The following is a 115,343-nucleotide window of genomic DNA, read 5'->3' on the forward strand; positions in this document are numbered from 1 at the left end:
TAATGTTGTACTAAAATTTATTTGCTAGCGAATTGACTTCGCAAATGTTTTGCTCTTGATTCAAAATCAAGAGACCCTACACATTTGATTCGTCGAAACTTTGTTCAGTTTTCAAAGATCTAATTCCATGTGTTAATCGCTTAACACAACTTAATCATCATAACATCTTAATCAATATCTTGTCAACAACTTTTTTAAGAAGTAACTTGATTAATTTGTCGTGGTTGCCGTTGCGACAACAGAAACTATCTTACCAATTACTGAAGAAGTTGTCAACAACTAATTTCAATAATTATTTGGTGGTGAGATGCATCTGCCGTAGCAGCAACGTTTACTAATATACCAGCCAGTTATGAAACTGTCAACAATTAATCCAATGTTTTTTCACTTTTATGAAAAGAACGGCACAAAACTGTCGTCAATTACACAATTACTACATTATATGTCATCGATTAACATCATTGTGAGATGGCACTATGTTTTCCAATTAAGGATTCCCTTTAGACAGCAAAAAAGCGCCCGTAAAAGCACGACGAACGCTTATCTTAAGCCAGCACATCTAATTTTAAAAATTCAAATGACGTTTAACGATTGGTCGAATTCCCGCAACAATTGGGAATGCCAAGATACCACCAACCACAGCTTGAACTAAATTAGTCGGTACACCAACCAATCCAGTTGCCATCGTATACAACAGCGAATCTGACAAAAAGTATCCGACCACCATCACCACTACCGCAGTAATTATCGCTGCAATCTGTCGACCATGTGATTTGCTAGCACCAAGATATCCTGCTATTCCGCCCTCTAAACCATGAACGAGTAGTGAGAAAAACATATACTGTGGATACCCTAGCAATAAATCTAGTAATAGTCCGCTAGCACCGCCAACAATGACCCCACCACGCCAGCCAAAAATCAGTGCTGCAATAAATATTCCCGCATCACATAAGTTAATATAACCGTGTGTCATCGGGATTGGGATATGGAAAAAGATAGAAATAACAACATTAAGTGCGATCAACATCCCCAGGATTGCAATCGTCCGTGTATTAAATTTAACCCCCACCAAAACTTTCATCTCCTCAATTGATTTTCATCTGGCAATGATCACGCATTATTAATGTGACCTAAGTAAATTTTACACCAGTTCTTACTTGTAATAATAATAAAAAGACTGGGCCACAACGGGTCCAGTCCACCTGCTAAATTAACTTACTTAACATGTGCCAAGAAGTAACGTTTCTTACCACGACGTACAATGACAAATTTACCATTAAAGGCTGCGGACGGATCAATCTCGGCCTCGACATCCGTCACCTTTTCACCATTGATTCGAATCGCACCGTTTTTAATATCTTCACGTGCTTGACGCCGAGAAGGTTCGAATTTCGTAGCATCAACCAGCCACAAGACAATGTTTTGCTTTTCAGCTGAGACGTCTGCTGATGGCACACCCTTGAAACCTTGTTCAATTTCGTCCGCCGTTAAACTTTGAACATCACCAGTAAACAACGCCTTAGTAATATTTTCAGCTTCAACTACCGCCTGCTTGCCATGAACAAATTCCGTGACTTCTTCAGCTAAGCGCCGTTGTGCTTCCCGTTTTTCAGGTGCAGTCTTCACCGTTTCGGCCAATCGATCGATTTCTTCATGACTTAAGAACGTGAAGTACTTGAGGTATTTGACGACGTCTCGATCATCCTGGTTGATCCAGAATTGATAGAATTCATACGGTGATGTCCGTTCAGGGTTTAACCATACGGCCCCACCAGCAGTCTTACCAAACTTAGTCCCATCCGCCTTCAACAATAATGGAATTGTTAATCCGTAAGCCTTAGCGTCATTGCCTTCTAAGCGGTGGATCAAATCGGTCCCCGCGGTGATATTGCCCCACTGATCAGCCCCACCAATCTGGAGTTGCACGTGTTCAGCACGGTACAAGTGTAAGAAGTCAACTGATTGTAAGATTTGGTATGTGAATTCAGTGTATGAAATGCCCACTTCCAACCGGCTTGCAACAACTTCCTTGTTCAGCATCGTGTTCACACTGAACAACTTACCATAATCGCGTAAGAAATCTAGTAATGAAATTTTTGATAACCAATCGTAGTTATTCACAATCGAAAAGTTTTCGTCATGACCAAACAACTTGTACATCTGAGCACTTAAGCCATCCTGATTATGCTTCACTTGATCCATGGTCTGTAACTTACGTTCTGAGTTCTTACCAGATGGATCACCGATAGCACCCGTCCCACCACCAACTACAACGTAGGGATGATGACCAGCCAATTGGAATCGTTTGAGAATCATGAAAGGAATCAAATGCCCAATATGCATACTATCCCCGGTTGGATCAATCCCACAGTATAGTGAGACTGATTGGTTTTCGGTAAGTTCCTTTAACCCGGCCTCATCCGTTTGTTGGTTAATGGCACCACGCCATTTTAAATCATCGATAATGTTCATGTTAGTCCTCCTCGTTATTGTCGCTGGACAAAAAAACTCGCCCCTGTCATCAAAACAGGGACGAGTTTTCCGCGTTACCACCCAAGTTATCACCAAATGTGATCGCTCATTGATTAGTAACGGATATCATCCGGCCAATGGCAGTTCACGTTATGTAATTCATCTTTGACCACAGCTCGGTTCGCACCACCCACCGAGTCGCTAGACTGTTGGGTCAACGACTACTAATTAACGATCACTACTTTTTAATTATTACCTAACATCATAAGCACTCCACTGCCAAAAGTCAATCCTATTTTCGGTCAAAACATCGCATTAAACCCACTAATCTAACCATAGTGTCTGGCTTGTGAATGCGGTTGACGTCGACACAGTGATATAACCAGACTACTGGCACTCATTTATTGAGCTCCCAGGTAAAAACTTAATCTTTAGCATCCGCCGCAATTTTGATAACGGTATTGGCTTGCTGGCCTTGAACCTTAGCAACCTGTTTGCCATTTTGCCATTGAACTGAGTTTGCCTGTCCGTTTTGTGGGGTATCGTACACGGTAACGGCACCACTCGTGACATTTTTACTCGTCAAATCTTGCTTTTGAATCTGATTATTGACCTGATTAGCAAACTTGGTTGGATTACCAGCAACGTCCTGTGTATTGGCAATCGTTGTCACTGACCAACTACCCGTGTTCCAATGAACATACACTTTGCCCATCGTCCCTTGAACCGTTGCCGCTGTACCTGAATTAAGTGTCGTACGCTGACCCTGCGTATTCGCTAAGTAATCGACTTGGCTGCTGGCATCACTTTTCGTATTGTAGTTCGTCTGTTGATACGTCGCAGTCGTCGAACTAGTCCCAGCTTTGGCGTACTTCACCCGGTAGTTTCCCTTGGTCCCACTTGCACTGATGGCCTTGACTGTTTGATTGGTTGCCTTGACGGTCGTAGGCGCTGCCGTCTGACTAACCAAACTAACACTGTCTGAAGCCGCGTGTAATACATTCGTTACTGAAGGTACGGCAACAATTCCGACCACCAACATCCCAGTTGCAGTGGCGATTCCTAATTGAATTTTGCGCTTAAAGTTCATGAAAAATATCCTCCTAATTTCTACAACAAATGACCGATTTTACTTAACCATAATTACCTTTTCTACCATGATAATGAGAACTGAGCGACAGCCATGCAATCAGCTAAGTCCTCGCTTGTCCCGAGAAGTGTTATGTACGGGACGTATTTGTGTTCGTTGCCGACGTGGTGCACGACGAATCGTCGACCCTCGCCGCTGCACCGTTACTCGTAGTGTGTGGCGTCGGGATTGCCTGTTTCTCGTTACTCGCTGCCTCAGTGACGGTTGACGTCGCGTAAGTCGCTGCCGCGTTCGCCCTTTTGAACGAGCCACTGGTTTTGTTCGAATACTCTTACCGGGCCGCCGAAGTTTAGTTGCTTTGGACGTATTCAGTTTAAACTGTGTTCCTGTACGTCGCGTCGCTTTAAGTTTTATCACTTTGGGCTGAGTCGCTCGGCGTCGAATGACGCGATGCTGAGTTATTTTGCCATGATGGCTGTTAACACTGATCGTTTGCAATGACCGCCGTTTGACGCGCACCACGGTCTGCGAACGCGACTTATTGCTTACCGCTTTCTGCTGCACCGGCCGAGTCTTCACAGCTGGCTGAACTGCTGGCCTCTTAATGGCGACAACTGCTTGGCCCGCCCGTCCATGCTGTTGATTGTGGGCCGGCATAGTCAAATGGCGATCGTGCATAACTTTCAGTCTTGGTTGAGCTTTAATCACAACACTGGGTGCGCCATGGGCCGTCCCCAACCACCACGAAACGGGATGAACACTAGTAATGACCCGACTATTATCAACCGGTGCCGCTAGCCCAGCTAAATGATAGCGATTGGTATACTGCCATAACGCCGCCGAAATGATTGGTGGGTTGGGCGTTAGCGCACCAATCCACTGGGCATCAAACCGTTGCCGCGCTTGGTTGGCATACGTCAGTGCGAACGAAGCATACGAATAGAAGATCAGTTTTTTGTTAGTCAATGCGCGCATTTCACGATACCAAGCCGCAACTGCCGCATTAGTTGATCCTGAACGTACCGTATTAACTTCAAAATCCAAAGCATAAAAACGCGCAGCTTTATTGGAGCGCGCATAAAACGCTTGGGCTTCACGGCGCGCGCTAGCGGCATCCGTAAATTGCGAAAAATCATACTCACCAAATGGAATCCCATAACGAACATATAATGCCGTATTATTCGCTGCGTCCCGGTCAACATAATTTAAACCATACTGACGATGATTGATCACAAATAGCACTTGCGACTTCATCGCCTGCACCTGACTTGGGCTGAGCTGTCCTTGCCACTCGGAAATATCGACCACCGCGTGTCCCTGTGCTTGAACCGTAATTTGCATGCCAAGTGTGGCGACCACCGCCATTCCAACTAACCAACTGAGCCTTTTAATCCCCATCATGCGGTCCCTCTCCCCATACTGTGCTCCGCAATTAAAAAAATTATCATCATAAGTTGTTGGTGATTCCCACAATCATCAACAACTAAACTATCAAGGACAGTTTATGACATACCCATAACTTTAACATTCTTATACTACCAATAATAGGCCATTTTTAATGGGCTGGGGCGTCAATTCGATTTCAATTCAGTTACAGCTTGTTAACAAAGCGCCGCCCCTTTATGGTTAATATTATGAACAACTCTGGAAAGGCTGATATTTGAATTACAGTTTGGTTACAATCATGATATTGTTAGCAGTTTCTCACCCGCTTTCCGGTGCCCGAACTACCCATACCACGGGATATTACAACCGTTTCATTCGAAAATACCGCCACAAAAAAAACAACTAACCCTCATCAAGATTTTGGCTCATCTTGACCAAGATTAGTTGCTTAAACTAATTGGTTCACAATAGCATGTTGTTAACTAACTAATGTGGTAACGTCAGAACAATGGCTTGCTTGCCCATCTGATTATAAGCAGCCTCAAAATTCTTCCAGCTGACTGCCTGCTGTTTTTCTCCGTACGGATTGTTAATATAAATCAACTTTTTAGTCCGGTTAAAACCAACAATGACCACGCTGTGCATATCATAAGTCACTTTAACGGATCCCTGTGGTGTCTGCCAAGTCTGCATCGTGCTGACTGGTGCAAACGAAGCCGTCGTAATCGTCCAAACGGGCCGTCCTTGTTCTAACTGTTCAATCACAGTATCAAAGTTTGCCCCCGTTAAGTCCTTCACCTGACTAGTCTCAGTTTTCGCCAATTTATAGATTGGCTTATGATAGGCACCTAACCCAGGATCGTTACCAGTAATATCCCCAACAAACCCATACTCTGGATTTCCGTGTTCGCCGTCACTATAAGTGAGTGGCACACTCGTAATCTTTGCCGCTAATTCATTTTTAGTGACATTGATATGCGCATAATTCATCAACATCGTCAACGATGTGACTTCACAACCATTGTATAAACGTGGTGTTGTCATTTGATTCACTAGCGGGACGTCCAACTTGACCTGATTGACCGATTTGGGCTTCGTTTGGGAACTAGACTTAGCTGCATCCGTTTGTTTAGTTGTAAACGATGCATCAATCCAGTCAGAAACTTGTGTGCTTGTAAATCCAATGACCCCCAAAAGCACCATGGCAATTATGATCAGCGTCCAGGACCGGCGCCGTTTCCGTAAATGTCTTGGCATTTGTTACCATCCGTTTCTCTTTTAATTTGATTGACTACTTTACTAACATACTATGTAGTATCATACCATGGACGAATCAATAATACACCTTTACAATCTTAAAAAAAAGGCTTGTATAATCAGCCGTAAGTCAATGCTGACAAGGATTAAGGTTAGCCTGGTTAATCATTAAGCAACACACTGCTTTAATCAGTTTATTGATATATTAGTAACCTTATTATCAATTTGTTGAATTAGCCCTGACCGTTACTTAGATTATAATTGAGATTATCTGGCCGAGGCTGGCTTTTCCCAAAATGGCCTTGAATATTCGTTATTTGCCGATGAAGTCAACTTTCCTAATTCTGGGCACCTTCGTTATTTTATGAAGTACCAAGTCCTTGTTTTCAAAACTGTATTAAATTGGCCCCGGCAAATCCGTTGCGTCCTTAGATTATCTGTCATCCGTTTCAAGCCTAGTGGCATCCAAAGATTTGGCTTCTAATCAGCTTTAGAAAATTTTATGTTGATTAAAGCGCTTTCTTTATTACAATAGTAGTAAAAGCAGTTAAATCTTATGGTTAATTGTGAAAGGACCTGACCGGCATGGCTAATTCTGAAGACCAAATGGATAAACACTTACAATCCGCAATATTCGGGGCCCCCGTACTACATCCGGATGAACAACACCGTAACCTTGGCACGTTTCACGAACGAATCGATGTGGGCATTACTTTCACCCAAGCACTCATGCGTGACTACTCAACCGAACTAAAAAGTGAAATGGCGGCCCATCCTGATTACCAGTTACTCTTACATGGCTTACTAGATGAAGACATCCTGAATCGCTACGTTAAACTAGCCAACCAGCAGCACATCAGGTTTGCGATTCGAAATGACCTCATGTACCAGCACACACCTACGAGCCTCGCCATCGCCCTAGTCGCCAACTGTGCCATCACGCCACCGACAATCGATATCGATGAACGTTTTCCCGTTCCGCCACTTAACACAACTACCGATTGGTCGCACGACGTCCTCATCGATCACATTCACCGTCATCTGGAACGCAATCGTCAACTCTTCAGCATCAAACACCACTTAATCTAACCGGTGTCTTACTTTGACATCTATTGTGCGTGTTGCGTGAATTATGGTTAAAACGGACTGTTTTTTAAATCAAAAGTAACCAGCTTAGGCCCGCTGAAAAAAAGTCGAGTAAGCGTAAAATTGCTTAGTTGGCGCGTCCTAGACCGGCTTCCAGGCATTTCTGCCAATTGCTGGAACGCGGTGGACACAGATTTAAGCCGCAAACCACGTCTTAAATACTGGTCTTCCACTAACCAAGCAAAGGACGCTTGCTAAGTGGAATTTCACCGCTGAGCATTGGCCGAAATGCCTTCCAGTCGGGATAGTGTTCGAATGGCGGACATGTGCGGACCCAACTTTTGGTGAATTCGTCATTGTTTTTCATAAACAATAACTTTGTCAATCAACTGTCAGACTGAAAGTGATATTGAGATAGCTCACTAATCCTGAATTGGTATAGTAAGATGTAATCTCTCGACAAAGTGCTAATGCACCTAACATTTTGTTTGAAGTTCCAGTATCAAAATAGCCAACGATAGATTGTGCTAAGTTCGGTGGTCGTTCATCAGCCATTCGAGCGGCTTCCCGGCTGGAGGGGCTGGGGGACAATGCTCAGTAGCCAAATTATTCTTAGTCGGAAGTGATTTCCTTCCGGCTTAGAATAAGACTCGTATTTGAGATGACGCGGGTTGGGCGTTAGCTCAAATCGACGTCGGCTGCGTTCCAGCAATTGGCACCCAGCCCCGGAGGTCGGCATAGGACGCGCACCGGCTGACGGAAAACAATCCAGTTAAACAGTCCGTTTTAACCATATTTAATGCCAATCTCTCAAATCGATGCATTATACACAAAGCCACCAACTTAAAATGATCAGCTTTCACTGATTGTCCTAAGTTGGTGGCTTTTACTTTATCAATCAAAAGACTTAATTGACTTCACCATTGGCCCACTAGTTAAAATAATTGCATCACGCTAATTACGATTGGTGGCACTAGCAAGGCTGGTAATAGGTTCAACGTACTGAATTGCTTGATTTTCAACATGCCTAAGCCGGATGCTAGAATCAAGATACCACCAACAATGGTAATTTCATTCAGTAACGCTGCACTCAATGCACCTTTCAAAATTAATGCTAAAACATACAGGCTCCCCTGCCAACAAAACAAGACGCCCGCCGCAATCGCGATGCCAAATCCGAAAGTGGATGCTAATACGATCGACGTGATGCCATCTAACATGCCATTCGTAAACAAAAAGGTGTAATCATGCTTTAAGGCTGCCTCAATCGGCCCCAAAATCGATAACGATCCAATACAGTACAGTAACACCGCAGTCGCTAGGCCTTCCGCTAAGTTGCCACCCGCCAAACGGCCCACCCAGCGGTCAAAATGCCCTTGAATATCCAAAGCTTGACCAATTAATCCACCAATCGCCAAGCTCACAATAAAAAGCACCGGGTACTTACTCTGCGGCATCCGTTGCACGACCGCATTAATGCCGATGACACAAGCCGCTAGCCCTAGTGCTTGTAATAATATCGCATGGTAAGCTGGCTTGATTCCTTTTTTAAAGATACTGCCGACCAAGCAACCAGCTAAAATCATGCTCGTATTAAAAATCGTCCCAATCATATCGCCACTCCTAATCAATAGCTTAATCTCTAGCGCTTATTTCAATTTAAAATAATTAATTATCATTTAGTATAAAGTCTAAAGTTACTTGAGGGTCAAGTCTTGATTGGTAATTGTATCTGCGTCACCGACTGTGCAACCTGATCTGTAATCCCATAATCAATCAGTGCTGTCTCAATAGCTGTTCCCGCCACGTGCCAGCCGCGAGCACGACAATCCGCTAACAATTGTCGATACTGCATCGGGGCATCCAAATGAGTGCCGTGAAAAATCCGCTGCGCATAGCTACCAGCTGCCAAGTGTTCTTGATGGGGTGGCACCGTATCACCCGGTTCAAATAATAAACAAATTCCCGCATAGCGGTCAAAATGTCCGGCTTGGATGGCTTGCTGGTCGAGCATCAGCGCAACCTTGCCGAGAAAGATTTCGTTCGTCGCGCCGGTCTGTGCGCGTAGCTTAGCAATAACAAGTTCAATATCATCTTGAGGGCGATAAGGCTGACGTAAAGCCACCATCGCTCTTTCAGGTAACGTCACGCATTCAGTCACATCAAAATTGGCACTTTGGGCCGTTTTAATCTGGGCCAAGCGTGTATTGATCCGTTGTTGTACCGCCGTTAATAATCGCAATTGCGCCTCAACCTGCTGCTGTTGGGTCGTTAACATACTCGTCAGCTTGGACAGTTCACGGGCCGCAAAAAAATCGGCAATCGTAGCCAATGGTAAGCCGAGTGCTCGCAAATATTTAATGGTACTCAACCGTTCGAACTGAGGCGTCCCATAATATCGGTAGTGACTATGCGGATTGACTCGTGCCGGCGTCAATAACCCAATCTCGTCATAATAGCGTAAAGTCGCCACTGGGATATCAAATAACTGTGCGAGTTGCCCAATCGAAAAATCAGTTGTCATCCGATCGCCATCCTCCCCTATAGGTCTTATCATAACTTAATCGCTGAAGTAATTGCTGTAACCAGAATAAGATATCATAAAAAAAGTTGCATTTCAGAAATTAATTTCTGAAATACAACTTTTGGGCCTATCAATCATCAGTGATCATCGCCATCGCATTATTAATGCAGAACTAACTGACAGAGCTGTTAGCAATTATTTCGTAATTGCGCGCGCATGCCCCGCCCGAATCTCAGCTAAATACTGATCACTTTTGGCCGTATCAAATTCATGTTCTGACTTACCGATAATTACCGCAGCTAATGAATTGCCGACCACGTTAACCACGGTTCGTCCCATGTCAACTAGCCGGTCGATTCCCGCAATAAAAGCGAGTCCTTGTACTGGCACGCCAATCGTTGAAATCGTCGCCAATAAGACAACAAACGAAGCCCCCGGCACACCAGCAATCCCCTTTGACGTAATCATAAGTACAATCAATAAAGTGATCTGCTGGCTGAGTGACAGGTGAATCCCATAAGCCTGAGCTAAGAAAAGCGCCGCTAACGATTGATAAATTGCGGAGCCATCCAAGTTAAACGTATACCCAGTTGGGATCACAAATGAGACAATTCCTTCACTAACACCGTATTTCCCCATCTTATCGATAATGCGGGGCAGGGCCGCTTCAGAACTCGCCGTTGAAAAGCCAAGCACCATTTCATCACGAATGACCCGTAGTAGGTGCCAAATATTTAAACCGAATAACTTACCAACAATGCCCATCACAACCACAATAAAGATTGCCATGGTAATATAAGCAAGAATAATGAAATAGCCTAACGGGGCCAGCGCCTTCAAGCCCATTTCAGCGACCGTGACCCCAATTAAGGCACAGACGCCAATCGGAGCCGTGTGCATGACCCAGTTCGTCACTTTGAACATAGCTTCGGCGACAGCGTTCATAAAGTCCAGAATGATTTTGCCTTGTTCGCCAATAGCCGCCGTCCCTAAACCAAAGAAAACGGCAAAAAAGATGACTGGAATCATGTCACCAGCTGACAATGATTTAAAGACGTTAGTCGGGATAATGCCCATGACCGTCGACCAAATACCATTGTGTGAGACCGTCTTAGCGGTTTGCACATACTGACTAATATTCGACGCATGTAGTTGATGAATATCGATATAGTCACCAGGATGAAAAATGTTACCCATTAACAACCCTAAGGCGATCGCAATCGTCGTCATGATTTCGAAATAGATAATGGTTTTACCACCAATCCGACCTAACTTTTTGAGGTCGCCCATATTAGCAATCCCGGTAATCAGACATGCCACCACGATTGGTAAAACGATCATTTGAATCAGACTGATGAACATCGTCCCGATGTTTTGCATCGCAGTAATTGCCGTTTTATTGCCATAAAAGACGACCCCTAATACAATTCCAAGCACTAGCCCAATTAAGATCTGCCAGCCCAAGCTCAATCGGAACTGGCGATACCGCTTCATCTTTCCCTGCTTTTCCAAGCTACTTCCGCCCCATTCTCATTTATGGATGTTTTTATGAAATATTGCACACAATATTAATATTTTAGCACATTTTCAGTCAATATGAGAATTAAATTAAAAAATCAATCATTAAAATCAAATGGTCCCATTGTAATAGACGTTAATCTCAGTTGCTTTCCTCATAATCACGTGATTGTCGCGGTGAATCACTATTTCCGTTACCATCAGAATCCGAACATTAACCAAAATAGCGACAATTAAAACTAGCTTGGTTAGCAGTTGTAATCATTCCTAACCAAGCTAGTTTTTTAAGCAAAAACTTTATTCAACGGTTGCGATTACGACACTTCATCATGTCGTCACTCACTAACCGATTTAAACCGCTATTTGGAACGGGTCATCCGGTCATAGACAGCGGCACTAACCCAATCAGCGGTCCACATCCATAAAACATGCCCAATGGCTTCTGACACGTGTTCGGTCATTGGTTGATCCTTCGCAGCGGGAACGGTTCCCAGTGCTGGCAAGATACCATGGTGAAAGGCTGTCCAGATACCTAACCCATACAACGCGCTGCTGCCACCTTTTGCCCGGGGGTGCTTGCGAGCCCATAAACTATAGGCCACAGCAAAGGTCGTTGAGAATCCGAAATGCATGACATAGCTGACACCTGGTAAATCATGACCAGAATATGAATACGTTGCATGCGTAACGCTGGCGGGAATCCCAATTTGTTGCAATAATTGTTGTGGGGGATTCGTTTGATCCCGCTGTGGCGTTCGTGGCGGTAGGATATTCTCCCACCCTAACTTAACTAAACCAGAAATCACACCACCAGTCACACCAGCAATAACTGCGGCCCGATGATTGAACTGCTTGTTCACCATTAATAATTACCTGCCTCTCTATTCAATAAATTAATCATACCAGCCTTGGTACCCATTTCGAAATAATTTAGCCTGGTAATTAAATAAAAAATTTGATTTACAAAAATGAACGTGATACGATTACCACATTGATTTATCACTTGATAAATGAAATTAAAAGGGAGGAATTGACATGTATTTAGGCTTAAAAGAAATGGCCCACGAAAAACTCAGATATGGGCTACTTAGCGGGGTTTTGCTACTAATTGCCCTCGTCGTCTTTATGTTAGCGGGCCTTGCTAACGGGTTATCCAATGGTAATCGTCAGGCTGTTGACCAGTGGCATGCTCAAACAGTTTATTTGAACGAAGATGCGAATCAGACACTGTCAGCATCCCAATTAAAACTAGCAGACCAAGATCGAATCAAAGGTCAGGACGTCGCACCCTTAGCTAGTCTGTCCGGTACTTTACGAACTGCCAGTAATGGTCAAAAGACTAACGCTAGCGCTTTTGGGACCACTCGCGATAGTTTTCTGATGCCAAAAGTCATCTCAGGACACCGAATCAACGGCAAGAATCAATTATTGATTTCCGCGGGATTAAAAGACAAAGGCTATCGGATTGGTCAGAAAGTTCGCATTGGGACCACTGATCAAAAGGTAACGATCGTCGGTACTTTCAAAGCTAGTACCTATAGTATTGCGCCAACGGTCTACACGGACGTTGCCACGCTCAATCGTCTCAAAGGTAATCCCATCACCAGTGGCGATCAACAACCGGTCAACGCCTTTGTGACTAAAAAGAGTCATTTCAAGACTCAACATCATGGCAACATGCAACGTTTATCAATTGCCACGTTTATTGAAAAATTACCAGGATACAGCGCTGAGCAGTTGACACTCAACACGATGATTTACTTCTTGTTCGCAATTGCCCTAGCCGTGATTGGAATTTTCATGTTCGTTCTGACCCTTCAAAAACAAGCCTTGTTCGGGGTCTTAAAAGTACAAGGTATTGGTACCAAACACATCTTGGCTGCCCTACTCACCCAAAGTGTCGTCATGGCAATCATTGGTATCGGCATCGGCCTTCTAATTACGTTAGGCCTCGCGCAAATCATGCCCGCCGGATTACCATTCGCCATTGACTGCCCACAATTTGGTATTTATAGTGTGGCTCTCTTGTTAGCTGCAGTCGTCGGTGCCTTACTCTCATGGCGGACTGTCGCCAAGATTGACCCCGTCGTTGCCATTGGATAAGGAGGATGATATCAATGAGTCAACCAGTTTTAGCCTTACAAAATATTAATAAACAATTTGGTCACGGTCATACCGCTGTTAACGCTTTGACTGATGCCAATTTCGAAGTCAGTGCTGGCCAATTCGTCGCGATTATCGGCCCCTCTGGCTCGGGTAAATCCACCTTTTTGACGATTGCTGCCGGTTTACAAACGCCAACAAGTGGTCAAGTTATTCTGAACGGACAACCACTATCGAATCAAACGGAAAAACAGCGCTTAGCCTACCGTTTCAATGAAATTGGCTTTATCTTGCAGAGTTCCAATCTGATTCCATTCCTGACGGTTCGTGAACAGTTCAAGCTCGTCGATAAAATGGCCCGGCGCAAATTTGATCAAGCAGGCACCGATGAATTACTAGCAGAGTTAGCCCTTACTGAAGTTCGGGATGCCTACCCAAGTGACCTCTCCGGTGGTGAACGCCAACGTGTTGCCATCGCCCGTGCTCTTTACAATGATCCAAGCGTCATTCTCGCAGATGAACCGACCGCCAGCCTGGACACGCCCCGCTCCATCGACGTCGTCAAGCGCCTCGCCAACGAAGCTCATCAGCACCAAAAGGCCATCGTAATGGTGACCCATGACCAACGGCTGATTGATGACTGTGACGTGGTCTATCAAATTGAAGATGGTAAGATGAGTCGCCGCGACTCGTAGTGCCACTGACCACTGCACTTTAACCTCATAACAGTAAAAATGACCTCGCCAGGAATGTTCCTGTGAGGTCATTTTTACTGTTCATATTCACACGACTCATCAGATACTACGAATCGAAAACTAGAATTTGCCAAGCTCAAAAACAGCCAGCTTCGGCCCGCTGGAAAAAGTGCGGTTAGCGTAAACATGCTTAGATTTGGTCATCCGACATCAAGTCATCCGTTCAACTAATTAGCTTGCGGTAATTTATATCGCAATGCACGGTAAACAAGTGCGACCACGTACACCGTGATAAACCGATCTAAATAATCCGTTCCCACTTGTATCAAGAAGACAGCCATCGTTTTGCCCATACCGGTACCTAATAATAATTGGACTAGCATGCTCGAACCAGACGACGTGATGCCATGAAATAAGATGACCGTAATCGCCGTGGATAAAAGTGTTCCGGGAAGTGAAATAACACCAGCTAACCACCAATTTGACCGCCACGTGCCCGGCTTGATTCGCCGATATAGCAGACCAGCAACTAACCCAGTCAGCAGTTGAACGGGCATAAAGAACAGCGAGTACAGGTCTGTCGTCACACCCACGATAACTCCGGTGGCACCCCCGGCCAACATCCCACCCAGTGGTCCAAACACAGCAGCAGCCAAAACGGTACCAATTGAATCTAAATAAATCGGTAATTTTAACATCAAGGCAATGTTACTGCCAACAATATTCAGGGCAATGCAGAGCGCCAATAACGTAATTGCCCGCGTCTTTATTCTCTTCATGCACTCACCAATTGGTGCAAGACTTGCGTTAAATCAGGATCAGCCGCACCGACCACAGTCGTTAAGAACAACCGCCAAAAAGCTACGACGTCAACCTTCGTCATGATTTGACTATTGGGTGTGTTGTGCCAGAAATCATGATCATCCACGATTGACTGCCCACGCGCGACACCATCCGTCACAACCGTCGTGTAGCTTTCAAAGCCACTCAGAATCGTTGGGTCAAGCATTCCGGCCACGGCCAACGGATCATTGATCACACAACCAATAACCCGTTCATATTCCCAATGAAAGTCAAAATAAAAGGTTGTAATTTTCTCAACAAAAGCCCCCATTGCTGGATTGACGTCTTTAATATACGTTAATAAACTGGGTGTCAACACGATGTTACGCGTGACGTCTAAACCAACCATCTGAATGGGAACAGGCATCAAGTCAAAGACGACCTTGGCCGCATCCGGGTCACACCAGAAGTTGTATTCAGCCACTGGCGAACAATTACCGTGACTCCGATAACTTCCACCCATCAGTGTAAATTGATCGACTTGTTCAAATAAGCGTGGATCACGTTGCAGTACCGTTGCAATGTTCGTCAACGGTCCCAACGCTAAAATCGAAGTATCAGGTGCTTCAATCAGCGTCTCTTCAATAAAACCAGCGGCATCTTGAATCGGTCGTACCGCCGTTACCGCTGGAATCTGACTATTCCCTAAGCCATCATCGCCGTGGGTGTCTTGCGCACTCGTGTAGGCGACTTCCAATGGGCGATTAGCGCCCAAATAGACTGGAATATCCAATCGGTCAGCCAAATCTAAAATTTTCAGTGCATTTTCCGCACCGATATGGGTTGGCACGTTCCCACAAACAATTGTAATCCCAATCACATTAAGTGCCGGTGATTTAAGCGCCAATAATAGTGCTAAACTATCATCGATCCCGGGATCACAGTCAATAATAACGTTACGCGTCGCATTCATTCTCTTACCTCCGATAACTGAAGTTCTTGGTTTTTTATCCTGGGAAGTTTACGAACCAGGCCAGCTCGCCTAATTAGGTCAAACTGTATGTGATGAAATGCTAATCCAATTATAGCGGACGGTGGGGCCCTTGAAAACCACCAATCGTTACTTCGACTCACATCTTGATGGCCGATGCTACCTCTCTGACAATAATCACCACGACCTGCTTAACCCACTGTGCATACTCATCCCCATTAGCCCCACAACATCATTATTTGCAGTATTCATACGCTCCCAGCGACACCTTAAGTAGTTCCCCACCTCCCATTTCGAACCAATTATTTAATTATGTTACTGAACTTTTACCAGAGTTCATCAAGTGAATGACCGGAAAACATGGTACAATATGACTACTAAAGATAAAGTAGGTGTCGAATCATGCGTAAAGTTCAGTTTTATGGGGCCGTTTCAATTGACGGTTGTTTAGCCACCAAGGATAATCGGCTGGACTGGCTGTTCAAAACAGCTGGTGCCAACGATGCCCCCACCGAAGCATTTATGCAGCAAGTTGATACCGCCATCATGGGCCGCCATACTTACGAATACACGATGGAACAAACCACTGATCAACTCATTAATCCATATAATCCGGCGACCCACAATATTGTCATGACTTCCCACCCCCACACCGGCGATGAACGCACCCAGTTCACCAATACCCCCGTCACGAAGATCGTCGAAGACTTGCGCCGTACCGCTGGCAAAAATATTTGGATTGTTGGCGGTGCTGGCGTCTTAATGCCGCTGTTAGCTGCGGATTTAGTTGATGAGCTCTACATCCAGATTGCACCAGTCATTTTGGGTGATGGTATTCCCTTATTTAAAGCAATTGACCAGCAACAGCGCTTTGAATTAGTTGACACCAATCGATATGGTCAGCTCGCCGAAGTCCACTATCAACGTTTAACAACTGAATAATGTCGTGATTAAAAAATCCCAGCCCGTTTGCAACACGCAAACAAGTTGGGATTTTCAATTGCTTTAAGCTTCACGTTGGCGTTTAACCGCCTGACGAAGTAATAGTGGTGCAATCAGCGTCGTTAAAATGATTGCCGTGATGACTGCCGAATAACGATCAGCTGATAGTAATTTGCCTTGATAACCAATCTGTGCAATGATCAGGGCCATCTCCCCACGTGACACCATGCCGGCGCCAATCTCATAGCCGCTTAACCAATTAAAACCCGCCAACCGTGCGCCGACCCCGGCACCAATGATCTTAGTGGCAATTGCCGCAACGGTAATCACAGCGATGAACCAAAAATCGTTCAGGAAACCATTGAATGACATATTCAGCCCAATACTAACGAAAAAGACTGGGATAAATACAGCATTACCAATGGGTTGAATATGCTCATCGATAACTTCATGATAGTCCGTCTGACCAACGGCGATACCGGCAAAGAACGCGCCAATCACAGCACTTAAACCGATTGCGTCCGCTAAGTATGAGAGTCCAAAACAAATCACTAGTGACATCAGCGTGATGGAGGTTGGAACCAGTAGGGCATTCCCCACGGCCATTAAATGTGGCACCACCCACTTGACCACAAAGTACAGCGCCACAAAGAACGCCAACTGAATCGCCAGCGAGAGTCCCAAGTTGGTTGAGGCATGACTACCGCCACCACTGACTTCACTGCCAAATAAGCTGATCATCAAACTCAGAATCAAAACAGCCAGGACGTCATCAACGACCGCTGCACCTAAAATCGTCGTCCCTTCTTTACCATCGAGGGCGCCTAACTCTTTGAGAACCGCGACTGAAATCGAAACCGATGTGGCCGCGAAGGTTACGCCCAAGAACAAACTTTCAGTGGCGTTAAGGTGAAATAGTTGGCTACACCAGTCAATCACCGCAACGGGTAGAATGACCCCCAGGACCGCAACTAACAAACTAGGACGCCAATACTTCTTCAGCAATTTTAAATCGCTCTCTAAGCCGGCCATGAACATTAAAATAATCACGCCAAGCTCCGCGAAGTCTTTGATAAAACTTGTTGCTGAGACCCAACCTAATACGGCTGGACCAAGTATAATTCCACTTAACAATTGGCCAATCACCGCGGGTAGGCCCATTCGGACACTCAGGTGACCCGCAACCGCCGTAACAATTAAAATCAACGCTAAACTACCAACGTAATCCATTAAAAACCTCCTAAAAAAGGGCACTGCAAGCTCTGACTACCCAACCCAAAAGTAGTCCGAATTCTTGAAGTGTCCTTCAACCGTAAAATCTATTGTGCAATTAGTATAGCATATTTTTATGAGTCTAGCCGTGACATCTACTTATGAAAGCGGTTATAATAACTCATATACTGTTAACTGAAAGGTCGCTTAGTCGTGTTGAACATTCCTGATTTTCGTCAACGTTTTGGTTTTTTAGTCTTTTCCATTATTCTGAATTCTGCTGCCAACGCGCTCACCATCGCCACCAGCCTAGGTAGCGCCGTCTGGACTGGCTCCAGCGTTAATCTAGCTGACTGGACCCATATTTCATTAGGAACCACCTTATTACTGTACGGTGTGGTTGTCACGATTCTCAACCAACTTCTGTTAGGTCACTTTGATCGGCGGCGGTTTATCTCCAACTTGCTCTATATCGTGCCCTTTAGTTACCTGGTCCAATTTATCGGCTACTTTTGGGATTGGCTACAGATTCCCGCCCTGCCCCTGTTACCACGCTTGATTCTAAACGTGCTGGGGCTATTAGGCGTTGCGGCCGCCGTCTCGATTTACCAGCGTTGTAATTTAATTCAGCATCCGAACGATGATTTATCGTATATCTTACGCTTTCGGTTTTTACATGGTTCCGCTATCATTGCCCAGTGGACCAGTTATTTGCCACCTCTGACGATTATCATCGTTTCATTCTTCGCCACAGGTCATTTGCGTGCCATTGGCTTCGGGACGGCCTTTGCCTTAATTGCTCAAGGTGCCATCATGGGGTGGTCTGATCATCATGTTTTTCCCCATCTCAAACATCACGTGGATATTGTCCAGGCGCATCATCCGGCCTAAATGAATCTTGACAAAGTTCAGGCCAAACCTCAATAATGAGAGTATTCTAATTTATTGGACTGAAGTAAATGAATTTAACGCAACTAACTAGTCAAATCATTTTGATGTTCATTCTCATGCTCGTCGGCCTGCTCGTTAACAAGCTCAGCTTCATGCATGCCCAGACTTCAACTGATTTAACCAACATCCTGTTATACATTGTGTCACCTTGCTTGATTATTCAAGCCTTTGAAAAGACATTTTCAGCCGACCGCTTACAAATGTTAGCCCGGGTCATTGCTGGAATTGTGATCATTTATGTGCTCATGATCATTGTGACGCAATTACTATTCAAACGTGTCTCTGACCAGAATTTGCGTCGCATTATGCGTTACGGTGCCGTATATTCTAATGCCGGTTTTATGGGGATTCCATTAACCAGCTCCCTATTCGGTGCAACTGGCGTATTCTATGCTGTTGCCTCGTTAGCGGCCTTCAATATTTTTAGCTGGACTCACGGTATCACCCTCTTCACCGGACAACAGGGCAATCGGCGGGATAATCTTAAACAGATCGTCTTTAATCCGAATATCATCGCCATTGTTGTTGGGCTACTGATTTTCGTAACCTCGCTGCAACTGCCAACGATTGCCAATAGCGCTATTAAATATGTCAGTTCGGTCAACACACCCCTGTCCATGATCGTTATTGGGAATAGTTTGGCAGACGTTAAACTTAACCGTGCGACACTCGATAAACGTCTTTGGTTAGTCATCTTATTGCGCAATTTATTGTTTCCATACTTGGCGATTGTTGTCCTCCAGCTAATGGGTATCACTGGCATCCCATTATTCACCACAGTGTTAATGGCTGCTTGCCCAGTCGCCGGAATCGTCGTCTTGTTCTCGCTCAAAGTCCACGGTGATCCCGGGCCAGCCGTTGCTCTAATGAGCATCTCAACGATTCTAAGTGTCGTTACCATTCCAATCGTCTTTGCTTTGGTCAACTTACACTAATGTGCCTCGCTGCTTTTAGTTAAGACTAAGTAAACGGCAACTAAAAATGAGCCATCAGAATTTTTCATTCTGGTGACTCATTTTTAATGACTAGCATTTGAGATACGGCTTAAACTTGGATCCACTGCGTTTTAGCAATTGGCAGAAAGCGCGCTAACTTTGGGTTGTGCTAAGTCGTGCGACGTCCATTGGCTCTAAACTGGCTGGTGTCAACCTTCAGCACTAGCCTATCTCAGCCATAAATTGCACTGCAAAACAGTGGCTACTTTGCAACCGCTCGTAGTTGTTCAATAACCTCTGGGCGTGGCTGAGTTAGTCCGGCCGGTGAAAACAGCTGCTCGACCAAATCATCGCTAAGCAAGCGACGTCGATGTAATAATTCAGGAATTGCTTGGTTAGTGGTGAGCGCTTCTTTAATCAGCGCGGTAGTCGTCTCGTAACCAAGGTATGGCGCCAAAACAGTTGCCGTAATGGCCGAATGTGCCACTTGATCTGCACAGCGTTGGCGATTGACCGTCAATTGCCGCACACAGTGATCGACTAATGTAGTCAAGGCCTGCTGTAAATGCTGCTCACTGGCTAGCAATGCCCGTAACATAATTGGCTCAAAAGCGTTTAATTCCAATTGGCCCGCTTCCGCTGCCATTGTTACCGTCGTGTCGTGACCAATCACTTCAAACGCAACTTGGTTAACAACCTCCGGAATAACCGGATTGATTTTACCTGGCATAATAGAAGAGCCTGCTTGCTGCGCGGGCAAATTCAATTCACCAAAGCCAGCTTGTGGGCCGCTCGCCAGTAATCTTAAGTCATTGCTAAACTTGGAAAGGTCAACGGCTAACGTCTTCATGGCCGCAGAGAATTCCACGAACAAATCGCAGTTTTGCGTTGCATCGATCAAGTCTGGTGCGGCTACTAAATCTAAATCAGTATTTTGATTTAATTTCACTAAAATCTGCTGTTGATACGTGTGAGTCGCGTTGATGCCGGTACCGATTGCAGTCCCACCCAAATTTACGATTCGGAGATGTTCGCCCGCCTGCCGTACACGGGTCAAATCACGCTTGAATAATTGGTAATAAGCATGAAAGGTCCGCCCGTACGTCGTCGGTACCGCATCTTCAAGCTGAGTTCGGCCAACTTTGATGGCATCTTGATAACGCTGCGATTTAACCAGTAACGTTTGTACCAACCGGCTGAGTGCCGTTAATAGTCCTGGGAGTTGCATGCAAAGCGCCATTTTACCGGCCGTTGGAAAAGTATCATTGGTTGATTGTGATTGATTAACATCATCATTGGGATGAACGGCAACTGCCGGCATCAACCGGTGAGCCAAATTAGCCACCACTTCATTGACGTTCATGTTAGCCGAGGTCCCAGCACCCCCCTGAATCGCTGGCACAATGAAGTTATCCGCGTAACGCCCCAGTAGTAACTGATTACATGCCGCAATAATGGCGTGTGCCTTATCATTAGACAAAGTTCCGGCAGCCGCATTCACACTGGCCGCCGCTTTCTTGATTTGAACGAGACTTTGCATGATCAGTGGATGCATCAATTCCGTCGTAATCGGAAAATTATGAACGGCACGTAACGTATGAATTCCATACAAAGCATCATCCGGAACAGCTAACTTACCAATACAATCAGCTTCAATTCGCATAGCAAAACCCTCTTATTTAGATTTCATGTTACATCTTCTAACATGAATAATTAGAGTTTAGACCATTTTCTCTGAAATACAATCCTTTTAATTGATTTACGACTAATATTAAGTTCAACGCCAATTATGGTTAATATTCATTAAGCTCATCATCAGCATACTTCATATTAATTAACTGTCCCCTACTGCCAGCGCCTATACCAATCATTAAGTTATTACACAAACATCAACAGCCTACTTAACAACAGGTATCGTGCTAGTCATTTTAGGATTAATCATGATTAAAACGTGTCGTTTTTTAAGTTCAAAAACGGCCAGCTAAAAACCGCTGGAAATAGGTGCGAGTGGGCGTAAACATGCTTTTCAAGTTCGTCCTACGCCGACTTCCAGGCATTTCTGCCAATTGCTGGAACGCGGTGGACACAGATTTAAGCCGAAGCCCACGTCTTAAATACTGGTCTTCCACTAACCAAGCCAAGGACGCTTGCTAAGTGGAATTTCACCGCTGAGCATTGGCCGAAACGCCTTCCAGTCGGGACAGTGTTCGAATGGCGGACATGTGCGTACCCAACTTTTGGTAAATTCGTCATTGTTTTTCATAAACAATAATTTTATCAATCAACTGTCAGGGTGAAAATGATATTAGGATGTCTCACTATTCCTCAATCAACATCGTAATAATTGGCCGTCTCGACAAAGTGGTTAATACAACCCTAACGTTTCGTTTAAAGTTCCCGTATCAAATAGCCAACAACAGATTGTGCTAAGTTAAGTGGCCGTTCATTAGCCATTCGAGCGGGTTCCCGACTGTAGGGGCTGGGTGACAATGCTCAGTAGCCAAATTATTCTTAGTCGGAAGTGATTTTCTTCCGGCTTAGAATAAGACTCGTATTTGAGATGACGCAGGTTATGCGTTAGCTCAAATCGACGTCGGCTGCGTTCCAGCAATTGTCACCCAGCCCCAGAGGTCGGAATAGGACGCACACCGGCTGACGAACAACAATCTAAACTTGACACGTTTTAATCATGATTCATGACCGATTAACTAATACACTGCTAATATTGCGCTTGTCGTGTCACCACCCGTGGATAATGAACAAAGTGGGCATAAAAGCCAATCATTAACACGACGACCGCTAACCCGCAGACGCCGTTCCAACCAGCTAAATCCCATAAGACGTTGCCACAAAATGAACCTAGGGCGCCACCCATGAAGTAGCCAAACATGAATACCGAATTGAAACGGCTACTGGCATGGACATCGATGCTTTGAATCCGTGTCTGATTCGCGACCTGCCCGAATTGAGTACCTAAATCAAGAATGACAATACCAATAATTAACCCCACCAAATGCGTACCACTCAGCCAAAACACTACGTAGGCTAATGTTGATAACACTAGACCCAAGCCGATAATCGTTCGGGGCCGAAAACGATCAGCTAGACGGCCAATTAAAGGGGCTGCTAACACACCGGTAACACCTAGCAACGCAAGCAGACCAGCTTCACGACTTCCCCACCCGTATTGATGTTGCAAGTAAAAGACGAGTGTTGCCCAGAAAATATTAGAAACACCAAACAAGACAAATCCGTTAACAGCCGACGCTCGCAAAACCGGATAGCGTTTTACTAACTGAGGTACTGTCTGAATCATGGCTTTATAATTCGTGGTATGTGTCGTCACGGGATCATGCGGTAATTTTCGCCACAAGACGAGCCACAATCCTGCAATCAAGATAGCGGCAATCAGATAGACCATCTGCCAAGGCAAATAGCTCGCAAGTACCCCACTGACAGTTCGTGACAAGAGAACCCCCACGAGCAAGCCACTCAGGACGTTGCCCAAGACTTGACCACGCTGATTACGAGGTGCGAGAAAGCCGGCGTACGGAATAATAACTTGTGGTGCCACCGAGGTTATCCCAATCAGTAAGCTTGCCAAGGCGTACACCCAAATATTGGGAGCCACGAAGGCTAGTAACGCTGAAATGATTGCGAGTACCAGTAAGCGCATAATCAACATTCGGCGATTCATGATATCACCCATGGGTACAATTAAGAGCAACCCGAAGGCATAGCCTAACTGCGTCAGCATTGCCACCGCGCCAATAACGGCGTTTGGGAGATTAAACTGTTGCGCAATGTCCGCCTCAATCGGTTGAATATAATTAATATTAGCCACTACAATGGCCGCGGAGATCGCCATTAATAGGACCGTACTTTTATTTAAAGATTTTGAATTCACGTTAATTTCCTTTCCAATTTTGAGATTTAACAGCTTAGTCAAAATTAGAAAGCTTGTTCAACCCTGATGATCAACCAGTGTTTTAACTGTTGATCAACGGGGACACTACCGCGCACGCCTAGTTAACCCACTGCTTAGCAGCGGCCAAATCAGTAACCATATGGGTCGGCCGTTCAGAACTAGTCGGTTGTCGCTGATCACGATTAATCCAAATCATCGGCCACTGCATAGCACTGGCTGGAACAACATCGGATTCATAGCCACGTGCAATATGCCAATGATTATCTGCTGTTAACTTAAAACGCTCTTGAACCGTTTCAAAGAAAGCTAACGCTGGTTTGTAAGCTTGAACGTCTTCAGCCGTAACAACCGCTGTGAACGGCACCTTTAAAGCAGCAATGTTGGCCGGCATAATATCCCAGGAAGAATTCGACATAATAATCAATTGATAGCCCAATTGCTGCCACGCTGTTAAGGTCGGTATAACATCGGCGTATGGTAATAAGTGTCGTTGCACTTCCAAGCATTCAACGTAATGACTTTCAAAGAAGTGTCTCTGTTCAAACAATCGATCTAAATGCTTAAGATCAGCCCGGACTAATGTTGAATAATCTAGATAAGGATTGACACTGGCAGGATCGTCCTCATAAGTCGCGTAGGCTTTGCGAACCGTTAGTGGGTCTAAACCAACCGCCAATCCTAAATTAGCCACCCATTGATACAGCGGCTCAGTATTAATTAACGTCCCGTAACAATCAAATGTTAAATATTTTTTGGTCATATTTTTTAGCTTCCTTACTGAATGTCGATGAATTGTGCTGACTATTATTAGCACGACTCACCACAAATTAACTAATATTATCTATTTTATTTTACCACGACACCGAACACTCAGCAGACCGCCCCGGTACCAATTAATAGGACTAGGACTTGCATCGTGATATACTTATTGATTGTGCATTATTACAGAATTTATAAAAGAAAGGACGGTATTATGCCAACTCAAAATTCAACGTTGCCGCTTGATGCCAACGGCCAGCCCTATCACCGGACTTGGCTTGTATTGACTTTACTTGTCGGGACGTTCACCACCTTCATTACCCAAACACTATTAACGACAGCTTTTCCAACGTTAATGGCCGATTTTCATATTTCAGCAACCGCCGTTCAGTGGTTGACCACTGGTTTCATGTTAATCATGGGAATTATGATTCCCGTCAGTGCCTGGTTGCTGACCCGAATCAATTCCAAGTATTTGTACTTAACAGCCATGCTTATTTTTGGTCTGGGAACTACGCTGGCGTACTTTGCCGTCAACTTTCAGATGTTGCTGATTGCCCGAATGATTCAAGCAATGGGCGTCGGAATTTCCGCCCCAGTGTTTCAAACAATCATGTCTTCAGTTTATCCACCCGAAAAACGGGGTTCCGCAATGGGGACAGCCGGAATTGTTATTGGCTTAGCACCCGCCATCGGACCGACACTCTCTGGCTGGATTATTGATAACTATTCCTGGCGGGCACTCTTCTTATTCATCCTGCCAATCAATATCCTAGTCATCATCGTTTCATTCTTCACTTTGCGGAAAGTCTTACCAACTTCCAAACAACCAATTGATTGGTGGTCAGTCTTGATCTCAACAATTGGTTTTGGCAGTATGTTATACGGTTTTTCATCCGTTGGTAATGCTGGTTGGGGCGACCCAGTCGTTCTCACAACTTTAGTCATTGGTCTGATTTTCATTGGTCTATTCGTCTGGCGGCAACTTCACATGGATCAGCCATTATTGGAATTACGTGTCTTTAAGATTCCGGCTTTCACCCTATCCGCAATCCTGACCGCCCTCGCTTACATGGCTATGATGGGCGTCGAAATGATTTTGCCAATGTATATTCAAACGGTCCTCGGTCGTTCAGCAATGGACTCTGGATTGATTTTATTACCTGGCGCAATCATGATGGGGATTATGAGCCCCATTACTGGTCGCATCTTTGACCATATCGGTGCCCGCAGACTAGCAATGACGGGGATGTTACTCCTAACGCTAGGAACTGCTTTCTTCCTATCAATTAGTGCCACGACCCCAATCTTATGGATCATCGTTGTTTACGCCATTCGGATGTTTGGCCTGACCATGGTTACCATGCCCGTCACAACGACCGGGATCAATGCGTTACCTTTCCGGCTGATTTCCCATGGGACCGCCGCCAACAACACCCTACGTCAAGTCGCAGCTTCAATGGGGACGGCCGTTTTAATCAGTGTCTACTCCAGCGTCGCTAAGTGGCAAATGCCGGGACATCAATTACTGACACAGGCACCTTTGAAATACCGTCAGGACGGAATCACCGCAACCTTAACTGGTTATCACATGGCGTTCGTTGTCTCACTCATTTTTTGTGCGATTGGCTTTGGGATTACCTTCTTCTTAAAAGCCAATCATTCAAAAACCATTAGTCAGGAGGATGATGCCGCATGATCATTGTCTTACTAATTCTGGCAACCTTTGTCTTTGCTGGCACGATGATTTTTTCACCGGCAGGCCGTAACCGTCTCATTGCCATTATCATTAGTGGCCTCATTATTGCCACTAGCCTCATCGCCCTCGTCCTAAACGACAATTACCATTGGGGCATGCACGAGGTCACCCGCACGCAGATTCAAGACTTAGCCCCGCTAAAATCCAAACAAGTAGCGTTGCGGGTCCAGCAACTCGGAACAGGGTCTGAACGCGTCATCAGTTACCGGGTTGCAGCCGCCACTAAAGTCAGTCACACGGTGACCGCAACCACCACAACAACTAAACTGACTAGCGGTTCACCCGCGCAGGTTCAACTAAAGACCACGACTTGGCAGTTCAAAAATCACCTGACACACGTGTTATTCAGCCTAGGAAATACCAAGACAAAAATTGTTCAACGCCAATATTTGTTTACAATTCCTAAGACGTGGCAAGTGGTGACAGTTAAAAATTAGATGTTAATAAAACTGACTAACCATCTTGGCTAGTCAGTTTTATTTTGTTTAATCGTCATCACTTGTGGCGCTTCGCCAGCCAATCAACCGCTGAAACCTGATACACATTCTCATCATGATCGCCATCCAATAAGTGCTGACCACCTGGATGCTGAATCAAAAAGTCAAAGCCCGTCCGTTGCGCCACCGCATTGCTTGCCTGATTGTCCACCGCCGCACGAATCCGCAAACATTGCCGATGATACTGATTAAAACCCAAGTCACAAACGCCACGGACGGCTGCCGTCATGACGCCGCGTCCCTGAAATGGTCGTCCCAACCAATAGCCGATGTTGGCACTGTGGTCGTTATCATCGAAGTGGTCACAGCTAACCATTCCCGCAACCCGTTGTTCAACGACAATGACTAGGTTGAGCGCTTGCGCTTGTTGTAACTGAGCTTGTGCAAAAGTTAAAAAGCGTTGTTCATCCGCCACCGTTTGAATTTTAGCCACCCATGGCAAATAATACTGATACTGCGCACGATTAGCGGTTAATAATGCTAGTAATGCCGGCGCATCGCTTTGGGGTAGCGGTTCTCGCAATTCAATCGCTGGTGTGACTCGATAAGTTAGCATGAACATTCCTACTCTCTTAGATGAAAAATCGCAATCATGATTAATTGAATGATTAACCATGATTGCGATTTAAGTGTCTCAAAACCCAATTAATGTTGCAGTAATAACGTAATTAAAATCAAGGCGCTGACGACCTGAATCGTCCCCACGCCTAAACCATACAGTGCTAAGCGCTTGCCAGCTTTCATAAAGTTAACAAGATTCAAACGTAACCCGATAGCTGCTAACGCAATGATTTCAAACCAACTACTGATTGTATGAGCCGTTGCGCCAATAATTGCTGGTAACGAAATCAAGCTATTCAATGCACATAAGATTAAGAACCCGGCCACGTACCATGGTAACCAATGACCGTTCCCATTACCACTGACGACAGCATCCTCAGCCAATTCATTTTCAATCGTGCGTTGGTGTAACCGGCCAAAAATCAAAACAACGACGACTAGCATCATAATCCGCATAATTTTGAAAATCGTTGCAAATTGAACCGTTGTTTGATTAACCATACTAGCTGCGGCCACCACCTGCCCAACTGATTGTAAAGTTCCCCCAATCAACGCCCCTTTAAGAATGACACTGCCACCAAACACGGCCATTCCTAAGACCGGTAACGTTAACATCAGCACTGTCCCCATCAAGTTAACTAAGGTAATGACAGTCCCCTTATCATCTTCATCCGCGTCAATAACGGGTGCGATTGATGCAATCGCCGACGACCCACACACGGCGTTACCGCCGGCCATCAGCATACGTACCGACTGGCTGAAACCCAGCTTACGCCCTAACCACAAAGCCCCAACGATCGTAATCGTCATTTGGCAAAGAATAAAGAGCACGCCGAACCCACCAATTTTGCCAATTGTCTGTACCGTCATCGTCGCACCGAGCAACATCACGGAATATTCCAACAGCTTACTTTCTGCGAACTTAGTCCCCCGACCAAGTTGCGGTTGTTTCAGAAACGTATTGCCACCAATGATTCCTAATAGAATCGCGATAGTAGCCGCACCTAACGCTGGCACAAATTGCGCCAATCCTTGACTAATAATTGCAATGACCAGACTGGTCACTAACCCCGGTAAAATCCCTTTGACCTTCATTCGCTTTCTCCCATCTCTATCTCGATGCTTTTAAGTATACGAAAGTTATTTACATTTGAGAAATAAATTATTATGATAGTTACTATTAATAAACATAATAGTTAGGGGTGAACACAATGTTTAAACAATTGGAAACGTTCTGTGCGGTATACGAAACTCGCAACTTCTCCCATGCCGCCGAGCAACTTTTTATTTCCCAGCCGACCGTCTCAACACAAATCAAACAACTTGAAGCCGATTTACAAACCACGCTCTTAACACGTAACGGGCGCCAAGAAATCGTTCCTACTGCCAGTGGTCAGCTCCTCTATCAACAGGCTCAAAAGCTGTTAACAACTTGGGCCGCTACCAAAACAGCGGTGCAATCACCACGCCACTTAGTGAAAGTTCCTTGCCGGATTGGTGCCTCACACACAACCGGGCGTCTGATTCTACCCACCTTATTAGCCAATTTGAGTGCCGTCAGTGATCGCTTTGACTTTCAAGTGACGCTTGCCAATTCGGCCGAAATTTTGACCGCTATGTCCCAACACAAACTGGACTTTGGTTTAGTTGAAAAGCCACTCGTTACTGACCAGCTCAATCGCTTGCCATTTGGTCACGATGAGCTCGTCCATGCGGGCGACTTTGCCAGTCCCCTCTGGCTGCTACGTGAACCTAATTCCGGTGTGCGTCATTATACCAACGCCTTTTTAAAAGCCCGCAACATTCAGCCAGCACAAGTCATGGTCATCCACAGTAACCAAATCATCGCGGACCTCCTCGCTCATGGTATCGGCCAAACAATTATTTCACGTCACGTTTTAAGCAACGAGATTCCCATCGAACAGCTAAGTGCTCATTACCAACGCCAATTCTTTTTACTGACTAACACGCAACCGGCAGCGGCACTGCGCCCCGTACAGACTGCAATTACCCAGTACCTAACAACGTGGTCAGATTAGCGATCCCCGCCGTTGTTATTAGGTCTTTTTGACATTAGCGTTTAAAAAATGGTCTGACCACTAAAGTCAGACCATTTTTGATATTCACTGAACAACCGGCTGCCACTGTTGCCAAACTTGTTCATCACTATATTGTTCACTACTCCGATAGGCACCCTTGCTAAGTCGTTGCTGACGTTGCGGACTTTCAAGTGTTCGGGTCAGCGCTCTGACTAGTTGGTTGACGGCACCATCCGTGACCAGATAACCATTCTTGCCATCCTTCAAAACATCCTTAGGACCATAGTTAATATCATAAGCAATTGCTGGCACACCATGACTAAGGGCTTCAATTAACGATAATGGCTGCGCATCACTTTCACCAGTATAAACGTAAGCACCGGCTTGATCATAAGCCATTGTTAAGTTCGGTTGATACCCAGCAAAAGTCACGGCGGTCTCTAGGTGCAACTGGGACACTTGCTGTTTTAGACGGTCAAGTTCACCACCATACCCGTAAATCACTAAGGTCGCATCCGTAATCTTATGGTGCACTTGGTCAAAAGCTGTCACCAGCTGATCGACGCGCCGTTCCGCATCCAAACGGCCGGTATAAATAATTTCATGCGCATGACGTTCACTGATCGAAATTGGTGCGTGTTGAGCTTGCTGTTTGGAAACAACGGCCGCTGAAATCGTCAGGATTGGGACACTCGGTTGACCACCGAGCCACTGCGTCAAATCTTGCTTCTGTTGTTCGGTACTCGTAATCACACCGTCCCAAGCACTCAGAAACTCGTGCAGGCCATAAACATACGCGTTATTCAAATTAGAATAGACTTGATCACGCGGATCGACTGCATGTGGCGTGGGTAACCACAAATATTTTTTAGCCGCCGTCTGCATGTTCACCACCGGCCACTGAGCAGCTAACGGCCGATCCGCAATAAAGACGTTGTTTTCATCATATTGCTTGTTCAGTTCATCTAAGAAGAACCGGTACCATTCTTGTTCACCATTAAAGTAGTAGTCACGGCCATGATAATTGATAAGATGGCACAACGAAACATAATTAGTCCCATTATTATCATGCGCATAATACTGTTCGGCCATCCGACTACCATCTGGTCGATAGAAAATATCCGTGATTGGTTCCCCGGCTGACGAGAAGAATTCATCACGGGCCTTAAAGCCCCGTTCATCATAATCAGTACGCTGAACAAGATTATTGAAGTGATCAAAAATTTCAATGAAGTACACGTGCCCCACCGTGCTGGGAACAAAGTGGACCTTAGCAACCAGCCGATCACCAGCTCGTACCTCACTGACATTGGGGTCCGGCTTAATGTCATAGGCAGTTGGCCAGTTCAAATCAGCCATCTTGATGACCCGACTGGAAAAGCTGGTCGTTTCACGAAAAAAGTCAAACAAGTTGGCCATCTGATCATCGGCAATATTGAAGCGCCGCATATTCTGATGTAACAAACCATCGAATTGACGCGTTACTAGTTTAGCCGGTGCCTGATGATCTTTAAACAACTGGAGCCGTTTAAATTCGGCATGTTCCACACCAGAATTTAACGCCATTAAATATTGGTTCACAAAAAAATTCATCGCTGTGTTGCCCCCTCAACTTGATAAAAATCGGCTGCGGCTTTCATGAGTGGTTGCCACTGTTGCCAAACAGCCGTTGTGCTAAAGCGTTGGGCATCTTGATAAGCCTGTTGACTATACATGGCTAACTTTTTCGGCTGCGTTAACAAGTCGATCATCGCCGTAGCCAACGCATTTTCATCATTGACCGGCACCAATTGACCATCGTGACCGTCCCGAATAATATCACGTGGCCCATATTTGACATCATAGGCAATCTGGGGCACCCCGTGGGCCTGACCTTCAAGCAAGGCAAGTGCAAAACCTTCTGCCCGCGACGTTAACATCGCCAACTGCGCATCATTATAGACAGCTGTTAAATCGGTCGTATAATCATTAAACGTAACTGCCGCTTTCAGTCCCAGCTGTTCCACAAGTTGATGCAGTTGTTTGCCGGTATCTCCATTTGCATAGCCCCAGAAATCAAGGGTCGCATTCGGCACTTGGGCCAATACCTTTTTGAATGCCCGGATCACCTGATCTTGTTGCTTTTCTTCGGCTAAACGCGCCACAAAAATAATCTTGCCTGCGGTGCGCTGATCAAAAGATGGCTTAGGCGCATTCAAAGTCGCGTCATCGACAATCCCAACTGGAATCGTATAAACGGCGGGTTGATTGCCAAAGCGGGCTTGAAAGTCAGCAGTTTGTTGCTTAGTCGACGCAATAACGCCATTCCATTGGTCTAGGTTATTGAGCGCGTAAGCATAATTAAAGTTGAGACTAGCCGTCTTCGGATGTGCTGGATCATTAACGTGATTACTGTGTAAGTGCATGACTTTAAACGCTTTAGTTCGCATGTGAAGTGCGGCGTAAGCCAACTCATACGTCCGATCAATGACAAAGACCGCATGCGGCGTCCTCCGATTAAGTTCATCGAGGAAAAAGGTTGTCATTGCCGTTTCACCAGCAAATGACCAGTCTTGCCCCTCATAATTAATGAATCGATAAAGTGAATTTTGGACCTGATTTTGTCGATCTGCCATATGAAATGTCTGATAGACGACCTCCCCGTCCGGATTAAAGACTTGTTCACTTGCTACTTGTCCATCAGCGGCATAGAACTGTTCAAGCCCTTTAAATCCCCGGGTATCGTACCAATCGGTCTTCACTAACTTACCATTTTGATCATAATATTGGACATTGTTCAGTTGTTTTTGAGTGTTCAGAAATGTATTGACCTTCATTAATAATTGGTCATTTTGATAAACTTCATAATGACGCCCAACGGGTTGCACACGCAAGTCCGGTGCTAGATGCAGATCTTCAATCGTCATCTTAGTCGTTGGCCGTTCACTGGAATGCTGAATGAAATCAAACAGATTAATTTGATTTTCAGCCGCAATCCCCGCTGCTGTCAGTGTCTGGTGTAACGATAATGAAAAAAATCGCGTGACCATCTTAGCAGGAACGTGATGCTGGTTAAAAAGTGCCAGCCGTTTCATCTCAGCATGTTCAATTCCCGATTTTTTCGGGTTAATGCTGGTATTCACAAAATAATACATTATTACTCGCTCCCTTACACGACGTTCTGCTTAACGGTCTCGATTATAACAAATTTTACTGAATTAATAAGAATATCGCTCACAGCTTTAAGCCATTTTTTAAGTTACCTTCTGAATTTTACCGCGAGTGTGATGATAATGTGGCGAAAACATGATGAAAGTGTTAACTTGTTACACCATGTTACTTTATTACAAAATTGGCTCAAACCGTAATCTGTTATTTATTGCTTTGCAATCTGCGGTCGGTATACTAATCACCATTCAATCGAAATAACAACACAACTTTTATAGGAGTGACTGATTAACTTATGAAAATTAAAAATGCCCTATTAACTTCATTGGCAGCTACCGGTCTGTTAGCTTTAGGTACTACCGTTGCTAATGCCGATACCGTTGTCGTTAAAGCTGGCGATACTGTCAGTGAAATTGCTTTAACGCATAAGACGACCATCAAAGCGATTCAAAAAGCCAACCATTTAAAGAACGTTAACTTGATCTATATCGGTGACAAACTGGAAGTCAACGGCAAACACCACGCAACCACGGTTACTACCCAAGTACCAACTAGTGCTGCTTCAAGTACGGCTAGTTCGACCAGTACTGCCAGTTCAACGGCCAACAGTACTAGCACCCAAAGTGCCAGCAGCGCATCCGTTAGCAGCAGTACAAGTACGTCAGCAGCTAGCACGGCTACCAGTTCGTCAACGACAAGTGTCGCCTCAAGTAGTGCTGCCAGCTCATCAAGCACAAGTGCTGCTTCAAGTAGCGTGACCAGCACGTCAACCGCCAGCGCGGCCTCAAGTAGTGCCGCCAGTTCGTCAACTAGCAGTGCCACTTCAAGCTCTGCAACGAGCCAAGCTAGCACGGCGTCAAGTTCAACCGCCACTTCCGCATCTATGACGAAGTTGAGCAACACCACTGCTTCCAGTGCCGCCAGCACAAGTACGGCAGCCAGCAGTAGTGCTACCACTTCAAGCAGCACCACAACGAGTACTAGCAGCAGTTCATCAACAACTAGCACATCAAGTAGTGCTGAAGCTGCCGCAAAAGCCTGGATTGCCAACAAGGAATCCGGTGGCTCCTATACCGCATCTAACGGGAACTATTATGGTAAGTATCAACTCAGCAAGTCACTTCTAAACGGTGACTACTCAGCTTCTAATCAGGAAACCGTCGCTGACGAATACGTGGCTTCACGCTACGGTTCATGGGTAGCGGCCAAGGCCTTCTGGGAAGCCAACGGTTATTACTAAACACATTCATGCACAACTGAACATACAATCAGCGCGGTCCTATATGGGGGCCGCGTTTTTCTGTTGCCATATAGGTGCATCGGACTTGCCTGACTGCAAACTGGCAATCCCCCCATGATCGGCCCTTATTGCAGTCCTTCATCAACCACTATGCAAATGGTCTGCTGGTAAAGTCGAACACGTGCAAGCCGCAGTCAATTTGGGAGGGCTTTTCAAAAGTCCAATTCTACCATGCCCCCCACCGTCAACGTAATCACGTTACGCAGGTCACTACATTGACACACTCGTCACTAAGATTGCATTGCAAATTAGCGGTAATGTAAGCGTTAATCTGTTACACTATGTCTTAATCGGGCATGTTTTATTTTCTAAAAAGTCCGTCAGTAAGCAAATTGCGCTTAACGAACCGCTTACATGATGGTAAACTTTAAGGGAAGTCTAATCTAGTTTGGGAGTGAATCAATTATATGAAAATTAAACACCTATTATTATCCTCATTAGCAACAACTGGTGCCATTGCCCTTGGTGCAACTGCTGCTAAGGCCGATACGGTGACGGTCAAGGCTGGTGACACTGTCAGTGAAATCGCAGACACTCACAAAACAACCGTTGCCGCCGTTCAAAAGTTGAACCATTTGAAGAACGTCAACTTAATCTACGTCGGGGACAAACTACAAGTTAACAAACACCAGACAGTTAAAATGACACGGGCCACCACCTCAGTAGCCACGCCAAGCACGACGACTACAATAACTAGTGCCGCCGTTCAAAATCCTACTAGCACCGTTACCGCCACGTCAACGGTTAGTCAAAGCACAGCGAGTCAAGCCAGTGCCAGCTCAGTTACCAGTGCAGCCAGTCAAAGCAGCACATCAGCCGTTAGCCAGAGCAGCACGAGTCAAAACAGCGCCAGCTCAGTTACCAGTGCAACGAGCCAAAGCGCGACGTCGGCCGTTAGCCAAAGCAGTACTAGTCAAGCTAGTGCTAGTTCAGTCACTAGTACGACGAGCCAGAGTGCAACGTCGGCCACTAGCCAAAGTAGTACTAGTCAAGCCAGTGCTAGTTCAGTCACTAGCACGACGAGCCAGAGTGCAACGTCGGCCGCTAGCCAAAGCAGTACTAGTCAAGCCAGTGCTAGTTCAGTAAAAAGTGCGGCTAGTCAAAGTACAACGGTAACCAGTCAAAGCACGACGACCACCGCTAGTTCAGCCGCAACTAGTAGTGCAAGTACTAGCAGCACAACTGCCAGTCAAGCTAGCTCAAGCACGGCCAGTTCAACAACAAGCACGACAACCAGCTCGACTAGTACATCTGAGGCTGCTGCCAAGGCCTGGATTGCTGCTCGCGAATCTGGTGGCTCCTACACCGTAACCAACGGTATTTACTATGGTAAATATCAACTTGGTCAATCCCTCTTAAATGGCGATTATTCTGCCGCCAACCAAGAAGCGACTGCCGACGCATACGTCGCTGGCCGTTACGGCTCATGGACTGCTGCTAAAGCGTTCTGGCAAGCAAACGGCTGGTACTAATCAGCATCTGCAATTATCAAATTCAAGCTTTATCATTGACATCAAAGCCAGCGCGGACGACTCATCGTTCGCACTGGCTTTTTTCATTAAGATATAGCAGTGATGTTCTGATTTAATCAGGTCGTCACACCACCAATTCTGTTATACTAACGCTATCCTAATTGAGACGGAGGGCTCACACATGCACTTAACATTGACCCAAACAACCATTAACCAGCAAACTTACTGGCTGGGCACAACGCCCACCGGCTTAGCCTTTGTCGGCCGTGCCAACGGTCCACGCGACGAATGGCAAGCCTTCTTCAAATCCGCTAATATTCATTATGATCAACAAGCTAATCAACAGGCCTGTCAAGAATTACATGATTACCTAACTGGTCAACGCCAGCATTTTGACATACCCCTCGACCAAACGACGGGCACCCCTTTACAACACCAAGTTTGGCAAGCTTTAACCCGTATTCCATACGGTCAAACTGCAACTTATTCACAACTCGCCACAATGATCAATCACCCTACCGCAGTCCGAGCTGTCGCCAGCGCCGTTGGTCAAAATCCACTCCTTATTGTGATCCCCTGCCATCGTATCCGCCGCAAAGACGGTCAACTTGGCGGCTATCGTGGTGGTTTGCCAATGAAACGCGCCCTATTAGCTCTTGAAAACGCCCGCTTGCCCAAATAAGCTTCACTTAGAACCAAGCGCACGCCCTTGTCACACCGAATCAACTATGTCATCATAAAATCAAACAATGATTGCTAATTGTGCCAATAGTTATTAGGCCTAATTAGGATTAAAACGTGCCAAGTTGTGTAAGTTCAAAAGCAGCCAGCTTAGGCCCGCTGGAAAAAGTTCGAGTTAGCGTAAAATTACTTAGTTGGCGCGTCCTATGCCGACTTCCAGGCATTTCGGCCAATTGCTGGAACGCGGTGGACACAGATTTAAGCCGAAGCCCACGTCTTAAATACTGGTCTTCCACTAACCAAGCCAAAGACGCTTGCTAAGTGGAATTTCACCGCTGAGCATTGGCCGAAACGCCTTCCAGTCGGGACAGTGTTCGAATGGCGGACATGTGCGGACCCAACTTTTGGTGAATTCGTCATTGTTTTTCATAAATAGTAATTTCTCTCAGCAACTATCAGACTGAAAATGATATTGGAATAGCTCAACATCTTAAGCCGCTGTAGTCAAAATTGAATGTTGCGACAAAGTAGGTTATGCACCCTGATGTTTTATTTAAAGTTCCCGTATCAAAATAGCCAACGACAAATTTCACCAAGTTAAGTAGCCGTTCATCAGCCATTCGAGCGGGTTCCCGACTGGAGGGGCTGGGTGACAATGCTCAGTAGCCAAATTATTCTTAGCTGGAAGTGGGTTGCTTCCGGCTTAGAATAAGACTCGTATTTGAGATGACGCGGGTTGGGCGTTAGCTCAAATCGACGTCGGCTACGTTCCAGCAACTGTCACCCAGCCCCGGAGGTCGGCATAGAACGCACACCGGCTGACGAATAACAATCTAAACTTGGCACGTTTTGATCCTATTTCATGACTAATTAGCTCGCACAACACGTAATGACTTTATTTCAAGAATTTGGGGGACAAACTAATGCTATCCATCGCACATATTCAGAAGCGTTTCGGGACTGTTCAAGCATTAAATGACGTATCATTTGATGTCCATGACGGAGAAATCATGGGATTGATTGGTCAAAATGGCGCGGGGAAATCAACCACGTTTCACAGCATCTTAAATTTTCTATCATTCGACGGTCAAATTACTTGGAATGGGCAACCGTTGACCGCTGATGACTACGATCAAATCGGCTATTTACCCGAAGAACGTAGCCTAATGTCCAAATTAACCATCACACAACAAATCGTGTACTTGGCCCGTTTGAAAAATCAGCCGGCACGGGTGACCAAGGGCAAAATTGCCGCATGGATGAAGCGCTTTGCGGTCAAGGGGCAGCCGACCGATAAGATTGATAAGTTATCTAAAGGGAACCAACAAAAGGTCCAGCTGATTTGTACTTTAATTCATGATCCCAAACTGATTATCTTAGACGAACCGTTCAGTGGTTTGGACCCGGTCAACGCCGACCTGCTCAAGCAAGCTATTTTAGATGCTAAGCAACGGGGCGCCGCGATTATTTTTTCCAGTCATGATATGAGTAATGTCGAAGCGATCTGTGACTCACTCGTTATGCTACGTAATGGTGAAGCAGTCCTTAAGGGTACCGTTGAAGATGTTCGCGCCCAGTTTGGCCGGACCCGTCTCTTCTTGACGACTGACTGGTCACAAGCGCAACTGGCCGATCTACCAGGAGTCACCACCGTTACTCAACAAGGTGCCCGTCGATTCCGACTCGAACTTGCAGATGCTTCAGTTGGCCCAGCGATTTTTGATCAAGTCACTGCTGGTCATTACATTGAAGAGTTCAGTCAGCAGCCACCAACGCTGGATGAGATTTTCCGAACTGAAGCGGGAGGTGTTAACCATGAATAAGACTTGGATTGTCACTTTTGAAACCTACTTGCGGCAGATCAAGTCCTGGAGCTTTTTGTCACTCGTCTTTATGCCCTTCTTGTTCTTCGGGTTCGTGGCCGCCTTTTCTTATTTTGCTGCACCCAGCGCTAGTAAGAATGACATCGCGGTCGTTAGCACTAGCCCACAATTACGCACAAGTTTCATTAAGCAGAGTCATGTGGCTACCGCTAATAAATACCAAACACTCGCCAGCGCTAAGGCGGCGACGAAGCGCAATGACATCGCCGGCTACCTCGTTTTAACAACCAAGAATCAACAGTTGCAAGCGCAGTTCACTGGTCCTAATGCTGTCAGCAGCGGTGACAAGGCTAAGATTCAGCAGTTCTTAGCCACTGCCCAAAGCCAACGTAACGTACAGCGCGCACAACTAAGTGCCAAGCAGACCCAGGCGTTGACTGTACAGCCAAAATTTACTGAACAATTACAGAAACACGCTGCTTCAGATAAAACGGCTAAAACGGTCTCCTTCTATATTGTCGTCTTCTTTGTCTACTTGATTTTGACCACTTATTCAGCAATCACAGCCCAAGAAATTGCCGCAGACAAAGGCACCAAGATTATGGAAGTCATCTTCTCGAGTACGACACCGCGGAAATACTTCAATGGTAAAATTTACGGTGTCTTACTAGTCATTGTGACTCAGCTGCTCGTCTACTTAGTGGGTGGCTTTGCCGTCATGCAATTCGTTAAACGTAGCTCACTCACAATTGATTTTTGGCAACAGAATACCGATCTGATCAATCAAGTAATTCACAACTTGGTCTCAATCAACTTGTTGTTTGCATTACTGGCCGTACTACTCTACACCGTAGCGTCGGCCTTCTGTGGTGCTTTGGTGACCCGGGTCGCGGATGCTAGCAAGGCAGCACAACCGGTCATCTATCTGAGTATGCTAGCGTTTTTCATGGCCCTAGCCTTTCAGAACACACCCACCAATCTCTTCGTTAAGATTTTCTCATATATTCCGTTCTTCTCATCATACTTCATGCCATTACGCCTCATTAACGGCATGGCAACGATGCCCGCTGCAATCGTGTCACTCCTGATTCTCATTGCAACAATCATTGGAAGTATGATCTACATCGGCCGAATCTATGGTGGGCTAATGTTACAAACGGATGAACTCGGTTTCTGGGGCAACTTAAAGCGTGGCTTACGGTTGAAGTAGGCCCACTAATTGAATATTATTAATACAATATAACAACAGCAAGCACCCGGTCTAGCAACGCCATTATGCGCTAGACCGGGTGCTTGTATTTTTTGAATTCACATTTTCGACTTATCGGCAACTAGCTCAAACAACCGTTAACAACAGCTAAATCAAGTTAAGCCTGCTTCGTCGGATAAATCGTAAATTCATTAACGTTAACATCTTCTGGTTGGTCAATGGCAAAGTTAACCACGTTCGCAACAGCTGCTGGACTGATTCCCACTTGTTGATAAAAATCAGTCATATTCTGTTTGGCCGTCTTATCCGTAATCGTGTGCAGTAATTCCGTATTGATGGCCGCTGGATATAAGCTGACCGTTCGAATATTGGTACCTTCTTGGGCACTTTCCATCCGAATGACTTCCATCAAATTACGAACCGCAAACTTCGTAGCACCGTACACGCCGGAGCCAGCAAAGGACTTAATCCCAGCCACTGAAGATGTCGTAATAATCTGACCAGATTTTTGAGCGGTAAAGATTGGCATAACCGCTGCCACCCCGTTCAAGACGCCTTTGATGTTAATATCAACCATCTGGTCCCATTCATCCGTGTGCAAGGCACTGATTGGCGATGTCGGCATAATCCCAGCATTATTGAAAATCACGTCAAGCCCACCGAATTGCGTTTGCGCTAGCTTAACCAGTGCTTGTACATCGGCCGACTTCGTTACATCCGTCACCTGATAGGCCGCTTGTCCACCAGCTGCCTTGATTTCATCAACTAAAGCAGCCAGGCGTTCTTCACGCCGTGCGCCCAATACGACTTTAGCACCATTACTGGCTAATTGCTTAGCGGTCGTCGCCCCAATTCCGGACGAGGCCCCCGTAATCACAACGACTTTGTTTTTAACTGTCATCTAACTGTTCCTCCTACTCACCGTAAACTTCTTTGATCAGTGCCATTGCTGACCACGCCTTAGGCCATCCCGCATAGAAAGCCAAGTGGGTAACAATTTCAACGGCTTCATCCTTTGAGATACCATGATCTTTGCCCATCTTAAAATGCGCCTTTAATTGTGGAAAATCACCACTGGTCATTAAGCACGCAATGGTAATCATGCTCCGATCATGTAAACTTAGTGTGCTTTCGCGTGCCCAGACTTCACCAAATAACACATCATCATTTAATGCGGCAAACTGTGGTGCTAATTTGCCTAAGTTGTCGCGTCCTGCGGTTTGTTTAACTGTCATATTAGTTTCCTCCTTCGATAACTACTTTAACTTTTATAATTTTGCGTAGGCTTCATCATCAACTGGTTCGAGCCATTCGCTAGTTCCCTTAGTAATCGCGATGTGGGCAAACCAACTATCCTTTGTTGCACCATGCCAATGCTTCACACCAGGATGAATTGTGACCACGTCGCCGGGATGCAATAACTGGGCTGGTTTACCAGCCTCTTGATACCAACCTTCACCACTCGTTACCAATAAGATTTGGTATCCGTTATGATGGATATGCCAATTATTCCGACAGCCAGGTTCAAACGTCACGTTGGAAACATTCACGTCGACCTGCTCATCACCGGCTAAGGCATTCAGGTAACTTTGACCGATAAAGTATTGTTGGTAGGCCTCATTCTTTACACCTAATCCAAATAGGCCGCTATTATTAGTTGTTGTCATATTAAAAACACTCCTTAATTATTTGATTGCTAACTGATTGATGAATACAGCTTACAACTTAAAGTGCACTTTAAGTCAACAATAAAGTTTGAACTTGCTAAAATAGGATTTCGTGGTATTGTTATTGCTAAAGTTACTTCAAATAAAAGTTAGAATAAGGAGAATTTTAAAATTGGTAAGGACTACTACAGAACGTTATTCAATCGGTGACTTCGCTAAAGCCGTTGGTCTCAGCGCCCCCACACTACGCTACTACGAAAAAGCGGGCTTGATTGAACCACATCGCTTAGACAATGGCCGGCGCTATTATGAGACTGCCGATATTAACTGGGTCAAATTCTTATTGCATCTTAAAGGAACGGGTATGAGTATTAGCGAATTGCAACAATACGTTACCTGGCGCGCAGCCGGCGACGACACGATTCCCCAGCGATTAGCACTACTCAAACACGTTAAAGAAGACTTTCTCGTCCAGTTCAACGAAGTTCAGCATCATCTACAGATTCTCAACGACAAAATTAATTGGTATGAAGAAAAGGAAGCTGGTATTACCCAGGATCACGAAGATTTTTCGAGTTACTTGCAACGGTTTGGGCATCACGAATAACTGAATAACGCACAACCGTCACCACAATCATTATTAAGTTAGATACACCGAGATTCAGTCGCCTTGCTCAAAAAAAGTAATAGTCATTTCAAGAATCAATTCTTGAAACGACTATTACTTTTTTTGAAACCTTTTCCGGCACAATTAAATTCACACTTATTGACGTTTCCGTTAAGCCAGCAATTCCGTAATCATTTTTTGATAAATCTCGATGAAGCGCCCATACATATCCAAATCAACATATTCATTAACTTGGTGCGCTGTAATATTGCCGGGTCCGAAGACAATCACTTGCATATCAGGACTCTTTACAATATAAGACGATGCGTCCGTCCCACCAGGAGCACCAAAGTACGGGAGCCGTTGCTGTAAAACTTGTTCCCCAACCTTCTTCGCCAACTGGACCAACTGGCTATCTTCCGGCGTATGCACTGGGTAGAACGAACTTGCGATGTCCATCGTTAGATTGGCACCATCTGCATTGCATTCAGCAATGATGGCTTCCAAATCCTTAATCAAGCGGTCATTCCGTAATTCTGGAATCGTCCGAATTTTTACTGACATTTCGGCACTGGCTGGGACGGTGTTGACCTGTTCGCCACCACTAATTAACGTCACGACAGGCACGGTTGGGCCCAATACGGGATTAACAATAGTCTTGAAACTGTCAAAATAGGCAGTTTGTTTCTGATAGTAAGTCATCAACATATCGATGGCGTTTTGACCAATCGCTGGCATCGAACTGTGGGCCGCCACCCCTTGCGCTTTAATCGTATAAGTCAGTGAACCCTTATGCGCTAATTCGATGAAGTGTTGTTCGGTCGTCGGATTCGCATCCGCCATCCGTTGCGCCGTATCGCCGTCAACACCTAACATGGCTTGAATCGACTTGGTCAGTAAAAGTTGTTTGTCCGCACCGCTTGGTTCCGCACAGATCAACGTTTGAATATCATCGGCGTAACCGAGTTCCGTCAATTGTTCAGCGCCTAAATGGTCGACTTCTTCTCCCACAGTTGCGAGTAACCTCACCGTGCCATGGAGTGGGGCGTCCTGATCGTGCAATGCAATCATCGCGAAGACTTCAGCCATTAGTCCAGCCTTCATGTCCGTCACACCGCGACCATACAACCGATTATCTTTGATAGTTGCTGCCAACGGGTCCGTGTGCCATTTATCTGCATCACCCAACGCCACCGTATCTTCATGACCATCCAACGCGACGACTGGGCCGTGACCATCACCAATTTCGGCCACCAAGTTCACCCGCCCGGGAGCGTACTCGATTGATTGTGCTTCAATACCATGTTGCTTTAAAAGTGTGACCAAATAATCCGCCACCAATTGCTCATGGTTATTTACCGTATTCATTTTTACAATATCGCTTAATGCCTGTACAGCAGCTTCTAACTGTGCCGTTTCTGCCATGCCATTCATCCCCTAGTCATCCTTAATTAAACTGTTCCAATCAATTTAATTATACCACTTCGGCTACCGTTGGCCGTTGTCAGACACGTTTAATCGACAGATTTCAGTGCATCCAGCATATTGACTCGCTTTAACTTACGATGCATCATTCCCATGACTAATAAACTAAAGGCCAGGGTCAATAATGCCGCGTAAACGTAACTCAACGGATGAATCGTTGGTGAAAACATTAACGCGTTCGTTTCAGCCGTTTGCAAGATATATGCGTGCAACCAGTTGCCCAAGAAACAACCGGCAATAATGCCTAAAACCGTCAATATCAGATTTTCACGGAAAATATACATCGTCACTTCACCATCGTAAAAGCCCAACACTTTGATTGTCGACAATTCCCGGATCCGTTCAGAAACATTAATATTCGTTAAGTTATAGAGCACTACTAGCGCTAGTGCCCCCGCCGAGATGACAAAGATCAATACGACTAAGTTCATGCTATCTAGCATTTTAAAATTAGTGGCTTTCTCTGTACTCATCAGTGTCACGTTCTGAACCCCCGCCTGTTTCAATAGCCGGTCCGCATAAGCATTTTCTTGCTTTTTCGTTGCCTGCTTAAACCGGACATAGTTCGTGTTATATACTGGTGCCTGCTTGAAGACACGTCGATAATAAGTCGGACTCATATAGATAAAGTGATTGACGTAATTTTCAGCCACCGCACTGATGTGAATCCGCTTGGTGGTTTGCCCGGCCAACTTGATCGTTAAATCATCGCCCGCCTGAACGCCATATAACTTAGCTAATTTTTCATCGATGACCGCACCGCGATCACCAATATGAATGGCCTGATGACTTTGTCGGTGCCGTAATACCACGAACTTGCTTAGCGATTGGTGGGGTGCCGGTATACCGAGCGTAGCCGTCTGTTCTGCTACCCCGGACTGTTTGACCGTCACCTGCTTGGCCTGTAATTTCAAACTAGCCTGGTAAAGTTGACCACGACTGAGTGCTTGCCGTTGTTGGTCCGTTTCGTTCCCACTACGCGTCACCACAGCATCGTAGTGCCACAATTCGTTAAATTGCTTGACGCTAATATCACCAATGGAATCCTTTAAGCCAAACCCCGTAATCATCATTGCCATGCAGCCCGCAATACCGAGCACGGTCATCAGCAACCGTTGCTTATACCGAAATAGATTACGAAGTGTGATTTTATGATTAAAACTCAGCCGATGCCATAGCCATTGCCAGCGTTCTAATAGCAAAGTCTTACCGGCCTTAGGTGATCGTGGCTGTAAGAGTTGCGCGGGTAAACTGTTTAAATCCACGCGGAGCACGACCAGTGCCGTCCCCAACGTGCACAACAACGCAATGGCTAAGGCGATACCAATGTCCATCCAAATGTATTGAACGTTGATTGCGGGCAAATTATACATACTACCATAGGCCTGCGCGATAAACCGCGGGAAAAAATTGACGCCGAACAGGACACCTAGCGCGGTCCCAATCAGCGCGGCTAAACCACCATAAATCATAAACTCGCTACCGACCGCGGTATTCGTATACCCGAGGGCCTTTAACGTCCCCATCTGTAGCCGCAATTCTTCAACCATCCGCGTCATCGTCGTTAGACAAATTAACGCGGCAATCGCAATAAAGAACAGCGGAAAGACAGTCGACAGTGCCACGACTCGTTGCGTATTTTCGTGATATTCTGTGTAACCCGGATTATCCGTACGGTCAGTGTACAAATAAGTCGGCATTGTGATGGCCGCGACCTGGGCCTGCGCGCGTTTTAATTGGCTTTGTAACTTGACTAGTTGTGCCGTTCCCGCTGGTACTTGACTAGCAAGTTGCTGGGTCGCCTGTTGCAATGGTTTCAGCTTAGCCTGGGCCTGGGCTTGTAATGCCTGCTGCCGCTTACGCGCTTGTGGTTTTAACCAGCGTTTGAGTTGCGCGGTGTTCTCGCGATTCAAGCGCCGATACTTCGCCGTGTAGGGGGTGACGCCCCGCAAATTTTTGAATTGCACGTCAATGCGCGTTATCACACTGGACTTAATCACCTGCGGACGGACATAGACCAAGTAGTCCAAAGTCCCTTTACCAACGTTGGTGACGCCACGATTCGTATTTTCAACATACGTTGGTGAATTGACAAACCCCACGACCTTGAATGTTCGCCGCGTGAACTGTGCATTGCGCTTAGCCGTACTGCTAATTCGATACGTTGAACCGACTTTTAGCTTCGGCTGCAATCGCTGTGCTTGCGCGTCTAACACGATCTCATTGGCATGCCGCGGTAACCGTCCCTTAACGATCCGTAACCGATTCAGTCGTTGGGTTGTCGGTAACGCCATCACCCGCACGACTTGACTATTGTTCAACTGATTAACATCAGCATAGCGTGTCGCTTGGTAAGTGAGCTGTGAGCGGTGTTGATTCAGTACTCGTGTATCGGCCTTAGTCAGCCCCATTGTCGACTGGACACTATTGGTCGCCAGCTTTTGCTTCGCATAATAATCATTAGCTGCCTGTGACATATCCGGACCAGTCGCCCGAATTCCCGTATAAAAAGCAACCCCTAAGAAAATGATCAGTAATATTGAAGCAAAACGGGCTTTCGACGACCAAATCTCACGCATAATTGTTTTAAAATAAGCTGCTGTCATCGCTGCACCTACCATTCAATCTCAGCCAAAGGCGTTGGATGAGCATTATGCTCAACCGACTGCACTTGAGCATCATTGATACGAATGACTTGGTCACCCAGCTGCGCAATCGCACTATTATGCGTCACAATGATGACCGTTGTCTGCGTCTGCTTAGCTGCATCTTGAATCACCTGTAAGACTTGCTTCCCCGTCTGATAGTCGAGCGCGCCAGTGGGTTCATCACAGAGTAATAATTTGGGATTCTTCGCAACTGCCCGCGCAATTGCGACCCGCTGTTGTTCACCACCGGACAACTGGGCTGGAAAGTTATCTGACCGGTGCGTCAGTCCTACCAAGGTCAACGTCTCATCAACGTCACGTGCGTCCTTGGTAATTTGCGACGCCAACTCGACGTTTTCACGCGCCGTCAAGTTCGGAACCAGGTTGTAGAATTGAAAAACGAACCCGACCGCTTGCCGGCGATAGGTTGTTAATTGCCGTGAGTTGAATTGCGCAATGTCCACACCATCCACCAGTACACGGCCGCTCGTAGGACTGTCCATGCCACCTAAAATATTGAGTAACGTGGACTTTCCCGCACCACTCGGGCCTAAAATCACAACGACCGCACCCTGGTCAACTTCAAATGAAATATCACGATTAGCAACGGTGACCTGCTCACCATTTTTAAACTGGCGCGTTGCCTGCTGCACTTCGATGTATGCCATAATTTAGCCTCCTATATGTAATCGGTTACTATTATCATACCGTATTTTCAAGATTCACGGTTAGCATTTAACCCACCGCTTGCATTTTGCCTCGCATTGCCCGTACAATGACAACAGTCACTGACACTGATAATTCCAGTGTTATCACCCGTTATCCGAGGAGGTCCAACTATGATTGCCCAAGCCATTGCGACTGTTTTAATGCTAATTGTTTTTATGTTCGGTTTTACTTACTTTCTGAATAGCCTATTTTTCAGACGCATCGAAAAACACGACCGTGAACAAACTAAAAAACGCGAACATCAAGACCACCACTCGTCTTAATGCTCACGTCAGTACGTATTATGTTAAAAATAGGACTGCCAGTTAAGATCAAGGGCAGCCAACTTCGGCCTGTCGGAAAAGAGGTTGTTTAGCGTAACCTGGCTTTGATTACACGTCTAGCAAGACTTACAGGCAGTTCTACCAATGGCTAAAATATGCTCGCTGTCGCCCCACACTACTAGATCAACGCTTCATTTTCCTCATTCAACTTGTCACAGTCAATGATCAATTGACAAACTTCTTTGTCTGGCGTCAACTTCATCGAATACTTCCGCCCATATTCAATCATCGTGTGATGGGCTTGATGTAATTCTGCCGGTGCCAACACACTCACGATTTTTTGTTCAACTTGTAACGGCGTCGCGGTCTGAGCGACAAAGTGCAAGCGTTTCGAGATTGCCGAGACGTGTGTATCGACAGCAAACGTCGGTTGTTCAAAAACGTCACTCAATACCACGTTGGCAGTTTTGCGGCCCGCACCTGGTAACGCCATGATGCCTTTACGATCGGTAGGCACGACATCGGCTAATTCTTCATGGACAATGCGCGCCGTTTTAATGATGTTGCGGGCCTTATTATGAAATAATCCGACGCTCTTGATAATTGCTTCCACATCCGCAACATCGGCAGCCATCAAGTCCTTTGGTTCTGGATACTTCTCAAACAGCACCGGCGTCACCTTGTTAACCGAGACGTCGGTCGCCTGAGCGCTCAGAATTACTGAAATCAAATACTGAAACGGCGTCCGCGAGTCCAGGGAAGGCCCCACTGGTCCGATGTCTGCTTCCATTTGGTGAATTGCCCACACGATCTGATCATCTTTTAGCATTGCGCTTACCGCCTCTTTCTTATCCTGTTTCTAAGTTAATTTTAAGGCTGAGGGGGTGTAATGTCTATTATTAAAAATATCGCGGCCTTATTTCTAATCCAAACTCTAATGACATGAACACAGTACCATTAATTTCTATCAATCATCATCACGATCAGCAAAATAGGCGGCCCGTTGCCGAGCCCAATATTCATGGTCGGCGGTGGTGATTTCTCGTAAGACATGGCAAGGATTGCCGACCGCAACCACGTTATCCGGGATATCATGAGTAACCACGGAACCAGACCCAATCACGACGTTACTCCCAATCGTGACACCCGGATTAACGACCACGTTGCCCCCAAACCAAACATCGTGTCCAATCGTAATTGGCCAACCATATTCGAGTTGTTCAGCACGAATGGCGGCGTCAATGGGGTGACCCGCCGTATATAAGCCGACCCGCGGCCCCATAAAGACGTTGTCCCCAATCGTAATCCGACCCACATCAATAAAAATCGCATCGTAATTGGCGTAAAAGTGCTTGCCAATTGTCGTGTTACTTCCATAGTCGGTATGAAATGGCGGTTCGATATAGCCCCCGTCACCAATTTTGTTGAACATTGCCGTTAACAATCGTTGCCGTTCTTCTGGTTGGGCTTCGGTTGTTTGATTAAATTCCCGTACTAACCGTTTGGCACGATGATTTTCACGTCCTAATTCTGGATCATCAGCAACGTACAACTCACCCGCCAGCATTCGTTCTTTCTGTGTTTTCATACTCCCAGTTCCTCCCATCAATCGCATTTCACTTTCACCAGCATAGCACGCAATTATCACCATGAACACGCATTCTCGAAAGCAACCGCCCCCATTTTGAGTATCGTTGAACTTTTAAGCTTTTTTATACTGCGAAAAAATCATTATCGTTTATAATGAGAGGTATACACACAATTAAGGGAGTTTTAACCATTGAAAACATTTAAAAGCATTATGAGCTGGGTGGTTCCGATTGCGATTGGCTTGATCATCGCCCTACTGATTCGTCAGTTCTGGTTTACTATGGTCAAAGTCGATGGGACTTCGATGCAACCGAATTTACAAAATAACGAACGCGTCGTAGCTTTTAAGACTAGCAAAATCAAAGCAGGTTCCGTCGTCGTCTTCAACGCCTACGGACTCGATCCGAACCAGACCGACAAAAACGCCGTTTATGTTAAGCGGGTCATTGGGATGCCTGGGGATACGGTCCGCTACACAAGTTCCGGTAAACTTTACGTGAACAACAAATTAGTCAAGCAAACCTACCTCAAAAATAAGTATCAACAAACGACTGGGTCCTTCATGGCTAATAGTCACAGTAAGTTCACTGGTTGGACACTCAATAGTTTGAGCCATGATCAAGGCTGGGCCAAGTCCGTGACCAACAATACGGTGCCGAAGGGTTACTACTTTGTCCTTGGTGATCACCGGAGCGTCTCTAACGATGGCCGTTACTGGGGGCTCGTTCCTAAGAGCAAGATGATTGGGGTCGTCAAAGCATGGCCATGGCAGAACCGCAAACAATATATTAATAACTACCAACCTTAAGATTTGAACACCTTATCAGCAAGTCGTTAACTGCGACTTGCTTTTTTGTTATACAGATGACTCGTCTGTATTTGCATTGTCCTCATTTATGGCCGATACAAAGTCATTGGCGTCATTAGACAGAACCGGCAACAATACATCAATCATTTTCAAAACTAACAAATAAACGAATCAACAAAGTTATGAACAACTTGTTGATTCGTTTATTTGTTAACCAGACTTTTATCCACAGTTAATAACTTAATGCCGTTATCCACAGTATCTGCATAAGTCTTCAATTGATTTGATCAGTTTTCTGAACAGATTATCAGCTCCGACTATTTTTGGCGCTGACGCCAATCCTGGACCCCAAAATACCCACAAATAATTGGGCTTAAAGGAACCAAAATCACTGCCATCAAAATATTCTTAAAGAAGTTGATAAAGCCATCCATGAAGTCACTCTTAGCCTCGACTTGCGGCGTTAATGCGGTTGGAACAGGTTTGGGCTTTGTCCGCTTGGCTGCTACTGACCATGGTCGGCCAGAGTCCTGAATGATTTGCTCATCGTCTGGTCGCGTTGACAGTGTTTCCTTGGGTTGTTTACGCCAGACTTGAAACACCCGCGGCCAACGATACTTCACAATCGGAAACAGCACGAGCGCACAAATAATACTGTAAATGACGAACGGATTAAATTCTAACACGATCCGATTGACTTCCTGACGGGCCGTAAAAAACATGATAATGAAGACGGCGATTGCACCGTAAAACCAACTAATTATTAAATGACTCGTTTTCCACACGTTGTGCCACCTCCCCGGTTGTTGACATACTCAATCGCACCATACTTTTACACTGCAAGCCAGCTTCATAGATCGGGTCTGGATAGTTATCCACAAAAAAGTTGACCCACACTTCAATCATCTCAAAACCAGCGTGTTGATAAATCGCTAGTTGCCGCAACGATGAATTACCAGTGCCAATTTGCAGTTCATCACAGGTTGGCGCTGCTTGGCAGACTGCAATTGCCGTTGCTAGTAAGGCCTTAGCAATGCCGCGATGTTGATAGGCGGGCGCCACCGCAATATTTTTAACTTCCCACACCCCTGTTTTGAACGTTGTCAACACGACAACACCCACCACTTGTCCATCTTGTTGATAACCATAACATTGGCCTGTCGATAAGTACGCTGTGACCTGTGCCCAAGATGGATCAGCTAATAACAGTAAATCCCGTGGAATTTGAGCTGCCGCTATCGGTTGGATTTTCATGACTGTCGCCTCTGATGCCGTTGATAGCCGTTACCCCAACAAACATAAGGAATGATGACCGCAATAATTGCTAAAGCATACTCGCGCACCGTTAAGTTCATGGCATTGACCACGACAAGGTACGCCAAAAAAGCCGTCCATAAAACCGGAACGATACCGCCGACCCAAAAGTAGCGACTGGCCGTAAACAGGTACTCTTCTAAGATAAAGATAACAATTGCAATAACACCTAAAATTAGTAATTGCATAATGCCACTTCCTAACTTGTGATTAACGCAGTGCCTACTGCTTGTTTAACTGTTGTAGCATATCCACAAAACGTCCGATTGTTAAGTTAGCCACATCTTCATCAGAATAGAAGATGATCATTTGGGACCGTTGTTCTGGGGATAAGTTCGCTTGGGAGCCAAAATAAACTAGGTAAACGTCCGCGCTGTGGTCCGTCAAACTCTGACCATAATCTGTATCTAACGTGAAGTTGAAATCTGCACCCAATTGTTTTTCCATGGCGGCCATGAAAGCTTGCACATCCGCAGTTGCGACCGTCTCTTGGCCGGCCACCGTACTCGTAATAACATTAACTTGCATTTTAAAAGCTCCTCGTTAAAATTTTTAAACTCAATTTTCACAGTAGCGCACTTTTGTATAAACCGCAAGCCACTAGTTGTCCACAGTGGATAACTTATTCCGTGACCGGTACAGTCAACTTATCCCCAGTGTAAACCATCGTTGTCACCACACTTGGTGCCAATTCTTGTCTCGTTGCCGCACGACCAGTTGCGACGTAATGCATCATTCGCAACGTTGCGCCGTCCACAATCAACAAGACCTGACCATGATCAGGCGTTGCCGCCATAACCTGTTGTAACCCCTTTTGATAGCGATCCCAGAACTCCTGCCCACTTTCCGCCAATCCATCCGCATCGTGATCGTGCAACAATGTCTGTAGCTCACTGGGGGTCTGATCTGCGGCAAAAGCGGCCACACTCTGATAACCTAGCTTAGTCGCAAATCCTGACCAAACCGCCGCGCGTTCAGTGCCTTCAAAGCCGCCATAGAATGGCGCACGTAACGCGACTACCGTTCGCAACTTAACGGGTTGTGCTCGTGAGTCTAAGATAATGCGCGCAGTCTGAATCGCCCGACTCGTATCACTAGCGAAGGCGGTATCAAACGTTGTCGACGCCAACTGCTGCGCAACCTTGGCCGTCGCCTGTTCGCCAGTCGCCGTCAACGGCGTGCCGCTCCAACCCTGGAACCGGTCAAGTTGATTAAAGTACGTTGCTCCAGCAACGACTAAGTGTAAGGTGATTGATTTCATGGTTAATTCTCCGTTAGTTTTTTTAGATTATTCAACTATTTTAGCATAAAAACTTGGCCGGACAAACGGACTCTAGGACTTGTTTAATATGAATTTGAGTAGAATTGTCATCAAGCATGAAACAACTCTCATTTTAAAACATACAGCTGGCAAACAAAAAATCAGGATAAGAATCAGATGTGCATCCTTATCCTGACTTTAATTATTGTGCGGCAACAGCTCGTTCATTTTGGCTAACCGAGAATTAGCGAAAAATCGCCATGCCAAATACTCATCAAGTCACGACACGTCTTTTGATGGTAAGCTTAACACCATCATTGTGTATTTCTCTTCATTAGTAGCATTAAATGTATAATATCGAACATTGTTATATGCCACAGTCATCAGAAATTAAAGGTATTATAGTTCGCTTAATATATTCTATTCAGAAATTGTCACAAAGCACGGGCGTGTTGCCTTTAGTTGACAGTCTAGCCAAGCCAACAAATACTATTTTCCTAATGCGACCGTTTTACTGACCACTAATCACTAGTCGCTTTAGTAGGTACTGGCTTTCTGCGCACTAATGACCCAATCACCATTCTTCTTCTCATAAAACATCTGCATCTGCAACCGCCAAGTATGCGTACCACCACCCCAAATTCTTGCTTGAACTTGGTTCTGACCAATTAAGCTTGCCCGGTTACCTTCAATCTGAATAGCTTTGATGGTATCTTCTTTTGAAGCAAAATATTGCATTTCTTCATTTTGAATTTGGTCAATCCACTCCAATTTAGACTGCACATACCCCGTCATGTGGGTTAACTTCATAGTTGGTGCCAAAATTTCATTTAACCGACTGAGGTTTTTCTGAACCATAGCAATATTTTCATCACGATACAATTTAATAATCATTTCTTTATCCGTCATTCTTACCACGCTTTCTTTACTTACATCAAGCATGATACCAACTTTTCTATGCCAAAACCATTCAGAAATCAAGGGTCATTCATAAGTAAAAATTATGCAAAGGTTTGTTTCAATAATTCAGCAAAAGTTTCGATATAATAACCTGAATTATTAGCTTGCCAATAAGCGTAATAGTTCTGAACCAATTTTCGGTTTCCTTTAACCAAGGAAATCATTTTAACAATATCTTTATCTAATTGTGTTCTCATCCGCTGATTGATGATCAAATACCCCTGATTAGACGCGATCAACATTTGTGCCTCGTCATAGCTTTTAGCAATCACAAACTCACTTTTGACACCTAAAACATTGCGATAATACTCCTCTTCTGAGACTTGCTGATTGCCATCAATAATCAAAATACAAGGAATATCCACTAAGTCGGCAACATCGATTTTTTGTGTCTCAACTGGCAACGAATTGTTAACGGCAACCATAAACTCACTAGCAGTCAAAAATTCATTTTGATATTCATTGGATAAGGCCCGCCGTTGATCAGAAAAATTCAAATCAATTTTTCCTGTCTGTAATAATTCATAGAGTTCTTCGTGCGTGCCACTACTAATTTTGATTTTCACTTTAGGAAACTCCTGAGTAAACTTCGAAACAGTTTGTAAAAACTCAGCAGTCCCAAAACTTCTTAAATAGCCAACCCGCAACTCGACCTCATCATTCTTTTCAATTTTGATGGTTTTCTTTATAAGTTGGTCCACATCCGCCAAAATATCCTGACTATGAATATAAAAGTACTGACCCGCTTCAGTAACTTCAAAGCTGCGTCCTTTCCGATTCAATAACTTCACACCAAGTTGACTTTCCAACTCCTTCATTTGCTGAGAAATCGCTGACTGCGAAATGTGGCAGTCCACGGCCGCTTGAGTAAAACTATGATTATTAACGATTGCGATAAAATACTGCATCTGTTGAAACATTACCGGCACCTCAACCTTTACAAAATTATCTTTGAATGTTCAAATTTGTCATATTATTTTAATTAGTATAACCTTAATCAACAATTTGAGAAATGTTTTGCAGCAGAACCTGAACCGATTCCCTGCCATGCTTATAAACGAAAAAAGTCACTAGCTATCTAGCTAATGACCTTTTGAATATTATTTTGCATTTAGTCCAACACTATCATGTGCATAATAATCATTATCGACAATCGCATTCTTGACAAAATCCGCAATTGAATTGATTGAGACATCATGCCCACCAAATGGTTCGCCTTTTTTCGTGATTTCATAATCAACAGGACCACCAGTAAACCAGCCCGGACGAATCAGGGTGTAGTTCAAATCAGAAGCTTCAACAACATCGGCGGCTTCCCGATAAGTGCGTAGCACTGGATTACTACTTAAATTTCCACTAGCACCAACCGAAGCGGGAATTTCATCATAAATACCCATTGAAGTAATAAACAGCAATCGTGAAACCTTATTCCGGTCCATTGCCGCAACAATTTTTTGGGCAAAGCGACCTAAAGAACCACTCAAGGCAACAAAAACAACGTCTTGTCCTGCAATCGCCTTGTCTAAGTCACTATCTTTAGTAACATCGCCAGCGATAACACTTTCACGCTCACTAGTCTTTAATCGATTGGCACTTCTAGCAAACAACGTTAACTGATTATCGGTTTCATTCAAAAGCGTTTGTCGAACTGCACTGCCAATAGTCCCCGTTGCACCAACAATTAAAACTTTCTTCATGTTTCCCTCCTATTTATCACTGACAATGACCAATGACTTAATCGCATTCCGTTGGTCCATTGCTTCGTACGCAGCTTGAATATCATCTAACATAAACCGTTTCGTAAAGACTTGGCCGGGCTGAATTTTCCCCGTCAAAACAGCATCTAACAAAACTTGCTTGTCATCCGTCGTTACAGCAGCAATCCCACCACGTAAGCCAATGTTCTTCCAAAAAAGATTATTAGTATTCATTTCAGCCTTTTGTGGGACCCCAACGCGACCAACAACCGCACCAGGACGGCCGACTTTAACTGCTGTGTCAACGGATTGTTCAGTACCTACACATTCAAGTACCGCGTCAGCCCCAGTTTCGGTCAAAGCCATCACTTTGGCAACTGCTTCATCACCACGTTCAGCGATAATGTCCGTGGCGCCAAATGCTTTTGCTAACTTTTGCCGATCTTCATGGCGACTCATTGCGATGATCCGCTTAGCGCCAAGCAATTTTGCGGAAAGCACCCCGCTCAAACCAACGGCACCATCACCCATCACAACAACGGTATCATCTTTTTTGACTTCTGCGCTAGTTGCGGCGTGGAAACCCGTTGCCATCACGTCAGCTAAGGCTAAAAAGTTGTTCAGCATGTCGTCAGAATAATCTTCGGGTTGTCCAGGAATCTTAACTAACGCCCAGTTTGCATTGGTAAAGCGTAAGTATTCACCTTGATAGCCACCGTTACCGCCGGCTTCTTGGTTTAAGCAATCCCCATCAAAACCGGCTAAACAAGCGGCACAGTGCCCACAACCATGGGTGAACGGTGCAATCACGAAATCGCCTGCTTGTACATCTTTAACGGCTGAACCAACAGATTCAACAATTCCAATTGCTTCATGACCAACGGTTGAACCTGCTTGGCGTTGTGAAATCCCGCGGAACCACCACAAATCCGACCCACATACACAGGCCCGGAGCACCCGAATAATTGCATCGGTTGGCTTTTGAATAGTTGGTTTGTCGTATTCTTTAACTTCGACTTTTCCTGGTTCAATAAAAGTTGCTGCTTTCATAATAAACTCTCCTTAAAATTCTATTTCTGGACGCCATTGTTACGAACTTCTGAAACATTACCATACCAATATTGTGCGGTAATTCCGCCATCAACCAAGAAATCACTCCCTGTGATAAAGGCACCACGGCGATCCATTAAGAGTTCCGCCAAATTGGCAATTTCATCGGGTGTTCCTGGACGCTTCGTAACCATTGACTCGAACATCTTTTTGTAACCCGCACCACGCGGCCCGTTCAATTCGTCAACGGCTAATGGTGTCATGATAATACCGGGGCTGATCGTGTTGATCCGTGCACTGCGAGCTTGCCACTTAACTGATTCGGCAGCGACCCGTAAAACATTGGTTCGTTTCGCATATTGATAAGCCGCCAATGAATCCTTGATCACGTCCGGTTGTAAAATTGGTAAATCCAATAATTCTTCAGTCGGTGTCATGGCCAAGGCTTGATTATCTGCTTGTGATAAGGCGGGTAATCGGTGTCCTGATTGCGACGAAATGACGATTCCCGCACTACCGGGAGCCATGACTTGACCAAATTCTTCTAACAAAACGGCAGTCCCGTAAAGGTCCACTTTGAGCACTTGCTCTGGGCTCGCTTGGGATGGTGAAACACCAGCCGCGTTGACCAATCCCATAATCTTACCAAGCGATTGTGCCTTAGCAACCACTGTCTTAATAGATTCCCGTGATGAAAGATCCGCTTGGATGGTCTTAACGTTAAATCCAGCTTCCGTCAAGTGTTGTTTCATTTCAACTAATTTTGCTTCATTATAGTCTGCCAACAATAAATTTCTACCGGCAGCAACACGTCGAACAATTGCTTCACCAATTGAGCCGGCACCGAAAAGCACAATTACTTCGTTATTCATATTCATTGACCTCTTTACTTGTTTTGATTCACCTTAACTTACAAGTCATATCTTACAAGCAAACGTCTTTTAGACCAATTTCAAATTCAGCTCACATTGATAAGTTTTACTTATCAATGAAAACACCCGTCACTCAAAAACAAGGGACGGGTGTTTTGGTTTAATGTTTTCTAAACTGCAGTCAATTATCGGTCAATGTATTAATCATTACACTTCCAAACGGCGACCTGCCATCCACTTGATCATTTTAGGATCAGCATGTGAGAAGAACTGGCTTTCGCCATCATTAAGAGTCGCAATTTGTGCTTTGTCGTCATCGGTTAATTCAAAATCAAAGACGTCCAAATTTTGACGCATCCGTTCTGGTTTAACCGACTTAGCTAAGACAACAATATCTTGTTCAATCAGCCAGCGTAGAATAACTTGTGCAACGGATTTGCTATATTTATCCCCAATCTTAGTTAATACTGGATTTTTGAAAATATCATTCTTACCTTCTGCGAATGGGGCCCAAGCTTCCAAGGAAATGCCTTCATCACGTAAAGCTTGAATATTATTCGTTTGTTGCTGGAACGGATTGATTTCGATTTGATTAATTTGTGGTGTAACGTCATTAAATTCAGCGAGGTTCACCGCCTGTTCAACACTAAAGTTAGAAATACCGATTGCACGAACTTTACCCTGTTTTTGTAATTCTTCCAATGCACGCCAAGCCCCAAAAGTATCGTTGTATGGTTGATGCAACAGTAATAAATCCACGTACTCTAAGCCTAACCGATCGAGTGAACGTTGAAACGAGCTCATGACACCTTTATAACTAGTATTTTCAACCCAAATCTTAGTCGTCACAAACAATTCTTTGCGATTAACACCCGAAGATGCAATACCACGACCCACGGCCCCTTCATTTTCATAACTTTGTGCCGTATCAATATGCCGATAACCGGCTTGAATCGCATCACGCACCGCATCTTCAGCTTCTTCAGGATCAGTAATTTGGAATGTCCCAAACCCTAATACCGGCACTTCAACACCATTGTTTAACTTAATTGTTTTCATTAATAGCGTCCCCTTAGTTTAATTTAACTTGACGATTAGTCGTCATGCTAATGCTCAGCACCAAACCCGCAATAAAAATGGAATAGATCATCGCTTGTGGATAAATAGTGATTGCTAAAATTAGCCCAATCAATTTAATTCCTAGATCGAGCAATACGACCCACGTTGGCGTCTTATACAACAACCCAAATTTGGCGCGTGGATTGAGCCGGCCTAGATTCAGCGATAGAGCAACGTTCAATAACGAAATCGCAATAATAATAATCCCATAAAGCGCTTGGGCAGTCGCATTATCAAAACTGTCCGCAACCAGGCTCGTTGTGTATGGAAATAACGATGCGAAAAACAGCAACACTAGTGTTAAGAGCACGGTTGTCATATTAATTGCCCGAACTGCTTGCCAACTATTATGATGTGACATCCACATTAATCCAATCCAGAAAAACGACAGCGCATAGGCGAAGAAGCTCGCATGTAGCGCCCATAATCCAGCCCAACTAACGGGATTTGGTTTACTCAAGTCAAGAACCAAAATTGTCATAATAATAGCTAGAATCGCATCTTCAAATGCGGTCAGTCGTTCATTATTCATTAAAAGATCCTCCAATTTATTAATTAACTTAATTATAATTCAGCATTACATTAAGCTAACTAAAAGTGACTTACCAAGTCACGCCAATGACTGTCAGTCACGTTGCGTAACACGGTGTATCCATTGATTGATCTGTTTAACTTCACGATCAACTTTATTACCGTCAATGACTAGAGCAGTCTCATATTGGTTAGTACTCGAACCGTCGACTTTTAACATGCCTTTGAGCCGTTCCACGCTATCGCCCTGACCATAACCACCCTCTGTCATAAACGGTGCAATCCGCTTATACTGAAGTAGACTACCATACTGGATTAAAAAAGCAGTCATCGGATGCGATAAAGTCATCGCCCATATAGGATAACCCAAATAAATAGTTTGATACTGGCTCAAATCAGGAACCTGCATATTCAATTCCGGATAATTAGCAGTTTCGCGCTCCGAATTAGCACGCGCTAACGTTTGTTGATAATTACGGCTATAAGGTGATTTAACCACAATCTCCAAAATATCGGCCTGAGTCTCTTTAGCAATTTGGCTAGCAAGCAATTCAGTGCTTCCGGACCGTGAAAAATAAATAATGATGCTTCGAGCCTGCTTTGTTAATCGTCTAGTAGGCTGATTGCTAGCATTCGTATCCATTCCATCAGATTTAGTTCCCGCACCATGTCGCCAGATACTAGCCGTTTTCCCCAACTGATAAGCCACTACTGGCTGATCACTGATTTGATTGTCCATTACTGCTGATGCTGACTTAACATCCATACGTTTTTTAAGCACCATTAACTGCTTACCTCCAATTAAATCAAAGCACTGCCGATGTAACGTCACCATTACTACTTATACACTAATGATGCTTACCCTTGACCATCCTTAAATGCAGGATAAAGTGTCATACCACCATCAATAAATAAGGTAATTCCCGTGACATAACTTGATTCGCTGGAAGCCAGCCAAGCAGCTCCGGCTGCAACCTCTTCTGGCGTCCCGATTCGGTTCATTGGCACCATGTTAACGGTCTGGTCATACTGCTGTTGATCGGCAAACTTTTCAGCATTAATTGGTGTGTTGATTGCACCAGGGCCGATTGCATTCACACGAATATTGTCCTGCGCATATTCCATAGCAATCGTCTGAGTAAAGAGTTTGACACTCCCCTTAGCAGCTGCATAGCTCGCAAAAGTTGGCCAAGGAATCCGTTCGTGTACGGATGACATGTTGATAATATTGCCCGGCTTTTGATGCGCTTTAAAGTACGCAAGGGCTGTCCGTGAACCAAGGAACACACCGGTCTGATCAATAGCCGTCACCTTATTCCAATCATCCAATGAGACTTCATGAGTTGGTGACTTAATTTCCATACCAGCATTGTTAACCCAAACATCTAGGTCACCGAAATGGTCAACGGCCGCGGCTAATAATGCATCCACACCAGCTTCGCTCGCAATATTAGCTTGGACAATAACAGCGTCACCACCAGCTGCTTTTACGGTATCAGCTGCTTTTTGCGCACCGGCGGGATCACTATTATAGTTAATGACCACTTTCATTTTTTCTTCACCAAATCTTTTGGCGATTGCCGAACCAATTCCTTTAGAGCCACCTGTAATGACTGCTACCTTACCATTTAAATCTTCATACATTTTTACTTCACTCCTTAACAATAACTATTTGTTTACGAAGCGCCGCTACTTATCGCTCCGATTGAATGTCTATATATTAATGCTAAAAAGACACTTTGAAAATTACTTGATAAACATGCTAGCATTCGTTTAACGTATGGCATAACTGTGTGACCTTTGGCTCGGTCAGTGACACACGCCAACATTGCTACACCAGTGATATATCACTGATTATTAGTCGTTTCTAAACACAGGTACAACTCCACAATCATTCCTAAAAGTATAACTTGCTCATTCAACATACTAACTTGAAGTCAATCAATGCCACTAACACGACTAACCAAAATCAGCGGTACTTAAGAATAAAGGTATTCTTGAACACCGCTGATTACTGATCAGACATCATAATACTAAAGGAACTAAAATTGCATTAGCGCCGCTCATTTTATGGCTAATTTTTCATTAGTTCGTCTTTTGTAAAGAAACCAGCTCAATTATTCCGTCGCAAGTTGATCATATGACGTTTCAGTTTAAATTAAAGTAGTGACGACTGCACCGATCACAATCAAGACTAAGCCACTCAAAGTTAAAACTAATTCACGTTTGGATTTACGCTCGTGTAAAAATACCATGCCACCTAATGTTGACAACACAACGGATAACTGCGAAACCACAAAGGCCGTATTGACCCCATTCTGGCTAACTGAAACAATGTATGTCAACGAAGCTACTGAGAAAACTAATCCACCAATAATGTTCAACCAACTAGCCCGTTCTGCCACAATTCGACCTTGACCACTTATTAACATATAAACAATAACGGCTACCATCATTCCCACTGATTCTGGTAAAAAGATCGCAATACCAGACGCAGATAACGCCTTTGGAATCGCATTAAAGACAATAAATCCAATGGTCGTCACAATCAACATCACAATCGTTCGTCGCTGATTACTGCCAGTCACTTCTTGGCGATCTTGAATTGAAGTCATGATGACACCAATCACAAGTAACAAGACCCCTAAGCCACCCACAAGCTTTGCAATTGTCGTTGACCATTCACCAAATAAGAAAACACCAACTAACGATGTCCCAACTAACTGTAATCCAGTTGAAATCGGCATCGTCTTAGAAACACCTACATTGGCGTATCCCGTATATTGTCCCAACTGACCAATAATCCAAAAGGCACCAGCAATCATGGCCATAATAAATGAAGTCACGTTAATGGCTGGGTGAACGATTAGCTGAACGACTAAACTAGCAATTAATGTTCCAACGGCCGTACCAAAAATTTGATTAACTGGTCGCCCGCCTAATTGGCTCACAATTAGTGGTAACACGCCCCACGCAATCGCAGGTAGTAACATCCAAACAATATTCATTATACTTTCCTTCATTCCTTTAAAATTTTGTGGTGCGCACTGATTGCAAGCAATGTTCACCAATTAATTAATAAAAATTTGGTTTTGAAAATTCAGTCTGCGGTTCTCCTAAGCCTAGGCTTTCACGATGATAGTCACCTTTACCAGCCAGCAAATTAACGACAAATTGTGCCACAGCTTGCCGCGTCACTTGGGCCGAAGTAAATGGTTCACCCTTCTTAGTTACCATAACTGCCGTATTACCAGTTTGGTTATACAGCCACGTAATCCGTAACAACACATAGTCGAGGTCACTTGCTTCAATTAAATCAGCTGCCTGTTTACGATCTGATTGCCAAACGATACCGGTATGTTCACGATACCATTGCTGAAACGGGCCACTGACTTCTTGATAAAGATCTGGAATACTGGCTACAATGAGTCGTTTAACCCCCATCGCATCCAAAGCCTTAATCAAGCCGGCAATAATATCCGGGCCAGCAACAAAGCTCAGATAGACCGCGTCTACTCCGTTTAATGCGGTTTGAACCTTATCAAATTCAAGAAAATCACCGTCCACAAATGTCACTCGTGTCGAATCAAACACTGTCAATCGTTGTGAGACATTATGTCCATACAATACCAACTGATCATCGGTTTGCGCCAACAGCTGCCGTGTGACCATTTGACCAATTTGACCCGCTGCACCTAAAATCATTACTTTCATTAATAATTCCTCCGTTCAATTCAAAATAAACTTTATCAATTTGTTTCTTAACAACTATCCTGCTAAACGATACTAATCAAGCCCTGATGGCATGCGACTCTTCTGAATACTGGTGCCAAAAATCTGATCAATTGTTAACGGATCATGATGATCAAAGAACTGACTACGATGTTGATCAAGTTGGGCTATCCGTTGCATATCTTCGTCAGTAAGTTCAAAATCACAAACGTTTAGATTCGCAACCATCCGTTCCACATGAATCGTCTTTGGAATTACCACAATATCACGTTGTAATAACCAACGTAAAATAACCTGACTAGCAGTCTTGCCATATCGTTGACCAATGGCGACTAATACTGGATTTTCAAAAATCGCTTGTTTACCTTCCGCAAATGGTGCCCACGCTTCAACTTGAATACCTTCAGACTGTGCAAAATCAATGGCTTCTTGTTGTTGATACCATGGATTGACTTCAATCTGATTGACCACCGGCTTGATTGTCGTCGTTAATTCCAGATTTTTAAGTTGATCAGCAGAAAAGTTCGATACCCCGATAGCCCGAATTAATCCTGCTTGATGAGCTTCTTCCAACGCTCGCCAAGCACCCACAACGTCACCATAAGGTTGGTGTAATAAATATAAGTCCAAGTAATCTAGTCCCAAACGCTGAAGTGAAGCCTGAATTCCTGCTTTAGCACGTTCGTATAACGCATCCGCCACCCACAGTTTAGAAGTAACAAAGAGTGATTCACGTCGAATCCCACTATTTTTTATCGCACGCCCGACTGCAACTTCATTCTGATAAGCCGTCGCGGTGTCAATTGAAAGATAACCCGCATGTAACGCCTGCGTTACCGCACGTTCACATTGTTGTTCATCTACAATTTGGAAAACGCCGAAACCAACTTGCGGCATTTCAATCCCACTACTTAGTCGGACCGTTTGCGTCATGACCATTTTGTTTCACACCTTTCTGATTGAATGACACTATCATAAGGCGAGATGGATTGTTTGAAAATTACTAGATAAACATGCTACCATACGTTTAATGTATGCTTAGGAGTGAATTATATGATTGAAAGCTATTTATTAGAAGAACTTAGCGTCTTCGCGCAAACCGGGACACTAACAAAAACTGCAACACAGTTGAATGTGACTCAGCCTTCCGTCACTCGTGGTATGCAAAAATTGGAAGACGAGTTTGGGGTTCAGTTATTTGAGCGCCAGGCCAATCACATTCAGCTTACCCCCACAGGCGTTCTTGCAGCTGAAGAAGCTACAAAACTACTGAAGCTCAACACGGCCATGATTACGAAGGTGCAGAACTATGATCAAGGTCAACACTTAACTGCGATTGCAGCGACTGTTCCAGGTCCATTAATCCTCCTTGGTGAGCTACAGCCCACGCTTAGCAGGCATATCCAAATTGACACTAATGCCATTTCCAATCAGCAAATTACTGACGCACTCAATAATAACCAATACACCGTGATTTTTTCTGATCAGGAGATTTTTACGGATGAGATTGAATCTCAATACATTGGTGAAGAACGACTACAAGTTAACTTGGATCAATTTACTTACTTAGCCAATCAACCAACCGTAACCTTTGAGGAACTGCAAGGTATGAGTTTCATTGTGATGCGTGCCATTGGCCCATGGAGTGCAATTATTCAAGATAATATTCCAGAGGCGAAGTTTATGTATCAAGATGACCGTGACGCTTTTGCTGAAATCACTAAATACTCACGTTTTCCATTCTTCACGACTAACCTATCGCAAAGCGACCCGTTCTTTAATGAGCAGGTTAAAAACGATAAGGACCGGGTAACTGTTCCAATCAGTGATGACAGCGCCAAAATGGTCGTATATGCTAACTACTTGATTGCCCAAAAGAAACACCTAGCTCCCATGCTTAGCGAAATCCAACAACAGTGGCCCAAGGCACTACAAAGTAAGTAACTATTACAGAAACCTAGCAATCCGCTAATGTTTGCTACGACACACACTAACCTCATAAACATCAATTAGAAGTTACACATTCAGCAACACTATTGCCACTATCCCTAATGTTGTCATGAGTAACGGCGACAACGGTTTGTTGATTTGCCCATGCCCCGTTCTTCGGCTCAGCTTTGAGTACTAACCAGATGCCAATTAACATCAAACTACCAATACCAATTAATCCTAGCCCGACCTTTTTTATTTTCATCATCCCCTTAAATCAAAGCTTATCCATTAATACTCAACTTATAACAGGTCTTTAAAATACTGTTTAATCACGTTAGTTTGATTAGCAGTAAACCCTGCTTTTAAATCAACGTTTTTTCGTTCGGTCAATGAAGCTAATACTTTGGCACTTGCCGTAATTGAACTACTAGCACTGGTAGTGAACGGTACAATCGTTTGTCCAGAAAATTGATATTCAGCAAAAAAAGTATGAATCACCATTGGTGGCTGATACCACCAAGTCGGAAAGCCTAAATAAATCGTCTCATAATCATTCAATTGATGGTTAAGTGGTCTTAATTCTGGTATTATTTGCTGGTCTTTTTCCTGCTCCGCACGTTTAGCAGCTTCAGTATAATCGTCTGAATAAGGTTCTTCTAAACGAAGTATCTCAATATCAGCGCCCGTTATCTCAGCAACCGTATTAGCAGCCCGTTTAGTATTATCCGTGAGTGAAAAATACAACACTAATGCGTTACTTGAATTTTTCATTCAATCACTCCTCTCATCCAAAAATTTCCTACCATTCAGGATATATTGGATTATCTTAAATCATTATGGTACTGCAATAGATCAGTCCTCAGCGTTGTGACTATCATCAATAATTTTGTTGCTTTGTTGTGGAAATAGTTGTGCTGCCTCACTGCTTAAAATATGTTCTTGGAAATGATCGATTTTATAGGACAAATATGCAATTGTTTGTCGTGTCTCTCTCAACTGTTGCACTAATTCATCACGTTGATCGATCAGTAAGTCTCGTCGTACTTCTGGTGAAGTATCCGGTTGATGAAGTAGTTTCATATACTCAATCAATGATTCAATCAACATTCCGGCCTGGCGTAATGACCGGACATAGTAGATCCAATTCAAATCACGCTCACAATAATCACGATTGCAACGACAATACCAATTCCCCATCTTTTCAACTTAATCATACCTTTCTTGATTTTTAACAAACATCATGTTAAACCCTGGTGTGAACTCCAAGGCAAGAGAAAAGTCTCATTCGAACTAACTGCCAAATGGCTAACTCTTAAATTCTCAACTTGACACCACCAGCGATTTCCACATAGCCACGCTCAATCTGAATCGTGTTCGAATGGCCCCCAAAATGTTAAAGCGGCCTAAAGTTTTATTTTCTTGCAGCAAAATAACAGTTGGCAACCGAAAAGTAAGTTGTCACAAATCCGACAATCAATATAAACAGCCCCTGAAACCAGTCCAAAAACGATTGGTTCAGGGGCTATTTATCACTTAACAAACTAGGTAACTAGGAGTTAGCTACCTAAGCAGTACGCTCAAATTTTCCAGTCTTTTTGGACTAGCCCATTTGGTTTGTTGGTCGAATAATAACTTCATTCCAAGCAGCATCGGCGGGCATATCAATAGCTTCTTTAATTGTTAACGCTACTCGATCAACTGAAATACCAAACGATTCATAAAACTTCTCCATACCAGCTTTAACCTCAGGATCAGTTACAGAAGAAAGCAAGTCAGTGTTGATAGCACCCGGTGAGATAACCGTTACCCGAACATTATTCTTGGCTTCTACCATTTCTTGACGGAGCGATTCACTGATAGCGCAGACTGCATATTTGGTTGCTGAATAGACGGCACTACCTGAATGAGCAGTGTGTCCAGCAACAGAAGAAACGTTGATAATGTGTCCTGCCTTTTGTTTATCCATATACGGAATCGCTGCACCAATACCGTAAAGCGTTCCCTTGATATTGATATCAATCATATTGTTCCAATCATTGATTTTCTTTTCAGAAAGGATCGATTGAGGCATAATACCAGCATTATTCAGCCAAACGTCAATCCGACCAAATTTATCTATCGCTAATTTAGCGAGTGCTTCAACCTGATTATCATCAGTAACATCGGTTGCTTGATAAGCAGCTTCGCCACCTAACTTCTCAATCCCATCAGCAATTTTCTTTAACTTATTCTCGCGCCGAGCTCCCAAGATAACCTTTGCACCATCTTTAGCCACTAATTTAGCTGTCGCTTCCCCAATACCACTTGACGCACCGGTAATAACGATTACTTTCGATTCACTCATTAATAAAACACTCCTAGTCTACTTTTCAGTACTAAAGTCTAACGCCATCGTGGCATATTTTTCTTCATTTTCAGCTGACGGTGTGTAATACCGAATATTCTTCTTTACAGCAGCAATTTGAGCCATTTCTTCATCAGTCAGTGTAAAGTCAAAGATGTCATGATTATCACGAATATGATCCGGATTAGTTGATCCAGGAATCACAATGAATCCCATCTGTGTGTGCCAACGTAAAATAACTTGCGCACTCGTTTTATGATACTTCCGACCCAGCTCAGCAAAAATGGGTTCTTGAATCAGACTCTTGTCGCCATGACCTAATGGGAACCAAGCCATCAATCTTGTCCCAAACGGTTTCAAAATTGTTCTAACTTCATCTTCAGTAAAGTATGGATGTGCTTCGGCTTGAATCACATGCGGTTTAATTTCAACATTATCCAATAACTGTTGTAATTTTTCGCCTTGAAAATTTGAGATACCAATTGCCTTGACCTTGCCATCTTTATAAGCTTTTTCAAGTTGATGGTATCCAGTGAGAAAGTCACCAGCTGGTTGGTGTAAAAACATCAAATCAACATAGTCAGTTCCTAAGCGTTGCAGCGTATCATCAACCGCATTATTGTCTGTATAGACAGATGGCCAAAGCTTCGTACTCAAGAATACATCTGAACGACTAACGCCGGAACGTTTAATACCACGCCCCACACCAGTTTCGTTCATATAAGCATTAGCAGTGTCCACCAAGCGATAACCAGCTTTCAAAGCGTCAACTACAGCTTGCTCAGCATCATCAACTGACATTTGAAAAGTACCAATACCCATTTCTGGAATCTTCACACCATTATTTAGTTTAAAAGTTGCTTCTGACATATTTATCTACCCCTTTATTATTTTAATTGTGCCAAACTTGCTCCAAAAATTTGTTCAATAACTCTTGGATCACGATGATCAAAAAACTGACTTTCGCCTTTGTCCAAGTTATTCAGCGCATTCATTTCGTCACTTTTTAACTCAAAATCAAAAACATTAATATTTTCCGCCATTCGATTCTTATGCACTGATTTAGGAATAACAACAATTCCTCGTTGAAGTAGCCATCTAAGAATCACTTGACCATTAGACTTGCCATATTTGTTAGCAATTTCAGCAATAACTTTATTAGTGAAAATTTCGTGCTTACCTTCTGCAAACGGTGCCCAAGCCTCTACTTGAATATCATCGCTTTGTGCGAAGTCAACTTCTGATTTTTGTTGGTACCATGGATTAACTTCGATTTGATTGATTGCTGGTTTGACTTCATTTGATAATTCCAAGTTTTTTAATTGGTCACCATAGAAGTTAGAGACTCCGATGGCACGGATTTTACCAGCTTTGTAAGCCTCTTCCAACGCGCGCCAAGCACCTACAACATCTCCATATGGCTGGTGTAGTAGGTACAAATCCAAATAATCCAAGCCCAGATTATTTAATGATTGCTCAATGCCCTTCTGTGCACGTTCATAATTAGCATCTGAAACCCAAAGTTTAGAGGTAATGAAGAGTTCCTTACGATCAACCCCGCTCCGTTTAATCGCCCGTCCGACCGCTGCTTCGTTTTGATAGGCAGCCGCAGTGTCAATCAAGCGGTAACCAGAATCAATTGCATCAACAACCGCTTGTTCACATTGGTCTAAATCTGTAACTTGAAACACACCAAACCCTAATTTGGGCATCTCAACACCATTATTTAATTTAACTGTTTCCATTATGTGATCTCCTCTTTATTTAATTGATGAATTCATTATAAGGTCGATTTAACTCGCTGAAAATTACTATCTAAGCATGCCAGCATACGTCAGACGTATGGTAATGCTTTTTATTGCTTTTTCCTCTGAATTCCAAGCGATGCAATGAAGCTCAAAATAAAAATCACAGCAATAATCAACAATTGATAGTGATAGCTTGTCGCTGGATTATTGAAGCCGCTAGTCATGGCGACAACAATTGACATTCCAACCGATTGTCCAAATTGATGAACTGTATTGACGACACCCGAAGCGGCGCCCGCAATATCAGCATCCGTATTGGCAACTCCCGCGATAGTCAGCGGGCTTAATCCAAGCCCTTGTCCAACACCAAAGAAAATCATTGGAATACCAACTGCTAGCCAGTATCCATGACTAAGACCAAGCACGGCTGAAAGTAGGACACCAATAATTCCTGATATGATAGAAACTAGAATCAAACGATCATTGCCAATCTTCATTGAAACTCTAGAAACCTGGGTTGCACTGAAGAATTGTGGTAATGTCGCTGGTAAAAAGGCTAGTCCAGCCATCAATGGTGTAAATCCATACACTCGCTGCAAAGCTTGTGGTGTCACAAAGAAGTAGGCAAATGCCGCACCGATGAAGAAGAAACGTGCGATGTAAGCACTGCTACGTTCTCTATCCATAAATAATTTCAATGGCATAATTGGATTCTTGATGCGCTTCTCCGCATAAACAAACAGAATCAAAGCAACAATCGCAACGATCAAGGCCAAAATTTGATGACTGGTACCATCAATGCTGTATACCAAAGCGGATAAACCGATAACTGATAACAGCGTCCCCACAAAGTCTAGATGTCGTGAACCTTCAGTCTTACTGTCATGTACAAAGAATATCGTCAAGACAAACATCAGAATTCCCACTGGCACATTCAAGAAAAAACCGTACCGCCATGAGAACACGCTGGTGATGATGCCACCCAAAATCAGACCAAAGCTAGCACCCAAGCCAGCAGTTGCACCGTATGCCGCAATTGCTCGCGTGCGCATTGTGCCTTGATAGCTATCCAATAACAGTGCCAAAGTAGTTGGTGCTAAAATGGCTGAGCCGATGCCTTGAAATGCCCTCATTGAGATAATCATGGCGGCGTTGGTCGATAGCCCCACCATTAATGAACCAAATGAGAATAAAACCAAACCAATCAAGAACACTCGCTTACGACCAAAAACATCACCGATACGGCCACCAAATAACTGAAAGCCGCCAAATGTTAACGTATAAGCACTGCTTACCCACGCTAACGTCTGAGAATTTAAATGTAGCTCTTGCGCAATCTTTACCGTACTAGTAAAGATAATGGAATTATCTAATAAAATCATGAAATAACTTAATAAAATAATTGGCAATACAATGCCAAATTTTTCTTTGCTCTTACTCATTACAAACTCCTAACTTTAAAGTACTAATTTGGTAAAAGACAAACCTGCAAATGCTTTCTGAGCATTCACAGGTTTGTCTCTTACATAAAGCTCGGCTTAGTGAATTGAGTATCAGGTTCACCCAATCCTAAGTTGGCTTGATGATAATCAGCTTTGCCGGTCAAAAGATCAACAACAAATTGAGCGACCGCTTGACGTGTGACTTGGGCTTCCGTTAAAGGTTCACCTTTCTCGGAAACATGAATCTTAGTATTATTTACTTGGTTGTACAGCCAAGTAATACGTAAAATAACGTAATCCAAATCACTATTTTCCACTAAGTCGGCCGACTTTTTGAGATCAGTTTGCCATGTCAGCCCAGTATTTTGCCGATACCATGTTTGGAATGGCCCACTAACTTCTTGATACAAATCAGGAACATTAGCTACGATAAACCTCTTTACCCCGGCCTTATCTAATGCGTCAATGACTCCCGTAATAATAGCTGGCTTAGCAACAAAACTTAAATATACCGCATCAACACCTTCGGCAGCTTGTCGTACCTTGTCAAATTCCAAAAAATCACCATCAACAAACGTCACTCGTGCTGAATCAAGTTCCGCCAACCGTTGTGAGACGTTATGACCGAATAGCACTAAGTTGTCATCTGTTTGTGCCAACAAATCACCAGTTACCATTTGACCAATTTGACCTGCTGCGCCTAAAATCAAGACTTTCATAAATAAATCCTCCGTGATTATTAAATATTTCTCTAATCAGTCTAATGAGCTTATGTAACCTACTTGTCCAACTGATTGAATGACACTATCATAAACCGATTCTTATTCACTGAAAAATACCGAATAAACATGCTACCATACGTTTTTCGTATAGTATTTCACTCGATTACCTATGGCATACTTATACCGTCACCCTGAAACACCTCTTAAAGCTGAATGAAAAGACAACTTTCAGCCATAACTTAAATATATTTGTCTAACTATAAAGCCCCTACCACTGGTATTTGGTATTCCTCAAGACACAACAAAAAAAGCCCTCCATAACCGGAAGGCCTGATTAATCAAAATTCATCTTATCACTATCGAATCACCAGTACTGAAATCGGTGCATGTTTTGCCATATATGCGGCTTGCGAACCGAAGTACTTACGAACACCATGCTTGGCAACTGAGCCAATGACTAGTAAGTCGGGCTTTAACGCTGGAATCACCGTCTTCACGATGGTTTCACCAGGGTCACCTTCATCAACGACCGCGTTAACATCCGTCACCCCGAAGTCACGGGCCAACTTCTGATACTGCTGAACGTGTTCTTCCAAATCCTTGCGTTGACCATGAACAAAGTCCTTGCTCATCGCTTCATACACATTCATATTATCCTGTTCCAAAATCGAGACGATGGTTAACTTAGCACCGTCACTCTTGGCCCGGTTAATGGCGTACCGAAACGCTAACTGCGCGTCATCCGAATCATCAACCCCGACTAAGATGTGCTTAAATTCCTTAGGACTCATCTCTGACATATGGCTCCACTCCCCATTCTCTGATAATCTGACTACACCCTTATTTTCATCAATTTAGGCGTAATTGTCAATTATGACTGCGGTGCATTTTGTTTCAAGACACGCGCCGGATTACCGACTACGATGACGTTATCTGGAAATGAATGTGTTACGACAGCACCGGCACCAACAATCACGTTGTTGCCCAACGTCACCCCGGGTAAGATCACGGCACTACCACCAATCCAAACATCATTACCAATCGTAATCGGTGCAGTCCGTTCCGCTTCAGTCCGCCGCACAGTTGGGTCTAATGGATGAGCAGGCGTGTACAAGCCAACTTTAGGACCAAATTTGCAATCATTACCAATCGTAATAAGTCCTTCATCACATAACGTGACCCCATGGTTAGCATAAAAATGATTGCCGATACGAATATTGACGCCATAACTAAATTCAAAGGTCGGTTCAACGAAGAACCGGTCACCGGCTGAACGTAAGAGACTTTTCATCTTAGTATTCCGTTCATCATTATCAGCAATCTGATTATATTGCATTAACTTCGTCCGCACGTCTCGCCGACGTTGCTGTAGGATTGGTGATTCTAAGTACAATTCACCATTAATCATTTGTTGATACGCTGGGTCATTATCGATTTCCATGTTTAACTTCCTTTTAAGTATGATACTTTAAGCATACCACACCATTCAAAATTGCTGTATGATGGTTTAAATAAACCTATTGAAAGTAGTGGTTCCATGCAATACGCAATTTTTGATCTCGATAATACCATCCTTGACTTTGACCGCGCTGAAGCGGCTAACCTCGCAGCCGTCTTTCAGCATCATGGCGTCACTGATATTCGCCGTGCAGAAAATGAGTATCAGGCCTATAACGAAACTGTTTGGCAACAAATCGAACAAGGTGCCGATCGTGATAGCTTGTTAGACCAACGATTTCAAGTCTTTCTAGGCACACTGGGCATCACCGTTGACGGTCCTGCGGTTCAACAAGAATACGACCAATTATTAGCGCACAGTTATCAGGTAATTCCCGGCGCCCACGAACTTTTGCGCACGCTGACCAACGCTGGGCTGACCTTACTCGTCGGCACTAACGGTATCAAACACACCCAGCTCAGTCGCTTGGCAGGTGCCCATATGACGCCCTATTTTGATCATATCTTCATCTCTGAAAGTATCGGTTATGCCAAGCCGAACCCACACTTTTTCAGCGCTATTCATGACCAATACCCAGACATGAATGCCACGAATACCGTCATGATTGGTGATAGCCTGCGTTCAGACATCGTGGGAGCGACCACCGCCCATTTACCTAGTATCTGGTACAATCCACAGCATGTGCATAACGACACAACAATTGCCCCAACTTACACTGTGGATAACTTTAAGCAAATGCAAAAACTGTTATTAACAGTTTAAACGCAAAAATAATCAGCAAACTCTGCGCGCAGGCCTAACGTATCTTAAAAACTGAACTATTTAACATATTAGGTATTATGCGGAGTAGTTGTATCGACGGCTTTTAACTCAATAACCTGCTTACCTTGATTTCCAATCAACAAAAAGACCAATTGACGAATCAGCAAGAAAAGCAATTTATATAAAACAGTCGTCGTTGCTTAATTCAAGATTCGGCCGTGAAACAATGCTAATAACAGTTCATCTGGGTAAGCTGTCAAAACGTGCCCTTTCTTCTCAGGTGATAAGATTTGCAGATTTAATCCACTTGACGCTTGCTATCAATTAACGTGCGAGAAGAATAGCTAAAGGAACGGACTAAAAAACAAGTTAGATGCAAATTCTCATAAAATGAAAACACCGTTGCGCTAATAGTCGACGCTTAAATTTAAAAGAATTATAAGCGCGGGTACTTTTAATACTTGATATAATATCAGCATCCATCTAATTTTTTTAAAGATTGTCACCGTTAATACCTTTTTATCACTGTCTAAAGTATCACTGCTTTGTGCGCCGACAATCAACTGCTGTATCTCCTTTATTGGACCTAAACTATCCACAAACGCGATTGCAAAAGAAGTGAAAGTAGCAAGCTTCATAACATAAATAACCAAAAGTATGTACTGATCATCAGGATTTAGAACAAATGTACTAACAACTAAGACCAGTATTGATACTATTAGGAACAGTTGCATTATCAATCGTATTTTTTCCCACCTTGTCTTATTTCTTTTTTTGAGCTTAACTAGACCTAATTTCAATAAGAATTGTTTTTGATGCTGGATTTTCTTATCCATAAAGTACGTTACCAAATAGTACAAACCACTGTAGGCAAAAAATATGAGCACTTGTTTGCATAGCGTCGATTGGAAAATCAGCATGAGAAGCTCATTCGAATATGAAGACATTAATTTAGATAGTCCTTTCTAAAATTACCTAAGTATTTTAGCTTAGATAGCAGTATTTAATAAAAAACGTTGTGTCTAGATTTCTCATTGAAATGAAGCACAACGCTTTTGGTATTAAAAAATAAATGATTATACGCATGAAGAATAACACTATTATGATTCATCAGGTCAGACAAGGGTCATTGCCCATGCACCTACTTTGACAGCGGAGATTAAATTCAGGCGCTGTAAGTGGAAAACCTGCATTATTCCAATAAATTTCGATAATAGTTGAAAGTATCATTGCATGATCTAGTATATAGATAGCTGGGAACTAAGAACACCCGTGGCTAAATATAATAATATGTATTGTGCGTATAGTCGAAATTCATTAACATAATCTGCAAAGCCTATTGAATGGGCACACTGCATCTCATACGATATAAAGCAGGTAATGTTCACACTTTTATTTAACCAAAATAGCGTAAAGACATAAGAATTTTCACGTTCCTCTTATTGTGCCTATCGGATATTTCCGTAGCTAAGTGGGCGGAGTTGATTGACTAGACTCGTATCAATACCATTGTCCTCATCAAACCGTATAAACAATAATTAACCTCAATTAAAAAAAGCCATGCAGCCCCATTCTTACAGTTACGACACAGTAAGAATTAGGCTTCATGACCCATAACACGATTCAAATTTAACCACGCGGCGACGATTGGCAGGAACACCTGTCAATTGATGCCCACCGCACGGCCCAATCAAAGTGACACTAGCCACACCTTTTCTTACAAGGTCAGCACTAGCTATTTTGGTCCAAAAGTGAACCCCTTTTTACAATCCACTATTCTTCAATCTGAACAAAGTGTGTATTACCTAGTCCACCGCCAACTTGCATGACACTGCCGCCATGCCGAAGCTTGCCCAAGTTAACGGGGCGGAAATTCAACGGCCGGACGAGCGCAGCGAATTCTTTCTTGGCAGCAACGTCATCGCCCGCATAGAACAAGACCCGCTTTCCAGGCCCATCAACGTGCCCATCCATAAACTCCGGTGGAATCGTATTGAAGGCTTTAATGACCCGGGCATTGTTAGCTGCACGAGCAATGACTTCACTTCCAGTCAACGGGGCCGTCTTAATTTTCTTAAAGTCAGCCGTAAACTGGTTCGTCACGTCCACCACGATCCGTTGCTTATAATCGGCGACCTGCGCTAATACTGCCGGCGCCTGTTCAAACGGCACTGCAAGAATGACTAACGGCTGTTGTAAGGCTTCAGCAACTTCTACAAAAGCCACATTGGCAGCAAACTCGGCGCGCCGTGTTGCTAAACTAGCCGCACCACTGTGCCGACTTAATTTGATTTGATGATCACCGCGCGCAAAGGTCTTGGCTAATACTGTGCCGACCGTACCGGCACCAATAATTCCAATTTTCATAACTATCCTCCACCTCATCTTTTAATAATGGTTTGAATTAACCGACTTATCTGGTCCGTTATCACGGACTGTCAGCGGTCATCTAGACCAAACCAGCTTATCTTAATGATAGCGAAATCATTATGGAATTGCACCTCATACGCGTCAACTATGCTTGAACTTGTTGGTAAGCCGTAATACCAGCTTTTAATCGTGCCAATCCATCCGTCAGGGTAGTCGTTGGACAAGCCACATTCAGTCGCAAGAAGCGGTTGCCATCACCACGGTAAGCATCTCCCGCTGATAAAAACAACCCGGTTCGTTGGCGAATAAAAGCAGCCAAAGCCGCACTGTCGGTTGTCACTTGACGCACATCCAACCATAATAGATAAGTCGCTTGGGCTTCCACCAACTTGACTTGCGGCAACTCAGCAGTCAAGTAAGTCTGAACTTGACGTTGATTGGCAGCTAGTTTGGTTCGCAATGCAGCTACCCAGTCATGGCCTTCAGTATAGGCCGCAATGCTGGCTGGAATCGCAAACGAATTGGGCTCAGCCAATTCATCATTGTTGATGCCCCGGCTCACTAATGCGCGGACGTGTGCATCGGGAATAATCAACGTTGCCGCGTGTAAGGCTGCCACGTTGAAAGTCTTGCTTGGCGAGATACAGCTGATACTGTTATGTGCTACTGGCGCAGTCAATGATGAAAATGGGGTGTACCTGTGACCGTTAAGGGTCAAGTCACAATGAATCTCATCGGCAACGACTAGCACATGGTATTTCAAGCACAGCTCGCCAAGGCGTTGCAACGTCGCACGCGACCAGACGATGCCGATCGGATTCTGCGGATTGCATAAAATCATCATCGTGGTCAACGGATCAGCTAGTTTCGTCGTCAAATCGTCCCAATCAATCGCGTACGACGCGTCACGTGCCACTAAGTCACTACTCAAGGTATGCCGGCCATTGTTTTCAATTGAATGATAGAAGATATTATAAACCGGAGCCTGAACTAACACGTTATCGCCAGCCGCTGTCATTTTACGAACAATTGATGAAATCGCCGGAACGACGCCGGTGCAGAACATCAACCACTCAATTTGCGGACGGAAGTTGTGTTCCGTTGCCCACCAGTCTGCCACGGCTTCATAGTAAGCCATGGGGACTTCTTCGTAACCGAAGACGCCAAACTGGGCGCGTTTTATCAACGCTTGCTTGATAACTGGTGCCGTTTCAAAGTCCATGTCAGCGACCCACATCGGCAACTCATCATCCGCGACGTCCCACTTAACGGCATTTGTGTGCCGCCGATTAAGCACGGTCTCAAAATCAAACGGCATGGGGTGCACGGCTTTCATGGTCAACACTAATCAGGGTCTGATGAGGATCTACTTCAGGATCATCCATGATGATTTCACCAATGGCTTGCGCATGAATCCGACCACTAAGCGGATTTTTAACGCTATCAATCGTTGAAACCACGTCAGCGTCAATGTTACGACAATATTCAAAAGCTAAGTCCGTATTGAGTAATGTACAGTTTTCCAACTTAACATTATCCATGTAACACAGGCCCTGATCGCTCTCAATCGTACAGTTGACGAACCGAATATTCTTCGAATTCCAGCCCAGGTACTCACCAATGATTTGTGAATCATAAACGGTAACATTTTCACAATTCCATAGCGCATCCTTGGTCATCAGCGTTGCATGATGAATTTCAACGTTCTTAGCACCGTCAAAGGCGTAATTACCGACGAGGCTGAAGCCATCAATGCGAATATTCTGGCTATTCATTCCAAAATAATCACCAGCTGCTTGAACATCATTCAACGTAATATCTTGGCAGTTCCATAACGTTTCTTCCGCATCTGAAAAGTGAACGTGCGCTAACTTAACTTGGCTGGCCCGCCGAAATAGCTTAGGTGCCTGTAGCGTACTATTCGTAATTGTAATATCCTTGGTGTACCAGATGCCAGAGCGAGACATTGTCTCAAACAAGCCTTGATCCACAGTCACATGTTGACTGTACCACAAGGGATATTTCCACTTAAAGATTGGCTGCTTCAACGTGACATTGCGACTTTCCTTCAGTGGTGATTCACCATCAGCAAACGTTGTAGTGTCGATTTCAAGGTCGTGAGCTTTAAAGAGTGCCCGCTCGCCCGTTAAATACTGTTGTGTGATTGTTTTCAATTTAATCTCAATAACTCCTTTATACTGAAACGTGGACCTTTAGTCGCACGATAGGATCAGTGTATTACTTCAACTGCACGTTAAGTCAACTAACTTGTTCGCTTACTGTCCGGAATACTGATTCCAATTATTAGTTCGTGACCGGTTAAGTGCCATCACGCCCTCCAAGTCATGGGGTTGGTAAGGGGTTTCCAAGTACTGTATTTCCGAAGCGGTTAACGCCAACCCCGCTGCCTCAGCCACTGCATCTAAATGATGCGGCTTAGTTGCCCCAATAATCGGCGCCGTTACTCGTTGTTGTAGCCAGGCCAAATTAATGGCCGCCATTGAAACATGATGTTGGTGGGCCAGTTCCTCAACGCGATCAATAATTGGTTTATCCATCTCGCTGGTAGCTTGGTATTTGGTATCAGCAAACGTATCTTGTTGTCGCCGAGTAGTCTGGGTGCCAAAAGGATGTGCCAACCGGCCACTAGCTAATGGACTATACGGCGTCGTTGCCAAACCGTTCTCATGAGCATAACTGAACAGTTCCCGTTCATCCTCGCGATAGACCAAATTATAATGACTCTGGATCGAGACAAATTGTGGGTAACCATAACGAACCGCTAGCGCATTGATCTGCGCAATCTGCCAGGAATAGGCGTTAGAAATCCCAATGTAACGAACCTTACCGGCCTGAACAGCTTCATTAAGTCCAGCCATGATTTCAGCCATTGGTGTTAACCAGTCCCAGATATGATAAATATATAAATCAACATAGTCTGTCTGTAAATTCTGTAGACTCTGGTCGAGGGACCGCAAGACGTGTTCACGCCCACTGACATGATTTTCGATTTCTTGGGTTGTCCGATTCGTAAACTTGGTTGCCAGTACCAATTGATCTCGCTGAAATTTCTTTAGTCCTTGTCCCAAGACACGTTCACTCGCACCCGCTTGATAGACCGGCGCCGTATCAAAAAAGTTAATCCCCAGTGATATCGCGCGATCAAGTACCTGGTTCGCCTGCATTTGACCAACTGCCCACGAGCGCTGATTAAGTGCCGTTCCAGTCCCCGCACCAAAGCCCATACACCCAAGTGCGATCGACGAGACTTTTAAATCGGATGTTCCTAACTGTCGATATTGCATTGCATCACAACTCCCTTCGTTAACTCATTACCCTCTTTATTAAAACGCGATCCGTTGGCAGAGTAAAATACCTAGTTCAAATAATCAATTATAACCATTCCGTATAGTTATCCGTCATCCAGTCGTTTTAGGAATTAATGACCGTTATTAGTCACCAATCATTATTTTCAATGTGCCTGGCGACATCCAAGCGTGGCACCGTACTCCAGGTGTTGGGCCAAAAATGAACAGCACGTTTGCAACCATACCAGGCCACATCCTGCAGTGAGTGTCACCGACCGATTTTAAGGTCGAACCACTGATAAACCGGTTTTGTGGGCACCACCACAACTCACCGTGACCACCTCCGCCAACTCAATTTTCCAACACAAAACCGACCATTCTGGAATTTACACCTTTTCCAGAACGGTCGGTCATGACAACTGATTGAATCGCCGTAAGCATCGCTACCGACACGACGACAATGTTTATTTCAGTTTTACCTTAATTTTTAACTTTTTAGGCGCTTGATGGCGCGCTAAGATTAATTGCCAGCCCACTTTAACCAGCGTACTAATAACAGTCATCACGACCATTAACGATAATTTTCGACGCATTCGGCATCACCTCAATTAATTTAAATCGAGCATACCACACTTTAATCGACGTGAGCGGAATTTTGCAACTGAATCATATCATAGTAGTAACCATGCTGTTGCAATAGCTCGTCGTTGGACCCGCGTTCAACGATTTGCCCCTGATTTAAGACCAGGATCAAATCAGCATTTTGAATCGTGGACAAGCGGTGGGCAATCGCAATCGTCGTGCGGTTCTCCTGAATCCGATCCAAACCAGTCTGAATCATCTCTTCGGTCTCAGTATCGACGTTCGCCGTGGCTTCGTCCAAGATTAAAATCTTAGGGTCAGTCACAATCGTCCGCGCAAATGAAATCAATTGCCGCTGTCCTGAAGAATAACTGGCCCCGCGCTCAATGACGCGTGACTGATAATTCTCAGGTAAATCGTTGATGAAGTCATCGGCCTTTACAAACCGTGCCGCTGCTTGAACTTGTTCATCTGAAATCTGATCGTTAAACATTCGGATGTTGGAATTAATATCACCATAAAACATAAACGGTTCTTGCAAGACCAACCCCATCTTCTGTCGCAATTCCTCAGCCGGATACTCACGAATGTCGCGATCATCAATTAAAACTTCTCCTGACTGAAACTCATAAAACCGCATCAAAACATTAATCGTCGACGTTTTTCCACTCCCCGTCTGACCAACTAGTGCCACCGTTTGGCCTGGTTCAGCCACGAATGAAACGTCTTTTAAGACCGGATGCTGGCCGTCATAGGCAAAGGTGACGTGCCGAAATTCAATCTTACCGCGCGTAATCTTAGCCGTAGGATCGACGTGTTGGGCCGGGGCAATCGTTGGATCATCCATGACCCGTAAAACCCGTGATCCGGCGACGACGCCATCTTGAAAGTCTGACAAATTATCCATCATCGACGTCATCGGATTATAGAAGTTATTCAGGTACGTGATGAACGCATAAACGACCCCGGCAGCCACATAACCATTGAGTCCACGAACCCCGAAGATTCCCAGAACCATGACCGTCCCTAACGCATAAAACAAGTCGATCAGTGGACTTAATAATAATGAGTTCGTCCGGATCATCGCTTGGCGGGTCTTAAAATAGGCATCATTGGTATGATCAAATTCACCATTGATACGGTGTTCTTGTCGAAATTGCTGAATTACACTAATTCCAGTGATTGCTTCACTTAACTTGGTATTCAACTCACTGAGCCGTTCCCGCATTCGCCGGTAAACCCGTGAGCTATACCGTTGATAATACCAAATCGTTACAGCCAAAAAAGGCATGAAAACCAATAACCACAAGGCAATCTGCGCATCGGTGAGATACATCGCGACAAACGACGAAATCACCGCAAAAAAGGCGGTAAATAATGTATTAAACAACGCCCAAAAATTGGAAAACGACATCGTATCGTTAGTCAGGCGTGACAAAATTGAGCCACCAGGGACTTGATCAAAGTAGCGCATGCCCATCCGATGCAACTTGGCGAACATTTGTCGGCGGACATTTTCAAGCATATATTCTGCCCCCATCGTACTACTGAAGTTCTGTACGAACTGCATCAACGCGCGCACAACCATGCCGAAGAAATAGAGGCCCGCAAAGTACCACATGACCGGTACCGTGGCGTGTCCTGTTTTGAGATAATGATCAATAAAGGTCTGTAATACACGCGGTAGATAGATATTAACCACACTAATCAGACCGGAAAAAACGATGGCCGCAATAAAAAAACATTTGAACGGTTTCGCATACGGCAATAGTCGCCGAATAACCGTGAGTTGTTCCTTAACAGGCATGGAACGTGCCCATACCGATTGACGTGCTGCCATTATTGCACCGCTCCTTCCACTTTGGTCTCCAATTGTTGGCGCGTAAACATCTTCTGATACCACCCGTGTTGCGTCATTAATTGCGCGTGGGTCCCTCGTTCAACAACGTGACCGGCATCCAACACAATGATTTCATCAGCGTTCATCACCGAACTTAACCGGTGGGCCGCGATAATCGTCGTTTTGTCTGCTCGTTCTGCCTTTAGATTAGCTAAAATTTCTGCCTCAGTTTCGGCATCAACCGCGGATAACGCATCATCTAAGATCAGCAATTCAGGATTGATGAGTAAGGCCCGCGCAATGGCTAGTCGTTGGCGTTGCCCTCCAGATAGCGAGATACCTTCCTCACCAACTTGGGTATCGTAACCAGCGGGCATGCTGGCAATCTGACCACTCAAATCACTCTTGGTGGCGACCGCTTCCACAACGGCTTGACTCACAGTCGGATCGGCAAAACGAATATTTTCACGAATCGTATTCGAGAACAGAAAACTATCTTGGGGCACATAACCAAGGGCTGGTAAGTAACTATCAAGCGCATACTGCTTAATATCGTGACCACCATAAGTAATGTGGCCCTCGTACTGATCAAATTCACGCAAAATCAGTTTCATAATCGTTGATTTACCAGCACCAACCCGCCCGACAATTCCGAGCGTCTGTCCCGCCTTCAAAGTAAAGTCCACGTTACTCAGACTGGTTCCTGCATCGTTGGGATAATTGAACTGCTTGATTTGATACTGAATATCACCATGCGGGCGCTGTTCAATGCCCCGTTTGGCATCAATAATGGCACTTTGCTGATTCAATAATTCCATGACCCGATCATACGAGGCGTTTCCCCGTTCCATCGTGTTGAATAACATCCCGACCGCAAACATCGGCCAGACCATCATTCCCAAATAAGTGACGAACGAGACCAAGTTACCGATTGTAATGACACCGTGGGTCACGTACAACCCGCCCAAAATAATTGTGGCGCCGTAAGATAACGCAATAATCATGGTAATCGCGGGATCAAATAGCGAGTCGAGTACGTTGACATGCCGATTGATCTTAATCGTCTGATCAATCTGTTGATTAAAATCAGCAACATCGGCCTTTTCCTGACCTAGCGCTTTGATCACTTTGATTCCACTGATACTCTCCTGCGCCTTATTATTCAGTCGCGAAAAGGCGGCTTGGGAGGCACGAAACGCGACGTGAATTTTTTTACCCAAATACCGTGACACGATCGCTAATAATGGGAAAGGCACCACCGCAATCAGCGTCAGTCGCCAGTCGATTAGTGTCATCATCGCAATCAGCGTTGTCCCACCAGTAATAATGGAATCCGCAAATTGGAGAATGCCACCACCAGCGACCCGTTCAACCGCCGTGAGATCATTGGTCGCATGGGCCATCAAGTCCCCGGTACGGTATTGCTGATAAAACGTCGCATCCATCTTCATAAAATGCCAAAAGAGTCGTTCCCGCAGCGTTCGTTCAAGGCCGGCTGCACCACCCCAGATGGCATTCCGCCATAAATAACGCGCCAGGTACTGACCAACGGCGGCCACACCAATAATAACTAAATAGACCGTCAGCGTGTGCGCCGTCAAGCTGTGCTGATTAATCCCATCAACGACGTCCCCAATAATCCGGGGTGGCACAATGCCGATAATGGCAGTCAAAACTAGTCCAAGCACCCCCGCGAGGTACAACTTCCATTCACGCCGAAAATACCAGCCTAATTTCAAAAATATACTCACAGCGCACCTCCAATAATTTGATTAAAATTTAATTAGACAACTTTTTATAATACCATACCTCGCGCAAACCCCTTAATGATAAGTTCCATCCCGAATGCAAAGTGATTGCACCAGATTGAAAATAAGCTTAAACTGGGGACGTTAGTGGGACGGTCATTACGATCGTCCCTTTCAATCGTAAAAATTCAGATTACTGATTTTTACCACCGACTATTGGGCTTGGTGAGCTGTCCAAAATACGCCAATTATTTTTATAAGGAGTGTTGATTGTGTCCCAACCAAGTACCGTCACTTTAAAAACCAAACTGGCAATCTTATCCGTTGGTTTACTCTCATTTGTCGGGATTCTCGTGGAAACATCGATGAATGTGACGTTCCCCACGCTGATTAAAACAATGAGGGTTTCACTAGATACCGTCCAGTGGCTGACGACCGGTTACCTATTACTGACAACCATTGTCATGAGTACCACGGCCTATGTTCTAAAGCGGTTTAACCCCAAGCCCTTATTCTTATTTGCCGCCCTCGTGTGTCTGCTTGGGGGCATTCTTTGTTGGTTAGCGCCGAATTTCTCCGTATTATTAACTGGCCGCCTTTTACAGGCCGTAGCCACTGGGATTTCGATTCCACTGATGTTCCAGTTGATTTTCACTTACGTCCCTCGCAATCAACTAGGAACTTATACCGGTTTAGCTAGTGTCATCGTGTCTCTAGCCCCGGCTCTCGGACCAACTTATGGCGGGATTTTAACTAGCGTCTGGTCATGGCGGGCAATTTTCGTTGGTATCGTACCGTTATTGGCATTACTGGCAATCTTAGGGGCGTTCAACATTTCGGGGAAGGCCTTAGGTGTTGGCGATAAAAAATTCGACTATCTGGGCGCAATCCTTTTAGCCATCACCTTCACTAGTCTGTTGTTCACGTTTAACAACGCGGGAACTCACGGCTGGCTGTCGCCGAACTTCGGCCTCTGGTGTCTATGGAGCATCGTGATGATTGGTGCAATGGTGACGTACGCCATCAAGGGGCGTCGCCAACTGATTGATTATTCAATTCTCAAATTGCCAATCTTGCGACTTCGGCTATTTAATTACTTTGGTTTACAATTCATTAATATCGGGTTGTCGTTCGTTCTGCCACTTTTCGCCCAAACCGTCCTTGGGGCTTCGGCCATGACGGCGGGGCTCATGATGCTTCCCGGCGCAATCGTCGGCGCCATCACTGGGCCAATCGCCGGTCGAATTTACGATAAACAAGGCCCAACGACCTTATTAACATTTAGTGCCATCATGGCGAGCGCCGCCTTACTATTATTCTGGCTGACAACCGATTACTTCACAGTCATCATCATGGCTGTCATTTACGCGCTACTACGCGTCGGCTTTAATACTGGTTTTGGGACTGCGATTTCGGATGGTAGCACCCGCGTCCCTCTGCCTCAAAAATCCGATCAAAACTCGATGTTCAGTATGATGCAACAGTACGCCGGTTCAATCGGGACCAGTATTATGTCCGCTGTAATTGCCGGCTATGAAATTCATCACCCGACCGTAACTGGAACAATTATGGGAAGCAAGTTGGATTTCTTGCTATTATTCGTGTTGGCGATCGCCATTTTGATTAATGTTCTGCATGTTAAACGACTTGAAGCGGGGCAAAACTAGGATTGACTGATAGCATCGTTAGTCTTGAAAGTGGATTGATTGCTGCATTTTTGGAGATTAATTATTTAAATGCTTTAAATCTACATCGAAAAGGCTCAGGTTTTCTTTGACCTGGGCCTTTTCGCGTACTCTAGCGTCAATAAACACACTATTAAGCAAATTACTATCTCAATGCTTTCTCAAATAGAGTTTCCATATTATGATGACATAATTGAAAGCTAGTGACATTACAAAATAAATAATGGAAATACCCAAAACATTAGCACAGTATTCTGTAAACCAATATTTGTATTGTGTGAGAAAATCATATCCACCATGTAAAACAAAAAAATAAATAACTGATATTCCAAAAACAATCATGCTTTGTTTGAAACTTGATTTAAAAACAGCCATCATATCCTACTCCCATCTATTGAAACCGGTTTCGTTTTGTCTTATTATACATACGCAATTCAAAAATGTACACTACCGGAATAAGGAGGAAGTTCAATGAATTATACCAGTCAAGCTAACATTCACAAATTTACTTTGGTCATTATTTTATTGAGCAGTATCCTAATATCTACTACCATAACTTTGGAAATTTCTGCCAATACAACATCATCGTCACAACAAGCCATAGATTGTATCTCTCAAGAATTAGCAGATGTATCAAATAGCATTCAGTATGATCCCCAGACTGGATTAGCAACAAACTTAGATGTGAACACTTTAGTATCAAAATACGGTTCCAATAACCAGAACCAATTGCAGCATATCAACGAGATAATGAAATATGAATACAAGCTAAATAGTATTCAAACTAGAAGTTTTTGGTCCTGTATGAAAAATCAATTATTGGACATGATTGGCTATCAAACTTTCCAAGCATTATTACGCGGAGGCATTCAAGGATTAATCCAAAGAAAGACGTGGAAGGCAGCGGCTAAATTACTAATCAGATACCTTGGAGATGGCATCGGAGTCGGGTTTATCGCCGCACAATTGGCCTGGTACGCGATTAGATGTGCCTAGTTATTCATTAGTTGCGCTCACTCGTAGAAAAAAGTAATGTCTTCGAATTATGGTATCAGTAAAATTAAAATTTAACCCTTTTCGAGAAAAAAACCGCGCCCCCAAGACGCGGTTTTTCGTCTTGGAAGCGCGATAATATGATTACCAGTAATTACTTACCAGCTTTCATCTGAATTTCAGCCTCGGCTGGAACTTGCATATCGTGTTGCTTGAGGAAGACCATGGAAGCCCACAGTAATCCCAGCGACACAATCGTAATTCCTGCTAAGACAACGATTGATGACCAGAAAATACCACTACCCCAACCACCAGTTAAGGCTTGCCGGAACGCTTGAATCGAGTACGTTAATGGCAAATACGGGTGAATAGCGTTGAAGAACTTGTTGGTAATTTCCATTGGGAAGGTCCCACCAGAACCACCAAGTTGTAGCATCAAGATAACCATTGCGACGAACCGTCCTGGGTTATCGAATAGCATCGATAAGAACATGACTAGGAACATTGACGCTAAGGCAATCATGATTGCCGTCAAGTAGTATTCAGGTACACTGATTGGTTTCAAACCAGCAACTAATAACACTGTCGCTTCGATGACCGCCATCGCAAGTGCTACGGGACCACCAACAGCAACTTTACTCCAGAACCATTGTGTTGGCGTGCCGTCGTCATCCGCAATCCGTCGAATTGGATAAGCGAAGTTGAAGACGATTGCCCCAACATACAAAGCCAGTGACAAGACGTAAGGTGCTAACGCATGACCATAGTTTGGCACGTGCGTGTAGTCTTTATAGGACGTCTTAGTTGGCGCCGCCATCATTTTCGCATTCGCGTTCTTTAATGGTGTCGCGTTAACTTGATCCGCACCTTCTTGTAAGGAAGTCGCGAGTGTCTTGTTACCGTTCTTGATCTGCTTTGTCCCGGATAGGAGTTTGGCAGAGTTGTTGTCAAGCTGGGTGGCCCCGTCATTTAATTGACTGACACCAGCCATTAAGGCCGGCACTTGTCCATTTAGTGTGTTCAGCCCACTAGTAACTTGCCTCGAGCCACTAAATAGTTGTTGTACAGCACTAACCAGAACGGGAATCTGCCCATTAAGTGTTGATAAGCCATTTGTAACCTGTGCAGAACCATTCTTGAGTTTCGTAACTCCAGTTGCTAATTCGCCAGTCTTACTGTTCAATTGACCTAGTCCATTAGTTACTTTAGATGAACCACTTGTAACTTGACTTGAACCTTTAAATAGCGCATCCACACCAGAAACAAGCACTGGTATCTGGCTATTCAGTTGTGCATTTCCGTCTGCCACTTGACTTGCACCAGCATTCAATTGTCCAGACTTGGCAGCAATTTGTTCGCTACCATTAGTTATTTGATCAATTGAAGATACAAGTGTTGGCACGGCCGAACTAATTACGCCAAGTTTTTCATTGATAAGCGCAGAACCGCCATTTAAACTATCATTATTTTGTATTAATTTGTTCGTCCCTCCTGAAATTCCAGCAGCAAGCTGTGACTCACCATTAATTCCAGCTACTAGTGTGGGAACATTTTCATTGAGACTTGTGAGTCCCGCACTCAATTTGGATGTTTTTGTCTTCAATTGGTTTAACTCAGACGTAAAGTTTGTCGAAGATGTTTCTAGCTCGGAAACCGAATCACTCATACTACTGAGGTCACTTATCAGGCTGTCAACACCATCTTGCAAATCACTAAATTTAGTAACTAAATCCGTTTGTTGTGAGGTTGCAGCCGCATTACTTTTCAGCATCGATTGTAATTTCGAAGCATCACTAGCTAATGCTGTCTTAGTACTTTCATTTGAGGCTGTACTTGTAGTTGCGCCAACATCACTTAGTTTCGCTTCCAAAGCGGCAACTTGTTCATCTGTTAATCCATTCGAACTTTGAACTTCCTTGATTCGGCTATTAATTTTAGCTGTTAAGTCGGTATTATTAGTTGTCGTTGAGCTAGAAATCTTAGAGATATTCGTTTGCATATCGCTAACAACAGTTGCAATATCACTATTATTAGATTGACTTTGCTGAGTCGAAAGTTGCTTTTGAAAGCTCTGTAAAGCTAATTTCATATCTGCCATGCCTTGCTGTAAATTAGCAATCTTTTGTTGATTGGCAGGATCTTTCAATGCTTGTCCTTTTTCACTAATTTCTGACGTCATACTGCCACTTGCTGTAGAAAACTGACCAACAGCACCATCAATTTTCCTTGCTCCATCAGCTAACTCAGCAGCCTGTGTTGGCAAGTCTTTTGTACTCTTTTTTAATTCTGTCGCAACAGTATTTGCTTGAGAGGCATAGCCATTAACGGTAGCGACACCATTAGTATAGCCACTGATACCTTTTTGAAGCGTATCTGCTCCGGTGGCTAATTCACCAACACCACTGAACTGCTTAGCACCTTGATTCAACTGTTTCAAATAATTGGTCACAGTATAAACGCCACCAGTATACTGGGCTACCCCCACTCTCAATGTTTCAGAGCCATTCGCTAATTGATTGACACCACTTGCTAATTTAGTACTATTGCCCGCGAGCGTCCCTAAGCCAGTAGTTACTTGACTTGAGCCAGAAGTCACTTGACCTGAACCACTGAACAGCTGAGTAACAGCACCGCTGAGCGCCGGAATTTGATTATCTAATGTCACTAAGCCATTTGTAACCTGTCCTGACCCATTTTCCAGTTGTGAAACACCACTGGAAAGTGTCCCCGTTTTGCTATTCAATTGTCCAAGACCATTCGTTACTTTATTGGAACCATCCGCTAACTTGGAAACACCATTTGATAACGGTGTCACACTGGTTTTAAGCTCGACCGTCCCGTTCTTCAACGTATGAACACCCGTCGTATACGTCGTCAAGCCATCCTGCAGTTCGACGCCACCATCTTTAAGCTTGGTAGCCCCATCGGCGGCTTTTTGATAGCCCTTACCGGCAGTCCGAATCTGCTTGAAGATTGCTAATGCGTAGGCCTTAGTGACTTGCGCCCGAATACTCTTATTAACTCGTGAAACACCAGTATCGGTAATGACCTTAGCAATATAATTCAACGATTCGTTGGTCTCATAATGCAAGTTCATCTTTTTCGGATTGGTATCCGTCATCGTTGTGGCATTTTTTGAGAAATTGCTAGGAATCGTGACGACCGTGTAATATTTCCGGTCTTTCAATCCCTGCTTGGCTTTTTTAGCCGACACAAAGTGCCAATCCAAATCGTTATTTTTCTTTAAATTCGTCACGACTTGCTTACCACCTGCAAACTTTTCGCCTTGATAGTTCACTGACTTATCTTCATTAACGACAGCCACTGGTAAGTTTTGCGTATCCCCGTATGGATCCCACACCGACTTCAAGAAGAAGATGCTGTATAAAAACGGGATCAAAATCATGACTGAAACTGAAATCCATAGTATTTTGCTATGACGAATTGACCGCCATTCGTCGCGTATCATTTTCACAACCTGAAACCTTCCTTCAAATAATTAAACTGTGTGTTGCTCAAGTGAAAACACCGTCGCAAGCGTCCCCTGAATCATCACCTGCGTGCTGGCCGCCTGACCATCACGATGACCGTTATTGAGCCACTGGACAATACTTGTGACGACCCCACTGACTAAGTACGCCGTCAAATCGGGATGCTGCGACTGGCGAATCATCGCAAAAACCCGATCATCCGCCCCCGTCTCGGCGACCGTGACAAAACAGTCATTGATCACTTGTTGAGAACGGGTATTGTCACCCTCATTGTTCGTCACTAATAAATGTCGTAAAACTTGCGTGTGCGCCCCGATAAACGTCGACATAATTGCCGAACCAACCGTATCAGTTCGCTCAGCAGCCAATAGTTCATCTAACGTGTGCATCACCATCTGCCTGAGCAAATCAAATTTATCCGTATAATAACGATAAAAACTACTGCGATGTATAAATGCTTGCTTACAGATCTGCTCAACCGTAATTTGTGAGATTGAACGTTGCTCCAACAATTGGTACATCGCCCGCTGTAAATCCAGCTCCGTACGAATTGAAATTACCATCACCCCGTTTTTAAATTCTTATATTCGAATAGAAGAATATATTTGCCATAAAAACACCGCTGCATCCCCGTGCAACGATTGCTGGTGTTCATGCAGTTTAGTGCAAGTACGGTTTCAATTCCAAGTCCGCCTTAAGCGTGTGAATCAAATGCTCAACTTGCGTTAGTGGCGCGTCAAACGTCACCCGATAATAGTTACGGGTCCCCTGATGTTCAACTGCGACAAAGTGTCGTTCCTTTAACGTCTTCAATTGATGCGAAACGGCCGGTTGCGAAATATGCATCCGTTCAGTTAATTCACCAACAGTCATGCCCTGCGCGTGTTGCGAAAGTTCAATCATGATTTGTTGACGCCGTTCATCGGCTAAGACTTCAAAGATCGGAATTGTTTCTCGAAATTCTTGCAGTGCTTCTTCACTACTGACCATGCGATTAGCCTCCTATATTCTTATATTCTAATGTTCGAATGTATCAATGATAAAGCTTTTTGAATCCGTTTGCAACACCTAAATCCACTTTGTCGGCAAACGCGACAAATTATTATTTTTGTCGCATTTGACGCAAAAAAAGACGCCTGACCACGCAGTCAGACGTCTCCAAGGGTAATTAGTACTAGCAATCAAAACGATTGATAGCAACGTCCGGTTGGGAGCCGGAGCCGTTGTATGGAAAATCATAGGTGTTTGGGAAGGCCCCATGATCTAAGACATCGCGTTACTTGTTAATAATGACAGAAACATCAGCAAATTAACGGCGGTTAAGTAACTCGAATAACTACAGTATAATCGCTCAGTGAAACTTTGCTAGTCCTACTTTGAACCTTTTGTCGTAAAACAGGACATTTAGATTAAATTGTTGTATGAAACAACGACATTTAACAGCCGACCGTGCCCATTATGCTGACCTAGATGACTGTCTTGCCGCTTAATTCAACGCCTTCTTCACATATTTGTAACCATACTTAACCAACTCGCGCTCGACTTGCTTACTAGTGGTCGTCGATTGAGACGAGCGACTCGCACTCGTATTCTGACTACTGCTGACTTTGTCAGCCCCAGCAACCTGCATCGTCGAATCCGCTTTCCCACGACCAGTAGCATAGTCGAAACTAACGCCAGGTTCAACGTTCCAAATATAGACGTTGAAATTGACACTGCCATCGGTTGAGACTGCTTGCGACCAGTAACCACGAGGCATCAATTCGTTGCCACGGAAAACCGTTGTCACACGATAAATGACTTTTTTACCTTGTTCTAACGCCGTACGCACCTGATCTTCATAAATCTGCATCGTTTTTTGATTCGAGTAGGCCGTCTGAGTTGCCAAGTTTTTCGGGTTATCTAAGCTACCATCTTCACCAGCGCGATACTGCCCATTAGACGTCAAGTTAAAGGATAACGTGTAAGCAATCAAGTGCCCACGATTTTGCGGATAGACCCGCTTACCATTAACGGTAAGCGGTTGATTATGCCAGCCAGTTGGGCTCCACGTTTGCGCCGTCCGTCCTTCAGACCGTCCTAAATTGGCCTTGCTCAAGTAAGCCGTGTCCGTGGTTGTCCGATTCAATGAATCTAAATTACCGTAATCAATCTTAGAATTTTTCCACTGACTCGCTGCCAGCGTACTCTTACCGCTATTAACTTTGATGGCCGCAGCACTGCCCGATTGATAAGTCATTTTTGCCAGTTGTTTGTAAGTTTGTTGCGTATTACCAGTCGCACTGGTCGTTTGATTACGACTGGATTCAGACTGCTGACTAGTCGTCGAACTCGTCGTATCCGTACCAGACGTTAACAAGCTACAACCACCCAACAGCAAGCTCAAACTCAAGAGACCCGCTATGCCAACGCGTCGCATTAATTTCACCATGATTCTCTTCCACCCCATCTTTTTTAAGTACGGTTCTATCATACCGTACTTTTACAAGGGGAACAAACGTTTTCTTTTAATCTTTTTGTACTTGCCAGTCGTTCCTTAGAATCCCATACTTGACCGAGTCATAATACTGCCCTTGCCAATAACGAACTTGTGGAATCCAGGCCTCCTGCTTTAATCCCACGGCTTCCGCTAACTGCATCATCCGCATATTCCCCGACCACGTTGTCAATCCAATGTGCGGCAAAGTCGTCTCCTCTTGGAATAAGTGGGTCAACCATTTAGTCAACGCGGTGCGCCCAATATGCTCACCCCAATGCTCCTGATTATAGATAATGATGCCTACCTCTAACCAGCGTTTGAGGGAACCATCCACAAAGTGCCAATTAACACTGCCGACAATCACACCATCCCGTGTGATGACCCAGTTACGCGGTCGAATCAACCAATCACGGGGGCCAATAATTGTCTCAAAGTCTGTTTGAGTCGGTAGTTGGTCATGAAAATACGGTCCATTCCAGCGCGTCCACTCCGCATTTGGATCACTAAAACCTAGTTGCCATAGCGTCGTTAATTCTGCGCGCTGAAGCGGTCGAATTGTAATTGTTGCCGTCATTTGATCACGCCCTCTCAATTCATAGGTCTACTATATCGAAAAACCACCCTAACAACAATCACATTCGTGGACATATAAACTTACATTAAACGGCCCCTTTTCCAGCGAACCGAAGCTGGCCGTCCTTGACTTTAGCTCACTTAGGGACAACGACAGCTAAAAAAACCACCATTCTGGCTGAAAGAATGGTGGTCATAAGTCTTAAGCGTGTGTTGCAAGCTGTCGCAACAATTTTAGTATAGCTGCTGAAACGCGTTTCAGGTCAAGCACTAAGTTGGCGCCAGGTTGCTTTGGTCAGTAAGTACCGCATGACGTGGATCACTTCACCTTTATCACTGGTAAACGTGTGCAGTTCTCCAGCCGCTTGCATGCCCATCTTAGCCATCACTCGGCCAGAATTAGGGTTGGCACTCGCATAGTGAGCCTCGATGGTCTCATAGTTCAGCGTTTCAAACCCATAATGCATCAAACAATTGCCGGCTTCCGCAACATAACCGTGCCCCCACGCAGCTGGGCTTAAAGCGTACGTCAATTCACCAGTCGCACCACTACCATGAAACTCATAAAACCCAATCAGTTGATGATCACGGCGACGTTCAATGCCAAAAACAGTGGTCGTGTCTGCCAAAAAGTGCGTCGTAAACAGTTGCTCGAACGCGGCCGGACTCTGAACCCGTCGGTAACGTAAATAAGCGACAACCTGCGGATCAAAAATCATGTCCGCTAACGCATCATGATCCGCCGCTGTCATTGGTCGTAATATCAACCGTTCCGTTTCAAACTGAGTCAAATTGCCATCTCCAAATTATTATTGATTCGTTAATTATAATAATCTACTGGCAAATGTAAATTATTTCGTTCCACTCTCAATGATTTGGCAAAGTCACCTGTGCCAGCATCGCAGTTCCTACCGCTTCAAATCGGGCGCAGTTCTAAATCCAATTCTCGCAAATTTTAACCACAATAAAAGGGCCGGTAACCAACCGTCCCTTTCTCTGATCGACTTGCAAACCCCAAGCTTGCCATTGTGTATGTGCCTCGTCATGGACCCAGCCCATCCCGAGAGGTATAAATGCTTGTCAAACGTTATGATTCAGCTAACTGAGCTACTTATCACTATCAATAATTGCTTATTAACAATGTCCTGACAAAGTAAATCGATCCGGCTCCCAACCTAAATCCGCTGACAAAGCGTATGTATTGCTTCATAACTTTGTCTTTAGTATAGCGAGCCAGCATTGCGTTTAGATAACACGAAGATTACAAAAATGTTACAACTGGTCTAAACCAACTAAAAGTTAGCCTGGTATTGCTTAATCGTCTCTGGCTACGGACACCCAGTTTATCTTTAACGAACAAAGTCGCCCACTATGGTCTTAACAGTCGGCCTTTATTGAGCTGAAAGCCGTTGATTGACATGTACTTGAATAACTTGTCGCCGAGAACCGGTCAAGAAATAAATCGTTATGCCAACAAAAATAATGACGGTAGCACCGATTGTTTGCCATTCGAACACATCCGGCTTAACCATTGTCTGGCTACCTGATGCCATCATGCTCAAAATATCAATAGCAGCATGGATCACCATCGGCAGCAAGATACTACCTGAGTATAGGTACGTCGAGGCTAAAAACCAGCCTAGTGTCGCTGCAAAAATGATTTGCTCAACCGTGGCTGACAAGGGTTGGCCCGCAAAAACGTTTGTAATATGCCACATTCCAAATAGGCCACCGCTTAGCCACACTGCCCAGTCGATCTGGTAACGCCGATGCCGAAAAGCTTGTAATAACAAGGTTAAAACGGCAAAACGATACAACCATTCCTCCGCGATTCCCGGTTCTAACCCACTCAAAAACATTTTCCAAGTCGCTGACCGTAGCTGGAAGTCCCAATGTGTGAATGTCGTCGCCCATGAACCACCTGCACTAAAGGCATTCCATAGACTAAAAGCCGTTCCCACCACGATCAGCCCAACCACTAAACTAGTTTGAGCCTGACGATTAAACCGCCACGATGGGCCCGTCAATCCCCATCCCCGCAGTAAGACCCCAACAGCAATCACAAAGCCCAGGGCGCCTAAAATACCAGTATCACTGACCATCTCGAATACTGATGGTGCTTGCAGATTCGGTAAAATCAAAAAAGTCTGCTGCGCACTGACGACACCACTAAAAATAGCCGTAATTAGGACCGCAATCCGGCCAATCACAGATTCGATCGGTTTAGTGACCACCACTGCCACCGGTACGAATGCGACCATTAAATAAGCCATCCCCACAGCAATCAATCCCTGCTCGTCTAACCATGACAGCTGACTTAACCAAGCCACGAGGTTCGCCAGTAAAATCGGCAAGAGTGTGAACTGCAGTACTGTTTGGACATAATAATTAACATGTCGCAAACGCCGCCACTGTGCTTGGTCCTCCTCGGCAGCTGGCCACCAGGCTAACAGTCCCCATATCAGCAACTGCATACCACCAACTGGGAAAAACACACCACCATCAAACGTAAATAGTTGAATAAAGGCCGCGCCAAATAACACGATGAGCTGCCCCATGTACCAGCGTCGTAATAATTGTTCGGTTTCCGGCGTCATAAAAAAATCCCCCAATCTGATATGCATTAATCATACCAGATTGGGGGACGCTCACACGTGATTTTGTTTAGATTTATCGGATTCCACGACTAACTAATAAAGATCTTGCACCCGGCCCTGTGTTGCTTCATGGGCCAAGTATTCATCATAAGTCGTATCACCACGATCAACAACGCCTTTCGCACTCACTTCGACAATGTGGTCGGCAATCGTTTGAATAAATTCATGGTCATGAGAAGTAAAGACGATGGCGCCTTTAAAATCAATCAGACTATCATTCAGTGCGGTAATGGATTCCAGGTCCAAATGGTTGGTCGGATCATCTAATAATAAGACGTTAGCCCGACTAAGCATCATCTTTGATAACATTCCCCGTACTTTTTCACCACCAGATAGCACGTTCACTGGTCGTTCAACATCGCTACCAGAGAACAACATTTTACCCAGGAAACCTCGCAAGAAAGTATTGTCACTTTCTTCTTTCGATGCAAACTGGCGTAACCAATCAATAATTGGCAATTCACTACCCGCGTATTCTTCATTAATATCTTTAGGCAAATAAGTCCGCGAAGTCGTTTGTCCCCAGGTCACCGTGCCACTATCTGGTGCCATCGACCCAGCAATAATTTGCATCAGTGTTGTCGTTGCCAAATCGTTGCGGCTGATCAACGCCGTTTTTTCATTGGGACGGAGCGTGAAGCTAATGTTATCAAGAATCTTAACGCCTTCAATCGACTTGGAGACATTCTCGACCTTCACAAGGTCATTACCGATTTCACGGTCTGGCGTGAACTTAATGAACGGATATTTACGTGATGATGGTTTGATATCATCCAACGTAATTTTCTCCAATTGTTTCTTCCGTGAGGTGGCTTGCTTAGATTTCGAAGCATTGGCACTGAATCGCGCCACGAATTCTTGCAACTCTTTAATTTGGTCAGCTTTCTTGGCATTGGCATTCGCTTGCAACTTGGCCGCTAACTGGCTAGATTCCATCCAAAAATCATAATTCCCAACAAATAGTGTGATCTTGCCAAAGTCGACGTCACACATGTGGGTACAAACTTGATTTAGAAAATGCCGGTCATGAGAAACGACAATGACCGTCTTTTCGTAACCAGCCAAAAAGTCTTCCAACCAGCTAATTGATTGGACGTCCAACCCGTTCGTCGGTTCATCCAGTAATAGCACGTCGGGGCTTCCAAACAGCGCTTGACCTAATAAGACTTTCACCTTTTGCGGTTCAGTTAACTCGCTCATCTTCAAGTGTTGCATCGATTCATCGATACCAAGGTTTTGTAACAACTGGTCCGCTTCCGACTCTGCGTTCCAGCCATCCATTTCGGCAAATTCGCCTTCTAATTCAGCAGCCCGAATCCCATCTTCATCGCTAAAATCAGGCTTGGCATACAACGCATCTTTTTCAGTCATGATTTCGTATAACTTTTCGTGACCACGAATAACAGTTGCTAACACTTCTTCATCTTCAAAAGCAAAGTGATTTTGATTCAAGCTAGACATCCGCTCGTTAGGCCCCATCGAGACCGTCCCAGTAGTCGGTTGTAATTTACCTTCCAAGATTTTTAAGAACGTCGACTTACCAGCACCATTGGCACCAATAACGCCGTAGCAGTTTCCCGGCGTGAATTTTAAATTGACATCTTCATAAAGCTTACGTGTTGAAAACTGCATACTAACATTATTTACGGTGAGCATTCCATTACCTCTTCTTTTTTAAAGTGAAATTGTCCGATAGAAAAGAGGTCGGAATTAAACAAACCTTCCAGACCTCTGTGTCGTTAATTATATAACTTTAATTTTAGCATGCTTTCAGCTCGTTTGGCAATCAAAACCATACGTGATTTTCTGAAAGCATCTCATCATTTTCATAAACAATCCAAATTAACCCCACCCGTAAACACCAGTTTTAACCATGTCTAGTGAACAGGCTTGCGCGACCAAAGCCCCGTCTGACGATCATCACGCACACCAAGTAACCCAAGTTAGCAAAATACTGGTCTCACAAAGTTAACTCAAAATATGTTGTTCAATATAATCCAATACACCATTGTCCACATTGGTACCTGTCACCGCTGTCGCATTGGCTTGGACATTTTCAGGCGCGTTTTGCATGGCAACCGCATGGGTCGCATAGTGAAACATCTCAAGATCATTGGTGCCGTCGCCAAAAACTAACATCTCATCCGGCAGAATACCCAACTGTTCACCAAGCTGTTTGAGGGCGCGGCCTTTGTGCATTCCCGGCTGAATCAAGTCCATACTGCCCTGACCACCTGAAGCGGGTACGGCAATGCCAGCGAGCTTAGGGGTAAGTTCATATACTAACTGCTCCGTCATTGCCGCGGGACAAATAACGTCGAACTTCACAACCGGATCAGTAACTGTGGTTAAATCCGCACATGTCTCTAATTGGTAATAGTAGTCACGCATATTAGCTACAAACTGCGGGTTCGCGTGCGCCAACACATGGACCGTTTGGGTGCCACACAATGCCACTTGTAATTCAGGATACGGTGCCAGGGCCGCTAACACTTGCTGAGTTGCTTGGGGACTGAACGTCGCAGCTTTGAGTCCCGCTTCTCGTTGCCACAGTTCCGCGCCGTTACCACCAATCAACCACATTTCAGGGTAAGCACTAAAGGTCGTGGCTAGTTCCGCCGCTTGGTGACCACTGGCAATCACAAACTGAATACCGCGCTGCTGTAGCGCCGCATAGTCGTTGGCAAACCGCTCCTGGTCATAATCACCATGATCATTTAAAAACGTCCCATCCATATCCGTTGCTATTAATTTAATCGTCATTACTAATCATCCATTTCATGTAAGCCTTTTCTACCCCTTAGCCTACCGATTATGCCCGCAAAGTACAAGTCTTTTCTGATACTTTGTTAGAAGGCACCACCACCGGAGCCACCGCCAAAGCCACCAGAACTACCGCCGGAGAAGCCTCCTGAACCACCCGACGCCGAACTAGCGCTTCCAGAGGCATCTAAGGCGCCACTAAAACTATCGTTGATTGCACCGGACAAATCGAAGTCCAGCCCACCATTCGCATAGAAGAGTGGGTAATACACGAGCATCCCCGTAGCCAATGCTTCCGTACCAAAATCAATCGCCAATTGCTTAGTCACTTGATTGGCTAGTCCAAAAGCCGCGGCGTATGGCAAGATTTGTTCCCACAAAATCAAATCACCGACTTGGGCCGTATTAAAGTGCCCAATATCCTTAAGCATGCGGCGTAGTCCATTGATTTGATTACGTAATTCCAAGCCTGCGTCAGTATTGATGGCAATCCGCCGCCGTTGAATTATCCAGCCAATCCAGAAAGCCACCGCGGCCACTACCGCTGGAATCACCATCAGGGTCACGACCTTCGGACTAACTAATAACCCAGCACCCGTGGCAATCATCCCCATAACACTCACGACAACTGCTGCCATCAGCCATTGATTACGAAGCCGATAATTAGTTTCGTCTTGATAGACCGCCACGTCTTGGTCTACTTCGGTCTGCCAGCGGCTAAACCATTTGCCCAACCGACCAGCTTTATCACGCTTCCCGTATTTTTTGAGATCCGTTAACATGAACTGCCCGTCAACCGCGATTTTATCAAAACAGTGAGCCAAAAATGAGTTAGTCACTGGTTTCAATTGCGTTAACCGCACATCCGGTTTTCGGTGACCCGCAACCGTTTCAATCGTTATTTCTTGATTAGCTGCTGCTCGCAAAATCTCAGCCGTTAAAGCATCCGTATTCGGCGACCGCTGTGCCCACAATGACTCAGCAACTGCTGGTGTTACTGGTGGCACGTCAAATGAATGATTGATGGGAATCGGCTGCTGATGTGGCTTAGCCGGATGACGAGCCAGCCACCAAAGATAGCCAATCATGACCAATAACCAACCAGCCACCGCGGCACCAAAGATAACGCGACGCAGTAACTGATTACGTCGCCGTTTTTCATTAGCTTCCTGTGCCAACTTAGCTTCTTGTTTTTGGACCGTCGCTTTTCGCTTGGCAGTATTCGTCCGCGTATTCGTCGCCGTGACCGTGGTTGGAAATAGTAGGTGACTTTCAACGAATTGGTTCGCGGGATTATGTCCCAACGTCATCGTCACCCGGCCTGCCGCGCGCTCAACTTTTGTCTGACCACTCAACGGTCCGTGCGTCCAGGCTTGTAACGCGCTCACATTCTTGGCAGGTAACTGAATCACGATTTTGACATTATTCAGTGGTACATCCCAGCCACTACCAATCACTTTCCAATTCAGTTCGGCCGTGTCTGCATAGTTCGTTACGACCCCTTTAAGCCGATACCGATAGACAACCCGTAACTTATCATCTTCTTGAACTTGCCGGTAGAGCTTGACACGCATCCGGTCAGCATTTTGGGTCAACTGATACGTGTTGTTGGCCCCCGTTTCACTTGGCGCCGCCGTCACCGTGGTCCCACCATTCAGTTGCGTCGTGACCCCTTCCAACTGGGCCCCCTGAATACCTTTCAAATCTTGAACATTAAATACCCCGTGATAATCATCATCAAATTGATAAGTCATCGCTTGCGTTACATTCGCACTACCATCACGTTGAATGGCTACATTGACTTGATATTGGTCAATATCATAATCCGCAGCCGCGCGCATTGCTAAGCTAAACCACCAACAAAATCCTGCCAATAGTCCGAGCACGCTCAGCCAACTTAATCGTCGCTTCTTCGACATCTCACCATCGCCCCCTCCAATAATCGTTAGCCCTAGTTTATCATACTCCCCCGGTCGTGGGGCGCGAGATACTGCCACCGCTTTCTTAGGCAAAGCCGTCCTTTTGTTGTAGCATATAAAGTGACACGAAAGGGGTTTTAGTCATGCCACAAACCACGTTACCGACTCACATTCAAGTGCGAGGCGCACACGTCAATAATTTAAAAAATATCGATATCGACATTCCACTCAACGAATTTGTTGCGATTACTGGTCGCAGTGGGTCCGGTAAGTCATCACTCGCAATGGGCGTCCTGTACGCTGAGGGGGCCCGCCGCTACTTAAACGCCCTGTCAACCTTTACCCGCCGCCGAATCAATCAGGTCGGCAAAGCCAGTGTTGATTCAGTACAATACTTACCATCTGCATTAGCGCTACGCCAACGCCCCCAGGTTCCCGGCGTCCGTTCAACCGTCGGCACCATGTCTGAAAGCTTAAATATCTTAAGGCTAGCCTTCTCACGACTCAGCTCAGCAGTTTGCCCCAATGGTCACCGCATGCCACCAACGCTCGATGTGGCTGAAAATGATGGTTACGTCACCTGTCCGACTTGTGGCGCCAAATTCAGAGCGCCCGGCGCCGAAGATTTCGCCTTCAATTCAGGTGGGGCCTGTCCGACTTGCGGTGGCCTAGGCCAAGTTCGCCAAATTGACCCGGCACTCATTATTGCGGATGAAAATCAAACTATCGAAGAAGGGGCCGTTGCTTCTTGGCACCTACCTGGACGTAACTTTATGCCGATCGTTGCGCGCGAAATTGGGATTCCCATCGACATTCCATATAAAGACCTTAGTGAAGCCGATAAAGCACGCGTATTACATGGTCCTAAGCAAACCGTTGCCATCAACATTCCAAGCGCTAAAGGTAAAATCTTTCACATGGACAACGCTGTCTACGAGAACGCCTTTGCCGCCGTTGAAGATAGTATGGCGACGACCAAAAATGAACGGGCAATTACTCGGCTGAATCGCTTTTACAAGTTTGATACTTGTCCAGATTGTCACGGATCACGCTTCAATCCTCAGTTGTTTAACTACGAATTAAATGGTCAAAACATTGCGACGGTTAGTGATATGACTGTCGCCGCCTTGCATGATTTTGCGGCCACGATTGTCCCGTGGCTACCTACTAAGATGCATCATCTTGGACAATCCCTTGTTGATGAATTGCTACTCAGCCTGCAACCCATGGAAGAACTTGGACTCGACTACCTCACACTCAGTCGCCCCGGCGCGACCCTGTCAACTGGTGAATTACAACGCATTCAGCTTGGACGCACTTTGCGTAGCGCCACGACTGGCGTGTTATATGTCCTTGATGAACCTTCCGTTGGACTTCATCCAGCTAACGTGGCGGGCCTAATCAAAGCTTTCCGCGGGCTAGTCGCCCAAGGAAATTCCGTCGTGGTGGTTGACCACGACACTAGTATTATCAGTGCAGCTGATGATGTTATTGAGATTGGTCCGGGGGCTGGTAAGCACGGCGGTACCGTTGTCGGACAAGGCACTGTCGCAGCCATCAAGCAGGACAAAGAGTCCTTAATTGCGCCATTTCTCACCGGTACTGCCACGCTGCGTGAACGCCCCGTATTAACCGACGATGCGCTCTGGAAAAAGGGGGCCCTTGCTATTGAAGTGGCTCATCACTTTAACATCCAAGACATTACGGCGCGCATTCCCAAAAACCGTTTCACGACCGTCACGGGTATGAGCGGCGCTGGTAAAACGACTCTGGTACTAGATAGTTTGATTCCAGCACTGATTGCCACAGCTAAAAAGCGACCACTCCCAACCCACGTTAAGGCCTTTGACAATGGTCACATTCGGCACGTTGTTACCGTCGACTCAGTGCCCGTTGGTAAGAATGTACGGTCAACGGTCGCCACTTATACCAACATTCTCGACCATCTACGCCAATTATTCGCCGCCACCCCAGCAGCACAAGCAAACGGTTGGACCGCTAGCCAATTTTCATATAACGTCGCTGCGGGTGCTTGCCCAACTTGTGGTGGTACGGGCCAAATCTCTTTAGATGTGCAATACCTGCCAGACATCACCGAAGTCTGCCCCCAATGCCACGGCAAGCGCTACAATAAACAGACGCTGACCGTCAAATGGCATGGCTATTCGATTGCGGATATTTTAGATCTCGCGGTTGACGAGGCACTACCAATTTTCAAAGCGCAATCCGCCATCGCTAATACACTCCAGATTCTGCATGATATGGGACTAGGCTACTTACTATTAGGTGAAAGTACGCCGGCACTCTCGGGTGGCGAAGCTCAGCGCCTGAAGCTCACCTCCCGCATTGGCAAACGCCAAACGGGAACGCTCTTTGTCTTCGATGAGCCTTCAATCGGTTTGCACCCGCTCGACATTCAGCAACTCGTCAAAGTCTTTGACCAACTGATTCAGCAAGGGGCAACCGTCATTGCCATCGAACACGATCTCGACGTAATCGCCAACGCTGATTACGTTATCGATATGGGACCCGCGGGCGGTATCAACGGTGGTAACATTGTCGCCACCGGTACCCCATTAGCCGTTAGTCAAAATCCAACTAGTGTAACAGGGCAATATTTGAAGACGCATTTGGCCCTATTCCACGTTTAACCAATGAACTGCTGACCGACCTCATTCATCACAACGCTCTTATCGAATATTTAATCCAAAAGCGTGTCTAACCCCCAGCTAGTTAACTTGCTAGGGGTTAGACACGCTTTTGTTGTGCTGCGATGGTGCCAATGAAGCGGACGAAACTTACGTCCTTTTCCTTAATGTACCATTTCAGTTAGTCAGCCGTCCCAAGATGTCTTTTTGAGCACTGCATTTCACTAAATCCATTCGTAAGTCATCACAAAGCTGATAGCCACATCCTAACGCCAAATTGAAATATCAATAACAAAAGATTAACAATTAATCACTGCCGGTGCGCCATCACTGCCCAGATCAACGCCAGCGCACTCACACCAATCATCACCGAACACGCCGCCGTCGCACCAACTAAGTTATATAATAAAACGATGCCGACGCTACCAACGGGTGCCGCCAACGTCACAATCGAACTGATGGTACCAAAGACCGTCCCTGTTAAGTGCGGGTCAATTTGTGGCATCATGATGGCGAACATCTTCGGGTCCAGTTTGCCACTCATGAAGCCCACTGCAAACATGCCCCCAAGAATCAAGATTAGTTGTGGAACGACTAGTAAAATCACATAGGTCAGCATCGGCGCTAGCATCGCTGCCAGTAACAATTGAAACAATGAGAGCCGATCAAACCAAGTATTTTTAGTAATGCCACCCAATACGCTTCCGGTAACAAAGACCACGTTGAACATTAAAATTGCGACCGAATAGCTCACGGGCATGCGGGACGCCAAGTCAATAAACATTAAGTTCAAAATCGCATCAATGCTCATCGTTGCGACGTTTAAAATCATCAGAATACCCAGATAACTGACTGCACCCATTCTAGTCGTCGTCAGCATCACTCGCTGAATCACGGGCCAGGCCTCAATATGTCGTGGTCGTCCAGCAACTTTGGGAGTCGACTGAATCGCTGAACGTCCGGCCAACAAGCAGCTAGCGGCCCCAATAAAAGTCAACGCATTCACTATTCCAGCTAACGCATAATCATGCCACTGGGCGATAATCAAGACCCCTAGTGTTTGACCCAGTGGCTCAACAAGCGTACTTATGCTCGCATTAAGCCCCATCACTTGTTGGCGATCGTCAGGATCAATCCGGTCTTGAATAACAATTGTCAAAATACTGCCACCATATCGACCTAGTAGATCCGAAATAAAATTAATCGCAACGACCACGTAGAAAACAACCACCGTTTGCTGAGTAATCACTTGGGCCAAGACGAGATATAACCCCGCTTGAACGACCTTAGTACCAATCAGCCAGTTAGTTTTTCGGCGCGTCTGATCAGCGAGTCGCCCCGTTAATCCCCCGAAAACGTACGGCACAACTGTCACCACCGAAACGATGGCAACAAACCAATGTGGATTTGGAAAATTCTTTGCGTACGTGAGTAAAATGATATTGAACAAACTCACCCCCAGCGTCGTAAAAAAATTTGCACTAGCAATCGTTTGGAGGGTCCGATTTTTTAATAAAGTCAGCATTAACCCATCTCCCATTAAGATAATGGACTTAGCTTACTCGTCATTACCGTGGTACAATCAGCAAGTAGGTTGCATATATGCCACATTAAGGAGTGCTAGATGACAAACATCGGAGAAACTATTCATCAGATTCGATTAAGTAAGGGCTTAACTCAACAAGAAGTGTATAGCGGTATTATCTCGCGCTCATTCGCCTCACGCTTTGAGAGTGGTGCCAACGATATTGGCGCCAGTAAACTCTTTGCAATTCTGGATAACTTAGCAATTTCAGCCGACGAGTTACGATTCATACACCAAAACTACCAGCCATCAGCATATGACCAGGCCCTTTGGACAATTCGTCACGCTTATGAAACGCTAAATTTTCCCGCCCTAGCCACTTGGATTCGCGAACATCGACACAGCCCCCACGCCTACGAACAACTCATCGCCAGTTATGCCAGCATCTTGATGCTATCCTATGACCATCGTTCAGTCGGCGTGACAACCACGACCCAGCCCGCTTTTGATCACCTGCTCCAAGCCAAGACTTGGACCCTGCAGGAACTAAAATTAGTGCCCGTTCTAATTCCAATTATTGCATCCATCGACGGCTTGGCCGCACTAACACCACTGACAACCCGTATGGCCGCCAATTGTGCCAGTTATCAAACGGGTTGGGGCGATCCCTTTCACGTCAGCAACGACTTACTCGATTTTTATGGATCACTATTTCAAACTAAATTGAACTTTCATGATTTTCAATCCGCTCAAAATCTGAAAACCAAGTTCACTGCCATCGACAGTCACCAGTTAAACTGGGATGGGCGGTTGAGCCAACAATTCTGGCTTGGCATCTGGAATCTCTACTTTGGCGACTGGCAAATTGGCAACCAATTGCTTGATGAAGTCAGCGTCTTAGAAACACATCATCACCCCCGGATTGATAATACGTTATTTGCAATTCGTAACGTTCGCACTAAGCAAGCCCAGACTTATCGCCAATCGCATCAGTCTCACAAGCATCTTTAACACCGAAAGCCTGTTCTAGCCTGGCAATAAATTACGCCGGACAGGAACAGGCTTTTTCTTAATCACACATACTGATTAACTGGCCTAAGGCTTACTGATAGCTACGCCTTTCAGATTGTTATAATTAGCGCGTATTGTGTTGGTTTATCATTTATTATGTATTACAGCGGAATACGGAAATGAATTTATAACTCATGATGGTCTGAGCTTGATCAACGTAAAAAGAACTTCTCCAAATTAGAAGAAGTTCTTTTTGCATGATATTAAACAAACCCTGGCTTAAACCGACTTTGTCTGGTTCAAATGCGGTAGAGCCAAGAAAATCACTAATCCAACAACAAATAAAATACTTAAAGAAGCAGCACCAATCGTTGACTTCCCCGTCATTTGGGTCACGATTCCAACTAGGACGGGGCCCATCACGGCTGAGAACTTACCGAGAATATTGTAAAAGCCGAAAAACTCACTCCCACTAGTCTTAGGAATCAAACGACCGAAGTACGACCGACTAAGCGCTTGAATCCCACCCTGACTGGTTCCAACTAGTATGGCTAAAATCCAAAAATCCGTCGTACTATTCAACCGCAACGCGTACAAGCAGATACCTAAATAAATAATAATGCCAAGCAAGATGCCCGTCCGGGTCGACGTTTTATTCGCTAACCACCCGTAAAGCAGTGAAAACGGAAACGCGACTAGCTGAACAACCAGCAAGACAATCATCAACGTGGTCGTCGTAATTCCCATATCCATCCCAATCGAAGTTGCCATTGTAAAGATCGTGTCGACTCCATCAATGTAGAAGAAGTACGCCACCAAGAACCACGCCGCAGCGCGATAATTCCGGATGTGTTTCAAAGTCGACCATACCCGTTGGAAACTTGAACGCACCGGATGCGCACTGGGTGCTAACGCGTACTTTTGGTGAACGTTTTTCAACAAAGGAATGTAAAAGATAATCCACCACGCAGCGGCTAAGACAAAACTCCACCGCGCGACCCCATAGCTTGATAATTGACCAAAACCACTGGTTAATTGTAAGACCAAGAATAAGATAAACGCCAAGACACCACCGAGATAGCCAAACCCATAACCATATGACGACAATCGATCCATCTGATCGTTTGGTGCCACGTCAGTCAGAAAACTGTCATAAAACAGATTACCACCGGAATAACCGATAATTGATAAAATATAAATACCTAATAGCCACTTCCAGGCACTAGTCGGGGCAACACTCAGCCCTAGCGTCATCACCATTCCGAGTATCGAAAAGATGTTGAGCATTCGTTTCTTGGCATGGGGATAGTCTGCTAGTGCACCTAGGACGGGCGCCAAAATCGAAACTAGTAAGGTCCCAATACTATTGGCATAACCCCAGTAAGCCGTTGCATTAGCCGGTGTCACACCGCTACTTTGGGCAACTGCCTTAAAGTAAACGGGTAGCACCGCCGTTGTGACAATAATGCCATAGCCCGAGTTGGCCCAATCGTAAAAGATCCAACCCCACTGCTGTTTATTAAATTTCATTAAGTTACTTCGCGGGAACCTCTGATCGCAATCGGAGGCGGAACGAGCATTAACCACAATATTAGTGGTGCTGATGTCCGCCCGCTTTTCCTCTCTCTCTTTTTTGTCTAGTCTTTGAAAATACCATCGAGGCAATGTCCCGGCATGGGGCCATCGAAACTCAATCCGAGTAACCGCGCAAATGTCGGCGCTTCATCGACTAAGTTAGCTGCTTCAATCGTCCCACCAGCTTTAACTGCTGGTCCATTGAATAACAGGGTCGTTTGATAGTCAGGCTTCGTCGGGTCATATCCATGAACCCCGTGGTAACGGTCTGGTTGACCGAGTGTCGCTGGATGGACGGGTTCAACCACAGTTGGCCGTCGACTTTCATCAGTAAAATAATAACCTTCCTGGGCTTCAACCATCAACGCACAAGCGGGGTCCGCACCACGACGTGCAGCCGCCTCTCCAGTAATGATGGTCTCAACACCTTCAACCTGACTAACCAATGCCTTCAATTCATCCAACTGGTCAAATTCCGGTCGCGTATAAATGTACGTTGAGCCGTCCGCCGTCTTCGCCATCACGGACCAGTCATCTTCAAACGTCTGATCTTGACGTGCGGTCAACCAGCCCTGCTGAGCGAATAACGTATTTAAATGAATCATGTGATCCACATTGATTTGATAGTGATCACCTAAAATAACAAAGTTGGTATCCGCAAACGTGCCCGCAGCTTTAGTCGCGTCAATCAACTGGCCCACGTGCCGGTCTAGCCGGTGTAAAGCTGCCATGGCCTCACTGGATCGCACACCATAGCGATGGCGCATACTATCCATGTCGACTAAGTGAATCATCGTTAGGTTCGGCTTCTTATTCGTTAACGTATCGACTGCACAAGCCGTGATGAATTCATCTAGTTGGGGCTGCTTAATCCCATTACGAAGATGCCCATACTTATGATTCATCGCGAGTAAGAAGAGCGGTGAACTCGCCTTCAACGAGACGAGAACTTGGTTCGTCCAAATACGGTTAGGAAAGATCTCGGCAAGGTTATATGTAATCTTGCTGCCAGCCGTCACTGGCCATAAAAAAGCCGCCGTTGTTAGCTTCTTTTGCCGTGCCAAATCATATAGTGTTGGTACTTGAACGTCCTTTTGATACCAATACCAATCTGGTGAACGGCGTGTCGGTTGTAACTTAGTATTATTAACGATTCCATGCACGCTGGGATACTGTCCCGTAATAATCGTGGTATGTGACGGATATGTCAGTGTTGGATAAATGCCCGTCACCGACTTGACCCAAGTACCACCGGTCATCAATCCACTCAGAACGGGTAATTCTGCTTGATGTTCGCGTAAATCACGAAATCCTAACGCATCTAAGGAAATAATGACCAAGTGTTGATTTGTTGCCATCTCAATCGCTCCTTCTTACTTAATAAGCTTATTCGTATTATTATACCGCAGAAAATTAATTGGTGTCAGGATCGTTGACAAAAAACGGGCGATCAGTGAAGCACGACTGATCGCCCAGATTTATTTTCAATAATTACCAGCTAACAATTCCTGTTCTTGTAACCACCGCAATGCTAATTGTGGCCATATTGCAACCTGGTCATTCAAATACTTGTCCTTGCCAGGTTTTTGCGTCACATGATTGGCTAACGCTAACCCATGAATCCCACTATCAAATAAATGATACGCAGTTGCGACCTGATGTTGTAGCATGGCCTGCACATATTTTAACGAATTGATTGGCGGGACCAACTCATCCGTCGCCGTTTGCCAGACAAAAGCGGGTTTACTAGCTGGTGTGACTAGGCGCTGGGCTGCCCACAACCGGGCATCCGTGGTAATCTGATTACGCGCCGCCGAAGTCGTGGGAAACCCCGCTGTCAAATCAATGACTGGATAGCCTAAAATAATGGCAGCATGCTGGCCTTGATAATGATCCAAATGATACCGTGTGCGCAATTCTGGTTGGGTCGCAACACCATTATAAGTCGCAACCACGTGGCCGCCAGCCGAAAACCCGGCAAGAATAATCCGCTGACAATCAACATGGTGTGCGGACGCCTGGGTCGTAATCCAATCAATTGTTGCACCTAATTGCTGCAACGCCCAAGGATAGACGGACTGATCTCCCACAATTAATTGGTAATTCAAGACCACCGTATGCATTCCGGCGGCCATCATCCGGGTTGCAATTGGCGCTTCTTCCCGCCCAGAATGATAAGTAAAGCCACCTCCCGGGCAGATAATCATGATTGGATAATCAACAGCTGTTTCAAAATCACTAATTTGGTCTAACCAATACGCCGTGATCTGAAATGGGTGTGCCGCAGTATTTAATGTGCGCTGTTCAACTTGCATATGTTCCCCCTCCTACTCCCGTATTACCGACTTGATTTCGCTTTCATTATAGAAGGTCACATGATTGCTTGTCAATTTTTATTCGAATAAATATCGATATTTATTCGCTTATTTACTCGCTAATGACTATTATTTGCTATAATTAAATTAATTATATGATGAGCGGGGGTATTAAAATGGGGAAACAAACATTCAGCGACATCTATCACGTTTTAAAGGACCGCATTCTCACGGGACACTACAGCGTTAAGATGCGATTACCCATTGAAGACGAATTAATTACAGAATTTGATAGCAGTCGCTATGCTGTTCGTAAGGCAATCGCACAACTAGCCAAAGACGGCCTAGTTTACAGCGTTAAGGGGCGCGGGGTGGTCTTATTGGAGCACACGCCACAAACCCAGCAATTCAATCTGGCTTTAAATAATCTCAACGGTCTGCAGAGCCTCAACGCGGAGCGCCACCTCGATTATCAGACCGAGGTCGTGGCCTTTCAGCAACGAATCGTTGACCAGCCGCTTAGCACACATACCGCTTTTGAAGTGGGTATTCCAGTGTATGCTATTCAACGGGTTCGGATCGTAGACGGTATTCGGGCAGTGCTGGACATTAACTATTTTAACGCCCAGCGCACTCCCACTCTGACTAAGACCATCGCCCAACGCTCAATTTATCAACACTTCAAAAAAAATGGTCTGAAAATTGCTGTCGTTAAAAGAATGCTACGAGTCGAATCCGCCACCGAACTCGACAAAGCTCAGCTAGCGCTCGGTGATAATAATTGCGTCGGTAATATGATTAGCATCGCATTTAACGATGAAGGACGCCAGGTTGAATACACTGAATCCCACTTTATTCCGAACGAATTTAACTTCAATGAATTAATTTGTAATTAAACCTTACCAACATTACTTAGCTGAATGGTCATCCGGACCATCCAGCTTTTTATTATGGTTACTTACTTTAGACCAATTCAGTCGGTGAATTAAATTTATCTGTGAATAAGTTTCAACATAAATTAAAAATATATTCGAATAAAATTTGACTAATGTGCTGAATTATTTATAATAAATATCATAAATGCTAATGGGGGTTAGCATTTATACCACGTTTCACTAGTGGCGCATTTGGGGTCAAGAGATTAGGTCGGTCATGGAGTAGAGAGAATTGAGCGTCACTAGACCAATTTGGTTTAGTGACTTTTTTATGCAAAAAAACTGTTGATTCGCAAGATTAAACTTGCCGAATCAACAGTTGCTTCAAAATACAATTTTAAGCTTAATACCGACGCTTCCGCCGGCTAACCGCTGCAGCACCTAATACTAATGTACTTGCTAATGCGATTCCCGCTAAACTAATCATCTGACTTGGCGCTTCATCAGTCTGTGGTAATGCTTGCCCCTTAGCCACTGCCAATGCGCTAGCCACCTTAGTTCGTAGAGCTTGTAATTGCGCTACTAACGCCGTATTATGATGCGCTTTAGCTTGTGCGATTGCCCGGTCAATCAAGTTGATCAGTGTTTCCTCATCCTTAATCTGATCGCCAACCACTGCTTCTTTTTGAACTTCCTCAAACGCCGTTTCCAATTCAGTCGCAGTTTCGTCCGTGACCCAGTCAGCTGTAATTTCATTGTCGACTTCTTCTTCGATTTGGTCGACAACTTCGTCTGGCGTCACACCAGCTTCGATTTCATCCTCAATATCGTCTTCAAATTCTTCTTCTGCGTCTTCAGCTTCTTCTTCGTCCTCAATCTCGTCAAAGTCAGGCATTTCAACATCGATGCTTGGATGAACTGGTTTGTCGTACTCTTCTTCTTCTTCGCCATTATCTGGCATTTCGATATCAATACTTGGATGTACCGGTTTGTCGTATTCTGGTTCTTCTTCTTCGCCATCGTCTGGCATCTCGATATCGATACTTGGATGTACCGGTTTGTCGTATTCTGGTTCTTCCCCCTCGCCGTCATCTGGCATTTCAATGTCGATACTTGGATGTACCGGTTTGTCGTATTCTGGCTCTTCGCCCTCGCCACCATCTGGTAATTCGGCATCAATACTTGGATGTACCGGTTTCTCATAGTCCGGAACTGGTTCTGGATCATTTTCATTATCAACATTATCCTGTAAATCCCAACGATGGGTCTCCGCCTTCACGTTGACTTTATTAGCAATGATGTTGCCATCAATATTTTGATTTGCATCAATTTCCGCCGCTGGGGCTAAAATACTGCCTTGAAATGGCCGGTCGACACTAATGACACCAGTTGCTAACTTGTCACTCGCGGTTGAATCATAGAAGTTCCAAAGCAAATGGTTATCACCAAAGTCTTCAGTTTCTTTATTATTCCGCTCCGTACCGTCATCATAAATGATTTTGATCTGCGAGTTAACTTGATAGTTGGTCGCACCTGCCGTATCAACATTAATAATGACAGTATTACCATCCGCATCTGCCGATAGTCCCTTGATTGTCAGCGGCGTACTCGTGTTTAAAACATCCGCTGACAGATTGATCACAATGTGTCCATCCGCATCAGGTTGCATATCCGTCATATCGATGACCCGCTGATTCATATCTTCAAAACTGTCACTCGTATAGGTGGCGTTCGCGGACGCTTCGCTAAGACTAGCGCTCAATTTTTCCAACTTAGCAAACTCTTTGTCAAAATCAATATAGACGTTACCATCTTTGTCTTGATAAACTTCAGAGGCAAGTAAATGGTCGATATAGACCCCGTTGACCATCGGCCGATTAGGATTCGAAACATCAATCTCAATATTTTCGCCAAAGATAACTTTATTGCTCCGCGTCTCACCAGCCGAAACAAACGAACTCCCAGCAATATTACTGATATTTTGAATATACGAAATATCTTTATCTAATAATTCTTCAATAATGTTCGTACCAAAGTTAACGTTGCCCACTAAGTTTTGCACCGCAACGTTCCCATTCGTATGGGCATGTAGTTCCGCTTCCCGTGCAAAAATATGGAATTGGGACGAAACCCCGAGCATGTTATGTAGATCCGGATAATCGTCCGTCACATTACCACCATCGGCAACGGCATCGTTTGCATGGGTCACAGCTTGACTAAGCGCCACCGCGACGGTCTGGGGCGTTGCAGTTGTCGTCGACTGGTCTTTAGTTGTCGTCGTTTGCTGGGCTACACTATCACTAGTCGTCGTACCGGCAATCTTAGCACTAGCATCGGTAGTTTTAGCAGCCGTTGCCGCGGTATCATTGCTGGTAGCTGAGTCAGTAGTCGCACCTTTATTAGAACTGGTTGTTGTCCGCGCAGCCGTTGCAGTGGCAGAATCAGTTGTGGTCGACGTCTCTTTTGTCGACTCTGAACCGGTTGTCGCATTCGTCTCTTTTGCCGTCTTTGAACCAGCTGTCGTATCTGAACCAGTTTCAGTATTGGCACTAGTTGTCTCATCCAAATTGGTGGTAGCGTTTGTATCAGTATCCGTTGCCGCCTTAGTTCCAGCCACTGTGCCAGCAGCAGTCTTTGAATTCGAACCATCGGTATCTAAAACCGGCTGATTTTGGTTAGTCACATCCGCTTCAGTTGTGGCCGCAGTCTTCAAAGTTTGTGTCTTAGCCGTGACTGATTTGGTTGTGCTTGAACTGGTTGATGCCGTATCAGTCCCCGTTGCAGTCGTTCCATCATCAGCCCGAGCCACCAGCGTTGTTGTGCCCATCGTCAAGATAACGGCACATGCAAACGCCCAGCGACGGCCAATTTTGTACATTTTAAAATTCGTCCGTTTTCGCTCCATCATTTACCCACCTAAAATATAGTTTATTAACTTTCCTTTAATTCAATTCTATTTTCACGCTTTTTCATACAACATTCAACTCTTTATATAATTTATTTTGTATTGTTATATAAACAGTGGATGACTGTCAATAGACGTGCCAGCAACCATTACAGGTCTTAACTAATCATAAGTTAGTATTTTTGTTATCTATTCGTTTACTTGGAATATCGATTATCATCACGCACTTATTTTACACAATGTCTCAAACCCACAAACAGCCGCCTAAAATTGGTCAATACTTGCCTCGCAGTACGAAAAATTTTGGTGTGAAAGCTCGTTTAAGCAATCACAACAGCCGCATATCCACACAAAAAAAGACTGGTCACAATCAACCAGTCTTCAATAATTTAATTAGTCACGTATTGACCAACGACGGTCAGTCCCGTTAACACTTTACGTCCATGTGGTGATTTGGTGTCAATGACTGCGGTTAATTCTTGCCCCGCAAGATTACCATGATGCTTACCGCCAGCCCATGCTGCAACCCCCGTTACATCATAAACGACACCATCAACCGCCACGTATGCGGGTTGACCATCCTGACCATTATATTTTGCTAATTCAGTTTGATTAAATGTCGCTGAATTCATGCCGAATCACTCCTTCACAATTTACCGTCATGATAAACTGGACTGCCAAGTAAAAGCAAGTGATCCGTTCTTAAACCAAATAATTGACCTATCTTGAACATAACGCGACATCAAACGATCGCCGAAGTAGTTATACCCCCACAACCATCTCGGTAATACCGGCCTAACCTTTGACCGACGAAACTTAATTGACTAGGTAACCATACTTACGTTAGCACCCAATTAATCGTACCCGTGATAGCAGTTGTGCTTATAAGTCTGCCAAAACTTAATCGCTGACCAATTACTGCTACCCACAACTACTTAATCTTAATACCTTATAACATCAGCGACGCCGTACCTCCTAGTACGGCGACCTTGTGAACCAGTACTGTTCATGTGTCCAGTACTGCCCCTAACTGCGTTATTAAAACGCACACCTCAGCCACTACTGCCCATTCAATGGGCTGCGTCGAAGCGTGACGTCTAGACACACCCCGTATCTAGGACGTCGATTGCTTATTGTCAAACAATTAATTACCTTGGGGTGGCCCGATCGTTGCGACCCGATGATTACCAGCCATACTGGTCGTAATACCTGAGATAACAGTTCCCATCGGATCGACTTGATTACTTGCTGCCAGCAACCGTTCTCGAACACGAACAACCGCATGTCTAATCGTCAATACCACCGTCGTTTTAACTGGTTGGAGCCGTTGTGTCAGTAGTGAAATCACTTCAACCAACATCTGCCCAGCAACCACCCAGTCACCCGGTTTAACGTTGAACTTAAATGTAGGCGATTCCAAAGCACTGGTTAATTGACCAATCCGTAGCCAGCCCACCAGACCGTCGGCCGCTCGAAAGCCAATTAACCGTTGATTGGCTGCCACGGCTGTGATAACCCCAGCAAAGGGCGCAACAATTTGATCCGTTGCCGGTATAATTTGCTGCTTAAATCCTAGTAACCCATATAAGTGAACCGTATTTGCAAGGGTCGTCACATTGATCACTTGGCGTTTAACCGGCGCAACTACGGGAATTAATGAGCTAATGACCACTGGCACACTTCTCACTTCCTTACTTTATAAATTGGCAACCATTCGTATTTAAATAACCTTAACAAACGTAACGTAAAAAACTTGTTTTCTTTAATATGTAAGTCAATTAGTTTAAGTCATTGACTGTTATCTTTACAACATAAACCATACCATAATTAAACTAGAATACCAGCATAATTAACGGTTTCGATTAAGGTTTACATCTGTTAGCGTTAATTCGTAAACTCAATTAACGAACGATGCTACTAAATAGCTGAAATTGGCCACCATAACCCCAATGTCGCACTCAATCAATCTTGTAGATTTGACATCATGTTTCCCCAATACGTCAATCAGGCAATGACGGTTAGGCCTACAATTTCAGTCAGACCGATTGCGAGCAAAAAAGAGCTTCCGGCTTTTATTCCGGGAGCTCAACCAGTCAACGTTATTTATTTTTAATCTCAGCCACTATTCAACCGTAACACGCATCCGCCCGTGCCGCTTTGAAAAATAGAGGTTCTGATCAACACGGTTGTACAAATCAATCGGACTACCATCGGCTTGATGCAGTGTCGAGACACCAACCGAAATCGACACATTGATTTCCTCGTCTTCATACTTAACAACGAGATGATTGACTGCTTCAAAGACCTGACGGACAATCACTTTGGTACTAGCCAGATCATAACCGGGAAACAGGACATTGAATTCTTCACCACCGGTGCGATACAGCTTGACCTTCTCGTCATTGGCGGCCAAGACCGTTGTGACCGTGGCGGCAACTTCTTGCAAAACGCGGTCCCCTGCAAGGTGCCCGTACGTGTCATTAACGTGCTTAAAGTGATCAATATCGAACATCATCATCGATAAGTTGAGATTGTTCTTGGCACTATCATCGAATAAATATTTGATATGTTCCGTGTAAGCGGCAAAGTTCTCAGTCTCAGTCAAAGCGTCGTGACTCGCAAACTGGGCCAACCGTAATTTAATCTCACTATCTTGGGTCAGCATATTAACGTAGGCGTACAATAATCCTGCAAAAATCATTAAGTAGCCATATTCTTGTAAAGTATTGTCCCAATCCAGCGAATATTTAAGCTTGATCAGGCCCCACAAGATTCCGCCGTAAAAAGCGACCGCGCCATAGTAATATAGCCAAGGATACCGATGCTTAGGTACCCACAGCCGTAGATAATTCATGCTCCAGAAAAATAGCACGAACACGACGGCGTAACTCCACGATTCCCAGTAAAAAATCGACTGGTCGAAAACCATGTACACTATGACCACAGGTAACAATGAATAATACGGCATTCGAATATTCAAAAAAAACGAGCAGAACACGACGGCAATCAAGTGAAAGTTAACAAACTCCCAACTATCTGCTTTACCGACGACCGACAGTTGCATGACAAACACAAAGACCAACATATAAATCACACCGTGCCAAGCATTGACGGTATCATCGTCAATGTTAATGTGACGGGCATGAAACCACGTCGTAATCCAATTAAAGAGGACCCAGTAAAGTGTTAGAACACCTAGTATAAAGAAAATACTCGTTACGAACGGCGAAATTCGCCAATTAGACCATGTCATCGTAAGGATCCTTTCTCAGCATCCGCCGTTGACCAATTGCCGACCATCATCGACTAACCGCGGTTTCCCATAATAGTAACCCTGGTGCCATTCAATACCTTGTTGTTCAGCCATCTTTTGATCACCCTGGTCTTCGACACCTTCCAGAATAAATTCCAGATGGTAAGACTGAGCAATATCACGCCAAAATGCTAATTCATGAGGAATGCGCTCCGCTTGCCCACTCATCCGTAAGTTTTGCATCGCAAACTTGATTTGATCAACAAACGGTAGTGCGTGGCGAATATTCTCAAACGTGTTCGAGCCCGTCCCCACGTCATCAATGCTTAATTTAATATCATGTTGGTGGAAAAAGAGACTATATTTTTGAATCTCGTTTAATGAAGGACATTCTGTCAACTCAATCGTCAGCGCGGCCGGATTCAACCTTTTTTTTAGGTAAATGATCGTCCCTAACATCAGGTCGTCCTCAGCTTGTTGCCGGTTTAAATTAAGGGCTAACACCTGATTAGTCGCTTTCGTCTGCAATTGACTAGCAAGTTGTTCTAATAATTCAGCTTGCTTATCTAATGATAATTCAGTGAACGACTTCGGAACGGCCCAGTGACCATTCATCTCTTTACGTAACAGTAATTCATAACCAAAAACAGCTCGATGGCTGTGATCAACTTGGGGTTGAACAAAAAAACGATACATTCATGAAGCCTCGCTTTTAATGATTTCTTTATGTCAATATAAATTGACAACTCCTGTAAAGTATAACCGCTTTTAACTAAAATATCGAGACATAGTTACAGACTTTAATTAAAAAAATTATTAAGGGTTATATGTAACCGTTATATTGACCGTAACAAAAAAGAACGTCGTGACGACCTCGTCATAACGCTCTTTTTACCAGTCTTAATTTCACTTAACCAACTTATCCCAGATGACGACTTTACCAGCTGTTAGCGACTTAGGAACGT

The 115,343-nt window shown here is 44.7% G+C and carries 106 protein-coding genes, 1 riboswitch and 1 other annotated feature (1 of these 108 running past the window's edge); of the genes, 23 read left to right on the top strand and 83 right to left on the bottom strand.

Annotated elements, in window-relative coordinates; translation table 11 throughout:
* Positions 1-565: 565 nt before the first annotated feature.
* The 5 genes from MZO41_RS09590 to MZO41_RS09610 all read right to left on the bottom strand — a co-directional run bounded on the left by MZO41_RS09590 (position 566) and on the right by MZO41_RS09610 (position 6,205).
* On the bottom strand, positions 566-1,081 hold the full coding sequence (locus tag MZO41_RS09590) for an ECF transporter S component (RefSeq protein WP_003642092.1): 516 nt from the start codon (positions 1,079-1,081) through the stop codon (positions 566-568).
* Positions 1,082-1,215: 134 nt separating this feature from the next.
* Positions 1,216-2,472: a tyrosine--tRNA ligase gene (gene tyrS / locus MZO41_RS09595; RefSeq protein WP_003642093.1), complete on the bottom strand. Its 1,257-nt coding sequence runs from the start codon at positions 2,470-2,472 to the stop codon at positions 1,216-1,218.
* Between the two features lie 53 nt (positions 2,473-2,525).
* Positions 2,526-2,720, bottom strand: a binding site (T-box leader).
* Between the two features lie 176 nt (positions 2,721-2,896).
* Positions 2,897-3,562 (bottom strand): hypothetical protein, encoded by a 666-nt coding sequence (locus tag MZO41_RS09600; protein ID WP_003644748.1) that lies wholly within the window; start codon positions 3,560-3,562, stop codon positions 2,897-2,899.
* 99 nt (positions 3,563-3,661) lie between these two features.
* On the bottom strand, positions 3,662-4,960 hold the full coding sequence (locus MZO41_RS09605) for a GH25 family lysozyme (RefSeq protein WP_252129678.1): 1,299 nt from the start codon (positions 4,958-4,960) through the stop codon (positions 3,662-3,664).
* 474 nt (positions 4,961-5,434) lie between these two features.
* A complete protein-coding gene (locus MZO41_RS09610; protein ID WP_013355862.1) occupies positions 5,435-6,205 on the bottom strand; it encodes a C39 family peptidase in 771 nt (256 codons plus the stop codon).
* A gap of 585 nt (positions 6,206-6,790) precedes the next feature.
* Here MZO41_RS09610 and MZO41_RS09615 point away from each other — a divergent pair.
* Positions 6,791-7,294 carry a YueI family protein gene (locus MZO41_RS09615; protein WP_003642097.1) on the top strand — a complete coding sequence of 168 codons (504 nt, stop codon included), beginning with the start codon at positions 6,791-6,793 and terminating at the stop codon, positions 7,292-7,294.
* A 378-nt stretch (positions 7,295-7,672) separates the two neighbouring features.
* On the opposite strand, the gene MZO41_RS09620 is transcribed toward MZO41_RS09615, so the two are convergent.
* The 5 genes from MZO41_RS09620 to MZO41_RS09640 all read right to left on the bottom strand — a co-directional run bounded on the left by MZO41_RS09620 (position 7,673) and on the right by MZO41_RS09640 (position 12,196).
* Positions 7,673-7,846, bottom strand: a complete 174-nt coding sequence (locus tag MZO41_RS09620) for a hypothetical protein (RefSeq protein WP_021355952.1) — start codon at positions 7,844-7,846, stop codon at positions 7,673-7,675.
* Positions 7,847-8,226: 380 nt separating this feature from the next.
* Positions 8,227-8,904, bottom strand: a complete 678-nt coding sequence (locus MZO41_RS09625; RefSeq protein ID WP_003642100.1) for a DUF554 domain-containing protein — start codon at positions 8,902-8,904, stop codon at positions 8,227-8,229.
* A 95-nt stretch (positions 8,905-8,999) separates the two neighbouring features.
* The gene (locus MZO41_RS09630; protein WP_003642101.1) at positions 9,000-9,815 is read right to left on the bottom strand and encodes a MerR family transcriptional regulator; all 816 of its coding nucleotides are present in this window, start codon (positions 9,813-9,815) and stop codon (positions 9,000-9,002) included.
* Positions 9,816-10,010: 195 nt separating this feature from the next.
* Entirely contained in the window at positions 10,011-11,309 is a 1,299-nt protein-coding gene (locus MZO41_RS09635; protein ID WP_003644750.1) for a cation:dicarboxylate symporter family transporter, read from the bottom strand.
* Between the two features lie 383 nt (positions 11,310-11,692).
* Positions 11,693-12,196, bottom strand: a complete 504-nt coding sequence (locus MZO41_RS09640) for a YagU family protein (protein WP_003642103.1) — start codon at positions 12,194-12,196, stop codon at positions 11,693-11,695.
* Between the two features lie 172 nt (positions 12,197-12,368).
* On the opposite strand from MZO41_RS09640, the gene MZO41_RS09645 reads away from it, so the two are divergent.
* Both MZO41_RS09645 and MZO41_RS09650 read left to right on the top strand, forming a co-directional pair.
* The gene (locus MZO41_RS09645; RefSeq protein ID WP_013355863.1) at positions 12,369-13,436 is read left to right on the top strand and encodes an ABC transporter permease; all 1,068 of its coding nucleotides are present in this window, start codon (positions 12,369-12,371) and stop codon (positions 13,434-13,436) included.
* A 14-nt stretch (positions 13,437-13,450) separates the two neighbouring features.
* Positions 13,451-14,131 (top strand): ABC transporter ATP-binding protein, encoded by a 681-nt coding sequence (locus MZO41_RS09650; RefSeq protein WP_003642105.1) that lies wholly within the window; start codon positions 13,451-13,453, stop codon positions 14,129-14,131.
* A gap of 227 nt (positions 14,132-14,358) precedes the next feature.
* Here the strand turns inward: MZO41_RS09650 and MZO41_RS09655 are convergent, their stop codons facing one another.
* Positions 14,359-14,910, bottom strand: coding sequence for an ECF transporter S component (locus MZO41_RS09655; protein WP_013355864.1), 552 nt, complete (start codon positions 14,908-14,910; stop codon positions 14,359-14,361).
* Positions 14,907-15,887, bottom strand: coding sequence for a nucleoside hydrolase (locus tag MZO41_RS09660; protein ID WP_013355865.1), 981 nt, complete (start codon positions 15,885-15,887; stop codon positions 14,907-14,909). Before MZO41_RS09660 ends, MZO41_RS09655 begins: the two co-directional genes overlap by 4 nt.
* 20 nt (positions 15,888-15,907) lie before the next feature.
* A riboswitch (PreQ1 riboswitch) is annotated at positions 15,908-15,952 on the bottom strand.
* A gap of 355 nt (positions 15,953-16,307) precedes the next feature.
* Here MZO41_RS09660 and MZO41_RS09665 point away from each other — a divergent pair.
* Positions 16,308-16,847, top strand: a complete 540-nt coding sequence (locus MZO41_RS09665; protein WP_013355866.1) for a dihydrofolate reductase family protein — start codon at positions 16,308-16,310, stop codon at positions 16,845-16,847.
* Positions 16,848-16,910: 63 nt separating this feature from the next.
* Here MZO41_RS09665 and MZO41_RS09670 read toward each other — a convergent pair whose 3' ends face one another.
* The gene (locus tag MZO41_RS09670) at positions 16,911-18,077 is read right to left on the bottom strand and encodes a cation:proton antiporter (protein WP_022638700.1); all 1,167 of its coding nucleotides are present in this window, start codon (positions 18,075-18,077) and stop codon (positions 16,911-16,913) included.
* 195 nt (positions 18,078-18,272) lie between these two features.
* Between MZO41_RS09670 and MZO41_RS09675 the strand changes: the two genes are divergently transcribed.
* On the top strand, positions 18,273-18,950 hold the full coding sequence (locus MZO41_RS09675) for a YczE/YyaS/YitT family protein (protein WP_021355942.1): 678 nt from the start codon (positions 18,273-18,275) through the stop codon (positions 18,948-18,950).
* A gap of 68 nt (positions 18,951-19,018) precedes the next feature.
* Positions 19,019-19,945, top strand: coding sequence for an AEC family transporter (locus MZO41_RS09680; RefSeq protein ID WP_058906786.1), 927 nt, complete (start codon positions 19,019-19,021; stop codon positions 19,943-19,945).
* Between the two features lie 262 nt (positions 19,946-20,207).
* Here MZO41_RS09680 and MZO41_RS09685 read toward each other — a convergent pair whose 3' ends face one another.
* The 3 genes from MZO41_RS09685 to MZO41_RS09695 form a co-directional block, all read right to left on the bottom strand.
* Positions 20,208-21,608: an aspartate ammonia-lyase gene (locus tag MZO41_RS09685; protein ID WP_011101929.1), complete on the bottom strand. Its 1,401-nt coding sequence runs from the start codon at positions 21,606-21,608 to the stop codon at positions 20,208-20,210.
* Positions 21,609-22,664: 1,056 nt separating this feature from the next.
* The gene (locus MZO41_RS09690; RefSeq protein ID WP_013355869.1) at positions 22,665-23,852 is read right to left on the bottom strand and encodes an MFS transporter; all 1,188 of its coding nucleotides are present in this window, start codon (positions 23,850-23,852) and stop codon (positions 22,665-22,667) included.
* A gap of 118 nt (positions 23,853-23,970) precedes the next feature.
* Positions 23,971-24,633 carry an HAD family hydrolase gene (locus MZO41_RS09695; RefSeq protein ID WP_003644813.1) on the bottom strand — a complete coding sequence of 221 codons (663 nt, stop codon included), beginning with the start codon at positions 24,631-24,633 and terminating at the stop codon, positions 23,971-23,973.
* Positions 24,634-24,846: 213 nt separating this feature from the next.
* On the opposite strand from MZO41_RS09695, the gene MZO41_RS09700 reads away from it, so the two are divergent.
* Both MZO41_RS09700 and MZO41_RS09705 read left to right on the top strand, forming a co-directional pair.
* Entirely contained in the window at positions 24,847-26,331 is a 1,485-nt protein-coding gene (locus MZO41_RS09700) for an MDR family MFS transporter (protein WP_011101931.1), read from the top strand.
* Positions 26,328-26,828 (top strand): DUF4811 domain-containing protein, encoded by a 501-nt coding sequence (locus tag MZO41_RS09705; protein WP_003644815.1) that lies wholly within the window; start codon positions 26,328-26,330, stop codon positions 26,826-26,828. The genes MZO41_RS09700 and MZO41_RS09705 overlap by 4 nt, the downstream gene beginning before the upstream one ends.
* 58 nt (positions 26,829-26,886) lie before the next feature.
* Here MZO41_RS09705 and MZO41_RS09710 read toward each other — a convergent pair whose 3' ends face one another.
* Both MZO41_RS09710 and MZO41_RS09715 read right to left on the bottom strand, forming a co-directional pair.
* Positions 26,887-27,450 (bottom strand): GNAT family N-acetyltransferase, encoded by a 564-nt coding sequence (locus MZO41_RS09710; RefSeq protein ID WP_015825853.1) that lies wholly within the window; start codon positions 27,448-27,450, stop codon positions 26,887-26,889.
* Between the two features lie 83 nt (positions 27,451-27,533).
* Complete coding sequence (locus MZO41_RS09715) at positions 27,534-28,544, bottom strand: YeiH family protein (RefSeq protein ID WP_013355871.1); 1,011 nt, start codon at positions 28,542-28,544, stop codon at positions 27,534-27,536.
* Between the two features lie 116 nt (positions 28,545-28,660).
* Between MZO41_RS09715 and MZO41_RS09720 the strand changes: the two genes are divergently transcribed.
* A complete protein-coding gene (locus tag MZO41_RS09720; protein WP_003642119.1) occupies positions 28,661-29,488 on the top strand; it encodes a LysR family transcriptional regulator in 828 nt (275 codons plus the stop codon).
* A gap of 84 nt (positions 29,489-29,572) precedes the next feature.
* Here the strand turns inward: MZO41_RS09720 and asp1 are convergent, their stop codons facing one another.
* Both asp1 and MZO41_RS09730 read right to left on the bottom strand, forming a co-directional pair.
* A complete protein-coding gene (gene asp1 / locus MZO41_RS09725; RefSeq protein WP_013355872.1) occupies positions 29,573-31,081 on the bottom strand; it encodes an accessory Sec system glycosyltransferase Asp1 in 1,509 nt (502 codons plus the stop codon).
* Positions 31,078-32,622, bottom strand: a complete 1,545-nt coding sequence (locus MZO41_RS09730) for a glycosyltransferase (RefSeq protein ID WP_003644818.1) — start codon at positions 32,620-32,622, stop codon at positions 31,078-31,080. Before MZO41_RS09730 ends, asp1 begins: the two co-directional genes overlap by 4 nt.
* A gap of 308 nt (positions 32,623-32,930) precedes the next feature.
* Between MZO41_RS09730 and apf (MZO41_RS09735) the strand changes: the two genes are divergently transcribed.
* From apf (MZO41_RS09735) to MZO41_RS09755, 5 genes are all read left to right on the top strand, one after another.
* Positions 32,931-33,875, top strand: a complete 945-nt coding sequence (apf, locus tag MZO41_RS09735; protein WP_003642122.1) for an aggregation-promoting factor — start codon at positions 32,931-32,933, stop codon at positions 33,873-33,875.
* 467 nt (positions 33,876-34,342) lie between these two features.
* Entirely contained in the window at positions 34,343-35,407 is a 1,065-nt protein-coding gene (gene apf / locus MZO41_RS09740; RefSeq protein ID WP_003642123.1) for an aggregation-promoting factor, read from the top strand.
* A 181-nt stretch (positions 35,408-35,588) separates the two neighbouring features.
* Positions 35,589-36,089: a methylated-DNA--[protein]-cysteine S-methyltransferase gene (locus tag MZO41_RS09745; RefSeq protein ID WP_003644756.1), complete on the top strand. Its 501-nt coding sequence runs from the start codon at positions 35,589-35,591 to the stop codon at positions 36,087-36,089.
* A 922-nt stretch (positions 36,090-37,011) separates the two neighbouring features.
* The gene (locus MZO41_RS09750; RefSeq protein WP_003642126.1) at positions 37,012-37,911 is read left to right on the top strand and encodes an ABC transporter ATP-binding protein; all 900 of its coding nucleotides are present in this window, start codon (positions 37,012-37,014) and stop codon (positions 37,909-37,911) included.
* On the top strand, positions 37,904-39,121 hold the full coding sequence (locus tag MZO41_RS09755; RefSeq protein WP_003644757.1) for an ABC transporter permease: 1,218 nt from the start codon (positions 37,904-37,906) through the stop codon (positions 39,119-39,121). Before MZO41_RS09750 ends, MZO41_RS09755 begins: the two co-directional genes overlap by 8 nt.
* Before the next feature lie 157 nt (positions 39,122-39,278).
* Here MZO41_RS09755 and MZO41_RS09760 read toward each other — a convergent pair whose 3' ends face one another.
* Genes MZO41_RS09760 through MZO41_RS09770 form a run of 3 tightly spaced genes read right to left on the bottom strand, consistent with a single transcriptional unit; the run spans position 39,279 to position 40,788 of the window.
* Positions 39,279-40,022 (bottom strand): SDR family oxidoreductase, encoded by a 744-nt coding sequence (locus tag MZO41_RS09760; protein ID WP_003644758.1) that lies wholly within the window; start codon positions 40,020-40,022, stop codon positions 39,279-39,281.
* Positions 40,023-40,035: 13 nt separating this feature from the next.
* Positions 40,036-40,356, bottom strand: coding sequence for a carboxymuconolactone decarboxylase family protein (locus MZO41_RS09765; protein ID WP_003644759.1), 321 nt, complete (start codon positions 40,354-40,356; stop codon positions 40,036-40,038).
* 33 nt (positions 40,357-40,389) lie between these two features.
* Entirely contained in the window at positions 40,390-40,788 is a 399-nt protein-coding gene (locus MZO41_RS09770; protein WP_003644760.1) for a cupin domain-containing protein, read from the bottom strand.
* A gap of 172 nt (positions 40,789-40,960) precedes the next feature.
* Between MZO41_RS09770 and MZO41_RS09775 the strand changes: the two genes are divergently transcribed.
* Complete coding sequence (locus MZO41_RS09775) at positions 40,961-41,395, top strand: MerR family transcriptional regulator (protein ID WP_003644761.1); 435 nt, start codon at positions 40,961-40,963, stop codon at positions 41,393-41,395.
* A gap of 171 nt (positions 41,396-41,566) precedes the next feature.
* On the opposite strand, the gene MZO41_RS09780 is transcribed toward MZO41_RS09775, so the two are convergent.
* From MZO41_RS09780 to MZO41_RS09800, 5 genes are all read right to left on the bottom strand, one after another.
* Entirely contained in the window at positions 41,567-42,829 is a 1,263-nt protein-coding gene (locus MZO41_RS09780) for an ArgE/DapE family deacylase (protein ID WP_003642132.1), read from the bottom strand.
* Positions 42,830-42,909: 80 nt separating this feature from the next.
* The gene (locus MZO41_RS09785; RefSeq protein WP_003642133.1) at positions 42,910-45,501 is read right to left on the bottom strand and encodes an ABC transporter permease; all 2,592 of its coding nucleotides are present in this window, start codon (positions 45,499-45,501) and stop codon (positions 42,910-42,912) included.
* Positions 45,495-46,196 (bottom strand): ABC transporter ATP-binding protein, encoded by a 702-nt coding sequence (locus tag MZO41_RS09790; RefSeq protein ID WP_003642134.1) that lies wholly within the window; start codon positions 46,194-46,196, stop codon positions 45,495-45,497. Before MZO41_RS09790 ends, MZO41_RS09785 begins: the two co-directional genes overlap by 7 nt.
* A gap of 502 nt (positions 46,197-46,698) precedes the next feature.
* Positions 46,699-47,349, bottom strand: coding sequence for an endonuclease III domain-containing protein (locus MZO41_RS09795; RefSeq protein ID WP_003642136.1), 651 nt, complete (start codon positions 47,347-47,349; stop codon positions 46,699-46,701).
* Between the two features lie 138 nt (positions 47,350-47,487).
* Positions 47,488-48,108: a sugar O-acetyltransferase gene (locus MZO41_RS09800; RefSeq protein WP_003644763.1), complete on the bottom strand. Its 621-nt coding sequence runs from the start codon at positions 48,106-48,108 to the stop codon at positions 47,488-47,490.
* A 192-nt stretch (positions 48,109-48,300) separates the two neighbouring features.
* On the opposite strand from MZO41_RS09800, the gene lepB reads away from it, so the two are divergent.
* Complete coding sequence (gene lepB, locus MZO41_RS09805; protein ID WP_003642138.1) at positions 48,301-48,918, top strand: signal peptidase I; 618 nt, start codon at positions 48,301-48,303, stop codon at positions 48,916-48,918.
* 317 nt (positions 48,919-49,235) lie between these two features.
* Here lepB and MZO41_RS09810 read toward each other — a convergent pair whose 3' ends face one another.
* The 17 genes from MZO41_RS09810 to MZO41_RS09890 form a co-directional block, all read right to left on the bottom strand.
* Positions 49,236-49,703, bottom strand: coding sequence for a hypothetical protein (locus tag MZO41_RS09810; protein ID WP_003642139.1), 468 nt, complete (start codon positions 49,701-49,703; stop codon positions 49,236-49,238).
* A complete protein-coding gene (locus MZO41_RS09815) occupies positions 49,675-50,172 on the bottom strand; it encodes a GNAT family N-acetyltransferase (RefSeq protein WP_003642140.1) in 498 nt (165 codons plus the stop codon). The genes MZO41_RS09810 and MZO41_RS09815 overlap by 29 nt, the downstream gene beginning before the upstream one ends.
* Complete coding sequence (locus MZO41_RS09820) at positions 50,169-50,420, bottom strand: hypothetical protein (RefSeq protein ID WP_003642141.1); 252 nt, start codon at positions 50,418-50,420, stop codon at positions 50,169-50,171. The genes MZO41_RS09815 and MZO41_RS09820 overlap by 4 nt, the downstream gene beginning before the upstream one ends.
* A 34-nt stretch (positions 50,421-50,454) precedes the next feature.
* On the bottom strand, positions 50,455-50,760 hold the full coding sequence (locus MZO41_RS09825) for a hypothetical protein (protein WP_003642142.1): 306 nt from the start codon (positions 50,758-50,760) through the stop codon (positions 50,455-50,457).
* A 94-nt stretch (positions 50,761-50,854) separates the two neighbouring features.
* Positions 50,855-51,493 carry a histidine phosphatase family protein gene (locus MZO41_RS09830; RefSeq protein ID WP_003642143.1) on the bottom strand — a complete coding sequence of 213 codons (639 nt, stop codon included), beginning with the start codon at positions 51,491-51,493 and terminating at the stop codon, positions 50,855-50,857.
* Between the two features lie 537 nt (positions 51,494-52,030).
* Positions 52,031-52,435: a nuclear transport factor 2 family protein gene (locus tag MZO41_RS09835; RefSeq protein ID WP_003642144.1), complete on the bottom strand. Its 405-nt coding sequence runs from the start codon at positions 52,433-52,435 to the stop codon at positions 52,031-52,033.
* A gap of 59 nt (positions 52,436-52,494) precedes the next feature.
* Positions 52,495-53,373, bottom strand: a complete 879-nt coding sequence (locus MZO41_RS09840) for a LysR family transcriptional regulator (protein WP_003642145.1) — start codon at positions 53,371-53,373, stop codon at positions 52,495-52,497.
* Between the two features lie 180 nt (positions 53,374-53,553).
* Positions 53,554-54,150 (bottom strand): NAD(P)H-binding protein, encoded by a 597-nt coding sequence (locus MZO41_RS09845; protein ID WP_252129679.1) that lies wholly within the window; start codon positions 54,148-54,150, stop codon positions 53,554-53,556.
* A gap of 9 nt (positions 54,151-54,159) precedes the next feature.
* On the bottom strand, positions 54,160-55,200 hold the full coding sequence (locus MZO41_RS09850; RefSeq protein WP_003642147.1) for a zinc-dependent alcohol dehydrogenase family protein: 1,041 nt from the start codon (positions 55,198-55,200) through the stop codon (positions 54,160-54,162).
* 20 nt (positions 55,201-55,220) lie between these two features.
* Positions 55,221-56,078 carry an SDR family oxidoreductase gene (locus tag MZO41_RS09855; protein ID WP_013355875.1) on the bottom strand — a complete coding sequence of 286 codons (858 nt, stop codon included), beginning with the start codon at positions 56,076-56,078 and terminating at the stop codon, positions 55,221-55,223.
* Between the two features lie 201 nt (positions 56,079-56,279).
* Complete coding sequence (locus MZO41_RS09860) at positions 56,280-57,131, bottom strand: aldo/keto reductase (protein WP_013355876.1); 852 nt, start codon at positions 57,129-57,131, stop codon at positions 56,280-56,282.
* A 13-nt stretch (positions 57,132-57,144) separates the two neighbouring features.
* On the bottom strand, positions 57,145-57,723 hold the full coding sequence (locus MZO41_RS09865) for a TMEM175 family protein (RefSeq protein WP_013355877.1): 579 nt from the start codon (positions 57,721-57,723) through the stop codon (positions 57,145-57,147).
* A 93-nt stretch (positions 57,724-57,816) separates the two neighbouring features.
* Positions 57,817-58,506 carry a flavodoxin gene (locus MZO41_RS09870; protein ID WP_013355878.1) on the bottom strand — a complete coding sequence of 230 codons (690 nt, stop codon included), beginning with the start codon at positions 58,504-58,506 and terminating at the stop codon, positions 57,817-57,819.
* A 74-nt stretch (positions 58,507-58,580) separates the two neighbouring features.
* A complete protein-coding gene (locus MZO41_RS09875; RefSeq protein WP_013355879.1) occupies positions 58,581-59,366 on the bottom strand; it encodes a glucose-1-dehydrogenase in 786 nt (261 codons plus the stop codon).
* 509 nt (positions 59,367-59,875) lie between these two features.
* Entirely contained in the window at positions 59,876-60,730 is an 855-nt protein-coding gene (locus MZO41_RS09880) for a GRP family sugar transporter (protein WP_013355880.1), read from the bottom strand.
* Between the two features lie 67 nt (positions 60,731-60,797).
* Positions 60,798-61,436, bottom strand: coding sequence for an NAD(P)H-binding protein (locus MZO41_RS09885; RefSeq protein ID WP_013355881.1), 639 nt, complete (start codon positions 61,434-61,436; stop codon positions 60,798-60,800).
* Between the two features lie 72 nt (positions 61,437-61,508).
* Entirely contained in the window at positions 61,509-62,393 is an 885-nt protein-coding gene (locus MZO41_RS09890; RefSeq protein ID WP_022638522.1) for an aldo/keto reductase, read from the bottom strand.
* A 114-nt stretch (positions 62,394-62,507) separates the two neighbouring features.
* On the opposite strand from MZO41_RS09890, the gene MZO41_RS09895 reads away from it, so the two are divergent.
* Positions 62,508-63,398, top strand: coding sequence for a LysR family transcriptional regulator (locus MZO41_RS09895; RefSeq protein WP_003642156.1), 891 nt, complete (start codon positions 62,508-62,510; stop codon positions 63,396-63,398).
* A gap of 61 nt (positions 63,399-63,459) precedes the next feature.
* On the opposite strand, the gene MZO41_RS09900 is transcribed toward MZO41_RS09895, so the two are convergent.
* The 10 genes from MZO41_RS09900 to MZO41_RS09945 all read right to left on the bottom strand — a co-directional run bounded on the left by MZO41_RS09900 (position 63,460) and on the right by MZO41_RS09945 (position 71,083).
* Positions 63,460-63,651 (bottom strand): hypothetical protein, encoded by a 192-nt coding sequence (locus MZO41_RS09900; RefSeq protein WP_003642157.1) that lies wholly within the window; start codon positions 63,649-63,651, stop codon positions 63,460-63,462.
* A gap of 35 nt (positions 63,652-63,686) precedes the next feature.
* Positions 63,687-64,157, bottom strand: a complete 471-nt coding sequence (locus tag MZO41_RS09905) for a flavodoxin (RefSeq protein WP_003642158.1) — start codon at positions 64,155-64,157, stop codon at positions 63,687-63,689.
* Between the two features lie 81 nt (positions 64,158-64,238).
* Positions 64,239-64,583, bottom strand: coding sequence for a MerR family transcriptional regulator (locus tag MZO41_RS09910; RefSeq protein WP_225867878.1), 345 nt, complete (start codon positions 64,581-64,583; stop codon positions 64,239-64,241).
* Positions 64,584-64,986: 403 nt separating this feature from the next.
* Positions 64,987-65,730: an SDR family oxidoreductase gene (locus MZO41_RS09915; RefSeq protein WP_003642160.1), complete on the bottom strand. Its 744-nt coding sequence runs from the start codon at positions 65,728-65,730 to the stop codon at positions 64,987-64,989.
* Between the two features lie 18 nt (positions 65,731-65,748).
* Positions 65,749-66,600: an aldo/keto reductase gene (locus tag MZO41_RS09920; protein ID WP_003642161.1), complete on the bottom strand. Its 852-nt coding sequence runs from the start codon at positions 66,598-66,600 to the stop codon at positions 65,749-65,751.
* A gap of 17 nt (positions 66,601-66,617) precedes the next feature.
* The gene (locus tag MZO41_RS09925) at positions 66,618-67,475 is read right to left on the bottom strand and encodes an aldo/keto reductase (protein ID WP_003642162.1); all 858 of its coding nucleotides are present in this window, start codon (positions 67,473-67,475) and stop codon (positions 66,618-66,620) included.
* A gap of 110 nt (positions 67,476-67,585) precedes the next feature.
* Positions 67,586-68,920 carry an MFS transporter gene (locus tag MZO41_RS09930; RefSeq protein WP_003642163.1) on the bottom strand — a complete coding sequence of 445 codons (1,335 nt, stop codon included), beginning with the start codon at positions 68,918-68,920 and terminating at the stop codon, positions 67,586-67,588.
* Positions 68,921-69,000: 80 nt separating this feature from the next.
* A complete protein-coding gene (locus MZO41_RS09935) occupies positions 69,001-69,639 on the bottom strand; it encodes an NAD(P)H-binding protein (protein ID WP_003642164.1) in 639 nt (212 codons plus the stop codon).
* Positions 69,640-69,998: 359 nt separating this feature from the next.
* Positions 69,999-70,442: a universal stress protein gene (locus tag MZO41_RS09940; protein ID WP_003642165.1), complete on the bottom strand. Its 444-nt coding sequence runs from the start codon at positions 70,440-70,442 to the stop codon at positions 69,999-70,001.
* Positions 70,443-70,513: 71 nt separating this feature from the next.
* Complete coding sequence (locus MZO41_RS09945; RefSeq protein ID WP_003642166.1) at positions 70,514-71,083, bottom strand: sugar O-acetyltransferase; 570 nt, start codon at positions 71,081-71,083, stop codon at positions 70,514-70,516.
* Between the two features lie 96 nt (positions 71,084-71,179).
* On the opposite strand from MZO41_RS09945, the gene MZO41_RS09950 reads away from it, so the two are divergent.
* A complete protein-coding gene (locus tag MZO41_RS09950) occupies positions 71,180-71,863 on the top strand; it encodes a YjjG family noncanonical pyrimidine nucleotidase (RefSeq protein ID WP_013355884.1) in 684 nt (227 codons plus the stop codon).
* A gap of 407 nt (positions 71,864-72,270) precedes the next feature.
* Here MZO41_RS09950 and MZO41_RS09955 read toward each other — a convergent pair whose 3' ends face one another.
* The 8 genes from MZO41_RS09955 to MZO41_RS09985 form a co-directional block, all read right to left on the bottom strand.
* The gene (locus MZO41_RS09955; RefSeq protein ID WP_225442974.1) at positions 72,271-72,699 is read right to left on the bottom strand and encodes a hypothetical protein; all 429 of its coding nucleotides are present in this window, start codon (positions 72,697-72,699) and stop codon (positions 72,271-72,273) included.
* Positions 72,700-73,636: 937 nt separating this feature from the next.
* Complete coding sequence (locus tag MZO41_RS09960) at positions 73,637-74,230, bottom strand: NADPH-dependent F420 reductase (RefSeq protein ID WP_003642169.1); 594 nt, start codon at positions 74,228-74,230, stop codon at positions 73,637-73,639.
* A 148-nt stretch (positions 74,231-74,378) separates the two neighbouring features.
* Entirely contained in the window at positions 74,379-75,551 is a 1,173-nt protein-coding gene (locus tag MZO41_RS09965) for a MalY/PatB family protein (RefSeq protein WP_128650857.1), read from the bottom strand.
* Positions 75,541-76,407, bottom strand: coding sequence for a DUF3737 family protein (locus MZO41_RS09970; RefSeq protein WP_003642171.1), 867 nt, complete (start codon positions 76,405-76,407; stop codon positions 75,541-75,543). The genes MZO41_RS09965 and MZO41_RS09970 overlap by 11 nt, the downstream gene beginning before the upstream one ends.
* A gap of 102 nt (positions 76,408-76,509) precedes the next feature.
* The gene (locus MZO41_RS09975) at positions 76,510-77,538 is read right to left on the bottom strand and encodes an aldo/keto reductase (RefSeq protein WP_003642172.1); all 1,029 of its coding nucleotides are present in this window, start codon (positions 77,536-77,538) and stop codon (positions 76,510-76,512) included.
* A 467-nt stretch (positions 77,539-78,005) separates the two neighbouring features.
* On the bottom strand, positions 78,006-78,134 hold the full coding sequence (locus MZO41_RS16835; RefSeq protein WP_003642173.1) for a hypothetical protein: 129 nt from the start codon (positions 78,132-78,134) through the stop codon (positions 78,006-78,008).
* A gap of 41 nt (positions 78,135-78,175) precedes the next feature.
* On the bottom strand, positions 78,176-79,963 hold the full coding sequence (locus MZO41_RS09980; RefSeq protein ID WP_003642174.1) for an ABC transporter ATP-binding protein: 1,788 nt from the start codon (positions 79,961-79,963) through the stop codon (positions 78,176-78,178).
* A complete protein-coding gene (locus MZO41_RS09985; RefSeq protein WP_003642175.1) occupies positions 79,963-81,714 on the bottom strand; it encodes an ABC transporter ATP-binding protein in 1,752 nt (583 codons plus the stop codon). The genes MZO41_RS09980 and MZO41_RS09985 overlap by 1 nt, the downstream gene beginning before the upstream one ends.
* A gap of 269 nt (positions 81,715-81,983) precedes the next feature.
* Here MZO41_RS09985 and MZO41_RS09990 point away from each other — a divergent pair, with 269 nt between their 5' ends.
* Both MZO41_RS09990 and MZO41_RS09995 read left to right on the top strand, forming a co-directional pair.
* Positions 81,984-83,378 (top strand): MFS transporter, encoded by a 1,395-nt coding sequence (locus MZO41_RS09990; protein ID WP_003642176.1) that lies wholly within the window; start codon positions 81,984-81,986, stop codon positions 83,376-83,378.
* A gap of 489 nt (positions 83,379-83,867) precedes the next feature.
* Complete coding sequence (locus MZO41_RS09995; protein WP_003642178.1) at positions 83,868-84,392, top strand: hypothetical protein; 525 nt, start codon at positions 83,868-83,870, stop codon at positions 84,390-84,392.
* Positions 84,393-84,543: 151 nt separating this feature from the next.
* Here MZO41_RS09995 and MZO41_RS10000 read toward each other — a convergent pair whose 3' ends face one another.
* The 10 genes from MZO41_RS10000 to MZO41_RS10045 all read right to left on the bottom strand — a co-directional run bounded on the left by MZO41_RS10000 (position 84,544) and on the right by MZO41_RS10045 (position 98,271).
* A complete protein-coding gene (locus MZO41_RS10000) occupies positions 84,544-87,864 on the bottom strand; it encodes a YhgE/Pip domain-containing protein (RefSeq protein WP_013355886.1) in 3,321 nt (1,106 codons plus the stop codon).
* Between the two features lie 24 nt (positions 87,865-87,888).
* A complete protein-coding gene (locus MZO41_RS10005; protein WP_003642180.1) occupies positions 87,889-88,443 on the bottom strand; it encodes a TetR/AcrR family transcriptional regulator in 555 nt (184 codons plus the stop codon).
* 97 nt (positions 88,444-88,540) lie between these two features.
* The gene (locus tag MZO41_RS10010; protein ID WP_003642181.1) at positions 88,541-88,870 is read right to left on the bottom strand and encodes an ArsR/SmtB family transcription factor; all 330 of its coding nucleotides are present in this window, start codon (positions 88,868-88,870) and stop codon (positions 88,541-88,543) included.
* A 496-nt stretch (positions 88,871-89,366) separates the two neighbouring features.
* Positions 89,367-90,311, bottom strand: coding sequence for a DNA/RNA non-specific endonuclease (locus MZO41_RS10015; protein ID WP_003644776.1), 945 nt, complete (start codon positions 90,309-90,311; stop codon positions 89,367-89,369).
* 76 nt (positions 90,312-90,387) lie between these two features.
* Positions 90,388-90,933: a GNAT family N-acetyltransferase gene (locus MZO41_RS10020; RefSeq protein ID WP_003642183.1), complete on the bottom strand. Its 546-nt coding sequence runs from the start codon at positions 90,931-90,933 to the stop codon at positions 90,388-90,390.
* A gap of 262 nt (positions 90,934-91,195) precedes the next feature.
* A complete protein-coding gene (locus MZO41_RS10025; protein WP_003642184.1) occupies positions 91,196-91,723 on the bottom strand; it encodes a GNAT family N-acetyltransferase in 528 nt (175 codons plus the stop codon).
* Positions 91,724-92,323: 600 nt separating this feature from the next.
* Entirely contained in the window at positions 92,324-93,529 is a 1,206-nt protein-coding gene (locus MZO41_RS10030) for a CPBP family intramembrane glutamic endopeptidase (RefSeq protein ID WP_003644777.1), read from the bottom strand.
* Between the two features lie 93 nt (positions 93,530-93,622).
* Positions 93,623-95,245, bottom strand: a complete 1,623-nt coding sequence (locus tag MZO41_RS10035) for an ABC-F family ATP-binding cassette domain-containing protein (protein ID WP_003644778.1) — start codon at positions 95,243-95,245, stop codon at positions 93,623-93,625.
* 312 nt (positions 95,246-95,557) lie between these two features.
* Complete coding sequence (locus MZO41_RS10040; protein WP_003644779.1) at positions 95,558-96,352, bottom strand: Cof-type HAD-IIB family hydrolase; 795 nt, start codon at positions 96,350-96,352, stop codon at positions 95,558-95,560.
* An 86-nt stretch (positions 96,353-96,438) separates the two neighbouring features.
* The gene (locus MZO41_RS10045; protein ID WP_021356587.1) at positions 96,439-98,271 is read right to left on the bottom strand and encodes a DUF2207 domain-containing protein; all 1,833 of its coding nucleotides are present in this window, start codon (positions 98,269-98,271) and stop codon (positions 96,439-96,441) included.
* 143 nt (positions 98,272-98,414) lie between these two features.
* Here MZO41_RS10045 and MZO41_RS10050 point away from each other — a divergent pair, with 143 nt between their 5' ends.
* A complete protein-coding gene (locus MZO41_RS10050; protein ID WP_013355888.1) occupies positions 98,415-100,922 on the top strand; it encodes an excinuclease ABC subunit UvrA in 2,508 nt (835 codons plus the stop codon).
* Between the two features lie 307 nt (positions 100,923-101,229).
* Here MZO41_RS10050 and MZO41_RS10055 read toward each other — a convergent pair whose 3' ends face one another.
* Positions 101,230-102,444 (bottom strand): MFS transporter, encoded by a 1,215-nt coding sequence (locus MZO41_RS10055; protein ID WP_003644781.1) that lies wholly within the window; start codon positions 102,442-102,444, stop codon positions 101,230-101,232.
* Between the two features lie 99 nt (positions 102,445-102,543).
* Between MZO41_RS10055 and MZO41_RS10060 the strand changes: the two genes are divergently transcribed.
* Complete coding sequence (locus tag MZO41_RS10060) at positions 102,544-103,455, top strand: helix-turn-helix domain-containing protein (RefSeq protein ID WP_003642192.1); 912 nt, start codon at positions 102,544-102,546, stop codon at positions 103,453-103,455.
* Between the two features lie 279 nt (positions 103,456-103,734).
* Here MZO41_RS10060 and MZO41_RS10065 read toward each other — a convergent pair whose 3' ends face one another.
* The 3 genes from MZO41_RS10065 to MZO41_RS10075 all read right to left on the bottom strand — a co-directional run bounded on the left by MZO41_RS10065 (position 103,735) and on the right by MZO41_RS10075 (position 107,345).
* Entirely contained in the window at positions 103,735-105,120 is a 1,386-nt protein-coding gene (locus tag MZO41_RS10065; RefSeq protein WP_071540951.1) for an MFS transporter, read from the bottom strand.
* Positions 105,093-106,388: an alkaline phosphatase family protein gene (locus MZO41_RS10070; protein WP_024002901.1), complete on the bottom strand. Its 1,296-nt coding sequence runs from the start codon at positions 106,386-106,388 to the stop codon at positions 105,093-105,095. The genes MZO41_RS10065 and MZO41_RS10070 overlap by 28 nt, the downstream gene beginning before the upstream one ends.
* A gap of 126 nt (positions 106,389-106,514) precedes the next feature.
* The gene (locus tag MZO41_RS10075; RefSeq protein WP_013355892.1) at positions 106,515-107,345 is read right to left on the bottom strand and encodes an alpha/beta hydrolase; all 831 of its coding nucleotides are present in this window, start codon (positions 107,343-107,345) and stop codon (positions 106,515-106,517) included.
* Positions 107,346-107,521: 176 nt separating this feature from the next.
* On the opposite strand from MZO41_RS10075, the gene MZO41_RS10080 reads away from it, so the two are divergent.
* On the top strand, positions 107,522-108,241 hold the full coding sequence (locus MZO41_RS10080) for a UTRA domain-containing protein (RefSeq protein ID WP_013355893.1): 720 nt from the start codon (positions 107,522-107,524) through the stop codon (positions 108,239-108,241).
* Between the two features lie 382 nt (positions 108,242-108,623).
* On the opposite strand, the gene MZO41_RS10085 is transcribed toward MZO41_RS10080, so the two are convergent.
* The 6 genes from MZO41_RS10085 to nrdG all read right to left on the bottom strand — a co-directional run.
* Positions 108,624-111,125 carry a collagen-binding domain-containing protein gene (locus MZO41_RS10085; RefSeq protein WP_021356589.1) on the bottom strand — a complete coding sequence of 834 codons (2,502 nt, stop codon included), beginning with the start codon at positions 111,123-111,125 and terminating at the stop codon, positions 108,624-108,626.
* Between the two features lie 389 nt (positions 111,126-111,514).
* Positions 111,515-111,757 (bottom strand): cytochrome b5 domain-containing protein, encoded by a 243-nt coding sequence (locus tag MZO41_RS10090; protein ID WP_003642199.1) that lies wholly within the window; start codon positions 111,755-111,757, stop codon positions 111,515-111,517.
* Positions 111,758-112,269: 512 nt separating this feature from the next.
* Positions 112,270-112,803: a PTS sugar transporter subunit IIA gene (locus MZO41_RS10095; RefSeq protein ID WP_003644786.1), complete on the bottom strand. Its 534-nt coding sequence runs from the start codon at positions 112,801-112,803 to the stop codon at positions 112,270-112,272.
* A gap of 444 nt (positions 112,804-113,247) precedes the next feature.
* Entirely contained in the window at positions 113,248-114,378 is a 1,131-nt protein-coding gene (locus tag MZO41_RS10100) for a GGDEF domain-containing protein (protein WP_003642201.1), read from the bottom strand.
* A 15-nt stretch (positions 114,379-114,393) separates the two neighbouring features.
* Complete coding sequence (locus MZO41_RS10105) at positions 114,394-115,074, bottom strand: EAL domain-containing protein (protein WP_003642202.1); 681 nt, start codon at positions 115,072-115,074, stop codon at positions 114,394-114,396.
* A 210-nt stretch (positions 115,075-115,284) separates the two neighbouring features.
* A protein-coding gene (gene nrdG / locus MZO41_RS10110) for an anaerobic ribonucleoside-triphosphate reductase activating protein (protein ID WP_003642203.1) crosses the window boundary here: on the bottom strand, positions 115,285-115,343 show its 3' portion. 490 nt of this gene lie beyond the right edge of the window; the window shows 59 of its 549 coding nt (coding positions 491-549); its start codon lies off the right edge, out of view — the gene reads right to left on this strand; its stop codon occupies positions 115,285-115,287.

This window comes from Lactiplantibacillus sp. C232, from assembly GCF_023806725.1.
GTDB lineage: Bacteria > Bacillota > Bacilli > Lactobacillales > Lactobacillaceae > Lactiplantibacillus > Lactiplantibacillus plantarum.

What these genes read in the sequence shown, in the direction of transcription:
- MZO41_RS09685 (WP_011101929.1), bottom strand. Translation starts at nt 21,608, where the DNA reads ATGCGAATTGAAGCTGATTGTATTGGTAAGTTAGCTGTTCCGGATGAT.
- MZO41_RS09605 (WP_252129678.1), bottom strand. Translation starts at nt 4,960, where the DNA reads ATGGGGATTAAAAGGCTCAGTTGGTTAGTTGGAATGGCGGTGGTCGCC.
- MZO41_RS09945 (WP_003642166.1), bottom strand. Translation starts at nt 71,083, where the DNA reads ATGGAAATCGATAATGACCCAGCGTATCAACAAATGATTAATGGTGAA.
- MZO41_RS09905 (WP_003642158.1), bottom strand. Translation starts at nt 64,157, where the DNA reads ATGAAAAATTCAAGTAACGCATTAGTGTTGTATTTTTCACTCACGGAT.
- MZO41_RS09715 (WP_013355871.1), bottom strand. Translation starts at nt 28,544, where the DNA reads ATGAAGGTCAAAGGGATTTTACCGGGGTTAGTGACCAGTCTGGTCATT.
- MZO41_RS10055 (WP_003644781.1), bottom strand. Translation starts at nt 102,444, where the DNA reads ATGCTGACTTTATTAAAAAATCGGACCCTCCAAACGATTGCTAGTGCA.
- MZO41_RS09660 (WP_013355865.1), bottom strand. Translation starts at nt 15,887, where the DNA reads ATGAATGCGACGCGTAACGTTATTATTGACTGTGATCCCGGGATCGAT.
- MZO41_RS09695 (WP_003644813.1), bottom strand. Translation starts at nt 24,633, where the DNA reads ATGACCAAAAAATATTTAACATTTGATTGTTACGGGACGTTAATTAAT.
- MZO41_RS09840 (WP_003642145.1), bottom strand. Translation starts at nt 53,373, where the DNA reads ATGTTTCAACAGATGCAGTATTTTATCGCAATCGTTAATAATCATAGT.
- MZO41_RS10015 (WP_003644776.1), bottom strand. Translation starts at nt 90,311, where the DNA reads ATGGTGAAATTAATGCGACGCGTTGGCATAGCGGGTCTCTTGAGTTTG.
- MZO41_RS09670 (WP_022638700.1), bottom strand. Translation starts at nt 18,077, where the DNA reads ATGGATTACGTTGGTAGTTTAGCGTTGATTTTAATTGTTACGGCGGTT.
- MZO41_RS09965 (WP_128650857.1), bottom strand. Translation starts at nt 75,551, where the DNA reads ATGCCGTTTGATTTTGAGACCGTGCTTAATCGGCGGCACACAAATGCC.
- MZO41_RS09780 (WP_003642132.1), bottom strand. Translation starts at nt 42,829, where the DNA reads ATGAATGGCATGGCAGAAACGGCACAGTTAGAAGCTGCTGTACAGGCA.
- MZO41_RS09910 (WP_225867878.1), bottom strand. Translation starts at nt 64,583, where the DNA reads ATGGGGAATTGGTATTGTCGTTGCAATCGTGATTATTGTGAGCGTGAT.
- MZO41_RS09745 (WP_003644756.1), top strand. Translation starts at nt 35,589, where the DNA reads ATGCACTTAACATTGACCCAAACAACCATTAACCAGCAAACTTACTGG.
- MZO41_RS09720 (WP_003642119.1), top strand. Translation starts at nt 28,661, where the DNA reads ATGTTTAAACAATTGGAAACGTTCTGTGCGGTATACGAAACTCGCAAC.
- MZO41_RS09825 (WP_003642142.1), bottom strand. Translation starts at nt 50,760, where the DNA reads ATGCAAGTTAATGTTATTACGAGTACGGTGGCCGGCCAAGAGACGGTC.
- MZO41_RS09890 (WP_022638522.1), bottom strand. Translation starts at nt 62,393, where the DNA reads ATGGTCATGACGCAAACGGTCCGACTAAGTAGTGGGATTGAAATGCCG.
- MZO41_RS09625 (WP_003642100.1), bottom strand. Translation starts at nt 8,904, where the DNA reads ATGATTGGGACGATTTTTAATACGAGCATGATTTTAGCTGGTTGCTTG.
- MZO41_RS09930 (WP_003642163.1), bottom strand. Translation starts at nt 68,920, where the DNA reads ATGAGTAAGAGCAAAGAAAAATTTGGCATTGTATTGCCAATTATTTTA.
- MZO41_RS09955 (WP_225442974.1), bottom strand. Translation starts at nt 72,699, where the DNA reads ATGGATAAGAAAATCCAGCATCAAAAACAATTCTTATTGAAATTAGGT.
- MZO41_RS09875 (WP_013355879.1), bottom strand. Translation starts at nt 59,366, where the DNA reads ATGTATGAAGATTTAAATGGTAAGGTAGCAGTCATTACAGGTGGCTCT.
- MZO41_RS09665 (WP_013355866.1), top strand. Translation starts at nt 16,308, where the DNA reads ATGCGTAAAGTTCAGTTTTATGGGGCCGTTTCAATTGACGGTTGTTTA.
- MZO41_RS10105 (WP_003642202.1), bottom strand. Translation starts at nt 115,074, where the DNA reads ATGTATCGTTTTTTTGTTCAACCCCAAGTTGATCACAGCCATCGAGCT.
- MZO41_RS09960 (WP_003642169.1), bottom strand. Translation starts at nt 74,230, where the DNA reads ATGAAAATTGGAATTATTGGTGCCGGTACGGTCGGCACAGTATTAGCC.
- MZO41_RS10090 (WP_003642199.1), bottom strand. Translation starts at nt 111,757, where the DNA reads ATGAATTCAGCGACATTTAATCAAACTGAATTAGCAAAATATAATGGT.
- MZO41_RS09895 (WP_003642156.1), top strand. Translation starts at nt 62,508, where the DNA reads ATGATTGAAAGCTATTTATTAGAAGAACTTAGCGTCTTCGCGCAAACC.
- MZO41_RS09730 (WP_003644818.1), bottom strand. Translation starts at nt 32,622, where the DNA reads ATGTATTATTTTGTGAATACCAGCATTAACCCGAAAAAATCGGGAATT.
- MZO41_RS09640 (WP_003642103.1), bottom strand. Translation starts at nt 12,196, where the DNA reads ATGGTGAACAAGCAGTTCAATCATCGGGCCGCAGTTATTGCTGGTGTG.
- MZO41_RS09845 (WP_252129679.1), bottom strand. Translation starts at nt 54,150, where the DNA reads ATGAAGAAAGTTTTAATTGTTGGTGCAACGGGGACTATTGGCAGTGCA.
- apf (WP_003642122.1), top strand. Translation starts at nt 32,931, where the DNA reads ATGAAAATTAAAAATGCCCTATTAACTTCATTGGCAGCTACCGGTCTG.
- MZO41_RS09635 (WP_003644750.1), bottom strand. Translation starts at nt 11,309, where the DNA reads ATGAAGCGGTATCGCCAGTTCCGATTGAGCTTGGGCTGGCAGATCTTA.
- MZO41_RS16835 (WP_003642173.1), bottom strand. Translation starts at nt 78,134, where the DNA reads ATGCGTCGAAAATTATCGTTAATGGTCGTGATGACTGTTATTAGTACG.
- MZO41_RS09645 (WP_013355863.1), top strand. Translation starts at nt 12,369, where the DNA reads ATGTATTTAGGCTTAAAAGAAATGGCCCACGAAAAACTCAGATATGGG.
- MZO41_RS10045 (WP_021356587.1), bottom strand. Translation starts at nt 98,271, where the DNA reads ATGTCGAAGAAGCGACGATTAAGTTGGCTGAGCGTGCTCGGACTATTG.
- MZO41_RS09705 (WP_003644815.1), top strand. Translation starts at nt 26,328, where the DNA reads ATGATCATTGTCTTACTAATTCTGGCAACCTTTGTCTTTGCTGGCACG.
- MZO41_RS09835 (WP_003642144.1), bottom strand. Translation starts at nt 52,435, where the DNA reads ATGCTTGATGTAAGTAAAGAAAGCGTGGTAAGAATGACGGATAAAGAA.
- MZO41_RS09940 (WP_003642165.1), bottom strand. Translation starts at nt 70,442, where the DNA reads ATGTCAGAGATGAGTCCTAAGGAATTTAAGCACATCTTAGTCGGGGTT.
- MZO41_RS09610 (WP_013355862.1), bottom strand. Translation starts at nt 6,205, where the DNA reads ATGCCAAGACATTTACGGAAACGGCGCCGGTCCTGGACGCTGATCATA.
- MZO41_RS09615 (WP_003642097.1), top strand. Translation starts at nt 6,791, where the DNA reads ATGGCTAATTCTGAAGACCAAATGGATAAACACTTACAATCCGCAATA.
- MZO41_RS09855 (WP_013355875.1), bottom strand. Translation starts at nt 56,078, where the DNA reads ATGAATATGAATAACGAAGTAATTGTGCTTTTCGGTGCCGGCTCAATT.
- MZO41_RS09975 (WP_003642172.1), bottom strand. Translation starts at nt 77,538, where the DNA reads ATGCAATATCGACAGTTAGGAACATCCGATTTAAAAGTCTCGTCGATC.
- MZO41_RS10005 (WP_003642180.1), bottom strand. Translation starts at nt 88,443, where the DNA reads ATGGTAATTTCAATTCGTACGGAGCTGGATTTACAGCGGGCGATGTAC.
- MZO41_RS09800 (WP_003644763.1), bottom strand. Translation starts at nt 48,108, where the DNA reads ATGAAAACACAGAAAGAACGAATGCTGGCGGGTGAGTTGTACGTTGCT.
- MZO41_RS09815 (WP_003642140.1), bottom strand. Translation starts at nt 50,172, where the DNA reads ATGAAAATCCAACCGATAGCGGCAGCTCAAATTCCACGGGATTTACTG.
- MZO41_RS09650 (WP_003642105.1), top strand. Translation starts at nt 13,451, where the DNA reads ATGAGTCAACCAGTTTTAGCCTTACAAAATATTAATAAACAATTTGGT.
- MZO41_RS09710 (WP_015825853.1), bottom strand. Translation starts at nt 27,450, where the DNA reads ATGTTCATGCTAACTTATCGAGTCACACCAGCGATTGAATTGCGAGAA.
- MZO41_RS10035 (WP_003644778.1), bottom strand. Translation starts at nt 95,245, where the DNA reads ATGCTCACCGTAAATAATGTTAGTATGCAGTTTTCAACACGTAAGCTT.
- MZO41_RS09700 (WP_011101931.1), top strand. Translation starts at nt 24,847, where the DNA reads ATGCCAACTCAAAATTCAACGTTGCCGCTTGATGCCAACGGCCAGCCC.
- MZO41_RS10050 (WP_013355888.1), top strand. Translation starts at nt 98,415, where the DNA reads ATGCCACAAACCACGTTACCGACTCACATTCAAGTGCGAGGCGCACAC.
- MZO41_RS09920 (WP_003642161.1), bottom strand. Translation starts at nt 66,600, where the DNA reads ATGTCAGAAGCAACTTTTAAACTAAATAATGGTGTGAAGATTCCAGAA.
- MZO41_RS09900 (WP_003642157.1), bottom strand. Translation starts at nt 63,651, where the DNA reads ATGATGAAAATAAAAAAGGTCGGGCTAGGATTAATTGGTATTGGTAGT.
- MZO41_RS09915 (WP_003642160.1), bottom strand. Translation starts at nt 65,730, where the DNA reads ATGAGTGAATCGAAAGTAATCGTTATTACCGGTGCGTCAAGTGGTATT.
- MZO41_RS09680 (WP_058906786.1), top strand. Translation starts at nt 19,019, where the DNA reads ATGAATTTAACGCAACTAACTAGTCAAATCATTTTGATGTTCATTCTC.
- MZO41_RS09750 (WP_003642126.1), top strand. Translation starts at nt 37,012, where the DNA reads ATGCTATCCATCGCACATATTCAGAAGCGTTTCGGGACTGTTCAAGCA.
- MZO41_RS10030 (WP_003644777.1), bottom strand. Translation starts at nt 93,529, where the DNA reads ATGACGCCGGAAACCGAACAATTATTACGACGCTGGTACATGGGGCAG.
- MZO41_RS09995 (WP_003642178.1), top strand. Translation starts at nt 83,868, where the DNA reads ATGAATTATACCAGTCAAGCTAACATTCACAAATTTACTTTGGTCATT.
- MZO41_RS09600 (WP_003644748.1), bottom strand. Translation starts at nt 3,562, where the DNA reads ATGAACTTTAAGCGCAAAATTCAATTAGGAATCGCCACTGCAACTGGG.
- MZO41_RS09880 (WP_013355880.1), bottom strand. Translation starts at nt 60,730, where the DNA reads ATGAATATTGTTTGGATGTTACTACCTGCGATTGCGTGGGGCGTGTTA.
- MZO41_RS10020 (WP_003642183.1), bottom strand. Translation starts at nt 90,933, where the DNA reads ATGACGGCAACAATTACAATTCGACCGCTTCAGCGCGCAGAATTAACG.
- MZO41_RS09630 (WP_003642101.1), bottom strand. Translation starts at nt 9,815, where the DNA reads ATGACAACTGATTTTTCGATTGGGCAACTCGCACAGTTATTTGATATC.
- tyrS (WP_003642093.1), bottom strand. Translation starts at nt 2,472, where the DNA reads ATGAACATTATCGATGATTTAAAATGGCGTGGTGCCATTAACCAACAA.
- MZO41_RS09830 (WP_003642143.1), bottom strand. Translation starts at nt 51,493, where the DNA reads ATGAAATCAATCACCTTACACTTAGTCGTTGCTGGAGCAACGTACTTT.
- MZO41_RS10010 (WP_003642181.1), bottom strand. Translation starts at nt 88,870, where the DNA reads ATGGTCAGTAGTGAAGAAGCACTGCAAGAATTTCGAGAAACAATTCCG.
- MZO41_RS09850 (WP_003642147.1), bottom strand. Translation starts at nt 55,200, where the DNA reads ATGAAAGCAGCAACTTTTATTGAACCAGGAAAAGTCGAAGTTAAAGAA.
- MZO41_RS09590 (WP_003642092.1), bottom strand. Translation starts at nt 1,081, where the DNA reads ATGAAAGTTTTGGTGGGGGTTAAATTTAATACACGGACGATTGCAATC.
- apf (WP_003642123.1), top strand. Translation starts at nt 34,343, where the DNA reads ATGAAAATTAAACACCTATTATTATCCTCATTAGCAACAACTGGTGCC.
- MZO41_RS09755 (WP_003644757.1), top strand. Translation starts at nt 37,904, where the DNA reads ATGAATAAGACTTGGATTGTCACTTTTGAAACCTACTTGCGGCAGATC.
- MZO41_RS09860 (WP_013355876.1), bottom strand. Translation starts at nt 57,131, where the DNA reads ATGAAAACAATTAAGTTAAACAATGGTGTTGAAGTGCCGGTATTAGGG.
- MZO41_RS10100 (WP_003642201.1), bottom strand. Translation starts at nt 114,378, where the DNA reads ATGACATGGTCTAATTGGCGAATTTCGCCGTTCGTAACGAGTATTTTC.
- MZO41_RS10040 (WP_003644779.1), bottom strand. Translation starts at nt 96,352, where the DNA reads ATGACGATTAAATTAATAGCAACGGATATGGATGGGACGTTTTTAAAT.
- MZO41_RS10080 (WP_013355893.1), top strand. Translation starts at nt 107,522, where the DNA reads ATGGGGAAACAAACATTCAGCGACATCTATCACGTTTTAAAGGACCGC.
- MZO41_RS09785 (WP_003642133.1), bottom strand. Translation starts at nt 45,501, where the DNA reads ATGGTAGGTGCAGCGATGACAGCAGCTTATTTTAAAACAATTATGCGT.
- MZO41_RS09980 (WP_003642174.1), bottom strand. Translation starts at nt 79,963, where the DNA reads ATGGCAGCACGTCAATCGGTATGGGCACGTTCCATGCCTGTTAAGGAA.
- MZO41_RS10070 (WP_024002901.1), bottom strand. Translation starts at nt 106,388, where the DNA reads ATGGCAACAAATCAACACTTGGTCATTATTTCCTTAGATGCGTTAGGA.
- MZO41_RS09655 (WP_013355864.1), bottom strand. Translation starts at nt 14,910, where the DNA reads ATGAAGAGAATAAAGACGCGGGCAATTACGTTATTGGCGCTCTGCATT.
- MZO41_RS09760 (WP_003644758.1), bottom strand. Translation starts at nt 40,022, where the DNA reads ATGACAGTTAAAAACAAAGTCGTTGTGATTACGGGGGCCTCGTCCGGA.
- MZO41_RS09925 (WP_003642162.1), bottom strand. Translation starts at nt 67,475, where the DNA reads ATGGAAACAGTTAAATTAAATAATGGTGTTGAGATGCCCAAATTAGGG.
- MZO41_RS09950 (WP_013355884.1), top strand. Translation starts at nt 71,180, where the DNA reads ATGCAATACGCAATTTTTGATCTCGATAATACCATCCTTGACTTTGAC.
- MZO41_RS09865 (WP_013355877.1), bottom strand. Translation starts at nt 57,723, where the DNA reads ATGAATAATGAACGACTGACCGCATTTGAAGATGCGATTCTAGCTATT.
- MZO41_RS10085 (WP_021356589.1), bottom strand. Translation starts at nt 111,125, where the DNA reads ATGGAGCGAAAACGGACGAATTTTAAAATGTACAAAATTGGCCGTCGC.
- MZO41_RS09820 (WP_003642141.1), bottom strand. Translation starts at nt 50,420, where the DNA reads ATGCAATTACTAATTTTAGGTGTTATTGCAATTGTTATCTTTATCTTA.
- MZO41_RS09790 (WP_003642134.1), bottom strand. Translation starts at nt 46,196, where the DNA reads ATGGCATACATCGAAGTGCAGCAGGCAACGCGCCAGTTTAAAAATGGT.
- MZO41_RS09870 (WP_013355878.1), bottom strand. Translation starts at nt 58,506, where the DNA reads ATGGTGCTTAAAAAACGTATGGATGTTAAGTCAGCATCAGCAGTAATG.
- MZO41_RS09935 (WP_003642164.1), bottom strand. Translation starts at nt 69,639, where the DNA reads ATGAAAGTCTTGATTTTAGGCGCAGCAGGTCAAATTGGTCAAATGGTA.
- MZO41_RS10075 (WP_013355892.1), bottom strand. Translation starts at nt 107,345, where the DNA reads ATGCAAGTTGAACAGCGCACATTAAATACTGCGGCACACCCATTTCAG.
- asp1 (WP_013355872.1), bottom strand. Translation starts at nt 31,081, where the DNA reads ATGAATTTTTTTGTGAACCAATATTTAATGGCGTTAAATTCTGGTGTG.
- MZO41_RS09620 (WP_021355952.1), bottom strand. Translation starts at nt 7,846, where the DNA reads ATGGCTGATGAACGACCACCGAACTTAGCACAATCTATCGTTGGCTAT.
- MZO41_RS09770 (WP_003644760.1), bottom strand. Translation starts at nt 40,788, where the DNA reads ATGACAACAACTAATAATAGCGGCCTATTTGGATTAGGTGTAAAGAAT.
- MZO41_RS09795 (WP_003642136.1), bottom strand. Translation starts at nt 47,349, where the DNA reads ATGCTAAAAGATGATCAGATCGTGTGGGCAATTCACCAAATGGAAGCA.
- MZO41_RS09885 (WP_013355881.1), bottom strand. Translation starts at nt 61,436, where the DNA reads ATGAAAGTAATGATTTTAGGTGCAGCGGGTCAAATTGGTCAAATGGTC.
- MZO41_RS09765 (WP_003644759.1), bottom strand. Translation starts at nt 40,356, where the DNA reads ATGACAGTTAAACAAACCGCAGGACGCGACAACTTAGGCAAATTAGCA.
- MZO41_RS10060 (WP_003642192.1), top strand. Translation starts at nt 102,544, where the DNA reads ATGACAAACATCGGAGAAACTATTCATCAGATTCGATTAAGTAAGGGC.